Source organism: Klebsiella oxytoca NBRC 105695, assembly GCF_001598695.1.
GTDB lineage: Bacteria > Pseudomonadota > Gammaproteobacteria > Enterobacterales > Enterobacteriaceae > Klebsiella > Klebsiella oxytoca.
In genome coordinates this window covers 1-104540 of record NZ_BCZK01000018.1, presented here as the reverse complement: position 1 = coordinate 104540, position 104540 = coordinate 1, and the positions used below count along the sequence as shown (strand labels likewise).

Genomic DNA, 104540 nt, shown 5'->3' with positions numbered 1-104540 from the left:
TGCGGCGCCGCTGCTGGGGATGTTCTGCTTCGGCAACCTGATGCGCGAGAGCGGGGTGGTGGAGCGCCTGAGCGACACGGTGCAGAACGGGCTGATAAATATCGTGACGATATTCCTCGGATTATCGGTGGGCGCGAAGCTGGTGGCGGACAAGTTCCTGCAGCCGCAGACGCTGGGGATACTGGTGCTGGGGGTGACAGCGTTCTGCGTGGGCACGGCGGCGGGCGTGCTGATGGCGAAGCTGCTGAACCTGTGCAGCCGGCACAAAATCAACCCGCTGATTGGCTCCGCCGGGGTGTCGGCGGTGCCGATGGCGGCAAGGGTGTCGAATAAGGTGGGGCTGGAGTCGGACGCGCAGAACTTCCTGCTGATGCACGCGATGGGGCCGAACGTGGCGGGGGTGATTGGCTCGGCGATTGCCGCCGGGGTGATGCTCAAGTACGTGCTGGCGATGTGAATCGTTACCTTTCCCCGGATTGCGCCGTAAACGGCTTATCCGGGCCACCAGACTGCACGGACCCGTAGCCCGGTCAGCGCAGCGCCACCGGGAGATTTCCTATAAGGAGGCTTTGATGAATGAAACCATAACATTACGCCCCGAAAGCAGGGCATCGACAAAAGATGTCATTATCGATTACATGCTGGCATCAGTAGATGAAGTTGAACAACTGCAGCCCGCGCTTAACCTGTTAGCGCACCCATCGGTTGCCCGCGGAGGCCATGATTTTTTTGTCCATTGCTATGAGGCGGGTACGCAAAATAAAGCAGCTGAAACAGAACCGGCGCTACCTGATACGGTATTTCGGGACTCCACGCCGTGGATGCAAAGAAGTGGGCTGCTGTGTGCCGCAGCGGGTCATCTGGATGCCCGGGGGCTGGCGCTGACGCACAATCGTCTGTGCGACCTGGCCGGTCAGTATTGTGCCGGCGCGGCGGATGCCGATGCTGAAATCCGCAGCGGATTTTATACCGTGCGCAGCATATCGCTGCCGGTTTACCGGCGACTGCTGCGGGACAAGCATCCTCATGGCGTCTGCCTGCAGCAGTCGCTGCTGCATCTGCTGGCCTGGAAGAGCGAATCACCCTGGGCGCGGCAGCAGGCTCAACGGTTGCTCTGGCAGGGCGGCGTACTGGGTGATAACGGCGAATTTGCGCTGATGACGCTCGATGACGAGCTGCGGGAGCGGCAGTTTGCCTGGCCGGGGCTGTGGTCGCTGCTGGCCGTCACCGGGTTTCTGGCGAAATTCCCGGCCGGGCCGATTTTTGCTGATTAAATAGCGCTCCCCGTTCGGGGAGCCTGTTAGTTGGTCGCAGGATATTCCTGTACGGCGATATGCAGCGTAATTTTTTTATCGTCACGCATAATCACCACCGGAATTTCCGAGCCCGGACGGATCTCTGCGACCTGATCCATGGTTTCCAGGGCGGAAACGGCGGGTTTATCGTTAACCGAAATAATCACGTCATTGGCGCGGATCCCTGCCTGGGCTGCCGGGCCTTCCGGCGCCACATCATTGACTACAATCCCCTGCAATTGATCGATACCGCCGCCGCTCTGCGCGTGCAGCGGCGCAATTTCGCGGCCGCTGATCCCAATGTAGCCACGAATCACGCGGCCATCGCGGATCAGCTTATCCATAATCTTGGTCGCCAGCTGGAAAGGAATCGCAAAGCCGATGCCCTCCGGCGTTTCGCCATCGTTGCTTTTATCAAATGACAGGGTATTGATACCCATAAGCTCGCCCAGCGAGTTCACCAGCGCGCCGCCGGAGTTACCGTGGTTGATTGACGCATCGGTCTGCAGGAAGTTCTGGCGCCCAGTGGGGTTCAGACCGATACGCCCGGTGGCGCTGATAATGCCCTGGGTAATGGTTTGCCCGAGGTTGTACGGGTTGCCAATCGCCAGCACGACGTCACCGATATGCGGCACGCGTTTCGGGTTAATCGGAATAACCGGCAGACCGCCGCTGGCGTTGATTTTTAATACCGCCAGATCGGTGAGGGTATCTGAGCCGACCAGCAGCGCTTCAAAGACCCGGCCATCCTGCAGGGCAACAATAATCTGATCGGCATCGTTGATGACGTGCTTGTTGGTCAGAATATAGCCGCGCTGGTCCATGATCACGCCGGAGCCGAGCGTTAACTGATTATGACTGGTGCTGTTAAGGGCGCGGTTATAGACATTGACGACCGCAGGCGCCGCGCGACGGACGGCGGAATTATAGCTGGCGGGGGATTCATCCGCGCTATCGTATTGCGTGGTCGGCGAAAGCTGCCACTGGCGCAGGGAAGGCATGACGGCCAGCAGCAAACCGCCGACGATCAAACCGATAAGTATCGAACGTAAAAGCTTTGCAGGCATGATGCAGATATCTTTGATGGATAGACAGGCGAAGCATAACACGACTTGTCCGGACATCGCACTGCACGCGATGTCCGGAAGGCGAGTTAGCGCAGCAGTAGATAGATGCTTTCGCTGCCGCGAACGACGTTCAGTGCAATGACCGTCGGTTTGCTTTCGAGTACTTTTCGCAGTTCGGCAATCGAGCGCACGCGTTCGCGATTGAGGCCAATAATGATATCGTCCTTATGCAGGCCGGCCTGCGCGGCAGGGCTGCCTTTATCGACGTTATCAATGATGACGCCTTTGGTCCCATCCTTCATCTGACCGTCGCTTAACGATGCGCCCTGTAGCGCCGGAGCGATAAGCTCTGCGCTGGCGGAAGACGAGGTGCTCTTGTCCAGCGTGACCTCCACTTCAACGGGTTTCCCTTCACGCAATAGTCCTAATTTCACCTTGGTTCCCGGCTCGGTCGTGGCGATGCGTGAACGCAGTTCGGCGAAGCTGTTGAGCGGTTTGCCGTTCAGGCTGACGATAACGTCGCCAGATTTAACGCCCGCTTTAGCCGACCCCGAGTTTGGCAGGACTTCGCTAACGAATGCGCCGCGCTGGACGTCAAGATTCATCGCTTTGGCGATATCCGCGCTCATTTCCATTCCTTTAATACCCAACAGGCCGCGTTTGATTTCGCCAAACTGGATAAGCTGCTGAGAGAGGATTTTTGCCATATTGCTGGGAATGGCGAAACCAATGCCGACGCTGCCGCCGCCCGGGGCCAGAATGGCGGTGTTGATGCCAATCAGCTCGCCGTTGAGATTCAGCAGCGCGCCACCGGAGTTGCCGCGGTTAATGGAAGCATCGGTCTGGATAAAGTTTTCCAGCCCCTCAAGGTTCAGGCCGCTGCGGCCAAGGGCGGAAACAATCCCGGATGTGGCGGTCTGACCCAGGCCAAACGGGTTACCGACGGCGACGGCGAAGTCGCCAACCCGCAGCTTGTCCGAGTCGGCGATAGCGATTTGCGTCAAATTACTGGGCTTGAGGATCTGCAGCAGTGCAATATCGCTCTGCTCGTCGCTGCCGACCAGTTTGGCATCGAACTCACGCCCGTCGTTGAGCTGGACGCTGATCTTCTGGGCCTGATTAATGACGTGATTATTGGTCAGCACGTAGCCTTTTGCGGCATCAATGATGACCCCAGAACCCAGTCCTTCAAAAGGCTGCGCCTGCTCTTGCGGCGCGTTGTCGCCAAAATATTTTTTCAACTCTTCCGGCATATCCTGCGCGGGTGACGCGGTACCCTCAACCTGTACGCTCACCACCGCCGGCAACACTTTTTCCAGCATTGGCGCGAGGCTTGGCAGCGCGCCCTGGCCCGGAACTTGTGTCGGTAAAGACGCTGCTGCCGGAGGTAAGGCTGACAACGACAACCCAATGCTTAACGCTAACGCACTCAACAGCAAAGTTGGTTTATTCATTAGTTGCTGGCTCTCGTAACCTGAGGTGTATGGGAAACGTCCCGAATGGCCCGATGTTATTGAATTTTCGACCCGGTAACAACGTGGGCAATAGTTAAATTGTAGCTGGGATGAGAGGTTGAAACGGGCGCAGAGGGTGCGCCCGGAAAATATTTTTACTGGCGTTGCCGAATCAATCGCGCTTTACACCGCCGCGCAGCAGACCGGATGCGCCTTCAGAATAGTCGCGCGGCATCTGGACCGGAGCCTGATCGTTGCCCGCTTCGGACTCTTCCAGACGATTGCGGAACGGATTAGCGTCCGCCATGGTGTCCGGCAGGAGGTTGCTGGAGCTTTTCGCCATATGCTGATACAGCTGGCGGTAATCATGCGCCATGTTATCCAGAAGCTCGGCGCTCTGGGCGAAATGGCTCACCAGCTCTTCGCGGTACTCCTCCAGCTCTGCTTTATTCTTTTCCAGTTCAAACTGCAGCGCCTGCTGTTGGCGTAATTTACGATTGCCAAAACGCATCGCGACGGCACCGATAATGATGCCGACAACTAGCCCAATTAGCGCGTATTCCCAGGTCATGAACATCTCCCGTTGTTTTGTGGTTCCGTAGGGTGGCTATGAGGCTCTCCGCCTGCGCCCGATAGTGCCACTATAACCGCTAATTCCACAGAAGTGGAATCCTGGCGTATCATCACGTAGTGTAGAGCAGCCTTTTTTTCGTCAATCGTGAGCTACGGCATTACGGTTTTCAAGGAATAACAATTAGATCATGCAAAGCCTGTCCCCAACATCGCGTTACCTTTCCGCTCTCAAAGAGGGAAGCCATCAACCTGACGACGTTCAGCGAGAAGCGGTCAGCCGCCTCGATACGATTTATCAAGAATTGCAGAATAAACCTTCGGTAGCGCCGCAAACCGGCGGCGGTCTGCGGGCGAAATTCGGCAAGCTGCTGGGCAAGCGTGAACCCGCTGTCGAAACGGCCGCAGTTCGCGGTCTCTATATGTGGGGTGGGGTCGGCAGAGGGAAAACCTGGCTGATGGATCTGTTCTTTCAAAGTCTGCCGGGAGAACGTAAACAACGTCTGCATTTTCATCGCTTTATGCTGCGGGTACATGAAGAGTTAACCACGCTGCAGGGGCACAGCGATCCGCTGGAAATCGTTGCGGACCGTTTTAAAGCTGAAACCGATGTGCTCTGCTTTGATGAGTTTTTTGTCTCTGACATTACCGATGCGATGCTGCTGGGCGGTCTGATGAAAGCGCTGTTTGCCCGCGGGATAACCCTGGTGGCGACGTCGAATATTCCTCCTGACGAACTGTACCGTAACGGTCTGCAGCGCGCCCGCTTCCTGCCTGCGATCGACGCGATTAAGCAGCACTGCGATGTGATGAATGTCGACGCCGGCATCGATTATCGTCTGCGCACGCTGACCCAGGCGCACCTGTGGCTGTCGCCGCTGAACGCTGAGACCCGCCAGCAGATGGACAAACTGTGGCTGGCGCTGGCGGGCGCAAAGCGCGAGCAGATGCCAACGCTGGAGATAAACCACCGCCCGCTGCCGACGTTAGGCGTTGAGAACCAGACGCTGGCGGCTTCCTTTGCGACGCTGTGCGTGGATGCGCGTAGCCAGCACGACTATATTGCGCTTTCGCGTCTGTTTCATACCGTCATGCTCTTTGATGTGCCGGTGATGACCGGGCTGATGGAGAGCGAGGCGCGGCGCTTTATCGCCCTCGTCGATGAATTCTACGAACGCCACGTCAAACTGGTGGTCAGTGCGGCGGTTCCGCTGTATGAGATCTATCAGGGCGAGAGATTAAAATTCGAGTTCCAGCGCTGTTTATCGCGCCTGCAGGAGATGCAGAGCGAGGAGTATCTGAAGCGAGAACACCTGGCGGGGTAAAACCGGGTACAAATCACATAAAGGGGTCGATCTTTGACCCCGACTTCTCTATAATCTTGCGACCCCACGTTACGAGAAGGTTTTTTTCCCAAAACTTTCTATGTGCCGGCATAGGCTATTCGAAGGGGTAGGTTTGCTGGACAATGTCGTGTGAACCTCAACTGACTAAACGTTTGGGTGTTCACCAACGTGTAACTTATTTATTTGGGTAAGCTTTTAATGAAAACTTTTACAGCTAAACCAGAAACCGTAAAACGCGACTGGTATGTTGTTGACGCGACCGGTAAAACTCTGGGCCGTCTGGCTTCCGAACTGGCTCTGCGCCTGCGCGGTAAGCACAAAGCGGAATACACTCCGCACGTTGATACCGGTGACTACATCATCGTTCTGAACGCAGAAAAAGTTGCTGTAACCGGCAACAAGCGCGAAGACAAAATGTACTATCACCACACCGGCCACATCGGTGGTATCAAAGAAGCGACCTTTGAAGAGATGATTGCCCGCCGTCCTGAGCGTGTGATTGAAATCGCGGTTAAAGGCATGCTGCCAAAAGGCCCGCTGGGTCGTGCTATGTACCGTAAGCTGAAAGTTTACGCGGGTAACGAGCACAACCACGCGGCACAGCAACCGCAAGTTCTTGACATCTAATCGGGATTATAGGCAATGGCTGAAAATCAATACTACGGCACCGGTCGCCGCAAAAGTTCCGCAGCTCGCGTTTTCATCAAACCGGGCAACGGTAAAATCGTTATCAACCAGCGTTCTCTGGAACAGTACTTCGGTCGTGAAACTGCCCGCATGGTAGTTCGTCAGCCGCTGGAACTGGTCGACATGGTTGAGAAATTAGATCTGTACATCACCGTTAAAGGTGGTGGTATCTCTGGTCAGGCTGGTGCGATCCGTCACGGTATCACCCGCGCTCTGATGGAGTACGATGAGTCCCTGCGTGGCGAACTGCGTAAAGCTGGTTTCGTTACTCGTGATGCTCGTCAGGTTGAACGTAAGAAAGTCGGCCTGCGTAAAGCACGTCGTCGTCCGCAGTTCTCCAAACGTTAATTGTCCTCTGCTTATGCAGAACAATTTGCGAAAAAACCCGCTTCGGCGGGTTTTTTTATGGATAAATTTGCCATTTTCACTCTACAAACGCCCCATTATTACCACTTTTTCAGCATTTCCAGAATACCCTCACCACAACGTCTTCAAAATCTGGTAAACTATCATCCAATTTTCTGCCCAAATGCAGGTGATTGTTCATTTTTTGTTTGGATGATAAGCAAAAGTGATATCACGCAAATGGGGTTTTTACATCTGGCTGGCCATCCGTGGTCGGCAGCAGTACAAAATTCTGAATATACCTGGAGGTTTTCATGGCTGTCGCTGCCAACAAACGTTCGGTAATGACGCTGTTTTCTGGTCCTACTGACATCTATAGCCATCAGGTCCGCATCGTGCTGGCCGAAAAAGGTGTTAGTTTTGAGATAGAGCACGTGGAGAAGGATAACCCGCCTCAGGATCTGATTGACCTCAACCCGAATCAAAGCGTGCCGACGCTTGTGGATCGTGAGCTCACTCTGTGGGAATCTCGCATCATTATGGAATACCTGGATGAGCGTTTCCCGCATCCGCCGCTGATGCCGGTTTATCCGGTGGCCCGTGGGGAAAGCCGTCTTTACATGCAGCGTATCGAAAAAGACTGGTATTCTCTGATGAATACTATTCAGACCGGTACCGCTTCGCAGGCCGATACTGCACGTAAGCAGCTGCGTGAAGAGTTGCAGGCCATTGCGCCGGTCTTCACCCAGAAGCCCTACTTCCTGAGCGATGAGTTTAGCCTGGTGGACTGCTACCTGGCTCCGCTGCTGTGGCGCCTGCCGGTTCTTGGCGTCGAGCTGGTTGGTGCTGGCGCGAAAGAGCTTAAAGGCTATATGACTCGCGTATTTGAGCGCGACTCCTTCCTCGCTTCTTTAACTGAAGCCGAGCGTGAAATGCGCCTCGGTCGGGGCTAAATGATGGATGTATCACAGCTGACGCCTCGTCGCCCGTACCTGCTGCGGGCGTTCTATGAGTGGCTGCTGGATAACCAGCTGACTCCGCATCTGGTCGTTGACGTGACTCTGCCGGGCGTACTTGTGCCGATGGAGTATGCGCGTGATGGGCAAATTGTTCTCAATATTGCTCCGCGTGCTGTCGGTAACCTGGAGCTGGCGAACGACGAAGTGCGTTTTAACGCGCGTTTCGGCGGTGTGCCGCGCAATGTCTCCGTGCCGATGGCTGCCGTACTGGCGGTTTACGCGCGTGAGAACGGTGCGGGGACCATGTTCGAACCAGAAGCCGCTTACGATGAAGATGTCACCAGCCTGAACGATGAAGAAGAGCTGCCTGACAGCGAAACGGTCATGTCGGTGATCGATGGCGATAAGCCAGATAATCACGACGACGATCCGGATGATACGCCGCCGCCCCGTGGCGGACGCCCGGCGCTACGCGTTGTGAAGTGATATCAATAACAGGCCCTGCGGGGCCTGATTCATATATGAATTCATATGTGAATCAGACGGCATCCCCTATCCCGAGCGAAGCATGCCATAGCTATGCTTCGCTTTTTTTTCATTTTATAACTTTACTGCTGGCGTCGAGTCTCTTCTCCGTCAGGGCAAAGTGTGTTTCTGCTGTGGGCTGGGTCTGCACAGATTATTTTGCTGTGCCCTATGGTCATCCAGCACAGGAGATAGGGTATATTAGATGAAATGGGAGTGTGAATTCATATTTTTCTGGGTTTATTTGTTGTAACTTTAATTAAGGTGTTTCTATGATGAATATGTGTTCTTATTTTACTATTGATGCCGTTTATTTATAAAGAGCAGATTAATTAACTGACCCGTGTTTTATTTAACTTACTTGCAATTCATTTACTATCTTCTTGTAATTGTTGAAGGTTTTTACTTTTTAAAATTTGCGATTATTTTTCTTGAGATTAGTCGTTCAATTAAGTAGATTAGCCGGCGGTGAGAGGAGTCTCTTTCATCATTACTTCCAGTGACTAATTCTTTTCTCAATAATTATTGAGGGGATGATTAGTGGCAATGATTTAATTGGATAAAGGATGTGCCGATATTTTTATTGATATCGGTCGTACGATACATTAAGGAAAATTGATATGTTCTCTAAAAAGTCGCTTTCTGCGCTATGCGTTTGCGCTGCTATTGTTTCTGCTGCGGGCGTTAATGCTGCTACGGATACTACTCTCACCGTTAAAGGAACCTTTGTTCCGGCTGCGTGCACCCCGGAGCTGAGCAACAGTGGTGTTGTTGATTACGGCTCTATGAACAACTCGGTTCTCGAAAAGCCGGTCAGCGGTAGCACCCTGGTTCAGTTGGGCAAAAAATCCATTACTCTAACGGTTAGCTGCGATGCGGCGACCAGCGTGGGCATCGTGGCGAAGGATAACCGTGCCAGTTCTAAAGTTGAGATTTCAAGCTCGGCGTATATTGCTGACTATATCCCGGGGCAAAATATGACAACGGAATCTGCGGCGTTTGGCCTCGGTACCGTTAATGACATGAAGATCGGTGCTTATTCCGTTACGGCAATGAAGGATGGATTAACTGCTGATGGCGCGGCAGTGGATATGATCGTGAAAAATAGAGGCGGGGCAAATAGCTCGTGGGAGAATGCAAATAGCGGTGCTTTATATTACTCCGACGCTACCCGTATCGTTACCGTTGCTGAAACCGGCAAAACCACCCCAATGCTGTTTAAAGATTTAGTGATGCCGCTGGATATCGTTTCCGCCGTTCAGAACAATGGTGTACTGGGTGCCGGAACGCAAATTGAGCTGGATGGTAATGCCACGCTGAGTCTTGTTTATCTCTAATATTTATATGCTGTCCTTCTGAAATTCGGCCCAATAAATATTTTTATAAAATTTATTGGGCCTGTTAATAAGCTCTATCTCATTTTAATACACACCACTAATATGAAAAAAACGCTGCTGTTGTCATTATTGATATTGACGACCCGGGCCTATGCCAGCGGCATGGTGCCTGAGACATCTGTTTTACTCGTTGATGAACAAAAAGGTGAGGTGTCGATGAACCTCACCAATTCAGATCCGCATCCGTCCCTGCTTTATACCAAAGTGGTTGATTTAGCCGATAGCGATAAATCTATCCGCTTAATTGTCACGCAGCCGGTAGTACGCGTAGAGCAAGGGGACACGCAAAAGATCCGCTTTATATTGCAAACGTCTAAACCGCTACAACAGGAAGAGTTTAAACGGGTCACCTTTGAAGGAATACCGCCGAAGGAAAAGGGAAAACTGAAAACAACGGTCACTATTCGTCAGGATTTACCGGTCATTATCCATCCGGCTGGCCTGGCGGAGGAGCCCGCGCCGTGGAAACATCTGGTTTGGCGCAAAAAGGGGGGCCAGCTGGAAATCAGTAATCCGAGCGACTATGTCGTCAGGATGACGTCCATGTTTAATACTTTGCCTTCAGGTTCTCCCGGCGAGTTAGCGAAAACGTATCTCCTGCCGCACACCAGCGTCAGCGTAAAATTACCTGCTAAAGCGGGAGCGGATACGAAAGTCGAGTTTTTCCCGGCAAGCCGCTATGGATATAAAGGAGAGCGCTACATCACCTCGTTGCAGTAACCATGTTCAAGGATGAACGGAATGCTCAGGAAAAAGCTGTTGGCCTGTCTTATCGGGTTGGGAAGCGCTCAACTGGCGGTAGCTGAAGAGGCCAAAAAGAGCGCAATAGAATTTGATAGTGAAACCTTAACGTCTTTGGGTATCGATCCGCAAATTGCGCATTATTTCTCTTCAGAAGCCAAATTCCTGCCAGGAGTGACCTCGGTTATGCTGGGCGTTAACGGTAAGGATAAGGGAAATATCGTCGCCCACTTTGATGATGACGGCCAGCTGTGTTTCGATAAAGCGTTTATGCAACAGGCCGGTATTCGCCAATCCGTGGTCGATAGCGAGGGCTGCTATGACTATTTACAGGCCCATCCTGAAACGATCCTGAAAGCGTCGCCCGGAAAAGGGCGAATCGATCTGATATTACCGCAGGAGCAGTTAGTCCACCAAAGTACCGACCTCAGCGGATACGACACGAGCGGTACGGCTGGGGTGCTGAATTATACCTTTTTCGCTTCGCGCAACGATTATAGCGGCGGTCATTCCGAGTATTCGCAGCTGATGCTGGACGGCGGTCTAAACGTGAATACCTGGCTGCTGCGTAGCCATCAGCTATTAAGCCGTGCGAATAATCAGTTTACCAGCGAAAATTCGCAGACCTACCTACAGCGCACCTTTACGCAGATAAAAAGCACCGTCAAGGCGGGTGAAATAGGCATGAATAACCCTTTGCTCGACGGCACCGAGCTATACGGTATCTCCTTGATGCCGGAGAGCGCCCTTAACGATGCCGGGAGCGGCGTGCTGGTAACCGGGATCGCCAGTACCCCGCAGGCGCGGGTTGAGATCCGCCAGCAAGGGATCATGGTGTATTCCACTTTAGTGCCTGCCGGCCCCTTTACCTTAACGGATATTCCCCTGCGCAACGTCACCAGCGATCTGACGGTCACCGTTATTGAGACCGATGGCAGCCAGCATAGCCAGGTGGTTCCCGCCTCATTGTATCGCTCCGGGCTGGGGCCTGCGGGCGGATATCAATTTTCATTAGGCCGGGTGAGCGATGCATATAGCCAGCAGCCCTGGGTAGCCAGCCTGGCTGGCGGCTGGAAGCTGAACGCCAGGCATAATTTAACTAGCGGCGCGATCGTTGCCCAGAGCTACCAGGCCTTAGGAATACGCGTTGACTCAGTACTGCCGCAGGAAATTTCGCTTTCTCTTCAGATTAACCAGGCGTTCGATCGCGATAATGCGCAGCAGGGCCAGAAGTACACTCTATCGACCTCCTGTGCAACACAGTCCGGTTTTGGGCTGAATGCTTCGTTGAGCAAATATTCTGAAAAGTATCGTGAGTTTTCTCAGGCCATTGATAAGAGTTTTAGCGCCACCAATAAAATGGAGTACTCATTGGGTGCGAGCTGGGGACACCCTGTTATAGGTACGATGAGCGCCAGCTTCTATGATGTAACAGGGTTCGATAGCCAAAATAATTCTCGCTACGCGACGCTTAACTGGGGAAAGAGTTTTAGCGCATTTTCCGTATCGGCAAGCTGGCAGCGCCAGCTCAGCGGCGGGAGTATCGAACAAAGCAATGATAATATTTTTTACCTGAACCTGAATATTCCCTTCCAGCAGCATTCGGTCAACGCTTACGCGCGCAGTGAAAAAGGGCGGAAGAGATTCGGTACTTCGGTAACGGGCACTATCAGCGATGATACCACTTATACCCTCGGCGCCGAACGTGACCAGACCGAGAGTCGGAACAGCTTCAGCGGCGGGATAAATCAGAATCTGCATTACACGCAGCTAAGCATGAATGCGAGTACCAACGGTTCGCAGAGCCATAGCTATTCCGGAACGCTGCGCGGGGGAATGGCCGCCCACCGCCATGGTGTGACTTTTACACCGTGGGCGATTCGCGACACCTTTGCCATTGCCAGCCTGGATAAGCCGGTTTCCGGAGTGCGCATCGAGACATCGCAGGGGCCGGTGTGGACTGACTTCAGCGGTCAGGCAGTCATTCCTTCCGTTTCGGCCTGGCGAGAGGCAGCCGTTGAAATCAACACCGCGACTTTGCCAAAGAACATGGATATTGGCAATGGGCTCAGAATGCTCAAGCAAGGCCGAGGGGCCGTAGGCAAAATCCGCTTTTCTACCATCACGGAGCGCCGGGTGCTGCTGGATGTCACGATGGGGAACGGTGATCCGCTGCCGAAGGGGGTCGCCGTAACGGATTCAGCGGGCAATTACTTAACGACTTCCGTCGATGACGGCGTGCTTTTTTTGAACAACCTCACAGGGAGACAAACATTGGTGGCGAAACTGGAAAAGGGAAGTTGCCGCATCTCGATAACGCTGCCTGAAGCGCCAGACGCAGATGCGTTCTATGAAAATGCCAGCGGGGTATGTCAATGATTCGTCTATGGCTGGGCCTTAGCCTGCTGGCGTTTTCCGGCGCCCTTCTGGCCGGATGCGAATTAAATAGCACGCAGCGTTCGGTTGACTATCTGCCCGTTCGCCCGGCAGAACGTCAGCAGGCGGGAGATAAGCCTGTGGTACTTCCGGAAAAGCAGTTCGTCCTGCATGTACATTGTGATAAGCCACAACGTATTCGGCTTTTCTTCGGTAGCGCCTATGCGCAAAACGGCAGGTTCGCACTTGGCAATCGTGGGGAAATGAATATTACCGCCGGGCAAGCGGTGGCTGACGATCGCGACGTGATGCTGGTCCCTGTACGGAGCGCCTGGGCGCCGATTACCGCGGAAGCAGCAAAGCGATCCCGCATTGCGCTCAATCAAGGGATCGCCTTTGTACAGGGAGAAGAGATTGAAGCCAGTCAGCTCTCTGTGGTTCTGAACGTGGCTTCAATGATGGAGAGCCAGGCGATTACGGATCGCGTAACGTATCGTGGGAATCTGCAGATCAGGGTGGTAACTCCATGAGGTACGCCTTTGTTTTATTCGCGCTTTTACTCAGTCCGATCCTTCACGCCGGCGACAACCTTAGTATTGATTTTACCGTGACCGCAGAAGCGGCGGCGTGCACGCCAACGCTGAGCCATAACGGCATCGTAGATTTCGGTGAGCGGCATGTCGGGTCGCTATCAACGTCCGCGTTTACCCAGCTGGGCGTGCGGGATATTACCTTAACGATTACCTGCGAATCCTCCACCGGGATCGCTATTACGGCGAGAGATGCGCGATCCAGTTCCGCTATCACGGGAAAAGATACACACGGCCATGAGGGAGTGCTTTTTCAGGTCAATGGTGGCGGATACATAAGCGACAAATTACGGCTTTTTGGTCTGGGTATGACGATGGAAAATAAACCTATTGGCAGCTATGCGATGCAAATCGATTCCGCCAATACCATCGCAGTTGATGATAAAAAAGTTGCCGTTGATATCGCCGGATCGGCCAGCAAGGAGGGACCGTGGGAAGTTTCCTCGCTTTTACCGCTCCCAACGGGACAGGACTATTTCTATACCTTTGTTAAAAAAGGCTCTTCGGTGCCGCAGCCAATCACGGCGGCAACGGTGCCTCTGCAGATAAGCGCATCGGTGGGAAGTAATCTCAGGAGCGGGCAAAAGGTGACGTTGGACGGCGAGGCGGTAATCAGTATTGTCTATCTCTGAATGAATAAGCTTGCGGGCTCCGGGACCCGCAAGCTTTTTTCGTTACACTTCCAGGTAGTTCAGGATGCCGTCAGCCGCCTTACGGCCTTCGGCAATCGCGGTGACCACCAGGTCAGAGCCGCGAACGATATCGCCGCCGGCGAAGATTTTCGGGTTGCTGGTCTGGAAGGCGTTGTCGCTGCCTTCCGGTGCAATCACGCGGCCCTGAGAATCGAGCTCAACGCTGTGCTTCGCCAGCCATTCCATGCTGTGCGGACGGAAACCAAACGCCATGACTACGGCATCTGCTGGCACCACATGTTCTGAGCCGGCAACGATTTCCGCGCGGCGGCGGCCTTTCGCATCCGGCTGGCCCATCTCCGTACGCGCCATCTTCACGCCGCAGACTTTACCGTTGGCATTCACTTCAATGCCCAGCGGCTGAACGTTGAACTGGAATTCCACGCCTTCTTCCCGCGCGTTTTTCACTTCGCGTTTCGAGCCCGGCATGTTCTCTTCATCACGGCGATAGGCGCAGATGACGTGAGTCGCGTTCTGGCGAATCGAGGTACGCACGCAGTCCATTGCGGTGTCGCCGCCGCCAAGAACCACGACGCGTTTGCCTTCCATGCTGACGTACGGCTCGTCCGCCGTTTCACCAAAGCCCATGATCTGCTTGGTATTGGCGATCAGGAAGGGCAGCGCATCAAAGACGCCGCTGGCGTCTTCGTTTTCCAGACCGCCGCGCATTGACTGATAGGTACCAACGCCGAGGAATACCGCATCGTACCCTTTCAGCAGATCGTCGAGTTGTACATCGCGACCCACCTCGGTATTGAGTTTGAACTCAATGCCCATACCGGTAAAGATCTCGCGACGACGGGTCATCACCTCTTTTTCCAGCTTAAAGGCTGGAATACCAAAGGTCAGGAGGCCGCCGATCTCCGGATGGCGATCGAAGACTACCGCCTTCACGCCGTTACGGGTCAATACGTCGGCGCACGCCAGACCTGCCGGACCCGCGCCGATAATGGCGACGGTTTTGCCGGTTTGTTTCACGCCGCTAAGGTCAGGACGCCAGCCCATTTCGAACGCTTTATCGTTGATATAGCGCTCAATGTTACCGATGGTTACCGCGCCGAACTCATCGTTCAGGGTGCAGGAACCTTCGCACAGGCGGTCCTGCGGGCAAACCCGTCCGCAGACTTCCGGTAGGGTATTGGTCTGATGCGACAGCTCAGCCGCTTCGAAAATACGTCCTTCATTAGCCAGCTTCAGCCAGTTCGGGATGTAGTTATGCACCGGGCATTTCCATTCGCAGTACGGGTTGCCGCAGGACAGGCAGCGATCTGCCTGTGCTTTAGCCTGGCCTTCTGAAAACGGCTCGTAAATTTCCACAAATTCAATTTTACGGATCTTCAGCGCTTTTTTAGGCGGATCAACTCGCTGTAAGTCGATAAATTGATAGACATTCTGACTCATCTTAACCCCTTACTGCGCCTGCACCCGCAGCTCAGCTGCGGAACGACTACGGTGACCCAACAGTGCTTTAACATCGCTGGACTTCGGTTTGACCAGCGCAAACTTCGCCGAGAAGGCCGGCCAGTTGGCCAGAATCTCTTCACCGCGCTGTGAACCGGTAAGCTGCACATGCTCGGTAATTAAACCGCGCAGGTGCTCTTCATGGATGGCCAGAGAGTCAACGTCCAGCACTTCTACCAGTTCAGAGTTCACGCGTTTACGGAAGTCGCCGTCTTCATCCAGTACGTAACCAAAGCCACCGGTCATGCCTGCGCCGAAGTTGACGCCGGTTTTGCCCAGCACGCAGACGATGCCGCCGGTCATATATTCACAGCCGTTGTCGCCGATACCTTCGACGACGGTGATAGCCCCGGAGTTACGCACTGCGAAACGCTCGCCCGCACGACCCGCAGCATACAGACGACCGCCGGTCGCGCCGTACAGACAGGTGTTGCCGATAATGCTGGCTTCATGGCTACGGAAGGCCGAGCCTACCGGAGGACGAATGGCGATCAGGCCTCCGGCCATCCCTTTACCCACGTAGTCGTTCGCGTCGCCGGTCAGATGCAGCTCAACGCCGCCGGCATTCCACACGCCGAAGCTCTGACCTGCGGTACCGCTGAAGTGGGCGGTAATAGGATCTGCTGCCAGGCCCTGGTCACCGTGGGTCTGGGCGATGTAGCCGGACAGCGAGGCTCCTACGGAACGGTCAGTATTGCGGATATCGAACCAGAACGTTTTGCTCTGCTTGCCGTCAACAAAGGGTTTTGCCTGCTGCAGCAGCTGCGCATTCAGGACGCCATTATCGAACGGCGGGTTGTTCTCCGTGCAGTACAGCGCTTTGCCCGGATGCGGCTCCGCGGTTTCCAGCAGCTTGCTCAGATCCAGCTTCTGCTGCTTGGCGGTAAAACCGTCCAGCTCTTTCAGCAGATCGGTACGGCCAATCAGATCCACCAGACGCTTCACGCCCAGCTGTGCCATCAGCTCGCGCGTTTCGCGGGCGATGAATTCAAAGTAATTGGTCACTTTAAACGGCAGACCGTGGTAGTGGTTCTTACGCAGTTTGTCATCCTGGGTTGCTACGCCGGTTGCGCAGTTGTTCAGGTGACAAATACGCAGATATTTACAGCCCAGCGCCACCATTGGTCCGGTCCCGAAGCCGAAGCTCTCAGCGCCGAGGATAGCCGCTTTGATGATATCGAGGCCGGTTTTCAGCCCACCGTCGACCTGCAGACGAATTTTATGGCGCAGCCCGTTAGCAACCAGCGCCTGCTGGGTTTCTACCAGTCCAAGCTCCCACGGACATCCCGCGTACTTCACTGACGATAGCGGGCTGGCGCCGGTGCCGCCGTCGTAGCCGGCAATGGTGATTAAATCCGCGTAAGCTTTTGCTACGCCGGTGGCAATAGTCCCGACGCCCGGTTCAGAGACCAGCTTCACGGAGATCATCGCTTTCGGGTTGACCTGTTTCAGGTCGAAAATCAGCTGTGCCAGATCCTCGATCGAGTAGATATCGTGGTGCGGCGGCGGAGAAATTAACGTTACGCCAGGTACTGAATAGCGCAGTTTGGCGATATACGGAGTCACTTTATCGCCGGGTAACTGGCCGCCTTCGCCAGGCTTAGCGCCCTGGGCGACTTTAATCTGGATAACGTCGGCGTTGACCAGATAAGCCGGAGTTACGCCGAAGCGGCCGGAGGCGACCTGCTTAATGCGCGACACTTTATTGGTGCCGTAGCGCGCCGGGTCTTCGCCGCCTTCGCCGGAGTTGGAGTTGCCGCCGAGGCTGTTCATGGCTTCCGCCAGCGCTTCGTGCGCTTCCGGGCTCAGCGCGCCGATAGACATCGCCGCGGTATCGAAGCGTTTGAACAGTTCGCTCGCCGGTTCAACGTCGTCCAGGTTCACCGTGGTTCCGTCCGGGGTGACGGAAAGCAGGTCGCGCAGCGTTGCCGCCGGGCGCTCGTTAACCAGCTTCGCGTACTGCTGATAATCGCTGTACTCACCGCTTTGTACCGCTTGCTGCAGGGTGCGCACCACGTCCGGGTTGTAGGCGTGATATTCGCCGCCGTGAACGTATTTCAGCAGACCGCCCTGATCCAGCGGTTTACGCGCCAGCCAGGCACGTTTCGACAGATTCAGCAGATCCTGCTGGAAATCATCGAAGCCCGCGCCGCCGATACGGCTGACAACGCCCTGGAAGCACAGATCGGAGACTTCGCGATGCAGGCCGACCGCTTCAAACAGCTTCGAGCAGCGATAGGATGCAATGGTCGAAATCCCCATCTTCGACATGATCTTATACAGACCTTTGTTGATGCCGTTACGATAGTTCAGCATCACCGCGCGGTACTCTTTGTCGATGGCTTTATTATCGACCAGCTTCGCCAGGGTTTCATAGGCGAGGTACGGATAGATAGCCGTCGCGCCGAAGCCGAGCAGCACGGCAAAGTGGTGCGGATCGCGGGCGCTGGCGGTTTCGACAATAATGTTGGCATCGCAGCGCAGGCTCTTATCGACCAGGCGGGTCTGGATCGCGCCTACCGCCATCGGTGCCGGTACCGGCAGACGGTTTTTAGCGATGTTACGGTCTGAGAGCACCAGCAGAACGGTACCGTTACGCACCATCTGCTCGGCTTTATCGCACAGCGCCTTCACGGTTTCAGCCAGCGTGGTTTCGGCGGCATCAAAAGTGATATCCAGGACGTCGGCGCGATAGTGCTCTTCTTCCATGGTGGTCAGCTGTTTAAAATCTGAGTACAGCAGAATCGGCGATTTGAAGCTCAGGCGATGCGCCTGGCCTTCCGCTTCACAGAAGACGTTCATTTCACGGCCGATGCTGGTGGCCAGCGACATAACGTGCGCTTCGCGCAGCGGATCGATCGGCGGGTTAGTGACCTGCGCGAACTGCTGGCGGAAGTAATCGTAAATGATACGCGGTTGGCTGGAGAGCACGGCAAATGGGGTATCATCGCCCATCGAGCCGACCGCTTCCTGGCCATTTTCACCCAGTACGCGCAGGACGGAATCCAGCTCTTCGGCACTGTAGTTGAACTGTTTCTGATAGCTGGCGAGGGTATCATCGTCCAGCTGGCGGCTACCGACCTCTTCGTCCGGCAGTTCTTCGAACGGCACCAGACGACGGACGTTTTTCGCCATCCACTCTTTATACGGGTGACGGCTTTTCAGATCGTTGTCGGTTTCCGCGGAGTGCAGAATACGCCCCTCGCGGGTATCGATAACCATCAGTTCGCCTGGACCGACGCGGCCTTTTTCAACGACTTCATCCGGCTGATAATCCCAGATACCCACCTCGGATGCGCAGGTGATGAGCTTATCTTTGGTGATCACATAGCGTGCCGGACGCAGGCCATTACGGTCGAGGTTACAGGCGGCGAAGCGACCATCGGACATCACGATGCCCGCCGGGCCGTCCCACGGTTCCATATGCATGGAGTTAAAGTCAAAGAACGAGCGCAGCTCGGGATCCATATCCGGGTTATTTTGCCAGGCTGGCGGAACCAGCAGGCGCATTGCGCGAATGATGTCCATCCCGCCCGCCAGCAGCAGCTCCAGCATGTTATCCATAGAGCTGGAGTCAGAGCCGGTTTCGTTAACGAACGGCGCGGCGTCGTGGAGGTCAGGGATTAGCGGCGTCTGGAACTTATAGGTACGGGCGCGGGCCCACTGGCGGTTACCGGTAATGGTGTTGATTTCACCGTTGTGTGCCAGGTAACGGAACGGCTGAGCCAGCGGCCAGCGCGGCACGGTATTGGTGGAAAAGCGCTGGTGGAACAGACAGATGGCTGACTCCAGGCGCAGATCCGCGAGGTCCAGGTAGAAGCGCGGCAAATCCGCCGGCATACACAGACCTTTATAAATGTTGACCAGGTTCGACAGGCTGCAAACGTAAAAATCTTTATCTTCCTGCAGACGCTTTTCGATACGACGGCGCGCGATGAATAAGCGGCGCTCCATGTCGCGCGGGCGCCAGCCAGCCGGGGCGTTAACAAAGATTTGTTCTATACGGGGCAGCGAGGAGAGGGCGATTTCACCTAGTACGCCTTCATTGGTTGGCACATCGCGCCAGCCGACGATAGACAGCGTTTCGCGCTGAAGTTCTTCTTCGACGATGCGGCGCGCCGCGTTTGCCAGTTCAGGATCCTTATTAAGGAACAGCATCCCAACGGCGTAATTTTTGGCTAAACGCCAGCCGCGCTCTTCCGCAACAATTCGGAAGAAACGATCGGGTTTTTGTAGCAGCAAGCCACAACCGTCGCCGGTTTTTCCATCGGCAAGAATCGCGCCGCGGTGCTGCATTCGGGCCAGTGCGTGTATAGCGGTTCGCACTACCTTGTGGCTAGGTTCGCCTTCTATGTGGGCGATCAGGCCGAAACCACAGTTATCCCTCTCAAGGGATTTATCGTACAACATATCAGTGAACCTCCCCAGGCTCTACGGGACACCCTCCGATACCGATTGCGCACGGGCACAGAAAGAGCATGGCGACGGGGTTTACACCTCGCATTCGCCCTCTTTAAATCCTTTTCGCATCGGTACACAAGTTTGAGGACTTGCTGTTAAGAGGGAATCTCAATTACTGCATAAATATGATGAGCAGAGCGCTCATCCAGAAAGCTTCCAGCGGATTCCCAACTTATCGGGAATCCACACATACGTCAAATGGCAATCTTATTTATACAAAAATGTGCTATGCAACAGCTAATTAAATGATTTTTAAGAGAATAAATGCGTTTTAAATACTACTGAAACGCGCCAGGAGACAGAAACGAGTGTGATCTGTCTCACTGTATCGACGGCACGACATTATCTGTCTGTGCTGAATTGTTTTTTTATCACAGTTTTTTAAACTGCTTTTTATTTATTTTTTGGTGGCTAATACTGTTTTGTGCCCGGGTAAAGATAATTGCCAATCAGCGGCTATGTATAAGGAAAACTCATTACCCTGACTATGAATTAAATTGCAGTTATCTTGATTGTTTATGCAATGAGGTAAGCGGCCGCGTTGACGATTGATCCAGGTCATCGCCGTCGGTAGCTAAAAATGGCAGGCTTGGCCCCTTTCTTAAGGCCGGTCTATCAGATTATGCAGTTACAAAAATTAGTCAACATGTTTGGTGGGGATCTTGCGCGCCGGTATGGAGAAAAGGTTCACAAACTGACGCTGCACGGTGGATTTAGCTGTCCAAATCGCGATGGCACCATTGGTCGTGGCGGCTGTACCTTTTGTAATGTCGCTTCTTTTGCCGATGAAGAGCAGCAGCACCGTTCGATTGCTGAGCAGCTAGCCCATCAGGCGCAGCGGGTAAACCGGGCTAAGCGCTATTTGGCCTATTTCCAGGCCTATACCAGTACGTTTGCCGAAGTTCAGGTACTGCGATCCATGTATCAGCAGGCAATCAGCCAGGCCAGCATCGTCGGGCTGTGCGTGGGCACCCGCCCGGACTGCGTCCCCGGAGCCGTATTGGACCTGCTGAGTGAGTATCGGGAGCAGGGCTACGAAGTATGGCTCGAGCTGGGTTTACAAACCGCGCATGATAAAACGCTGCACCGAATTAACCGCGGCCACGATTTTGCCTGCTATCAGCGAACCACCCGCCTGGCACGCGAGCGCGACCTTAAAGTGTGTAGCCACCTTATCGTGGGCCTGCCGGGCGAGGGACAGGGTGAATGCCTGGAGACCTTAGAGCAGGTAGTGGAGACCGGCGTAGACGGCATTAAGCTGCATCCACTTCATATTGTGAAGGGGAGCATTATGGCCAGGGCCTGGCAGGCAGGAAGGTTAAACGGTATTGCGCTGGACGACTATACGGTTACCGCAGGAGAGATGATCCGTCACACCCCTCCGGAAGTGATTTTTCACCGTATCTCCGCCAGCGCGCGCCGCCCAACGCTGCTGGCGCCGCTGTGGTGTGAGAACCGCTGGACCGGGATGGTTGAACTGGATAAATACCTCAATGAACACGGCGTGCAGGGGTCTGCTCTCGGTCGTCGCTGGATCTCTCCATAGCAGGCGGATAACGTCATCGCTACGGCGGATTTATTTTGCTTTATCCTCTGAAAAAAAGTGGTGTGACCAACGTCACTGTCGTTGATATAAATCTGGTTATTTTATCTTGTATGGTAGTAGGCTATGATCGTTAATAATATTGAATCAGGTGATTTCGTATGCAAATGACAATGCGTTGGTTTGGGCCGGAGGAAGACAAGGTCTCTCTGGAATATATCCGCCAGGTTCCCGGCGTTGAAGGCGTGGTGGGGGCGCTCTATGATGTCGCGGTTGGTGAGGTCTGGCCGCTGGAAAAAATCCAGCGCCTGGTAAATCAGGTTCATGATGCCGGGCTAAAAATGGAAGTTATCGAAAGCGTCAATATTCATGACGATATTAAAATAGGCCTGCCTTCCCGCGATCGCTATATTGCCAACTATCAACAGACTATCCGTAATCTTGCCCGGTTTGGCGTAAAAGTGATTTGCTATAACTTCATGCCGGTTTTTGACTGGATGAAGACCGATATGAACTATGTTCTGCCGGATGGCTCCCGGACGATGGCTTTTGAAAAAAAAGACATTGATAAGAGCCTGGAAGAGGTGGTGAAAGAGGTTCTGGATAACTCAAATGGTTTTGCGCTGCCGGGCTGGGAACCTGAGCGTCTGGCCAAAGTTCAGGAGCTGTTTGCGCAGTACAAAGATGTTGATGACAAGACGCTGCGGGAGAATCTGGTCTATTTTCTGAAGGCGGTTATCCCCGTCTGCGAAGAGGTCGGCGTGAAAATGGCTATTCACCCAGACGATCCGCCGTACTCTATTTTTGGCTTGCCGCGTATCGTGAAAAATCGCGACGATCTGGATTGGATCTGCCGGGCGGTAGATTCTGAGGCCAATGGCATCACGCTCTGCACCGGTTCAATCGCGGAAGATCCTGCCAATGACGTCTACTCGATTCTGGCCGAGTTTACACGGCGCAAGCGTATCCATTTTGCCCATGTGCGTAATATTAATCTTATTAAAGATAAAGACTTTTATGAATGCGCCCATCCGTCAGAATTCGGCTCTTTGGACATGTATAAAGTGATGCAGGCGCTCTATGACAATGGTTTTAGTGGCTATATACGCCCGGATCATGGACGTTTTATCTGGGGTGAAACAGGGCGGCCAGGTTATGGATTATACGACCGTGCGCTGGGCGTGACCTACCTGAAGGGGCTGTGGGAAGCGCTCAGTAAACGCTAACGCTCGTTTTGTTCTCTTCTCTATTTCCGGCTGATGCCCGTTCAGCGTCAGCCGCGTAACTGCAATCCTTCCCGCATTTTTTGCACAACTTACAGCGTCTTGCTCAGAATTGAGTATTATTGTGCGAAGTTGTCGCGAAGGAATCCCTTATGAAGCAAATCCGTATGCTGGCGCAGTATTATGTTGACCTGATGATGAAGCTGGGTCTGGTGCGCTTTTCAATGCTGCTGGCCTTTGCGCTGGTGGTGCTGGCGATAGTTGTGCAGATGGCCGTTACGATGGTGCTGCATGGCCAGGTGGAAAGTATTGATGTGATCCGCTCCATCTTCTTCGGCCTGCTGATTACCCCGTGGGCGGTCTATTTCCTTTCGGTGGTGGTTGAGCAGTTGGAAGAGTCCCGGCAGCGCCTCTCGCGGCTGGTAGAGAAACTGGAGGAGATGCGCGAGCGCGATCTCAAGCTGAATGTGCAGCTTAAGGACAATATCGCCCAGCTTAATCAGGAAATCGGCGAACGTGAAAAGGCGGAAGCGGAACGTGAAACGACGCTTGAGCAGCTCAAAATTGAGATGAAAGAGCGTGAAGAGGCGCAAATTCAGCTTGAGCAACAATCCTCTTTTCTGCGCTCCTTCCTTGATGCTTCTCCGGATCTGGTTTTCTATCGTAATGAAGATAAAGAGTTTTCCGGTTGTAACCGTGCGATGGAGCTTTTGACAGGCAAAAGTGAAAAGCAGCTTATCCATCTGAAGCCGCAGGATGTTTATACCGAAGAAGTGGCGGAAAAGGTGCTGGAAACGGATGAGAAAGTCTTCCGCCATAACGTCTCACTAACCTACGAACAGTGGCTGGATTATCCGGACGGGCGTAAGGCCTGCTTTGAAATCCGTAAGGTTCCTTATTACGACCGCGTAGGTAAGCGGCGCGGCCTGATGGGTTTTGGCCGCGATATCACGGAGCGTAAGCGCTATCAGGACGCTCTGGAGCGAGCCAGCCGAGATAAGACCACCTTTATCTCAACGATCAGCCACGAGCTGCGTACGCCGCTTAACGGCATTGTAGGGCTTAGCCGAATTCTGCTGGATACCGATTTGACCGGCGAACAGGAAAGATACCTGAAAACCATCCATGTCTCAGCGGTAACCCTTGGTAATATCTTCAATGATATTATTGAGATGGATAAGATGGAGCGGCGTAAAATTCAGCTGGACAACCAGCCGGTTGATTTTACCGGTTTCCTTGCGGACCTGGAAAACCTCTCCGGCCTGCAGGCGCAGCAGAAAGGCCTGCATTTTGTGCTGGAACCCACGCTTCCGCTGCCGCATAAAGTGATCACCGACGGAACGCGTTTACGCCAAATCTTGTGGAATCTTATTAGTAATGCGGTGAAATTTACTCCGCAAGGCGGGAATGTGAACGTCCGCGTGCGCTATGACGAGGGGAATATACTGCACTTCGAGGTGGAAGATTCAGGTATCGGCATCCCTGAAGCGGAGCAGGATAAGATTTTCGCCATGTACTACCAGGTTAAAGATAGCCAGGGCGGCAAGCCTGCGACGGGCACCGGTATCGGTCTTGCCGTATCACGTCGCCTGGCGCGAAATATGGGGGGGGATATCTGCGTTTCCAGCCTGCCGGGTAAAGGCGCGACATTTACCCTCACCGTACATGCTCCGGCCGTTGCGGAAGAGGTTGAAGATACGCTGGCGGAAGATGAAATGCCATTACCTGCGCTGAACGTGCTGCTGGTGGAAGATATTGAGCTAAACGTGATCGTTGCGCGATCGGTACTTGAGAAGCTTGGCAATAGCGTCGATGTGGCGATGACCGGTAAGGCTGCGCTGGAGATGTTCGTCCCCGGCGAATACGACCTGGTGCTGCTTGATATCCAGCTGCCGGATATGACCGGCCTTGATATCTCTCGTCAGCTTAAACAGCGCTTTGCCGCCGACGAGCTTCCGCCGTTGGTTGCGCTTACCGCTAACGTACTGAAGAACAAGAATGAGTATCTGGAAGCGGGAATGGATGATGTCCTGAGTAAGCCGTTATCGGTTCCGGCATTAACCGCGATTATCAAAAAATTCTGGGATGCGCCGGAAGAAGAGGAGAATGAGATGCCATCTGTAGATAGCAGTAAATCGGCTTCAGTACTGGATATTCCGATGCTTGAGCAGTACATCGAACTGGTAGGGCCGAAGCTTATTTATGACGGTCTGGCCGTCTTTGAAAGAATGATGCCGGGCTATATGGCGGTTCTGGAGTCTAATTTGACCGCTCGCGACCAGAAAGGAATTGTTGAAGAGGGGCACAAGATTAAAGGGGCTGCGGGCTCGATCGGTTTGCGCCATATTCAACAGTTAGGTCAGCAGATCCAGACGCCGGATTTACCCGCATGGGCGGATAACGTTGGCGAATGGGTTGAAGAGATGAAATCCGAATGGCAAAGCGATGTCGCGGTACTGAAAGCGTGGGTCGCGGCGGCAGATAAAAAATGACCCCGGATAAACCGGGGTGCGCGAATACTGCGCCAACACCAGGGAACTGGACATTGCGCCAGAATCATTTAAGTGATTTTTTTACACGGCGCAACCTGAGGATTTGGCTTACTCGCTCATTAAGATAGCAAACCTTAAATATTTTGTTACGTGAAACAGTAAAATATGTGAAGCATAGCGAGTAAATCAAAATTTTTGACTGCTTTCATAAACTTGTACTAAGGGGCTGATGTGATGAAGAAAATTGGTGTCGTGCTGAGCGGATGCGGCGTTTATGACGGAAGTGAAATCCATGAAGCCGTCATTACCCTGCTGGCAATTGCCCGCAGCGGGGCTCAGGCCGTTTGCTATGCGCCGGATAAAGTACAAACCGATGTTATCAATCATCTGACCGGCGAAGCGCAGGCGGAAAGCCGTAATGTGCTGGTGGAAGCGGCGCGTATCGCGCGCGGAGAGATTCAGCCTTTGGCCAATGCCCGAGCGGATGAGCTGGACGCGCTGATTGTGCCCGGCGGTTTTGGCGCGGCAAAGAATCTTAGTAGCTTTGCCTCGCAGGGGAGCGAATGTGAAGTGGATAGCGATCTTAAAGCGTTGGCTCTGGCGATGCATCAGGCCGGTAAGCCGCTGGGCTTTATCTGCATCGCTCCGGCGCTGTTGCCGAAAATTTTCGCTATTCCGCTACGCGTGACCATCGGTACCGATCTCGATACCGCCGATGCGGTAGAGGAAATGGGCGCTGAGCACGTGCCTTGCCCGGTGGATGATATTGTAGTTGATGAAGATAACAAAGTGGTGACGACTCCGGCGTACATGCTGGCGCAGAACATCGCGGAGGCGGCGAACGGAATTGAAAAACTGGTCGCTCGCGTCCTGGTGCTGGCCGCATGACCCTCCGCTTTTCGCCGCTGCGGATGATGAAGCGTTTTGTTCTGAGGCTGCTGTTGGCTTGCGTGGTGCTTTGGGGCGGCGGAATTGCGCTGTTTAGTATCGTGCCCGTCCCTTTTTCGGCAGTGATGCTGGAGCGCCAGGTCAGCGCCTGGCTTTCCGGGAATTTTCATTATGTCGCCCATTCCGATTGGGTGGGGATGGATGAAATCTCGCCGTGGATGGGGCTTGCCGTTATTGCTGCAGAAGATCAGAAATTCCCGGAGCACTGGGGGTTTGATGTTTCGGCCATTGAGAAGGCGCTGGCGCATAACGAGCGCAATGACAGCCGGATCCGCGGAGCGTCAACGCTGTCGCAGCAAACGGCAAAAAACCTGTTCCTGTGGGATGGCCGCAGCTGGCTGAGAAAAGGGCTGGAGGCGGGGCTGACCGTCGGCATCGAGACGGTCTGGAGCAAAAAACGGATCCTCACCGTTTACCTCAATATTGCTGAGTTTGGCGACGGAACGTTTGGCGTAGAAGCCGCATCGCAGCGCTATTTTCACAAACCTGCCAGTAGACTGACGGCTGCAGAAGCCGCGCTTTTAGCTGCGGTTTTGCCCAATCCCATTCGCTTTCGCGCCGATGCGCCGTCGGGTTATGTTCATCGCCGTCAGGCGTGGATCCTGCGCCAGATGAGGCAGTTGGGTGGGGAAGGTTTTATGCGGGCGAATAAGCTACATCAATAAACTTGCTATCAGATCTCCCCGGTCAGCACCGCTGCAGCCGGGGAATACCTCTAGTCTTCATCAAACCCGGCGTTGAATAGCGCGATAACGGCGGCCAGCGCTTCAACCTCCTGCGGGCCGTTAGCTTCAATCTCAATCTGACGGCCTTTAGCCGAGTCGAGCATCAGCAAGGCAATCACGCTATTCGCTTCAGCTTCAGTACCTTCATCATTGCGCAGCAGGACTTCAGCATCATAGTTCTGCATTAATTCAAACAGCTTCATCGCCGGGCGAGCGTGCATGCCCAGCTTATTGGTGATTTCAACGGTTTGCTTAACGGTCATGATTTGCGTTTTTCCAGCGTCCGATGACGGGACTGCACGTTCTTACCGCGTGAGCGGAAGTAGTCAGCCAGCTGTTCGGCGATATAAACCGAACGGTGTTTACCACCGGTACAACCAATAGCTACCGTCAGATAGCTGCGGTTATTGGTCTCCAGCATAGGTAACCATAGCTCAAGATAGCTGCGGGTCTGGTAAATGAAATTATGAACTTCCGTGTGCCGGTCGAGGAAAGCGGCCACGGGTTTATCAAGGCCGGTCATCGGGCGCAGCTTCGGATCCCAGTGCGGGTTCGGCAGAAAGCGCACGTCAAAAACGTAGTCGGCATCGATAGGGATGCCGTGCTTAAAGCCAAAGGATTCAAATACCATCGTCAGTTCGCGTTCGCGTTTGCCCAGCAAACGCGTGCGCAACATTTCTGCCAGCTCATGCACCGACATTTCAGAAGTATCGACGATCAGGTCGGCGCGGGAGCGCAGAGGTTCCAGCAGATCGCTCTCTTCATCAATGGCGCTTTCCAGCGACAGGTTTTTGCTCGATAGAGGATGTAAACGACGGGTGTCGCTATAGCGGCGAATCAGGGTGTTACGATCGGCATCAAGGAACAGCAACTGAGGTGAAAACTCTGCGGGCAGATTTTTCATCGCCTGCTCGAAGATTTCCGGCGATTCGGGCATGTTTCGCACGTCAATACTGACGGCCGCCGAGATGTTTCTGTCGGCGAGCGAACGCGCCAGCTCTGGCAACAGCACAACCGGCAGGTTATCGACGCAGTAAAAACCCATATCTTCCAGCGCTCGCAGGGCGACGGATTTCCCCGACCCTGAACGGCCGCTGACGATCATCAGTACCATGTACCGTTTCTCCTCAGTACGAAAAAGAGTAAGGTGCGACTTCCGTTATGCCTCATTGTTGCTTCCCGCTTCAGTGATGATTTCATAGAGCTCTTCATCACTTTGTGCAGCGCGCAGACGGCGGCAAATAGTTTTATCTGCCAGGCGCTTCGCCACCAGCGAGAGCGTATGCAGATGCGTTTTAGTTTGATCGGCCGGGACGAGAAGGGCAAACAGCAGATCGACAGGTTGATTGTCGATAGCATCAAAGGCAATCGGGGTTTCCAGTTGAACAAAAACGCCCACGGCCCGCAGCGTATCCTCTTCGAGTTTACCGTGGGGGATCGCAATGCCGTTACCAATCCCGGTACTGCCCATTTTCTCACGGGTGAGAATCGCCTCGAACACCACCTGGGGCGCTAAGCCTAACTGCTTTGCCGCCAGCTCGCTGATGATTTCCAGCGCGCGCTTTTTGCTCTGGCAGTGAACCTGGCTACGGGTACATTCCTGGTTAAGGACATTGCTCAGTTGTAGAGCCGAATCGTTATTTATCATAATTTCACCTGAGCTCACCCTGGCCAACCGCCTGCAGGCGGTTGGCGTAGGCTATTGCCCGGACAATTAGTGTTGTTTCAGTTTATCTTTATGTTTTGTTAACTGTCTTGCCAGCTTATCGATAAGGCCATCGATAGCAGCATACATATCCTGCCCTTCCGCACTGGCATGGATTTCGCCACCGTTGACATGCAGATTGGCGTCCGCAATTTGCGTCACCTTCTCCACTTTTAACACAATATAGACCTGATTGATCCTGTCGAAAAACTGCTCCAGTTTGCTGAACTTCGCCGTCACGAAATCGCGCATGGCGGGAGTTATTTCGACGTTGTGTCCTGTAATGTTGAGCTGCATAGTGTCTTCCTTATCGGTTGGGTCAAACCAGCTGCTTGCGCTGATTCGACGGCGGGATGGATAAAGACTCTCGGTACTTAGCAACGGTTCGCCGCGCCACCATAATACCCTGATCGGACAGCATGGTGGTGAGCTTACTGTCACTCAATGGTTTCGCGGGGTTTTCCGCGGCGATTAATTTCTTCACCAGCGCGCGAATGGCCGTCGACGATGCTTCGCCGCCGCCTTCGGTGTTCACATGGCTTGAGAAGAAATACTTCAGCTCAAAAATACCGCGTGGACTGTGCAGGTATTTTTGCGTGGTAACGCGTGAAATAGTGGATTCATGCATTTCGACGGCCTGAGCGATATCCGCCAGCACCATCGGCTTCATAAACTCTTCACCTTGTTCAAAAAAGGCCTGCTGCTGTTCGACGATGCAGCGGCTGACGCGCAGCAGGGTGTCGTTGCGGCTCTCCAGGCTCTTGATAAGCCAGCGGGCTTCCTGGAGATTGCTGCGGATAAACTGGCCGTCAGCATCATTGCGCGCGCTGTTACCCATTGCCGCATAGTGCTGATTGATCTTCAGGCGGGGAAGGCTATCTGAATTGAGTTCGACAACCCAACGATCGTGAACCTTACGCACCAGCACGTCAGGGATGACATATTCCGGCTCGCCAGTTTGAATCGACTGGCCCGGGCGCGGATCCAGCGATTGGATCAGATTCACCGCTTCCTTTAACACCTCTTCTTTCAGGCGGGTAACGCGCATCAGAGTACGGAAGTCATGGTTGGCCAGCAGATCGAGATGATCGCTGATGATCAGGCGAGCTTCATCAATCCACTGCGTCTCTTTGGCAAACTGTGAAAGCTGAACCAGCAGGCAATCGCGCAAGTCTTTCGCCGCCACGCCGACGGGATCGAAACGCTGGATGCGCTTGAGCACCGCTTCAACTTCTTCAAGTCCGATTTCATCATCGCCAATACTTTCAACGATCTCTTCGACAGGAATAGTCAGGTACCCTGTGTCATCAACGGCATCGACGATTGAGGTCGCAATGGCGCGATCGGTATCGGTAAATGGCGTGAGTTCAACCTGCCACATCAGGTAATCCTGCAGGCTTTGCGTGGTCTCGCCCTGATAGACGGGCAGTTCATCATCCTGATAATCGACGCCGTTGCCTGAGGGCGTTCCCGCGGTATAGATCTCATCCCAGCTGGCATCAAGCGGCAGCTCGTCGGGCATCTCTTTCTGCTCAAGGGCATCGACGGTATCCAGAGATTCGCGATCCTCGGCCTCTTTGGTTTCTACCTCATCGTGAAGATCGGTTTGCTCCAGCAACGGGTTGCTGTCCAGCGCCTGCTGGAGTTCTTGCTGGAGTTCTAACGTAGACAACTGCAGTAAACGAATCGCCTGCTGCAGTTGTGGCGTCATGGCAAGCTGTTGGCTTAGCCTTAATTGCAAACCTTGCTTCATATTCAGGGCCAATATCTCCGGCTAAAACGTCTGGAACCTCTACCCTATCAGAGTCTGAAGTCTTCCCCAAGATACACGCGCTTAACCTGCTCGTCTTCAAGGATTTGCTGTGGCGTACCGTGAGCAATCAGGTGGCCCTGGCTGACGATATAAGCGCGTTCGCAAACGGCCAGCGTTTCCCTGACGTTATGGTCGGTAATCAACACGCCGAGGCCGCTGTCGCGCAGGTGTTCAATAATACGTTTGATGTCGATAACGGAAATGGGGTCAACGCCGGCGAAGGGTTCATCAAGCAGGATGAATTTCGGATTAGCGGCCAGCGCGCGGGCGATTTCAACGCGGCGGCGTTCACCACCGGAGAGCGCCTGACCGAGACTGTCGCGCAGGTGCTCAATGTGAAACTCTTCCATGAGCTCTTTCGCGCGATCTTCACGCTGTTCGGTGCTCAGGTCGTCGCGAATCTGCAATACCGCCATCAGGTTATCGTATACGCTCAGGCGGCGAAAAATAGAGGCTTCCTGAGGGAGATAGCCGATTCCGCGACGCGCGCGCGCGTGCAGCGGCAGCAGGCTAATATCTTCGTTATCGATGATAATATTCCCTGCGTCGCGCGGTACGATGCCAACGACCATATAGAAGGTGGTCGTTTTACCGGCGCCGTTTGGGCCGAGCAGGCCTACAATTTCGCCCGAGTTCACGGTCAGACTGACATCTTCCACGACGCGGCGGCCTTTATAGGCTTTAGCAAGGTTCTTTGCAGTTAATGTTGCCATAACGAATTACTTACCTTTCTTTGACTGATCGCCACTTTTGTCCTGCAGCTGCGAAGGAACCAGAACCGTGGTCACGCGCCCGCCTTTATTGCTGAAAGCCTGCATTTTTTGTTCTTTCACCAGGTAAGTGATTTTGTCACCCTGGATATTGCTATCGACCTGCTCCAGATGCGCATTGCCGGTCAGGACGACAAAGTCATTTTGCAGTTCATAATGCATTTTCGACGCGCGGCCTTTCACCGGCTTGCCGTTGTCCTGCATCTGGTAGAAGGTGGCAGGGTTACCGTAGCCATCGATAACCTCTTTACCTTTTTCGCCGCCAGGACGGGTCACAACGACTTTGTCGGCATTGATTTTGATGGTTCCCTGAGTGACGACAACATTCCCCGTAAAGGTCACGACGTTGCCCTGCATATCCAGCGACTGCTGATCGGATTCAATGTGAATCGGCTGATCGGTATCACCCGTCTTTGCCTGAGCCGACAGGCTGGCCGCCAGTAAGGCGCTGGCGAGCGCAATCTTAAGGCTGAGTTTGTTTGTTCTGAATTTCATATGAGGTTCTAACCTTTTCAATCAGCTCGGCATTTTTGCTGCGCAGGTTCCCGCGCATTTTCAGGCCGCTGGAATTAAATGTTGTTCCGTACAACGTCACCATGTCATCGGAGGTAACATCCTGCGTCACCAGGTTTATCTGGGCGTTATCCGTCGTAATTTTGCGCAGTTGAGAGTCAGCCGACAGCGCATCGACTTCAACGTGCCCGTAAAGATACAGCATGCGATCATTGGTCAACTTAGCTTTATCCGCTTTGATAGACCAGGTTGGTGCTTTATTCGTATCAAAGGTGGTCATCACCGGTTTGGCAAACCACGACAGCTGCTGCGCGGAGAAGTACTCCACGTGTTCAGCGATGAGCCGGTAGTTAAGCGCCCCCTCGGGACTATACACGACGGTATCGGTATGTTCGCTGGTATACGTTGGGTCATCAGGATTGATCGCTTGCTGGGTGGTATCGTCCGTACTCGCCAGGTTCAGGCCGATCAGAATCAGCGCGACCAGCGACAGTAAAATGATAACCCAACGTCTGGTTTTACTCATATAGATTGCCCTTTGGCCTCATCCAGCTTGCCCTGCGCCAATAGTAGCAAATCGCATACTTCCCGTACCGCTCCGCGACCGCCGTTAATACGCGTGACGTAATCCGCGCGCGGGAGCAGCAACGGATGCGCATCGGCTACCGCTACACTTAAACCCACTTTAGCCATCACCGGCCAATCAATCAGATCGTCGCCAATGTAGGCGACTTCATCAGCATCAACGGCCAGCTTATTCAATAGTTCATGGAACGCCAGCAGCTTATCGGACTGTCCCTGGTACAGATGCCTGATGCCCAGCGTTTGGCAGCGATCTTCCACCAGTTTAGCTTTTCGCCCGGTAATTATCGCCACTTCAATATCTGAAGTCAGGGCGCAGCGGATGCCGTAGCCATCGCGCACGTTAAACGCTTTCAGCTCTTCACCGTTATTGCCCATGTAGATAACGCCGTCGGATAGAACGCCGTCCACATCAAGTATGAGTAAACGGATTTTTGCCGCCCGGTCAATAAAGTCCTGGCTCACCGGCCCATAGCAGGTCGCGATCAGGGCATCAGCATTATTCATTATTTTTTCCTTACTTACACTACGCCCGCGCGCAGGAGATCGTGCATATGTATCACACCTACCAGGCGGTCGCCATCGGCAACCAGCACGCAGGTGATATGACGGGACTGCATCAGGTTGAGCGCATCAACGGCCAGAGTGCCGGGACGGATACGGATACCGCCTCGCGTCATCACCTCGGCAATGCTGGCGTTACGCATATCAATACCGGTATCAAATACGCGGCGCAGATCGCCATCGGTGAAGATGCCGATGATATTCATCTCATCATCGCAAATGGCAGTCATGCCTAAATTTTTGCGCGTGATTTCCAGCAGCGCATCGCGCAGCGTAGCCTCCAGGCTCACGTGCGGAATTTCATCACCGGTGTGCATGATATCATTGACCCGCAGCAGTAGCTTACGGCCCAGCGCGCCGCCGGGATGCGATAGCGCAAAATCCTCTGCGGTAAAACCGCGGGCTTCCAGCAGCGCTACGGCAAGCGCATCGCCCATGACCAGCGCGGCGGTGGTGCTGGATGTCGGAGCCAGCCCTAACGGGCAAGCCTCTTTGGGCACCTTTACGCACAGATGAATATCCGCCGCGCGCGCCATGCTGCTGTCCGGTCGGCTGGTGATACAAATCAGCGACACCTGCTGGCGCTTAAGCACCGGGATCAGGGCGAGAATTTCGTTTGATTCGCCGGAGTTGGACAGCGCAATCACCACATCGCAGGGGGTGACCATACCCAAATCGCCGTGCGCGGCCTCTCCGGGGTGAACGAAGAAAGATGAAGTACCGGTGCTGGCAAACGTCGCCGCCATTTTTCGCCCGATATGGCCGGATTTGCCCATCCCCATCACCACAACTTTACCGTTACAGCGGAAGATGGTCTCACAGGCACGGGTAAAATCTTCATTAATATATTGATCGAGCTGGGCCAGACCTTCACGTTCAATTTCCAGAACCTCACGGCCTGCCCGTTGAAAGTCAAAATCCGCTGGCAAATCTGTTTGCGACATAATGTTATCCCGAATCATTCAACGAAGAGCGGCGCTGTCCAGTACAGCATCGCTAACCAAAGCATAAAACCGCCAACCAGCAGGGCGCCGGCAAGGCGACCTGGCTGCTGCTTACGGCGCCAGCACAGCGCAGCGAAGATCAGGCTGACCAGCAGCATAACGCCATAGTCGCGGGTAAAGGCCTCGGCGGCAAAGGTACCCGGCGCAATCAGCGCGGGGAGCCCGAGGACCAGTACAATATTCAGAATATTAGCGCCAATGATATTGCCGATGGCGATATCGTTCTCGCCTTTGCGCGCTCCGGCAATGGCGGTAGCCAGCTCGGGCAGGCTGGTGCCTATCGCGACGACCGTTAAGCCGACGGTCAGTTCGCTGATGGCAAAAAAGTTCGCCAGAACCGTGGCGTTATCAACGACCATTCGCGTGGCCATCGGCATCACTATCATCGCAACGCCCAACCAGAGCAGCGCGACGGGAAGCGAACCCTCCCGCGGCAGCTCCGCCAGCTGTTCGCGGGTCAGGCTGTCGTTCCCCTGACGCTCTGCCAGGCGGGCGATTTTAATGGTAAACAGCAGCCATAATATGGCCAGCGCCAGCAAAAAAAGGCCGTCTATCCGCGTGAGCTGCCCGTCGTACAGTACGAATCCCGCCAGTAAACTGACCAGCAACATTAACGGCAATTCGCGGCGCAGGATATCAGAATGCACGGTAAAAGGTTGAAACAGAGCCGTGAGGCCGAGGATCAGCAGGATGTTGGTGATATTCGATCCGAGAGCCGTTCCGATCGCTAAATCGGTTTGCCCATGCAGAGAAGCGGCGGCGGAAACGATCGTTTCCGGTAAGCTGGTTCCGATGCTTACCACCGTCATGCCAATAATCAGGGGAGGGATCCCCAGCATACGGCAGAGTATTGAAGCGGCGTAGACCAGACGATCGGCGCTGTAGACAACCAGCAATAAACCAATAATTAACAGAGCCGTCGCTAAGAGCATCTAAAGTCCTTTATTCAGGTATAATCGTCGCCTCGCTGGCCGTCCGTAGGCAGCGTAACGAATTCTTAATTTTGACTTTATGTGTGCCAAAAGTAAAACAAATGCCAGCTTTCGCTAACCTGGGCAGGTAAGATTCTGTAAAAATGTTGGGTTTGTGGTGAAAGAAAGCGCCATGCTTAGCCCGAAGGGTGTCTAGTAAGGATGATTTTATGAGCCAGAGTTTGGCGAATCTAGTCGAAGTGCGCGGTATTCGCTTCTCGCGGGGCGATCGCGTGATCTTCGATGATATCTCGCTATCGGTACCCCGCGGAAAGATCACCGCGATTATGGGGCCATCAGGGATCGGCAAAACCACCCTGTTACGCCTGATCGGCGGCCAGATCCCGCCGGACAAGGGCGAGATCCTGTTTGATGGTGAAAACGTACCGCAGATGTCGCGCTCGCGCCTGTACACCGTGCGCAAGCGTATGAGCATGCTGTTTCAATCCGGCGCGCTGTTCACCGACATGAACGTGTTTGATAACGTCGCCTATCCGCTGCGCGAGCATACTCGTCTGCCGGAAGCGCTGCTGCACAGCACAGTAATGATGAAGCTGGAAGCCGTCGGCCTTCGCGGAGCCGCTAAGCTGATGCCTTCCGAACTTTCGGGGGGGATGGCGCGCCGTGCTGCGCTGGCGAGGGCGATTGCGCTGGAACCTGATCTCATCATGTTCGATGAGCCCTTTGTCGGACAGGACCCCATTACGATGGGGGTACTGGTGAAATTGATTTCTGAACTCAACAGCACCCTGGGTGTCACCTGTATCGTAGTTTCGCATGATGTGCCGGAAGTGCTCAGCATTGCGGACTTTGCGTATATTGTGGCGGACAAAAAAGTCGTGGCGCATGGGAGCGCGCAGTCGCTGCGTGAAAATGCCGATCCTCGCGTTCGTCAGTTCATTGATGGTATCGCTGACGGCCCGGTGCCGTTCCGCTATCCGGCGGGTGATTATCATCATGATTTATTGGGCAAAGGGAGTTAAGCGACTCATGTTGTTAAATGCGCTAGCCGCGCTCGGGCATCGCGGTATTAAAACTATCGCGACGTTCGGGCGTGCTGGATTGATGCTCTTCAACGCAGTTGTGGGCAAGCCTGAGTTTCGCAAGCATGCGCCGCTGCTGGTACGCCAGCTGTATAACGTTGGCGTGCTGTCGATGCTGATCATTATTGTATCGGGGCTGTTCATCGGTATGGTGCTGGGTCTGCAGGGCTATCTGGTGTTAACCACCTATAGCGCTGAAACCAGCCTCGGCATGCTGGTGGCGCTGTCGCTGCTGCGTGAACTGGGGCCGGTTGTTGCCGCGCTGTTGTTTGCCGGACGTGCCGGTTCGGCATTGACGGCCGAAATTGGCCTGATGCGCGCCACTGAACAGCTCTCCAGCATGGAGATGATGGCGGTCGACCCGCTTCGCCGCGTGATTTCACCGCGTTTCTGGGCCGGGGTGATTTCACTGCCGTTGCTAACCATTATTTTTGTGGCGGTCGGCGTATGGGGCGGTTCGCTGGTTGGGGTTAACTGGAAGGGCATTGATGCCGGCTTCTTCTGGACGGCGATGCAAAATGCCGTCGACTGGCGGATGGATCTGGTCAACTGCCTGATTAAGAGTCTGGTTTTCGCCATTACGGTAACATGGATCGCGTTATTTAACGGTTATGACGCTATCCCCACTTCCGCCGGGATTAGCCGGGCGACGACGCGTACGGTAGTACATGCGTCGCTGGCGGTTCTGGGGCTGGATTTTGTGCTGACTGCGCTGATGTTTGGGAATTGAGTTCATGCAAACGAGAAAAAATGAAATCTGGGTTGGGGTATTCTTACTGGTTGCGCTGCTGGCGGCGCTGTTTGTCTGCCTGAAGGCGGCAAACGTGACCTCTATACGTACTGAACCGACCTACCGGCTCTATGCCACTTTTGACAATATCGGCGGTCTGAAAGCGCGCTCACCGGTGCGAATTGGCGGCGTGGTCGTAGGACGTGTGGCGGATATTACCCTCGATCCTAAAACCTACCTGCCTCGCGTGGCTCTCGATATTGATGAGCGCTATAACCATATCCCCGATACCAGCTCGCTGGCGATCAGAACTTCCGGTCTGCTGGGCGAACAGTACCTGGCGATGAACATCGGGTTTGAAGACCCTGAGCTGGGAACGGCTATCCTTAAAGATGGCGGCACCATTCAGGACACCAAATCCGCCATGGTGCTGGAAGATTTGATAGGCCAGTTCCTCTATAACAGTAAAGGTAGTGACAATAAGAATTCTGGCGATGAACAGGCTGCTGGAGAGAGCCATACTGACGCTACGCCGCCTGCCGGCACGACGCATTAATTTCAGGAGAGAGAAGACATGTTTAAACGCTTACTAATGGTCGCCATGCTGGTGATTGCCCCATTGACTGCGGCTACCGCCGCGGACCAGTCCAATCCGTATAAGCTGATGAACGAAGCGGCGCAGAAAACCTTCGACCGCCTGAAAAACGAGCAGCCGAAGATTCAGGCTAACCCGAACTACCTGCGCGAAATCGTCGATCAGGAATTGCTGCCGTACGTTCAGGTAAAATACGCCGGTGCGCTGGTGCTGGGCCGTTATTACAAAGAAGCGACCCCGGCGCAGCGTGAAGCCTATTTTGCCGCCTTCCGTGAATATCTGAAGCAGGCCTACGGCCAGGCGCTGGCGATGTACCACGGTCAGACCTACCAGATAGCGCCGGAGCAGCCTCTGGGCGATGCGACTATTATCCCTATCCGCGTCACGATCCTTGACCCGAATGGTCGTCCGCCGGTGCGCCTGGATTTCCAGTGGCGTAAAAATACCCAGACCGGCAACTGGCAGGCGTACGACATGATTGCGGAAGGGGTGAGCATGATCACCACTAAACAAAATGAGTGGAGCGACCTGCTGCGCACCAAAGGCGTTGATGGCCTGACGGCACAGCTGAAGGCAAGCTCCGCGCAGCCGATTACCCTGGAACAGAAAAAATAATGACCGGGCAGCTGAGCTGGGCTCGCGATGGTGAGACGCTGGCGCTGCGCGGAGAGCTGGATCAGGATCTCCTGGTCCCGCTGTGGGATGCACGCGCTCAGGCGACGGATGGCGTGTCGGCAATTGACCTGAGCGCAGTGACCCGCGTGGATACCGCCGGACTGGCGCTATTGGTGCATTTTATCGCGCTGATTCGTCGGCAGGGTCGGGAAGCGAAATTGATCGGTAAGAGTGAAAATCTGCAAACCCTGGTCAGGTTATATAACCTTCCTGCTGATATGATCCCATAAATTTTTCAGTGCCTTACTGCTGAAGCTATTCTGAAAGCCCCATCAAACTTTTCGATGGGGCTTTTTGCTTGTTTAAGACAGCGCCACTTTCCTCTAAGATGTTGGGCTGTTTTCACTATCAGATAAATGTAGCCCATGGAAAATCATGAAATTCAGACCGTGCTGATGAACGCACTCTCCCTTCAGGAAGTCCACGTCTCTGGCGATGGCAGCCACTTTCAGGTTATTGCTGTGGGTGAGATGTTCGACGGCATGAGCCGGGTCAAGAAGCAACAGGCTATCTACGCCCCGCTGATGGAATATATTGCCGATAACCGCATCCATGCTCTGTCGATTAAAGCGTTTACTCCGCAGGAGTGGGCGCGAGACCGCAAACTTAATGGCTTATAAGCTGTGGGGATGTTCCCCGCAGCGTATGTGAATTCTTAACAGAGAACAGAATCAATGGATAAATTCCGTGTTCAGGGGCCAACTCGCCTTCAGGGCGAGGTCACCATTTCCGGCGCGAAAAATGCCGCCCTGCCAATCCTCTTTTCCGCGCTATTAGCCGAAGAGCCGATTGAGATCCAAAACGTACCGAAGCTGAAAGACATCGATACCACCATGAAACTGCTGAGCCAGCTGGGCGCGAACGTTAAGCGCAACGGCTCCGTTTGGATTGATGCCGGCCCGGTCGACGTTTTCTGTGCTCCGTATGATCTCGTTAAAACTATGCGCGCGTCTATTTGGGCGCTGGGGCCGCTGGTGGCCCGCTTTGGCCAGGGTCAGGTTTCACTGCCTGGCGGCTGCGCTATCGGCGCGCGCCCCGTTGATTTACACATTACCGGCCTTGAGCAGCTGGGCGCGGAAATCAAACTGGAAGAAGGGTATGTTAAGGCGTCGGTCAACGGCCGTCTGAAAGGCGCGCATATCGTGATGGACAAGGTCAGCGTTGGCGCAACCGTGACCATCATGAGCGCAGCGACGCTGGCGGAAGGCACGACCGTTATCGAAAACGCCGCGCGTGAGCCGGAAATTGTTGATACCGCAAACTTCCTTAATACGCTGGGCGCGAAAATCAAAGGTCAGGGTACCGATCGTATCACCATCGAAGGCGTAGCGCGCCTCGGTGGCGGCGTGTACCGCGTTCTGCCGGATCGTATTGAAACCGGGACGTTCCTGGTGGCAGCGGCGATTTCTGGCGGTAAGATTTTGTGCCGCAATGCTCAGCCCGATACCCTGGATGCGGTTCTGGCGAAGCTACGTGATGCCGGCGCGGATATCGAAACGGGCGAGGACTGGATTAGCCTCGACATGCATGGCAACCGGCCGAAGGCTGTCAACGTGCGTACTGCCCCACACCCGGGCTTCCCGACCGACATGCAGGCCCAGTTCACATTACTGAATCTGGTTGCTGAGGGAACAGGGGTGATCACCGAGACGATCTTCGAAAACCGTTTTATGCATATTCCGGAACTGATCCGTATGGGTGCGCATGCGGAAATCGAAAGCAACACGGCGATTTGCCACGGCGTGCAGCAGCTTTCTGGCGCTCAGGTAATGGCGACGGATCTGCGCGCGTCAGCCAGCCTGGTACTGGCGGGCTGTATCGCGGAAGGTACGACGATTGTCGATCGTATTTACCACATTGACCGCGGCTACGAGCGTATCGAAGACAAACTGCAGGCGCTGGGCGCGAATATCGAACGCGTCAAAGGCGAATAAGCCTGTAGCAGCAGCCCTCTGACGTTGGTCCGGGGGCTGTTTTCTGCAACCTCGCTTTACTTGTTATTCTTCCTCTGACGCATCATCTGCGTTCTGTCGATAAACTGATGGGTATGGGGATCGTGATAGCGCGATGGCCATATCACCCACGGATCGGTTTCCAGCGCATTCGCAATAATCAGCTCGCCTTTGGGCCAGGGACGAGTCAACGCGTTGGCAAGCGTTGAAGAACTTAAACCATTACGCCGCGATTCAGCTGCCAGCGACGTCCCTTTTTTGCGTAATCCGGCAATAATATCCGCCGGATGCCAGTCGATGAACTTATCCATAAATTCTCCTGGTATTAAACATTCCGTTCGTCCTTAATGGGCGACAAAATGACTATACCTTGAGTTCCAGTAATGTTCTAACAAGTTCTTTTAATGGATGGGATATTAGGAATATATCAAGAAATAAAGCAGATTTTGAGTTTACAGGAGTTTACTGGAACTTTCCCGCGATTGACGCGGGAAAGGAGGGCGGGAATTAATGATCGCGCTGTACAGCGATGTGGGCGAGGCCAATTAGCGCTTCCCGCCATGGAGAATCGGGAAGGACCTGAAGCGCGGCAATAGCTTTATCAGCTTCTTCCTCCGCGCGTTTTTGGGTCCATTCAAGCGAACCACAGGTGGCCATGGTTTCCAGCACGGCTTCAAGAAGATGACGACCGTTACCCTGTTCAATCGCTCCGCGGATCATGGCGGATTGTTCGGCGTTGCCGTGCCGCATCGCGTGCAGCAGCGGAAGGGTAGGTTTGCCTTCATTCAGATCGTCACCGACGTTTTTACCGAGACGCTCGCCATCTGAACTGTAGTCCAGCAAATCATCGATCAGCTGGAAAGCGGTCCCCAGATAGCGTCCGTAATCCTGTAACGCTTTTTCTTGTTCCGCGGTACAGTCGGCCAGAATACCGGAGCACTGAGCTGCGGCTTCAAACAGACGGGCAGTCTTGCTGTAAATAACCCGCATGTAGTTTTCTTCGGTAATGTCCGGATCGTTGACGTTCATCAACTGCAGCACTTCGCCTTCAGCGATAACGTTAACGGCTTTCGACATCACTTCCAGAACTCTCAGCGAGCCAAGGCTGGTCATCATCTGAAAGGCGCGGGTGTAGATGAAATCACCAACCAGCACGCTAGCGGCATTACCAAAAGCGGCGTTTGCTGTGGCTTTTCCGCGGCGCATATCAGACTCATCGACGACATCATCATGCAGCAGGGTGGCGGTGTGGATAAATTCGATCAGCGCGGCAATGGCGACATGAGCGTTGCCCTGATATCCAACGGCACGCGCGGCCAGTACGGCGATCATCGGACGAATGCGTTTACCGCCTCCGCTAACAATGTAATAGCCTAACTGATTGATAAGCTGAACATCAGAGTCGAGTTGCTCAAGAATTGTCGCATTGACGCCCGCCATATCCTGCGCGGTTAACTCATTGATTTTTTCTAAATTCATCGCAAAAGCCGGGCCAAATGTCCTGTTATCGCGTATCCGAATAGGATCACAGAAGGATTAAGACAGAATTAAAAGAAGATGTGATTGTACTGAAAAATTGCCGTAGATAAACGCTGGAGTGAAAGTTGTGTTTTTTTTCTGCGTTGATCGCTGATCGCTCTTGTCAAAGGCTCGCGTTTTGCGTAATATTCGCGCCCTATTGTGAATATTTATAGCGCACTCTGAATCATACGAAGAGGTGCGCGGAAGCGGAGTTCTATATGTACGCGGTTTTCCAAAGTGGTGGTAAACAACACCGAGTAAGCGAAGGTCAAACCATTCGCCTGGAAAAGCTGGACATCGCAACTGGCGAAGCTGTTGAGTTCGCTGAAGTGCTGATGATCGCAAACGGTGAAGAAATTAAAATCGGCGTTCCTTTCGTTGAGGGCGGCGTAATTAAAGCTGAAGTTGTTGCACACGGTCGTGGCGAGAAAGTTAAAATCGTTAAGTTTCGTCGTCGTAAACACTACCGTAAGCAGCAGGGCCATCGTCAGTGGTTCACTGATGTGAAAATTACTGGCATCAGCGCCTAAGACCTGAGGAGAGATTTAAATGGCACATAAAAAGGCTGGCGGCTCAACTCGTAACGGTCGCGATTCAGAAGCTAAACGCCTGGGCGTTAAGCGTTTCGGTGGCGAATCCGTTCTGGCGGGTAGCATCATCGTTCGTCAACGTGGTACCAAATTCCACGCTGGCACTAACGTAGGTTGCGGTCGTGACCACACTCTGTTTGCTAAGGCAGACGGTAAAGTGAAATTCGAAGTTAAAGGCCCGAACAACCGTAAATACATCAGCATCGTTGCTGAGTAAGTTTTTCGTGGTCCGGTAACGGATTAAAGCCCCGCAACGTGTTGCGGGGCTTTTTACATTGAAAACCCGGAAAATTTTCTGCAGGGAAAACGGGCATGAAGCAGCAGGCCGGCATCGGCATTATTTTAGCGCTCACCACGGCGATGTGTTGGGGCGCTTTGCCGATCGCAATGAAGCAGGTTCTTGAAGTGATGGAACCGCCGACGGTGGTGTTTTACCGCTTTTTGATGGCAAGTATTGGTCTCGGCGCCATTCTGGCCATGAAAAGAAAACTGCCTCCGCTGCGTATTTTTCGCAAGCCGCGCTGGTTGATACTGCTGGTCATTGCGACGGGTGGTTTGTTCGGTAACTTCATTCTGTTTAGTTCTTCCTTGCAATATCTCAGCCCCACCGCTTCTCAGGTGATTGGCCAGCTGTCCCCGGTCGGCATGATGGTGGCCAGCGTTTTTATCCTTAAAGAGAAAATGCGCGGCACCCAGGTTGCGGGAGCGCTAATGCTGGTGAGCGGTCTGGTGATGTTTTTTAACACCAGCCTGATTGAGATTTTTACCCGCCTGACGGACTACACATGGGGGGTAATTTTCGGCGTAGGCGCCGCGACGGTGTGGGTGAGTTACGGCGTCGCGCAAAAGGTGTTATTACGCCGTCTGGCATCGCAGCAAATCCTTTTTTTGCTGTACACTTTATGTACGATATCGCTATTGCCATTAGCAACGCCTTCACAGGTGCTGGCATTAAGCGACTGGCAGCTGGCCTGTCTGGTTTTTTGCGGGCTCAATACCCTGGTGGGCTACGGTGCGCTGGCGGAAGCCATGGCGCGCTGGCAGGCGGCGCAGGTGAGCGCGTTGATTACCTTAACGCCGTTATTTACGCTGCTATTTTCAGATTTATTATCACTGGCCTGGCCCGACGTTTTCGCCAGACCGCTGTTGAACCTGATGGGTTATCTCGGTGCGTTTGTCGTGGTTGCGGGCGCGATGTATTCCGCCGTCGGCCACCGTCTTTGGGGACGGTGGCGTAAGCGAGAAGCGGTTGTGCCGCTCCCCCGCTCAGGCGAATGATTTACGGAGAGTAAAATGAAGTTTGTTGATGAAGCAACGATCCTGGTCGTAGCAGGTGATGGCGGCAATGGTTGCGTTAGCTTCCGCCGCGAAAAATATATCCCGAAAGGCGGCCCCGACGGCGGCGACGGCGGCGACGGCGGTGATGTCTGGCTCGAGGCGGACGAAAACCTGAATACCCTGATCGACTACCGTTTTGAGAAGTCTTTCCGCGCCGAACGCGGGCAGAACGGCCAGAGCCGCGATTGTACCGGCAAACGCGGTAAAGACGTGACGGTGAAAGTGCCGGTAGGGACCCGCGTGATTGACCAGGGCACCGGCGAGACGATGGGTGATATGACCAAACATGGTCAGCGCCTGATGGTCGCCAAAGGCGGCTGGCACGGTCTCGGCAACACCCGTTTCAAATCGTCCGTTAACCGTACTCCGCGTCAAAAGACGATGGGGACGCCGGGCGATAAGCGCGATCTGCAGCTGGAGCTGATGCTGCTGGCGGATGTCGGAATGCTGGGGATGCCTAATGCGGGTAAATCGACCTTCATTCGCGCCGTTTCCGCGGCGAAGCCTAAAGTTGCTGACTACCCGTTCACTACGCTGGTACCGAGCCTCGGCGTGGTGCGTATGGACAACGAGAAGAGCTTCGTGGTGGCCGACATCCCTGGGCTGATTGAAGGCGCAGCTGAAGGCGCAGGCCTCGGCATTCGCTTCCTGAAGCACCTGGAGCGTTGCCGCGTACTGCTGCATCTCATCGATATTGAGCCGATTGACGGTTCCGATCCGGTTGAGAATGCGCGGATCATCATCGGCGAGCTGGAAAAATACAGTGAGAAACTGGCTTCTAAGCCGCGCTGGCTGGTCTTTAACAAGATTGACCTGATGGATAAAGCTGAGGCGGAAGAGAAAGCGAAAGCCATCGCGCAAGCGCTGGGCTGGGAAGATAAGTTCTATCTGATTTCCGCCGCCAGCCAGCAGGGCGTAAAAGACCTGTGCTGGGATGTCATGACCTTTATCATCGAAAACCCGATAGTGCATGCGGAAGAAGCGAAGCCCGCAGAAAAAGTCGAGTTTATGTGGGATGACTACCACCGTCAGCAGCTTGAAGAAGCTGAAGTGGAAGATGATGAAGACTGGGATGACGATTGGGACGAAGACGACGAAGAAGGTGTCGAATTCATCTATAAACGTTAATTCCGGGTAAACTAAAAGGGCCGCAGAAGATGCGGCCCTTTTGCTTAATTATTCTGATACAGGTCTTTATACAAGCGGCTTTCGAAGCGCACCAGCGGAATACGTCGGTTACGCTGGTCGGCCGGAGGCACGGCGTAGCCTGATAAATACTGCACGAACGCCATCTTCTGCCCGCTGGCCGTGGTAATGAATCCAGCCAGGTTATACACCCCCTGCAGTGAGCCCGTTTTCGCCGAAACTTTGCCGTCAACGCCTGCCTGATGCAGACCCGCGCGGTATTGCAGAGAGCCATCGTGGCCAGCCAGGGGCAGCATCGAGATAAAGTTGAGCGCGTTATCATGCTGGGCGATGTACTGTAGCACCTGCATCATCGTCGCTGGCGCGATCAGGTTATGACGCGACAGGCCTGAGCCATCGGCAATGATCGTATTCCCGAGATCGACACCGGCCTGCTGACGCAGGATCTGCCGTACGGCATCGGATCCGGCTCGCCAGGTTCCCGGCACGCCGAAGCGAGCATGGCCAATGGTGCGAAACACCGTATCGGCGATCATGTTGTCCGATTTTTTCAACATAATACGCAGCAAATCGTGCAGCGGCGCAGATTGCGTACTCGCCAGGACGGTACCCGGCTCGTTTGCCAGCGTCTGACGTAGCAGCGTACCGCTCCAGGTGATATCGGCGTCGGTCAGCTCCGCTTTCAGAATCGCGCCGGCATAGCTGGCGCCATCCTGAATGGCAAAAGCCAGCGGCAGCGGCTCGCTGCGCTGGGGTAGACAGCCGGTCAGGGTGTAACGGTTGAGATCGCCGGGAACCACGTCCAGCTCACAGTACTGTGCTTCAGAAGAGCCGCGAGCGAGGGTACGCACCTGGCTGAACATGGTCACCGGGTAATAAGACGCCACGCGGATAAACGCCAAATCGCCCGGCTTTTGCGCGCTATAAAGCGAGATGGAGAAACAGTTTCGATCGACAATCGCCGCCGCCGGAGGTGCGCTAAAGCACTGCGTCATATCGTTCCATGGCCAGCCTGGCGCTTTATCATGACTGGCGAAAATGGAGGTATCGATCAGAACATTGCCTTCAATTCGCTGGACGCCTGCTTTCTTCAGCGTGGCAACCATATTACGAATATCCTGGCGCTTGAGGGTAGGGTCGCCGCCAAAGCGCGCAATCAGGTCTCCTTTCAGGATGCCACCGCTGAGGCTGCCTTTCGTTTCCAGCGTCGTGGTGAAGCGGAAATCCGGACCCAGCTGCAGCAGTGCGGCCAGCGCGGTGATCACTTTTTGGGTGCTGGCGGGTAGCGCCATCTGCTGGCTATGGTAGTCTATCTCCGGCGTCGGGAAGCCTACCTTCTGCGCCATAAAGGCAAGGTTTGCGCCCGCAGGAAGCTGATTGATGTACTCGTCAATATTCGCCGCATGAGCGCTAATCGCTATACCGGCAGTCAATCCGATGATAAATCTGGGAAATCGCATAATCTCGCGCTAACAACCTGAAACCAGTCCGTCATACTACGGTGCAACGCCCTGTAAAGTAAACGATGACCCATAATGAACTTCGGGTTAAAATACGTATCAAATTGAAAATTGCTGCTGGCCTGGGGATCGCTTTCCGGGTCGGTTTTCTTTTGCTCCGGCCATGCTCAAGACTTGACCGGCTGCGGAGCAGCGGCGTCTGCTCCATGAAGGATCGATAAAGAGGTATAACAAATGCAAGCTATTCCGATGACCTTACGTGGCGCTGAAAAACTGCGCGAAGAACTGGATTTCCTGAAGTCCGTACGTCGTCCTGAAATCATCGCGGCTATCGCTGAGGCGCGCGAGCACGGCGATCTGAAAGAAAATGCTGAGTATCACGCTGCCCGCGAACAGCAGGGTTTCTGTGAAGGACGCATCAAGGATATCGAGGCGAAGCTGTCTAACGCGCAGGTCATCGATATCACCAAAATGCCTAACAATGGCCGAGTGATTTTTGGTTCCACAGTCAGCGTTCTGAATCTTGATACCGATGAAGAGCAAACTTATCGTATCGTCGGCGATGACGAGGCCGATTTTAAGCAAAATCTGATCTCTGTAAACTCACCGATTGCGCGTGGTTTAATCGGTAAAGAACAGGATGATGTTGTCGTCATCCGTACACCGGGCGGCGAAGTTGAATTCGAAATTATCAAGGTTGAGTACCTTTAATCCGAATTTAACGCTACGATGTTGATGGATTGTAAAGAAAGGAAAAAGGCCGCGTAGCGGCCTTTTATCAACGTCCGGAGCATGGCATTTTGCTCGTCTACCCGCAGAAAACCCTCGATTTACACAAAGTTGTGTCGATAACCAGGATATTCTTAGCGTGGCAGCGAGATTTTACGCTCTTTAGTCGGGCGGTACAGAACCAGCGTTTTACCGATGACCTGTACATTACAGGCGCCGGTTTCGCGCACGATAGCTTCCACGATCAAGGTTTTAGTTTCGCGATCTTCCGAGGCGATCTTCACCTTGATAAGTTCATGGTGCTCTAACGCTTGTTCAATCTCGGCCAGTACCCCTTCGGTCAAACCATTGTTGCCAAGCATAACTACCGGCTTGAGCGGATGTGCCAGACCTTTCAGGTGCTGTTTTTGTTTAGTACTCAGATTCATCGTATTTTTTTGCTTACGTTGGGATTGAAAACGGTTCATTCTACCGCCATCTCCCATATATCGCCAAACTACCGCGTCGATTTTTACGTCGCGAAGTACGATGAACCCGAAATGGGAATGTTAAATGACAGGTAAAAAGCGTTCTGCCAGCTCAAGTCGTTGGCTTCAGGAACACTTTAGCGATAAATATGTTCAGCAGGCACAGAAAAAGGGGTTACGTTCCCGTGCCTGGTTTAAACTTGATGAAATACAGCAAAGTGACAAGATTTTTAAACCGGGGATGACGATAGTTGACCTCGGCGCTGCACCCGGTGGCTGGTCGCAATACGCGGTTACGCAGATCGGTAACAGCGGCCGCATCATTGCTTGCGATCTTTTACCTATGGATCCAATCGTTGGTGTGGATTTCCTTCAGGGCGACTTTCGTGATGAATTAGTCCTGAAAGCGTTACTTGAGCGTGTAGGTGACAGTAAAGTACAAGTTGTCATGTCCGATATGGCGCCAAATATGTGTGGAACACCGGCGGTGGATATTCCCCGGGCCATGTATCTGGTGGAGCTGGCGCTTGGAATGGCTCGAGATGTATTAGCGCCAGGTGGTAGTTTTGTAGTGAAGGTGTTCCAGGGCGAAGGCTTCGATGAGTATCTAAGAGAGATTCGCTCCCTGTTTACGAAGGTCAAAGTTCGTAAGCCGGACTCTTCTCGCGCCCGTTCGCGTGAAGTGTATATTGTAGCGACCGGGCGTAAACCATAACCGGCAGATTTCAAACGAAAGTTTGAAAGACGCGGGATATAGAGTATCCTGACGCTGTTTTTAACACAGTTGTAATAAGAGGTTAATCCCTTGAGTGACATGGCGAAAAACCTAATACTCTGGCTGGTCATTGCCGTTGTGCTGATGTCAGTTTTCCAGAGCTTTGGGCCCAGCGAGTCGAATGGCCGAAAGGTAGATTATTCAACCTTCCTGCAAGAGGTCAATCAGGACCAGGTTCGCGAAGCGCGTATCAACGGACGTGAGATCAACGTTACCAAGAAAGATAGTAACCGTTACACGACTTACATTCCGGTTAACGATCCGAAGCTGCTTGATAACCTGTTGACGAAAAACGTCAAAGTGGTTGGCGAACCGCCGGAAGAGCCAAGCCTGCTGGCTTCTATCTTCATTTCCTGGTTCCCGATGCTGCTTCTTATCGGCGTCTGGATCTTCTTCATGCGTCAGATGCAGGGCGGCGGTGGCAAAGGCGCCATGTCGTTCGGTAAGAGCAAGGCGCGCATGCTGACGGAAGACCAGATCAAAACCACTTTTGCCGACGTCGCCGGTTGTGACGAAGCGAAAGAAGAAGTCGGTGAACTGGTTGAATACCTGCGTGAACCGAGCCGTTTCCAGAAGCTGGGCGGCAAGATCCCGAAAGGCGTCCTGATGGTCGGCCCTCCGGGTACCGGTAAAACCCTGCTGGCCAAGGCCATTGCAGGCGAAGCGAAGGTTCCATTCTTTACAATTTCAGGTTCTGACTTCGTTGAAATGTTCGTGGGCGTTGGCGCATCTCGCGTGCGCGACATGTTCGAACAGGCCAAGAAAGCGGCACCGTGCATCATCTTTATCGATGAAATCGACGCCGTAGGCCGCCAGCGTGGCGCGGGCTTAGGCGGCGGTCACGATGAACGTGAGCAGACGCTGAACCAGATGCTGGTTGAGATGGATGGTTTTGAGGGTAACGAAGGTATCATCGTTATCGCGGCGACCAACCGTCCGGACGTTCTTGACCCTGCGCTGCTGCGTCCGGGCCGCTTTGACCGTCAGGTTGTTGTTGGTCTGCCGGATGTTCGCGGTCGTGAACAGATCCTGAAAGTGCATATGCGTCGCGTACCGCTGGCGCCGGATATCGATGCGGCAATTATCGCCCGCGGTACGCCAGGCTTCTCCGGTGCTGACCTCGCGAACCTGGTAAACGAAGCTGCGCTGTTTGCCGCTCGTGGCAACAAGCGCGTGGTCTCGATGGTTGAGTTCGAGAAAGCGAAAGACAAAATCATGATGGGTGCGGAACGTCGCTCCATGGTGATGACGGAAGCGCAGAAAGAGTCCACCGCGTACCACGAAGCGGGTCATGCGATTATCGGTCGCCTGGTGCCGGAACACGATCCGGTGCACAAAGTGACAATTATTCCGCGCGGTCGTGCGCTCGGTGTTACCTTCTTCCTGCCTGAAGGCGACGCTATCAGCGCCAGCCGTCAGAAGCTGGAAAGTCAGATTTCGACCCTGTACGGCGGTCGTCTGGCAGAAGAAATTATCTACGGCGTAGAGCATGTTTCTACCGGTGCGTCTAACGACATAAAAGTCGCGACTAACCTGGCGCGTAACATGGTGACCCAGTGGGGCTTCTCTGACAAACTCGGCCCGCTGCTGTATGCCGAAGAAGAAGGCGAAGTTTTCCTTGGCCGCAGCGTCGCGAAAGCGAAACATATGTCCGATGAAACGGCTCGTATCATCGACCAGGAAGTGAAGTCACTGATTGAGCGTAACTACAATCGTGCACGCCAGCTTCTGAACGATAACATGGACATCCTGCACGCGATGAAAGATGCGCTCATGAAATATGAGACCATCGATGCTCCGCAGATTGATGACCTGATGGCTCGCCGCGATGTTCGCCCGCCAGCTGGCTGGGAAGAACCGGGTTCGTCCAACAATTCTGACAATAACGGCACGCCTCGTGCGCCGCGTCCGGTTGATGAACCGCGTACGCCAAACCCGGGTAATACCATGTCAGAACAGCTGGGCGACAAATAAGTTAGCCGTCATTGATGCTGTTGTACTTTTAAAACCCCAGGGCGTTTGCTCCGGGGTTTTTCTTTTTCAATCTTTCTCTGACTCAGGGACATAGCGATGAAACTTGAAGCCCAGGGTTCAACCCTCGATCTCTCCCACCCCCATGTAATGGGAATTCTTAACGTCACCCCGGATTCGTTCTCTGACGGCGGGACTCACAATACGCTGGTAGAAGCCGTTAAACATGCCAATCTGATGATTAATGCCGGAGCGACTATTATTGATATCGGTGGGGAATCGACGCGCCCGGGGGCCGCAGATGTCAGCGTTGAGGAAGAGCTCGCTCGAGTCATTCCGACGGTAGAAGCCATTGCCCAGCGCTTCGAAGTGTGGATCTCCGTTGATACCTCTAAACCGGAGGTGATTCGTGAATCAGCGCGCGTGGGGGCGCATATCATCAATGATATCCGTTCGTTAACCGAGCCGGGAGCGCTGGAGGCTGCGGCGGAAACCGGCTTGCCGGTGTGCCTGATGCATATGCAGGGCCAGCCCAAGACCATGCAGGATGCCCCTAAATACGCGGATGTCTTTGCTGACGTTGAACGCTTTTTTGTCGAACATATTGTGCGCTGCGAGCGGGCCGGTATCGCAAAAGATAAATTGCTGCTCGACCCGGGATTCGGTTTCGGTAAAAATCTTTCCCATAATTATGAACTGCTTGCCCGACTCAGCGAGTTCCATCATTTCGGTCTTCCGCTACTGGTCGGTATGTCGCGTAAGTCGATGGTAGGCCAGTTGCTTAATGTCGGGCCGAAAGAACGCCTGAATGGCAGCCTGGCTTGCGCAGTCATTGCTGCAATGCAGGGCGCGCAGATTATTCGCGTCCATGATGTCAAAGAAACGGTAGAAGCGCTGCGTGTGGTGGAAGCTACCCTGGCCGCTAAGGAAAATAAACGTTATGAGTAACCGCAAATATTTTGGTACTGATGGTATCCGTGGCCGCGTAGGCGATGCGCCAATAACGCCAGAATTTGTCTTAAAGCTGGGCTGGGCGGCTGGAAAGGTGCTGGCGCGCCACGGTTCGCGCAAGATTATTATCGGTAAAGATACCCGTATTTCAGGCTATATGCTGGAGTCCGCGCTGGAGGCTGGCCTGGCTGCCGCAGGGTTATCCGCTTCTTTCACCGGCCCAATGCCAACGCCGGCAATTGCCTATCTGACGCGAACCTTCCGCGCGGAGGCCGGAATTGTGATCTCCGCTTCGCATAATCCGTTCTATGATAACGGTATTAAATTCTTCTCTATCGAAGGGACTAAGCTCCCGGATGAAGTTGAAGAAGCCATTGAAGCCGAAATGGAGAAAGAGCTGACCTGCGTTGATTCCGCCGAGCTGGGCAAAGCCAGCCGTATCGTCGACGCGGCTGGTCGCTATATCGAGTTTTGCAAAGGCACCTTTCCGAACGAGCTGAGCCTCAACTCCTTGAAAGTGGTGGTCGATTGCGCTCACGGCGCGACTTACCATATCGCCCCGAGTGTTTTCCGCGAGCTGGGCGCTCAGGTGATCGCCATGGGCTGTGAGCCTGATGGACTCAACATCAATGAAGAAGTCGGAGCGACGGATGTTCGTGCTCTGCAGGCGCGCGTGCTGGAGGAAAAAGCCGACCTGGGTATTGCCTACGATGGCGATGGCGATCGGGTCATAATGGTGGACCATGAAGGCAATAAAGTCGACGGTGATCAGATCCTCTACATCATAGCTCGCGAGGGTCTGCGCCAGGGGCAACTGCGTGGCGGCGCCGTCGGGACGCTCATGAGCAACATGGGGCTTGAACTGGCGCTCAAACAGCTGGGTATTCCTTTCGTTCGCGCGAAGGTAGGTGACCGTTATGTGCTGGAAAAACTGCAGGAGAAAGGCTGGCGCATCGGTGCCGAAAACTCCGGCCATGTGATCCTGCTGGACAAAACCACCACGGGGGATGGGATTGTCGCCAGCCTGCAGGTGGTGGCGGCGATGGTGCGTAACCATATGAGCCTGCACGATCTGTGTAGCGGAATGAAAATGTTCCCGCAGCTGCTGGTTAATGTCCGCTTTACCGAAGGTAGCGGTAACCCGCTGGAACATGAACATGTAAAAGCGGTCACGGCAGAAGTGGAGGCCGAGCTGGGCAATCGTGGCCGCGTCCTGCTGCGTAAATCAGGCACCGAGCCGCTGATTCGCGTTATGGTGGAAGGCGAGCATGAAGAAAAGGTGCACGAGTTCGCCCATCGTATCGCTGATGCCGTAAAAAGCGTGTAATTTGTCTGGCTAAGTAATTAAAAAGGCGACGCTTGCCGCCTTTTTAATCGACAAAAAATCGCTTTTTGCTGTTTTTTTCCGCACTTGATACAATGCGTTGAAATTGCCCTTGCGAAGGTCATTCGCTTTGGTTAGTATTCACACCCGCTTCAGTGGGAAACGTTAAAACGTCCCGCTTTATTGGTCGAAGCACTTGGTATGCGGCGAATCCGCAAGGAACAGGTTGATTATGTACGAAGCTCTTTTAGTTGTTTTCCTTATTGTGGCAATTGGCCTTGTTGGTCTGATTATGCTGCAGCAAGGTAAAGGCGCTGATATGGGAGCCTCCTTCGGAGCAGGCGCTTCCGGCACTCTGTTTGGATCCAGCGGTTCTGGTAACTTCATGACCCGCATGACTGGTATCCTGGCTGCGCTGTTCTTCATCATCAGTCTGGCGCTGGGTAATATCAACAGCAACAAGACCAACAAAGGAAGTGAGTGGGATAACCTGAGCGCTCCGAAAACCGAGCAAACTCAGCCGACAGCTCCGGCACAGCCGAGCAGCGACATCCCGCACTGATAAGTAGTATCCGTACCGAGGTGGTGGAATTGGTAGACACGCTACCTTGAGGTGGTAGTGCCCTAACGGGCTTGTGGGTTCGAGTCCCATCCTCGGTACCAATTTCCTGAAAAAAGACGCTGAAAAGCGTCTTTTTTTTCGTCCAGAGAAAAGTGCGCAGTCGCATAAGCGGCTGATATTCCTCTTCAGTTGGGGGCGGGATTTCACAGCATAAAAAAGGCCGCTTGCGCGGCCTTTACTGTTTTCTCAGGGATGTTACTTAGCTTTATTTTCCAGGTTTTCCACCTGCGGCAAGCCGGTGGCGGAAGAGGCGGTCAGCAGTCCGGACTGAGCGTAGCCAAACAGCTTATCGCGGGTATCGGTGATATCCAGATTGCGCATTGTCAGCTGGCCGATACGGTCCTCAGCGGAGAACATTGAGTCGCCTTTTTCCATGGTCAGGCGTTCTGCTTTATAGGTCAGATTATCTGACACGGTATTCAGGATGGAATAGTCGTTGCCGCGACGCAGTTCAAGGGTCACTTCGCCGGTGATTTGGCTGGCCACCCAGCGCTGCAGGCCGTCGCGCAGCATCAGAGCCTGTGAGTCGAACCAGCGCCCCTGATACAGCAGACGACCCAGCTGACGACCGTGTGCGTGATATTGTTCGATGGTATCTTCATTATGAATACCGGTCAGCAGACGCTCATAGGCAATATGCAGCAGCGCCATCCCGGGGGCTTCATAAATGCCGCGGCTCTTCGCTTCGATGATACGGTTTTCGATCTGATCGCTCATGCCGAGTCCATGGCGGCCGCCGATGCGATTAGCTTCCAGCATCAGCTCAACGTCATCGCTAAAGGTCTGTCCATTCAGCGCAACCGGGTGGCCTTGTTCAAAGCGGACGGTGACTTCTTCCGCAGGAATTTTGACGCTTTCATCCCAGAACTTCACGCCCATAATCGGGTTCACAATCTTGACGCTGGAGTTCAGGAACTCAAGATCTTTAGCCTCGTGCGTAGCTCCCAGCATATTGGAGTCGGTTGAGTAGGCTTTTTCAACGGACATTTTATAGTCAAACCCGCAGGAAATCATAAATTCTGACATTTCCTGGCGGCCGCCTAACTCGTCGATAAAGTCGCTATCCAGCCACGGTTTGTAAATTTTCAGCTCTGCGTTGGTCAGCAGGCCGTAACGATAGAAACGTTCGATATCGTTGCCTTTATAGGTACTGCCGTCGCCCCAGATGTTAACGCCGTCTTCTTTCATCGCGGCAACCAGCATAGTACCGGTCACTGCGCGGCCCAGCGGAGTGGTATTAAAGTAGGTCAACCCGCCGGTGGTGTTATGAAATGCGCCGCACTGGATTGCAGCAATACCTTCCGCAACCAGCTGCTTACGGCAGTCGATCAGACGAGCTCCTTCAGCACCATACTCTTTGGCACGACGAGGAATGGCTTCGTAATCGTCTTCGTCTGGCTGTCCCAGGTTAGCGGTATATGCATAAGGGACTGCTCCCTTTTTACGCATCCACAGCAGCGCGGCGCTGGTATCCAGCCCACCAGAAAAAGCAATACCAATACGTTGTCCTACCGGGAGATGCTTGAGAATCGTCGTCATAAAATAAAACCCTGCTAGAGAGACTGTGGTGAGTTTGACTCAACAATCTTTATTGCATGTTTATGCATTAATTGTGAGTTTTCATTTAATCATCTTTTGCTGGTGACAGGAAGAGGCGAAACCGCTTTTTACCAAAAAACCCTGAAATACCAGCACGAACCGAAACCCGCTATGTGAAATTCATGTTGACAAAATATATGAAGTATCAATACAATTCACTACGATTTTATGTCCCGTCTCTCGGTACCAAATCCCAGCAGTATTTGCGTCTTTTGCTCAAAACGAGTAAAATATGCCACGTTTCAGGCGCGGGGTGGAGCAGCCTGGTAGCTCGTCGGGCTCATAACCCGAAGGTCGTCGGTTCAAATCCGGCCCCCGCAACCACTTTCCCATTAAGTACTTTTTCAAATATACTGTGAGGACCGGGTCCTTCGTAGACGAATTTGAAAGAATTCTTCTGGAAAGTGTTCCAGATCGCAGTTGCGATCTCAGGGTTCAGTTATCTAAAGCCCCGATTTATCGGGGTTTTTTGTTATCTGACTTCAGAATAACTGGGCTATACGCCCTTTTTTTATGTCTTGGGGGTGGGTTTGTCCACATTAGAGCAAAAATTAACAGAGATGCTCACAGCGCCAGTTGAAGCGCTTGGCTTTGAGCTGGTCGGCATCGAATTTATTCGCGGTCGCACATCCACACTGCGCATCTATATTGATAGTGAAGATGGCATCAATGTTGATGATTGTGCTGATGTGAGTCACCAGGTCAGTGCTGTTATGGACGTAGAAGACCCGATTACAGTCGCTTATAACCTGGAAGTTTCTTCCCCTGGTCTCGATCGTCCTATGTTTACCGCCGAACACTATGAGCGTTTCATCGGCGAAGAAGTTTCGCTGGTTTTGCGCATGGCGGTACAGAACCGACGCAAATGGCAGGGCCTTATCAAAGCGGTAGACGGTGAGATGATCACGGTAACCGTCGAAGGCAAAGATGAAGTGTTCGCGCTGAGTAACATCCAGAAGGCGAACCTGGTTCCCCACTTTTAACAGTCTGGATTGAGGTGAAAGGCCCCGATGAACAAAGAAATTTTGGCTGTTGTTGAAGCCGTTTCCAACGAAAAGGCGCTGCCGCGTGAGAAAATTTTCGAAGCGTTGGAAAGTGCGTTAGCAACGGCTACTAAGAAAAAATATGAACAAGAGATCGACGTTCGCGTAGAAATCGATCGTAAAAGCGGTGATTTCGACACATTCCGTCGCTGGCTGGTTGTGGAAGAAGTCACCCAGCCGACGCGCGAAATCACGCTGGAAGCTGCGCGTTTCGAAGATGAAAGCATGAATCCTGGCGATTACGTCGAAGACCAGATTGAATCTGTCACCTTTGACCGTATCACTACGCAGACTGCGAAGCAGGTTATCGTACAAAAAGTACGTGAAGCCGAACGCGCAATGGTCGTTGATCAGTTCCGTGAGCACGAAGGTGAAATTATCACGGGCGTAGTGAAGAAAGTGAATCGCGACAACATTACGCTGGATCTGGGCAACAACGCTGAAGCCGTGATCCTGCGTGAAGACATGCTGCCGCGTGAAAACTTCCGTCCGGGTGACCGTATCCGCGGCGTACTGTACGCAGTCCGCCCGGAAGCGCGTGGCGCGCAGCTGTTCGTGACGCGTTCCAAGCCGGAAATGCTGATTGAACTGTTCCGCATTGAAGTTCCGGAAATTGGTGAAGAAGTTCTCGAAATTAAAGCGGCGGCTCGCGATCCTGGCTCTCGTGCCAAAATCGCGGTTAAAACCAACGATAAGCGCATCGATCCGGTGGGTGCCTGCGTCGGTATGCGCGGCGCGCGCGTTCAGGCGGTCTCGACTGAACTGGGCGGCGAGCGTATTGATATCGTGCTGTGGGACGATAACCCGGCGCAATTTGTCATTAACGCCATGGCTCCGGCTGACGTCGCCTCTATCGTGGTAGATGAAGACAAGCACACCATGGATATCGCAGTCGAAGCGGGCAACCTGGCGCAGGCCATTGGCCGTAACGGTCAGAACGTCCGTCTGGCGTCTCAGCTGAGCGGCTGGGAACTGAACGTCATGACCGTTGATGACCTCCAGGCTAAGCATCAGGCTGAAGCCCATGCAGCGATTGATACCTTCACTAAATATCTTGATATTGATGAAGATTTCGCCACGCTGCTGGTTGAAGAAGGTTTCGCCACTCTGGAAGAACTGGCCTATGTGCCAATGAAAGAACTGCTGGAAATTGACGGTCTGGATGAACCGACCGTTGAAGCACTTCGTGAGCGGGCGAAAAACGCGCTGACCACGCTGGCGCTGGCCAAAGAAGAGAGCCTGGGAGACAGCAAACCTGCCGACGATCTGTTGAATCTGGAAGGCATGGATCGCACCCTGGCATTCACCCTGGCCGCCCGTGGTGTTTGTACGCTGGAAGATCTCGCCGAGCAGGGCATTGATGATCTGGCTGATATCGAAGGCTTGACCGACGAGAAAGCCGGAGAACTTATCATGGCCGCTCGTAATATTTGTTGGTTCGGCGACGAAGCGTAATAAACTGTAGCAGGAAGGAACAGCATGACAGATGTGACCATTAAAGCGCTGGCCTCAGAGATTCAGACCTCTGTGGATCGCCTGATACAGCAATTTGCTGATGCAGGGATCCGCAAATCGGCTGATGATTCTGTGACCGCGCAAGAGAAGCAAACCTTGTTGACGCACCTGAACCGTGAACACGGCTCAGCGCCCGACAAGCTGACGCTGCAGCGCAAAACGCGCAGCACGTTAAATATTCCGGGTACCGGTGGAAAGAGTAAGTCGGTACAAATCGAAGTCCGCAAGAAACGCACCTTTGTGAAACGCGATCCGCAAGAGGCCGAACGCCTTGCCGCGGAAGAGCAGGCGCAGCGTGAAGCGGAAGAGCAAGCCCGTCGTGAGGCAGAAGAAGCTGCCAAACGCGAGGCGCAATTAAAAGCTGAACGTGAGGCCGCAGAACAAGCGAAACGTGAACTCGCCGATAAAGCGAAACGTGAAGCCGCGGAAAAAGACAAAGTGAGCAATCAACAAACCGACGATATGACCAAAACCGCCCAGGCTGAAAAGCAACGCCGCGAAAACGAAGCTGCGGAGCTGAAGCGCAAATCGGAAGAAGAAGCACGCCGCAAACTTGAAGAAGAAGCGCGCCGTGTAGCGGAAGAAGCACGCCGTATGGCTCAAGAAAACGAAAAGAACTGGACTGAAGCGCCAGAAACGCCTGAAGAGACCACTGACTATCACGTAACAACTTCTCAGCATGCGCGTCAGGCTGAAGACGATAACGATCGTGAAGTTGAAGGCGGTCGCGGCCGTGGACGTAATGCGAAAGCAGCGCGTCCGGCTAAGAAAGGCAACAAACACGCTGAATCGAAAGCCGATCGTGAAGAAGCCCGTGCGGCCGTTCGCGGCGGTAAAGGTGGTAAACATCGTAAGGGTTCGGCTCTGCAGCAAGGCTTCCAGAAGCCGGCTCAGGCGGTTAACCGTGATGTTATCATCGGTGAAACCATCACCGTTGGCGATCTGGCCAACAAGATGGCCGTTAAAGGTTCTCAGGTCATCAAAGCGATGATGAAGCTGGGCGCTATGGCGACGATTAACCAGGTCATCGACCAGGAAACCGCACAGCTGGTTGCCGAAGAGATGGGCCACAAAGTTATCCTGCGTCGTGAAAACGAGCTGGAAGAAGCGGTAATGAGCGACCGTGACACCGGCGCTGCGGCGGAACCGCGCGCACCGGTTGTGACTATCATGGGTCACGTTGACCACGGTAAAACCTCTCTGCTGGACTACATTCGTTCAACGAAAGTGGCCTCTGGCGAAGCGGGCGGCATTACCCAGCATATCGGTGCTTACCACGTCGAAACCGACAACGGTATGATCACCTTCCTGGATACCCCGGGCCACGCCGCGTTCACCTCTATGCGTGCTCGTGGTGCTCAGGCGACGGATATCGTGGTTCTGGTTGTGGCGGCAGACGACGGCGTGATGCCGCAGACCATCGAAGCTATTCAGCACGCGAAAGCGGCGGGTGTGCCGGTCGTGGTTGCGGTGAACAAAATCGATAAGCCGGAAGCGGATCCGGATCGCGTTAAAAACGAACTGTCCCAGTACGGCATTCTGCCGGAAGAGTGGGGCGGTGAAAGCCAGTTCGTCCACGTGTCTGCTAAAGCGGGTACCGGCATCGACGAACTGCTGGACGCAATCCTGCTGCAGGCTGAAGTTCTGGAGCTGAAAGCGGTTCGTAAAGGTATGGCGAGCGGCGCGGTTATCGAATCCTTCCTGGATAAAGGTCGTGGTCCGGTTGCTACCGTTCTGGTACGCGAAGGTACGCTGCACAAGGGTGACATCGTCCTGTGCGGTTTCGAATATGGTCGCGTTCGTGCGATGCGTAACGAACTGGGTCAGGAAGTGCTGGAAGCGGGTCCATCCATTCCGGTGGAAATCCTCGGCCTGTCAGGCGTACCGGCTGCCGGTGACGAAGTGACCGTCGTTCGTGACGAGAAGAAAGCACGTGAAGTTGCGCTGTATCGTCAGGGTAAATTCCGTGAAGTTAAGCTGGCTCGTCAGCAGAAATCTAAACTTGAGAACATGTTCGCCAACATGACCGAAGGCGAAGTTCACGAAGTGAACATCGTCCTCAAAGCGGACGTGCAGGGTTCTGTGGAAGCGATCTCCGACTCCTTGCTGAAACTGTCTACTGACGAAGTGAAAGTGAAGATTATCGGTTCCGGCGTAGGTGGTATCACCGAAACCGACGCAACCCTGGCCGCTGCCTCCAACGCGATTCTGGTTGGCTTTAACGTTCGTGCTGATGCATCCGCACGTAAAGTTATCGACGCGGAAAGCCTGGATCTGCGCTACTACTCCGTCATCTATCATCTGATCGACGAAGTGAAAGCAGCGATGAGCGGCATGCTGTCTCCGGAACTGAAACAGCAGATCATTGGTCTGGCCGAAGTCCGTGATGTGTTCAAATCGCCGAAATTCGGCGCCATCGCAGGCTGTATGGTTACTGAAGGTACGATTAAGCGTCATAACCCAATCCGCGTACTGCGCGACAATGTGGTTATCTATGAAGGCGAGCTGGAATCCCTGCGCCGCTTCAAAGATGACGTTAACGAAGTTCGTAACGGCATGGAGTGTGGTATCGGCGTTAAGAACTACAACGACGTTCGCGTTGGCGATATGATCGAAGTGTTCGAAATCATCGAGATTCAACGTACCATCGATTAATCGTTTAGTAGGCCGGGGAAGCGCAGCGCCACCCGGTTATACAAAATTAAAGGGGGCCGCGTGGCCCCCTTATTTGTCTGGAGAATTTATTATGGCGAAAGAATTTGGTCGCCCGCAGCGCGTGGCTCAGGAGATGCAAAAAGAGATCGCAATCATCCTGCAGCGCGAAATTAAAGACCCGCGTCTGGGCATGATGACCACGGTTTCAGGCGTCGAGATGTCCCGCGACCTGGCCTATGCCAAAGTGTTTGTGACCTTCCTGAACGACAAAGACGAAGCCGCCGTGAAAGCGGGCATCAAGGCTTTGCAGGAAGCGTCTGGTTTTATTCGCTCGCTGCTGGGCAAAGCAATGCGCCTGCGTATCGTGCCGGAACTGACCTTCTTCTACGACAATTCATTAGTCGAAGGAATGCGCATGTCGAACCTGGTGACCAGCGTGGTGAAACATGACGATGAGCGTCGTGTGAACCCGGACGACAGTAAGGAGGACTAATGAGTCGTCCTCGTCGTCGCGGTCGCGATGTGCACGGCGTACTGTTGCTGGATAAACCGCAAGGCGCATCCAGCAACGACGTGCTGCAGAAAGTTAAACGACTTTATAATGCTAACCGGGCAGGGCATACGGGAGCGCTGGATCCGCTGGCGACCGGCATGTTGCCGATTTGCCTCGGGGAAGCGACAAAGTTTTCCCAGTATCTGCTTGATTCTGACAAGCGCTACCGCGTGATTGCTAAACTTGGCCAGCGCACCGATACCTCTGATGCCGACGGCCAGGTGGTGGAAGAACGTCCGCTGACTTTTAGTCCTGAGCAGCTGGCAGCCGCGCTCGATGGCTTTCGTGGTGAAACCCAGCAGGTGCCGTCGATGTATTCGGCGCTGAAATACCAGGGGAAAAAACTGTACGAATATGCCCGTCAGGGGATTGAAGTACCGCGTGAATCCCGGCCGATTACGGTTTACGAGCTGCTGTTTATCCGCCATGAGGGGACGGAGCTTGAGCTGGAAATTCATTGCTCCAAAGGCACCTACATTCGCACGATTATTGATGATTTAGGCGAGAAGCTTGGATGCGGCGCGCACGTCACTTTCCTGCGTCGCCTGGCGGTCAGTAAATATCCCGTCGAACGGATGGTGACGCTGGAGCAGCTGCAGGCGCTGGTTGAACAAGCCAATGCGCAGGATATTCCCGCAGCCCAGCTGTTGGACCCGCTGTTGATGCCGATGGACAGCCCGGCTTCGGATTACCCGCTGGTGAATATTCCGGAAACCTCCGCCATCTACTTTAAAAACGGTAATCCGGTGCGGACATCGGGTGCGCCGCTGCAGGGGCTGGTTCGCGTCACTGAAGGTGATGACGAGAAGTTTCTTGGCATGGGGGAAATCGATGATGAAGGCCGCGTGGCGCCTCGTCGTCTGGTGGTTGAATACCCTGCCTGAGCGCTTTCCTTGCGATAAAAGGCTGCTGCGAGTAGAATATCGCCGCTTAACGTCCGCCAAAGTGTTTTAACATTTGCGAGCGTTATATCAGGGGTTGCTGAATTAGAGATCGGCACCCTTTCTTTCTTTTAATTTTGGAGTTCGAAAATGTCTCTAAGCGTTGAAGCTAAAGCAAAAATCGTTTCTGAGTTCGGTCGTGGCGAAAACGACAGCGGTTCTACTGAAGTTCAGGTTGCACTGCTGACTGCACAGATCAACCACCTGCAGGGTCACTTTGCAGAGCACAAAAAAGATCACCACAGCCGTCGTGGTCTGCTGCGCATGGTTTCTCAGCGTCGTAAACTGCTCGACTACCTGAAACGTAAAGATGTTGCACGTTACTCTTCGCTGATCGAGCGTCTGGGTCTGCGTCGCTAATTCTGCGAGTTTCAGAAGAAGGGGCCTCACGGCCCCTTTTTTCGACCGGGCGGCAGCAATTCATTAAAAACTCATGTATTGTTGCTATTAATGATCTTCATGCAGAGGTTCGCGCGGCTAATGAGAGGCTTGACTCGCAGGGGCGGGTAAAGGTTGTCATTAGTCGCGAGGATGCAGAAGATCGGGTCATACGATGTCTTATCGTGGATTTGACATCATCTATAGATAAAAGGATAGAATTTTGCTTAATCCGATCGTTCGTAAATTCCAGTACGGCCAACATACCGTAACGCTGGAGACCGGCATGATGGCGCGCCAGGCAACTGCCGCCGTTATGGTTAGCATGGATGACACCGCGGTATTCGTTACCGTAGTCGGCCAGAAAAAAGCGAAGCCAGGCCAGGATTTCTTCCCGCTGACCGTTAACTATCAGGAGCGTACTTACGCTGCTGGTAAAATCCCGGGTGGTTTCTTCCGTCGTGAAGGCCGTCCGAGCGAAGGCGAAACCCTGATTGCGCGTCTGATTGACCGCCCGGTTCGCCCGCTGTTCCCGGAAGGCTTCGTTAACGAAGTTCAGGTTATTGCGACCGTCGTTTCCGTTAACCCACAGGTTAACCCGGATATCGTCGCGATGATCGGCGCTTCCGCTGCGCTGTCTCTGTCCGGTATTCCGTTTAACGGCCCAATTGGCGCCGCGCGCGTGGGTTATATTAATGACCAGTACGTGCTGAACCCGACCCAGGAAGAGCTGAAGTCCAGCAAACTGGATCTGGTTGTTGCGGGTACCGAAGCCGCAGTACTGATGGTTGAATCCGAAGCTGAACTGCTGAGCGAAGACCAGATGCTGGGCGCGGTCGTGTTTGGTCACGACCAGCAGCAGGTTGTTATTCAGAACATCAACGACCTGGTGAAAGAAGCCGGTAAACCGCGTTGGGACTGGCAGCCGGAAGTGGTTGATGCCGCGCTGAACGCGCGTGTCGCTGCGCTGGCTGAATCTCGCCTGAGCGATGCGTACCGTATCACCGACAAACAGGAGCGTTATGCTCAGGTTGACGTGATCAAATCCGAAACTATCGCGACCCTGGTTGCGGAAGATGAAACCCTGGACGCTAACGAACTGGGCGAAATCCTGCACGCAATCGAGAAAAACGTGGTGCGTAGCCGCGTACTGGCCGGTGAGCCGCGTATCGATGGTCGTGAAAAAGATATGATTCGTGGTCTGGACGTTCGTACCGGCGTTCTGCCGCGTACCCACGGTTCAGCACTGTTTACCCGTGGTGAAACTCAGGCGCTGGTTACCGCGACCCTGGGCACCGCACGTGACGCGCAGAATATCGATGAGCTGATGGGCGAGCGTACTGACTCCTTCCTGTTCCACTATAACTTCCCTCCGTACTCCGTAGGCGAAACGGGAATGGTCGGCTCTCCGAAGCGTCGTGAAATCGGTCACGGTCGTCTGGCTAAGCGCGGCGTACTGGCCGTGATGCCGACTATCGAAGAGTTCCCGTACACCGTACGCGTGGTTTCTGAAATCACCGAATCGAACGGTTCCTCCTCCATGGCTTCCGTTTGTGGCGCTTCTCTGGCGCTGATGGACGCAGGTGTGCCGGTGAAAGCCGCCGTTGCGGGTATCGCAATGGGTCTGGTGAAAGAAGGCGACAACTTCGTCGTACTGTCTGACATTCTGGGCGATGAAGATCACCTGGGCGATATGGACTTCAAAGTTGCGGGTTCCCGTGAAGGTATCTCTGCTCTGCAGATGGATATCAAAATTGAAGGTATCACCAAAGAGATCATGCAGGTTGCTCTGAACCAGGCTAAAGGTGCGCGTCTGCACATCCTGGGCGTGATGGAACAGGCGATTAATGCGCCGCGCGGCGATATCTCTGAGTTCGCACCGCGTATTCACACGATCAAGATCAGCCCGGACAAAATTAAAGACGTTATCGGTAAAGGCGGCTCCGTTATTCGCGCGCTTACCGAAGAAACCGGCACCACTATCGAAATCGAAGATGACGGTACCGTCAAAATCGCAGCAACCGATGGCGACAAAGCGCAGCACGCGATTCGTCGTATCGAAGAGATCACCGCTGAGATCGAAGTTGGCCGTATCTATAACGGTAAAGTGACCCGCATCGTTGACTTTGGCGCATTCGTTGCCATTGGCGGCGGTAAAGAGGGTCTGGTTCACATCTCTCAGATCGCCGACAAGCGCGTTGAGAAAGTGACCGACTATCTGCAGATGGGTCAGGAAGTGCCGGTTAAGGTTCTGGAAGTTGACCGTCAGGGCCGTGTCCGTCTGAGCATCAAAGAAGCAACTGAACAAACTCAGCCTGCGGCTGCGCCGGAAGCTCCGGCTGCCGAACAGCAGGGCGAGTAAGGTTGCCGTTTGCCCTCCGCATTGCGGAGGGCGCATTGCGGGCAGGAAGCCCTGTTTGCAGCCGGGGAACTGGACGTTCATCCAATCGTTGTCTTCGGGAGTGGGAAATGAAGCCTTTTTTGCGCTGGTGTTTCGTGGCGACAGCTCTCACGCTGGCAGGATGCAGCAACTCTGCCTGGCGTAAGGACGCAGTCCTCGCGGTGCCATTGCAACCGACTTTGCAGCAGGAAGTGATTCTGGCGCGCATGGAACAAATTCTTGCCAGTCGGGCTTTAACCGATGACGAACGCGCACAGCTTTTATATGAGCGCGGAGTGTTGTATGATAGTCTCGGTCTGAGGGCATTAGCGCGAAATGATTTTTCACAAGCGCTGGCAATCCGACCGGATATGCCTGAAGTATTCAATTACTTAGGCATTTATTTAACGCAGGCAGGCAATTTTGATGCTGCCTATGAAGCGTTTGATTCTGTACTTGAGCTTGATCCAACTTACAACTACGCGCACTTAAATCGCGGCATCGCTCTGTATTACGGCGGTCGTGCTAAGTTAGCGCAAGATGATCTGCTGGCGTTTTATCAAGACGATCCCAATGATCCTTTCCGAAGCCTGTGGCTTTATCTCGCCGAGCGTCAGCTCGATGAGAAGCGGGCGCTTGAAGCACTGAGACAGCGCTTAAACAAGTCGGACAAAGAACAATGGGGATGGAACATTGTCGGGTTCTACCTTGGCGACATTAGCGAAAAAGAGCTAATGGACCGTCTGAAGGCAGACGCAACGGATAACACCTCGCTCGCTGAGCATCTCAGTGAAACCAACTTCTATTTAGGTAAGTACTACCTAAGTCTGGGGGACAAGGACAGCGCTACGGCACTGTTCAAACTGGCGGTCGCAAACAACGTTCATAACTACGTTGAGCACCGATACGCATTGTTGGAATTATCGCTCTTGGGCCAGGAGCAAGATGACCTGGCAGAATCGGACCAGCAATAGCTGACGAACACATCAGCCCTTTTTTGATTGCCATCACCTTAGCGGGTGAGGGCGTTGTTGTTCGTTAATACACCTACTTTGAGCCGGTTCACACTTTTCAATGAAAATTACCGTAAATTTTCACGATGAGTTATGTAGACTGGCCGCCATTAATTTTGAGGCACACGTACTACATGGCTGAATTCGAAACCACATTTGCAGATCTGGGCCTGAAGGCTCCCATCCTTGAAGCGCTTAACGATCTGGGTTACGAAAAACCATCTCCGATCCAGGCTGAGTGCATTCCGCATCTGCTGGGCGGCCGCGACGTTCTGGGTATGGCCCAGACGGGTAGCGGTAAAACCGCAGCGTTCTCTTTACCGCTGCTGAACAACATTGATCCTGAGCTGAGAGCACCGCAGATTCTGGTGCTGGCACCGACCCGCGAACTGGCGGTACAGGTTGCTGAAGCAATGACGGAGTTCTCTAAACATATGCGCGGCGTAAACGTGGTTGCCCTGTACGGCGGCCAGCGTTATGACGTGCAGCTGCGCGCACTGCGTCAGGGGCCGCAAATCGTTGTCGGTACCCCGGGTCGTCTGCTGGACCACCTGAAACGCGGTACGCTGGATCTCTCTAAACTGAGCGGTCTGGTACTGGATGAAGCTGACGAAATGCTGCGCATGGGCTTCATCGAAGACGTAGAAACCATTATGGCGCAGATCCCGGAGGGTCATCAGACCGCTCTGTTCTCTGCCACCATGCCGGAAGCGATTCGTCGTATTACCCGCCGCTTTATGAAAGAGCCGCAGGAAGTGCGCATCCAGTCCAGCGTCACGACTCGCCCGGACATCAGCCAGAGCTACTGGACTGCTTACGGTATGCGTAAAAACGAAGCGCTGGTGCGTTTCCTGGAAGCGGAAGATTTTGATGCGGCGATTATCTTCGTTCGTACCAAAAATGCGACCCTGGAAGTGGCCGAAGCGCTGGAGCGTAGCGGCTATAGCAGCGCTGCGCTGAACGGCGACATGAACCAGTCCCTGCGTGAGCAGACTCTGGAGCGTCTGAAAGACGGTCGTCTGGATATCCTGATTGCAACCGACGTTGCGGCTCGTGGCCTGGACGTTGAGCGTATTAGCCTGGTGGTTAACTACGATATCCCGATGGATTCCGAGTCTTACGTTCACCGTATCGGCCGTACCGGTCGTGCGGGTCGCGCTGGCCGCGCGCTGCTGTTCGTTGAGAACCGCGAGCGTCGTCTGCTGCGCAATATCGAACGTACGATGAAGCTGACCATTCCGGAAGTTGAACTGCCGAACGCAGAGCTGCTGGGCAAACGTCGCCTGGAAAAATTTGCCGCGAAAGTTCAGCAGCAGCTGGAAAGCAGCGATCTGGATCAGTACCGCGCGCTGCTGGCGAAAATCCAGCCGTCTGCCGAAGGCGAAGAGCTGGACGTGGAAACGCTGGCCGCAGCGCTGCTGAAAATGGCGCAGGGCGAACGTCCGCTGATCCTGCCGCCGGATGCGCCTATGCGTCCTAAGCGCGAGTTCCGCGACCGTGACGATCGTTTCGAACGTCGTGGCGACCGTAACGATCGTGGCCCGCGCGGCGATCGCGGTGGCGAAGATCGTCCGAAGCGTGAGCGTCGTGACGTTGGCGATATGGAACTGTACCGCATTGAAGTGGGCCGTGATGACGGCGTTGAAGTTCGTCATATCGTTGGCGCCATCGCGAACGAAGGCGATATCAGCAGCCGTTACATTGGTAACATCAAGCTGTTTGGTTCTCACTCCACCATCGAACTGCCGAAAGGCATGCCGGGCGAAGTGCTGCAGCACTTTACGCGTACCCGCATCCTGAACAAGCCGATGAACATGCAGTTGCTGGGCGATGCTCAGCCGCGCCCTGAGCGCAGCGGCGAACGTCGTGGCGGCGGTGAGCGTCGTGAAGGCGGCCGTAGCTTCGGCGGCGGTGAACGTCGTGAAGGTCGTGGTTTCGGCGGTGAGCGTCGCGAAGGCGGCCGTGGTGAAGGTCGTCGTTTCAGCGGTGAACGTCGCGAAGGTGGCCGCGCGCCGCGCCGCGATGATGCTTCAGCGCCGCGTCGTGACGACTCCGCAGGTCGTCGTCGTTTCGGTGGCGATGCATAATTAGCGCTTTCCGCTAACGTAAAGTAAACGATACAGCCCCGATCTTAACGATTGGGGCTTTTTTTATTTCCTTTGTACTTGTGTACTGGTACAGTGCGTCACGTTGATAACAAGAAAAGTATTTTCGACTGGAGATTTCGGCAAATGGCGACACTTACCACTACGGCAACCCGACCGTCCTTATTTGGCGGCGTAGTGATTATCGGCGGGACAATTATTGGCGCGGGCATGTTTTCGCTGCCGGTTGTAATGTCCGGCGCATGGTTCTTCTGGTCTCTGGCGGCGCTGGTTTTTACCTGGTTTTGTATGCTGCATTCCGGGTTGATGATCCTCGAAGCGAACCTGAATTATCGGATTGGTTCGAGCTTCGATACCATTACTAAAGATCTGCTCGGTAAAGGCTGGAATCTGGTTAACGGCGTGTCGATCGCCTTTGTACTTTATATTCTGACTTACGCCTATATCTCCGCCAGCGGCTCGATCCTGCACCATACGTTTAGCGAAATGTCGCTGAACGTACCGGCAAGGGCGGCTGGTTTTGGTTTTGCGCTACTGGTGGCGTTTATCGTCTGGTTGAGCACCAAAGCGGTGAGCCGCATGACGGCCATTGTGCTGGGAGCTAAGGTCATTACCTTCTTTCTGACCTTTGGCAGCCTGTTGGGACACGTCCAGCCGACCACGCTGTTTAACGTGGCTGAACAAAATGCCTCGTATATGCCCTATCTGCTGATGACGCTGCCGTTCTGTCTCGCATCTTTCGGATATCATGGCAACGTGCCGAGCCTGATGAAGTACTACGGCAAAGATCCGCGCACAATCGTGAAATGCCTGGTTTACGGTACGCTGCTGGCGCTGGGTCTGTACGTGGTGTGGCTGCTGGTGACGATGGGCAATATCCCGCGCCCTGAATTTATCGGCATCGCGCAGAAGGGGGGTAATATAGATGTCCTGGTCCAGGCGCTTAGCGGAGTGCTGAACAGCCGGAGCCTGGATCTGCTGTTAGTCATCTTTTCGAACTTTGCCGTTGCCAGTTCATTCCTTGGCGTAACGCTGGGGCTGTTTGATTATCTGGCGGATCTGTTCGGCTTCGATGACTCCGCGCTGGGACGTTTTAAAACAGCGGTACTGACCTTCGTTCCGCCGATGGCGGGAGGCTTGCTGTGGCCGAACGGATTCCTCTATGCGATCGGCTATGCAGGTCTGGCCGCGACGATCTGGGCGGCAATTGTACCGGCGCTGCTGGCTCGCGCATCGCGTAAACGTTTTGGCAGCCCATTGTTTCGCGTTTGGGGTGGAAAGCCGATGATCGCTTTGGTGCTGCTGTTTGGGCTGGGTAACGTTATCGTGCATTTCCTCTCAAGCTTTAACGTATTACCCACCTATCAATAATTGAAAATGCGGCAAAAATGCCGCATTGCTCACTACCCGATCAGCTCTTCTTTCACCTGCATCGCCAAATCAAATGAATGCAGGCGCGCCTGATGATCGAAGATTTGGCCGTTAACCATGATCTCATCAGCCTGGGTCTCCCGTAGGATCGATGCCAGCCCGTGGCGGATTTTCGCTTTATCGCCGACCAGCGACATGCTCAGCGCCTGCTGAACGCCGTACTGCTCTGAAGCGGACCACAGCTGATGCATATTTTGCACCGGCGGCGGCAGTTGTCCGGTCTCGCCCCGGCGCAGTTTGACGAACGCCTGCTGCATGGACGTAAACAGAAATTCCGCATCTCTGTCGCTATCGGCGGCAATAATGTTAATGCATACCATCGCATACGGCTTCTCTAACCGTTCTGACGGCTGGAAGTGGGTGCGGTAGAGGTGCAGGGCCTGGAAGAGCATATCCGGCGCGAAGTGCGAGGCAAAGGCGAACGGCAGCCCCAGCTGCGCCGCCAGCTGAGCGCTGTAAAGGCTTGAGCCGAGCAGCCAGACAGGTATCTTCTCGCCATAGCCGGGAACCGGCCGTACGTGCGGATTAGGATCGCGGGCGTCGAACCAGTCCACCAGCTCCGCGACATCGCGCGGGAAGTTATCAACATCGCCGCTCATATGGCGACGCAGCGCGCGCATGGTCGGCTGATCGCTACCTGGCGCGCGCCCAAGGCCGAGATCGATACGACCGGGGTAGAGCGTATTGAGCGTGCCGAACTGCTCGGCAATCACCAGCGGCGAATGGTTAGGCAGCATCACGCCGCCGGAGCCCAGATGCAGAGTGGTGGTATGGGCGGCAAGATAGCCAATCAGCACCGAGGTCGCGGCGCTGGCAATACCGACCATATTATGGTGTTCGGCCAGCCAGTAGCGATGATAACCGCGTTTTTCCGCCAGCTGCGCCAGATCTAAAGAGTGGGAGAAAGCTTCCTTTGCGGAAGATCCTTGCGGGATTGGCGCCAGGTCGAGCACCGAGAATGAAACAGATTTGTCAGTCATAAAGGCTCACTTTGCTACAGCATCGTCATCAGATTGAAGGTCTTCTTCCAGCCTGGCGCATCCGCGATACGCCTGCCAGAAAAGCTGCATCTTTAATAGTGCATTAAAAAGCAGCGATAGCCATTAACAAAGTGAGCGGTTAATCAGCTCTGCAGTTCCAGTCCGGCCAGCCGCCGCCAGTAGCCGTTGCAGTCGCTGTTCGCCGTCAGCGGTAGCGGCGCAGAGCCGTTCTCATTTGCCCGGAAGGCGTCCAGCATCGCAAAGGTCTCGATGCCCAGCGGCGACAGGCGGACCATATCCACCAGCCCGTGCATGGTGCTCAGCTCATTCCCGAGGTTATAGACGTAGCCGCTCATGGTCTGAATGCCGTTGAGGACGAATACCTGCTGGTTCTCCTGTGAGAGCACGTCGCGCCCGTTAGGATATTTAATGCAGCAGGTTTCGCACTCGTCTTTGGGTCGGTCTTCCGAACGGGCGGTAAAGCAACGGGCGGAGTAGGCCAGCGGCAGATGGCCGTAGCTCAGCACCTCTACCTCAAACTGGTTGCGAATGCCCAGTTCGTCGCACTGGGTCAGCAAGTTCGCCAGCCAGTCGCGGGAAAGCTCGACCGGCATACACCAGCGCACCATACCTTGCTTAAGCAGCAGACGCAGGGTGACGGCGTTGTAGCAGTTGAGCGCATGGCCAGCGACGAACGGCAGTTTACGTTCCGCGCACAGGTTAACGACGCCGAGATCGCTGGCTTCAATCAGAAATTCGCCGTTATCGACATAGCGCTTCAGTTCGCCCAGTTCCGAGGACGCCTGCACCAGCGCGAGGGTGGAAAGCACTACCTGTTTGCCGCTTCCCGCCAGCGCTTTCGCCATCTCGATCCAGTCGCCGACTTTGGTGGCGCGGCGTTTGCTGCATACCGCTTCGCCGAGATAAATCGTGTCCGCGCTGCAGCTGGCTGCCTGCTGGTAAAAATCTTCCAGCGTCTCTTTTGGCCAGTAATAAAGCACCGGCCCTAATGAATATTTCATTGCTGTTCTCACTGCCATTTACGGTGATAGGCGCCAAGGGTGGTTTGCGTCCCTTCGGACATCGAACCGAGGGTCTCCATCCACGCGGACTGCGGCACGAAGTTTTGCGGATCGGCTTTGCAGCGATCGATCGCCTGACGCCAGACTTTCGCCACCTGGGTGACGTACGCCGGACTGCGCTGGCGGCCCTCGATTTTGACCGAGGCAATATTTGCCGCCATCAGCTCCGGCAGCAGCTCCAGGGTGTTCAGGCTGGTGGGCTCTTCCAGTGCGTGGTAGCGCTCGCCGTCGACCAGATACCGCCCTTTACAGAGGGTGGGATAGCCGGCATTTTCACCATCTCGATAGCGGTCGATCAGCACTTCGTTAAGGCGTGATTCCAGTCCCTGCGGCGTTTGCTGCCAGCGCACGAAGCGTGCCGGCGAACAGGCGCCGACGGTATTCGGTGATTCGCCGGTCAGATAAGAGGAAAGATAGCAGCGGCCTTCCGCCATAATGCACAGGCTGCCGAAGGCGAAGACCTCCAGCGGCACCGGCGTGGCGCGGGCCAGCTGTTTGACCTGGTGAATCGACAGTACGCGCGGCAGCACCACGCGGGCGACGTCAAAGTTGCGATGATAAAATTTTACCGCTTCTTCGTTAGTGGCCGAGGCCTGAACGGAAACGTGACGCTCGATGTGCGGGTAGCGCTCGGCGGCATACTCCAGCATTGCGATATCGGCGAGGATCAGCGCGTCGGCGCCCAGCTGGGCCGCCATATCTACCGCGCGCTGCCAGCGGGCATAGCCATCAGGATGCGCGAAGGTATTGATGGCAATATGCAGTTTACGACGATGCTGGTGCACAAAGCTGACGGCTTCCTGCAGTTTCTTTTCGGTGAAATTAAGGCCGGCAAAGTGGCGGGCGTTGGTGTCATCTTTCAGCCCGATATAGACGGCATCGGCGCCGTTTTCGATGGCCGCCTTAAGCGCCGGAAGGTTACCGGCTGGGCAGAGCAGCTCCATAATTTTTCCTGAAAAACGCGGCCCGTCAGGGACGCTGGATGGTTAATGAGCTGGGATTTTAGTTAACCTTCTGGTGACAATTTTTGATTTGAGGCAGTTAAAAGCGTATTGGCGGGATCAATACCAGCGGCCCGACATTGTGATTTTGTTGATTTACGCCGCTATGTCGTTTATTTGATATGGCACAATAGAGGAACTATTGCATTCATGGAGTAAAGCTTGTGTTGGATAAACTGCGTTCCCAACTGGTTCACTTTGGCCCGTCGTTAATAAGCGTGCCGGTTAAGCTGGCGCCTTTTGCCCTCAAGCGCCAGGTGCTGGAACAAGTATTAAGCTGGCAGTTTCGCCAGGCGCTGGCGGATGGGGAACTGGATTTTCTCGAGGGGCGCTGGTTAAGTATTCATGTGCGTGATATCGGCCTGCTGTGGTATACCTCGGTGATTAACGGCCGTCTGGTGGTCAGCCCGGAGGCTGAAGCGGACGTCAGCTTTAGCGCCGACGCCAGCGACCTGCTGATGATTGCGGCGCGCAAGCAGGATCCGGATACGTTGTTCTTCCAGCGTCGCCTGGTTATCGAAGGCGATACCGAGCTGGGTCTTTATGTAAAAAACCTGATGGATGCCATTGAGCTGGAGCAGATGCCCAAGGCGCTGCGTATTATGCTGCTGCAGCTGGCGGACTTTGTTGAAGCAGGCCTGAAAGGCCCGCAGAAACCTGAACAGACATCGGTAGGTGAGGCATGCTGATTCGAGTAGAAATTGGGATTGATGCACCGGGAATCGACGCGCTATTGCGTCGTACCTTCGGCAGCGATGCGGAAGCGCAGCTGGTGCACAGCCTACGTGAAGATGGCCTGATCACGCTGGGCGTGGTGGCGACGGATGACGAAGGTCAGGTCGTGGGCTATGCGGCCTTTAGCCCGGTTGCCGTTGAAGGCGAAGAGCTGCAGTGGGTTGGACTGGCTCCGCTGGCGGTCGATGAAAGCTACCGCGGTCAGGGCATCGGTCGTCAGCTGGTCTATGAAGGGCTCGATTCACTGAACGAGTTTGGCTATGCCGCTGTTGTCACCCTTGGCGATCCGGCGCTTTATGGTCGTCTGGGCTTTGAACCCGCAGCGCGTTTTAATCTGCACTGCCGTTGGCCGGATAGCGCGGATGCTTTCCAGGTTCACCGCCTGGCCGATAACGCCCTTGATGGCGTCAGCGGGCTGGTCGAATACAGCGACCACTTTAACCGCTTCTGAGGCTTTCCAGCAGCGCCTCAAACGAACCGTCTCCGGCAACGAGGCGCTCTTTCTGGCGCTTCGTTAGCTGCTTGATACGATACTCCAGCCGTAATGCTAGTGAGTGTTCACCAACTTCCTGGCTGAAGGCCAGCTGAAGCTCTCCCTTACCACGCAGCGCTTTCGCGCCTTTGCCGTCCTGGTGCTGGCAAAAGCGGCGTGAGACATCGGTAGTAATCCCGGTATAAAGGCGATTATCGGCGGTACGAATCAGATAGAGAAACCAGCACACGGTACAGAGGTCGCTATGTTAAGGTGTGAGCACCATAACATACTGGAGAGTAAAGATGGATACGCTCGCCGCTATCAGCCGTTGGCTGGGAAAGCAGCATGTCGTGACCTGGTGCGTCGCCCGCGATGACGAGCTGTGGTGCGCCAATGCCTTTTACGTTTATGACCCGGAAAAGGTCGCCTTTTATTTGCTTAGCGATGAAAAAACGCGCCACGGCCAGATGACCGGGAAAGGCGCCAGGGTGGCCGGAACGGTAAACGGCCAGCCGAAGACCGTCGCCTTGATCCGCGGCGTCCAGTTTAAAGGCCAAATTCGCCGCCTGTCCGGGGAGGAAGAGGCGGCGATGCGTAAGCGTTACGTCAGCCGTTTTCCGGTTGCCCGCATGCTATCGGCGCCCGTCTGGGAGATTCTCCCCGATGAGCTTAAGTTCACCGATAACACGCTGGGCTTTGGTAAAAAGCTGCACTGGCTGCGTGAATCAGGCACCGAGCAGACGTAAAGCTTCTCGATTAAACGCCGGCAGGTCGTCCGGGGTTCTGCTGGTCACCAGCTGCTCGTTGTCGATAACCACTTCCTGATCGTAGAATTCGCCACCGGCGTTTTTCACGTCGACGATGATAGGCTTCACGGCCGTCAGCTTACGCCCGCGAATCACATCGGCGCTAATCAACAGCTGCGGACCGTGACAGATGGCGAATACCGGTTTGCCGCTGTTCACAAAATCGCGGGTGAAGGTGACAAAGCGTTCGTCTCCGCGCAGCGCGTCCGGTGAATAACCGCCCGGTAGCAGCAGAGCGTCGAAGTCGGCAGGGGTGACGTCATCAATGGCTTTATCGATAACGACTTCAGCTTCCCTTTTTTTCCCTTTTACCTTCTTCCCCGCCTGTTTTTCAATCGTCACGACCTCATGACCGGCCAGACGATAGGCGTCCGCGGGTGAGGTGAACTCCGAGTCTTCAAAGTCGTCGGTAATTAAAACGGCTATCTTCTTACTCATTCTTCCTCCAGTGTTTTGGTGTGGAATGAGGCATTTCCCTGATGATGATGGATAATTACCTCGTAGAGTATTAAGTCTGGAACATGAGGCTGGGATCGCAACATAGAAAAATCTGCAAAGGAGTTTCGATGAGTCAGGTACTGATAACGGGGGCAACCGGGTTAGTTGGCGGTCACTTACTTCGAATGCTACTCAACGCGCCGGGCGTTAAGTCCGTTGCCGCCCCGACGCGTCGGCCGCTGGCCGATATCTCCGGCGTCTTTAACCCCCACGATCCGCAGCTAACGGACGCCCTGGCGCAGGTTGTCGATCCGATAGATATCGTTTTCTGCTGTCTGGGGACTACCCGCCGGGAAGCGGGTAGCAAAGAGGCGTTTGTGCATGCCGATTATACGCTGGTCATTGATACCGCGCTGGTGGGAAAAAAGCTGGGCGCGCAGCATATGCTGGTCGTCAGCGCGATGGGGGCCAATGCGCATTCGCCCTTTTTCTATAATCGTGTAAAGGGTGAGATGGAAGAGGCGCTGATTGCGCAGCAGTGGCCGCGCCTGACCATTGCCCGCCCGTCAATGCTGATAGGCGAGCGCGAAAAAAAACGCGCCGGCGAAACGCTCTTTGCGCCGATTTTCAATCTGCTGCCGGGAAATCTGAAGTCAATAGAGGCGCGGGACGTAGCGAGCGCGCTACTCGCGGAGGCGCTATCGCCCACGCAGGAGGGCGTACAAATTCTCTCTTCGTCGCAGCTGCGCGAAAGGGCGGCACGCTCGGGGGATTACTGATTTCCAAAATTTCCCCGGAGGCGTAGTATTCATGTCCTCAATTTATCATGACACTCCCCGGGGAATGCTATGGCTGGTCAGTCTTCATCTCAGGCGGCATCACCGTTTCAATGGTGGAAGCCCGCGCTCTTTTTTCTCGTCGTTATCGTTGGTCTGTGGTTCGTTAAATGGCAACCCTACTATGGCAAAGCCTTCACCGCCGCAGAGACGCACAGTATCGGCAAATCCATCCTTGCTAACAGTAACGCTAACCCTTTCGCTGCGGCCTGGGATTACGCCCTGGTCTATTTCCTGGCCGTATGGAAAGCGGCGGTCCTGGGCGTGCTGCTGGGTTCGCTGATTCAGGTGCTGATCCCGCGTGACTGGCTGCTACGCACGCTGGGGCAGGCGCGTTTTCGCGGTACGCTGCTGGGAACCGTATTCTCTCTGCCGGGCATGATGTGTACCTGCTGCGCCGCGCCGGTGGCGGCAGGAATGCGTAAACAGCAGGCCTCGATGGGCGGCGCGCTGGCGTTCTGGCTGGGCAATCCGCTGCTCAATCCGGCGACGCTGGTGTTTATGGGCTTTGTGCTGGGCTGGCAGTTTGCGCTGGTGCGCCTGCTGGCTGGGCTGGCGACGGTGCTGGTGGTCGCAACGCTGGTGCAGAAATGGGTAAAAGAGGCGGCGACGCAGCCGGTTTCGGTGCCTGAACAGCCGGTTGTAACCGTGCAGGACGGTTTCTTTAGCCGCTGGCTGCGCGCTCTCTGGACGCTGTTCTGGAACACTATCCCGGTTTATATTCTGGCGGTGCTGGTGCTGGGAGCCGCGCGGGTGTGGTTATTCCCTCATGCCGATGGGGTGGTGGATAACACGCTGTTCTGGGTGATTGCTATGGCGATTGCCGGCTGCCTGTTTGTTATTCCGACGGCGGCGGAGATTCCGATAGTGCAGACGATGATGCTGGCAGGTATGGGCGTGGCGCCCGCGCTGGCGCTGCTGATTACGCTGCCTGCTGTCAGCGTACCGTCACTGATTATGCTGCGGAAAGCGTTTCCGGCGAAGGCGCTGTGGCTGACTGGCGGACTGGTGGCGCTGTGCGGCGCGGTGGTTGGCGGGCTGGCTTTAATCTGATGACTTTCCCGGAGGCGGCGCTGCGCGCCTGTCCGGGCTTGCTGATGACCTTCCCGGAGGCGGCGCTGTGCGCCTGTTCGGGCTACGGGCCTACAGCAGGCGATGAACCCGTAGCCCGGCTCAGCAAAGCGCAAGCCGGGAGGGTTAACGTTTACTTGATATAGGTAAAAGCGGTGGTGACGCGAGTCACGCCGCTTACCCGGCTGGCGATATCCGCCGCCGCGCGTCCTTCACGGTCGGTAACCAGACCCATCAGGAACACTTCGCCATTTTCGGTTGTTACCTTCACGTTGGAGGATTTCACCTGGTCGGTACCCAGCAGCTGGGAGCGGACTTTGGTGGTGATCCAGGTATCCGAAGAGGCGGTACCTAAGCCGATCGGCTGGCCCTGACGCACTTCATTAAACACCTCCGTTGTCCCTTCTACGCCCATTGCGATTTGCTTCGCGCGCGCGGAGAGGTCTGGCGTTGGAGACTGACCGGTCAGCAGGACTTTACCCTGGTAGGCGGTCACGTTGATGCGGGCCTGTTTCTTAATTTGTTCATCTTTGGATAGCGCGCTGTTGACGCGTAGCTCCAGCGTGCTGTCATCCACCTGAGTACCTACCGTACGCGGGTCCGTCGCGGCTTTGGTGCCGACCGCTGCCGTGCCAACTACCGCTGCGGCAACGCATCCCTGAAGCAGTAGCGCAGACAGCAGAATGGCGAGGGGCGAGAGAGCCTTCATGTGTTCTCCTTAATCGTCCTGGTGTGGAAAAAGCGTGTTATCGATCAAATCGCACAGACAATTGACGGTGAGCATATGCATTTCCTGAATTCGCGCGCTGCGATGCGAGGGAATGCGGATTTCGACGTCCTGCTGCCCTAAGAGGCCAGCCAGTTCACCGCCGTCATAACCGGTTAACGCCACGATAGTCATATCGCGGGTGACCGCCGCTTCCACGGCTTTCACGATATCCCGGCTATTGCCGCGCGTAGAAATCGCCAGCAGTACGTCGCCGGCGTGTCCCAACGCCCGCACCTGCTTGGCATAGATTTCATCATGCAGGCGATCGTTGGCAATTGCGGTTAAGACCACATTATCGGTATTTAGTGCAATGGCGGGTAAACCAGGGCGTTCAGTTTCGAAACGATTAATCATGCTGGCAGCAAAATGCTGTGCGTTGGCGGCGGAAGTGCCATTACCACAACAGAGAATTTTGTTGCCGTTCAGCAGCGATTGTACGAGCGTCATAGCCGCACGGGAGATGGCGTCCGGGAGTGCTTCCGCTGCTGCAATTTGGGTTTGAATGCTTTCGGTGAAGCAGGCTTTGATTCTGTCGAGCACGGGATCCCTTAATTCATTTTACCCATCATACTTCAGGTTGCTTGTGCGTTGGCTACGCTCGTTCGCCCGAATCACTGACTTGAGTCAGCTCATCGGGACTTTCTCGCTTGCCGCGTTACTCGGCCTGCGGTCTCGCCCCTTCGGGGCCAGCGCCAGCGCTGTTCAAAGCACAAGTGCTTTGTCCTGCAACTCCAATTATTTTGGGTATACGCTATTCGCCAAAGGCGTTTTTTAGCCATTGGATGTCGTTTCCGGTGAAGGCTACCACATCGAAACGGCAATCCACAGTCTCAAAGCTCCCATTCTGTCGGCAGAGCCACAGACGCGCGGCTTTGAGCAGTCTTTGTTGCTTTTGCGGCGTGACGCTGGAAGCGGCATCGCCGTAGCTTGCGCTGCGACGATAGCGTACTTCGACAAATACGGTGACGCTACCGTCGCGCATGATGAGGTCAATCTCGCCGCCGCGCTCGCGGACGTTGGCGGCGATAAAGCGCAAACCCTGGCGCTCCAGCCAGCGGCGCGCCTGCATTTCCCAGGCATCGCCGGTCTGTTTACTTAGTTGGCTGCGACGATTTGCCCACCCTGGTATTTGAGCCATGACAGTTTCCTGTTGATCACGCAATCCTGCGTGGCCGTAAGATCGCCGGTATTGCCGTTCAGCTCAAAGCCTGGCACCTGGCGCATCTGCGAGAAGTGGTTGGCCAGAGACCAGGCGTCGGCGCCCATGGCGTACAGGCGCGCCAGCGAGTAGTCGTTACGAACGGCGGCCAGCGCCTGCTGCTGCAGCGCCGGGTTGCTTCCCGCCAGCATCGGGATTTCGCTGTATTGCAGGCCTTCCATCTCCAGACGGAAGTCCGGGCCGGAGGTTCCCTGGGCGCTGCGGGAGCTGGCGTACAACGTCACGCCGCTCTGGCTACCGTTACGCAGGGCAATCATCGGCTTGACGTAAGCAATTTGTTCCGGCGTCGCCAGGATGTACGCGGCGTCGACGCCGCCGGTGCTGCTGACCGGCACATCGCTCGGGCTTCCCAGAGCGCTGTCCTGCGCTGACGGCAGGGTAGAAACCGGCGTACCGCTTAATGAAATACCGCTGTTAACGCTGCCGCGCAGCTCGGCCGTGGAACCTAAACGCTGTTGCAGTACCGTGCCGCCCCCCAGCTTCAGCCACTCATTGGCAAAGGCATTAACCACGCGATCGCCCAGCGCGCCGCGCGGCACCAGCAGCAGCGGAGTTTGTTTACCCTGATCGTGTATGTGGTGCGCCGCGTCGCGAGCTTCGTCTTCCGGAGAGAGGGCGAAATAGCAGATATTAACCCGGTTTTCGATTTTCTCCGGCTGGTTGAGCGCCAGCACGTTCAGCGAGGTATTGCTCTTGATGACCTGTTCGACGTTATCTTTCAGCAGCGGGCCGACGACGATGGTCGCGCCGTCCTGCTGTACCTGAGCCAGTAGCTGGCTCATCGGTTGCGTGGTGGTGTCATAGATTTTCAGCTCGGCGGCCGGGTTAGCCGGGGTGGCGGACACAGCCTGAGTCTGCGGTGCCTGTACCGGCTGGCTGGTGGTCTCCGGCGCCGGGGCGGATGTCGCCTCCGGTGCGGTGACCGGCGCCTGAGCTTGCGCCTGGTCGGCAGCTGGCGTTTGTACTGGCGCCTGAGCGCTGTTCGTCGCCGTCAGATCGGTTACTTCCGCCTGCGACGGGCTTACCACTGCGCTATCGGCAACATTCGCCGCCTGGGCGACCTGGGCGGGCACCGCGCTTCCGGAAACGGCAGGCGCGCCGTTTTTCGCCGCTTCAAAGCCCTGCTGGATAGTCCGGCCAAAAATGGCCGCCTGACCGTTAAGCGGCAGCAGCAGCGCGATTTTATTGGTCGATGCGGCCTGGTAGTTTTGCATATTGACGAGCTGCGTCGGCAGCATTTTCGCGCCCGGGTTTTGCGGATAGCGGGTCTGCCAGTCTTTGATGCCTGCTTTGAGCATTGTCGGATCGCTGCGGTTATCAAACCACATGCGCTGCAGGTCCAGCCAGCCCTGCAGAACGTTCTCGTCGGCGTTAATCACCAGCGCGTAGGCCTGATCTTTGGTCATCGCGGTGAGCGCTTTCCAGGTCGCGTCGATGTTCTTCTGCTTTTGCGCGGCCAGGCTCAGCAGCGGCTGCTGAGCGACCAGGGCCCGCAGCAGGTTCAGCGAAGGCTGCCCCTGGCTGGCGTCAATTTGCGCCTGCCAGTAGCGCGGCAGCTGGTTCTGCTCAAAGCTTGCCGGATCGAGTTTGCTCAGCAGCGCCTGCGCGCCCTGGAAGTCGTTCTGCGCCAGCTTCACTTCTACCGCCAGCAACGACCGTTCGCGACTTTGCGCAGCGTTAAGACCGGACGGCAGCTGGTTGAACAGCTCAACGGCCTGCGGTTTCTTACCTTCTTTCAGCAGTGCACGAATGGCGAGTAATTGCCAGTTGGTCTTGCTATCATTCGAGCTTTGCTGCATCTGTTGCAGATAGTAACTGGAGTCTGCCTGTGCCGTACCCTGCAAATACGCCGTGCTTTGGTCCGGGGTGTGGGTGCCGCAGCCGGCAAAGATCAGAGCGGCCAGCAGTACGGGCAGACAACGCACGGGTTTAGAACGAAGAAATGTTGACGGTACCATATGTGTCCAGTGATATTTTTTTGGCTCAATGCTCAATATTAATTCGGCAATACGGACGAGACAATGAAACAACACGAATCAGCAGATAATTCTCAGGGACAGCTCTATATTGTGCCCACTCCGATAGGGAATCTGTCTGATATCACGCAACGCGCGCTGGAAGTGTTGCAAGCCGTTGATTTAGTTGCGGCCGAGGATACCCGCCATACCGGTTTGCTGCTGCAGCATTTTGCGATTAACGCCCGGTTATTTGCGCTTCATGACCATAACGAGCAGCAAAAAGCGGAAACGCTGGTGGCGAAGCTAAAAGAGGGGCAAAACATCGCCCTGGTTTCCGATGCCGGAACCCCGCTGATTAACGATCCCGGTTACCATCTGGTGCGCACCTGCCGCGAGGCCAATATCCGCGTGGTGCCGCTGCCCGGCCCCTGCGCGGCGATTGCGGCGCTGAGCGCGGCGGGGCTGCCGTCGGATCGTTTCTGCTACGAAGGTTTTCTGCCTGCGAAGTCTAAAGGGCGTCGCGATACGCTGAAGGCGCTGGAAGAAGAGCCGCGCACCATTATCTTCTATGAATCGACCCACCGCCTGCTGGAAAGCCTGGAAGATATCTGCACGGTACTGGGCGAGTCCCGCTACGTGGTGCTGGCGCGAGAGCTAACCAAAACCTGGGAATCGATTCACGGCGCGCCCATCGGCGAGCTGCTGGCATGGGTGAAAGAAGATGAAAACCGCCGTAAAGGCGAGATGGTGCTCATCGTCGAGGGTTTTAAAGCGCAGGAAGAGGCGCTGCCGGCGGTGGCGCTGCGCACGCTGGCCCTGCTGCAGGCCGAGCTACCGTTGAAAAAAGCCGCTGCCCTGGCCGCAGAAATTCACGGCGTGAAGAAAAACGCGCTGTATAAGTATGCTCTGGAGCAGCAGGGGTAATACTGCGAATTACCGCCTTCCTGATAGCGCGTCAGGAAAGGCGGACTTGGCTATCTAACCGTTGCGGTGAGGGTTGCAGAGGTACGGAAAGGCCCTGGCTGTAGGGCCCCTCCGACCAGATTAATGGGGTATGCCCGCATATGGAGAACGCCTGCCGAATCAGCTAAAGTCATACCAGAGTCTCCTGTAACGGTGATAAGACCTGCCCCCGCGGTAAGGTTATTTATATGGATCCCAATATCCGCGACATTATCTGATTCTCTACGGCGGGCGGCTAATGTGTACTGATCGGCGATGTCTTCACCCTGAACAGCCAGACTGATATAGTCATTTTGTCCAAACAAGGATGTATCCCCGCAATCGTAGACAATATCAAACCTTACAGGCGTATATCCGTCAGGCATGTGGTCCTTAGTGGTGAATTTTGAGGCGCTGATTTGCCCAAGGTCGACCCGAATGACATCGCCTTCGTTAATCTTACAGCTTTGCGGAACGGTGATGCTGCCCTCGAGATAAATATCGGCAATATCTTTGTAGACGTTTTTTGCATAATTAACGGTGCTACTCCAGGCCGACTGGAGGGTAGCAATATGCGTGCTGGGGATCTCCATCCGGCCTAAAAAAGATTTCGTGACGCGAAAGGTAATGCTGACGTTACTGCCTACGGTAAATGTCCCGGCGCGTTGATCTTCAGGATCGCCGCTGCATACGCCATTATCGTTTGCAGCCTTAAAATAACCTTCGCCTCTAACCGGTGAGTTTATGTTAGTAGGAACCGTAAGCGCCGATACGCCGGGTATATCGGTAATCACCGTTTTAATATTCAGGCTGTCGTTTAATTTTTGAAATCCGGAATAGCCGGAGTGAGCTAACGGCGTGGTTGCTGAATAGTAGAGGTTAACCCCGGTGTTGGCGGGGCAGTCGCAAATCATTTTATAGCTGCCGCCGGAGTTGGTGCCGGAGGTCATGTCTATTAAAGTTCCGGCGACGTTTTGCTCTTTTGTCCAGTCATTGGCAAAGCTGGTAGTAAAATTAGCAGGCCCGCCTACGGCTTCGCAGCCGCCCATCGCCGCGCGTGCCGGTGCTGCGGCAAACAGGGCGAGAGCAATGCCGCCGGTTAAAAGATAAATCGCGTTTTTCATGGTGTCATGTTCCTTAGCGGCATGTTGTCGTGGCGCGAATAACGGAGGCTGCGCGCTGGCCGTTAGCGGGCAGGCTAAACGTAAATCGGCACTGCTGATGCTCTTCATTGCCCCAGCGCACGTTCCAGGCCTGCGGCCGTTCGTTGACGCCGGTGAGATAGAGCACGCCGCCTTCATCAACAATGCTCTGCTGCTGCTGGCTTTCGCTGCTGGCCATCGCGCCAAACGGCAGCGGTTTACCGTTTCTGTCGGTCAGCGTCAGCAGCACGCGCTGGCCAACTTTGGCGCTAAACTGCGCGGTCACAGCGGCTCCCTGACTCGGAACCACCAGCTTCATGGTCTGGGTGACGTCGACGTCGTCAGGCATCATGGTGGTATCCAGATAGATACGGTTCTCCTGATAAGAGGTCAGGTAGGGGATCACGGCATAGCCGAAGTAGTCGGTAGCGATTCCGGGATAGTTTTTGACGCGTATACCAGAGGCGCCATCGGCATCAATCAGCGCAAAGGCGTTACCCAGCGGCTGCGACAAGGTGACGCCGTGGCTGTGCGCCACGATGCCGCCGGCCAGGCCATAGCTCATCTGGCGGTTATCGGAACTGTAATCGTAACCGGCGTTGACGGTGCCGTAGGCGGAACGATAGCTGCCATAGAGGCTGCTGCCGTTGCTGTCGTTATTCTCGCTCTGACGCTGTTTCAGGCTGTAGCTCAGACGGCTATCTTCCAGTAGGGAGCCGTTGATTCCGACTTCATGCTGGGTCGCTTGATCCTTCTGGCTGGTGATCCGCCAGTTGGCGTTAGCGTGCGGCAGCCAGCGGTCCAGCGGTACGCTGAGGCTGATGGACAGCGAACGATCGCTGTCGCGATCGGCATAATCGGTAAACTGGCCGCTGACGTTATAGCTGACACCCCACAGGTTGCCGCTAAGGCCAATCGACAGGTTTTTGTCCTTCTGCCCTTTGTCCCAGTATTCCTGCTGCGAACCGGAAGCGTAAAAACTGACGCCGGTAAACAGATTCTGATTAATGCTGAACTGGATTTCGCTGCTCTGCCGATCGCCGGCGTCGATATCCCGCTGGTTGGCATCTGAGAACGTGAAGTAGCCAGTGCTGGTATAGCGGTAATAGCCCAGCGATAGATTGGTGCCGGTCTCTGGAATATCTTTAATGTACTGGGTGCGCCAGCTGTAGCCGGAATCGCTGTCGCCGTTATCAAAGCGGGTATCCGCCCGGCCAATATCCATCGACAGGGCGCCAAACTCTCCCAGCGTACCGCCGATACCCAGAGTTAACGCCTGGTAATCCTCGGAGCCCGTCAGGCCGCCGTACAGCGTAAAGGTGTTACTCAGGCCGTAAATCCCCGTAGTTTCAATGAACTCCGGTTCTTTACTGTCCTCCGAGCCTGCCGCCCGAAAGCGCCCGGCGGTGACGCTATATTTGAGATGCCCCGGCCGCTGCATCATCGGCAGGGAGGAGAACGGCTGTACAAAATGGCGCGTGGTGCCGTCAGCCTCTTCAATCGTCACGTCTAAATCGCCGCTGAATGAGGAGGGATACAGATCGTTGATCTCGAAAGCGCCGGCAGGCACGGTGCTCTGGTAAATGGTGTAACCGTTCTGACGAACCGTCACGATAGCGCTGGAGTTAGCGATCCCGCGGATCGTCGGCGCAAAGCCGCGCTGGCTGTTAGGCAGCATGCTGTCATCGGAATAGAGCCGCGCGCCGGTAAACTGATAGCTGGAGAACACGCTGCCGTCAGTCGCGCTTTCGCCCATCACCAGCTGCGATTTGAGGCTTTTGATATCCCGCTGCAGCCAGGTATTAATGCTGTCCCACTGCGAAGTGTCGCTGTTGTGCGTCCAGGTCGAGTAGTTGCGCAGCCGCCACGGGCCGAGGTTGGCGCCGTTCTGCATGTTCAGATACTGGCGCCTGCTGCGCTCGCCGCCGTCGTAGCGGCTCTCTGAACCGGTAAAGTTATAGTTGGTGAACAGCACCGGGATGCCATTGTCCCAGCGGGAGGGGTCAACATAGCCTCTGGCATCGCGGTAGAGCATAATTTGCGGTACGCTCATGTTCAGCTTACCGTGGTTGAGATCCAGCTCGCTGCTGCTGTTCGGCACCGTTTGCGCGAGGTTGGTGACTTTTGCTGCATCGTCCAGCTTCGCCAGCGCCGGGATCTCATCAACTTTAAAGCCCAGCTCGCGCAGCTGGCCGACGGTAAACTGGGGGATAAGCTGGTGGTTATCTCCGGCGACAAACGGGATTTTACGCTGCGTCAGCTTCTTATTATTAATATAAATATCAACGATATACTCGCCGGGTAGCTGGGCGCTGTCCTGAGAGAAGGCTGATAGATCTACCGTTTGCAGGCCGCTTTTGTTGGTTTCCAGCAGCGAAGGATCGAAATAAAAGTCATCGGCCTGCGCGACATGGCATATCAGGCCGCTGCCGGCCAGCATCATCGGCAAAGCGTGCCTGACCCTGTAAGCAAGGCTTTTAAGCGCCAGCACGTTTTTTTTCCCTGTGGTGTTGCTTTGCATTCCCTGATTGCCCGTATCCGTTATTTATTGTTATTTACGTCTTGCCTGCGTAAGCGTTATTGCAGTACCCGAGTTTCTTTTGCCGTGGTACCGCCATAGTCATTGATGGCGGCCCACTGCACGGTATTACCCGATGCGGCAGGTAGCGGAATTTGTTTGTGCTCGCCGGGAGCGATATAGTCAACCTGATTGGTTAAATCTGTTTTACCCAATGCGATGCCGGCAAATACCACGTAATAGGCGGATGGGTTATAGATATCTAAGGTATTATTCGTTCTCTTATATTGTATAGATTTCCACGCATCCTGCGGGGCGCCTTTAAGATGCGCCGGGCGATAGAAAAGCTTTATTCTGGTTTTAAATACCAGGGTCAGCGCGTTGGTTTTTTCCGCTTCACTTTTCGATTGGGCCGGAATAGCCCGCACGTTAACGTAAAACAGCGACTCTTTATCTTCCGGCAAATTGCCTTCGGTTTTAATAATGCGCAATGAGGAGTCGTCGCCGGCATTCAGGCGAAACAGCGGCGGGGTCATAATAAACGGCCCGCGGATTGTTCCTTGCGGATTATCAATCCATGATTGCAATAAATAGGGCATTTTGCTGCTGTGATTGGCAACGGGCAGGGCGGCCTCTTTTTTACTGGCGTCGTAAATCACCCGCGTGGTTTGCAGAACGATCCCGCCGGCCAGGCTTTGGCTGACCCATCCTCCAAGCAACAAGGCCAATGCTACTAGGGTTTTCCCTTTCATCCTGCGGCTCCAATAAAAAGTTTTACCCACCATATGGTGGGTAAAAGCACAACGTGAGAATTAACGATAATCGATGGTAACGTCGACGGAAGCGTTCGCTTCCCCGGCGGTGATGGCCGAAGATTCAACGGTAGAGACGTAGTAAGCCTGCAGATTGACGTCCGTTTGTTCACCCGTGATATCAAAAGTGACCGGGGTGTCGTTCAGTTTATTGAGCGCCAGCTGGGCTCCGTCGGAAGCGCGGTCGATGCGAATACCGACGCCGGTCGCAGGCGTGGCCGAACCCGTTACTGCAACCAGATCGTTATTTGCGCCCGTAGTACCGCCATTACGCGTTTCCAGCCAGAGCTGGAACGACTTGCTTTCGCTGCCATCAACATGTTTCCAGGCTTCAGTTGGGCAATTGGTCAGCGGAATGGTGAACGGGGTAGTCGGTGATTTGTCGCCTACGGTTTTAAACTGGGTATTAGAGTAATGGCCCAGTTCAACATTTACCGTATCGCCGTTAGCGAATTCACAGGTAGAGGTGGTGATTTCACCCGTGAATTCAATAGTACCATCGCTTGCCCAGGCGCTGCCTGCAGCCATTGCCAGTAATCCAACTGCAACGGACTTTGCAATTACATTCATTTTTTACCTCATCCATGTATTTTTTTTGGAAAACATCTTTTATGGTGATTAAGCTTTTTTCATAAATCATCACGACGAAGATTATATTGAACTTTTTATGAATTCATATTGGATGAGGTGGGTTTTAGGATTGTATTTATGGTAATCCGCTGTAAAGTTAAATGTGCTTAATTTACGTTTAAATAAAAGTTTTCAGCAATGGGTTTATGAACTGATTTTATTAAAAATGAATTCATGAACGTACCGGTTAGCAAGCTATTTTTATAGATTTTGTTTTTATAATATTTATCAAGTGACAAAAGGCAGATGTTTAATATCTGCCGGGTTGTCTAGACGATTTGTAACTCAATGGGTGTGTTTTTTAACTCAGCGAGATATTCCCCGCTAATCCCGTCATCGGTAATCACGCAGTTTATTTTTTCCATCGGCAGAACCTGGTTGAAGCCGCGACGATTAAATTTGCTGGCATCCAGCACGGCAACGACTTTATGCGCAGCGGCTGCCATGACGCCGCTGATGGAGTAGCCTTCGTTGAAGGTCGTGATGCCGTTGGTGGTGTCGATACCGTCCGCGCCGACGAACATGAGATCGGCGCTGATGCCCTGAAGCGAGCGTTCAGCGATGGTGCCGTGCATCGAGTGCGTTTTGTGGCGCACGGTGCCACCGCACACCACCAGGGTGATATCTTTATTTTCTGAAAGCGTAAACGCTGCGGGTAAGCTATTGGTAATCACCGTAATATTGGTCATACGTACCAGCGCCTCGGCAATCAGCAGGGTGGTGCTGCCGCTATCCAGGATCACCGTCATGCCTTCGCTAATCATTGCCGCCGCGGCCTGGGCTATTCGCTTTTTCGGGTCGCTGGCCAGTTGATAACGCTCTTCCAGCACCACTTCCTGGCTATCTCCTTCGGTTAAATTGCTGCCGGGCCTCGCGGCGCCGCCGTGAAAGCGGGTGAGTAATCCCTTTTCCTCCAGCAAGCGGAGATCGGCCCGGATAGTCACTTCGGAGATGCCAAAGAGATTCGAAAGGTCCAGCACCAATACGCTACCCTGCGTATTGACCATTTCGACAATTTTGTTCCTTCGCTCGAATGAGTTCATATTAATTTGCCTGATAATTAACTGATCTTAGTGTAATCGAAGGATAATGAAAGTTGAACGATAATTTTCGAAAGGTTATGTGAGCCAGCGCAGATTGCTGGCTCAGGCGGTCAGGAGAGTTTAAGCAGGATTTTCCCCTGCATCGGCGCGCCGTTGAGCGCCTGGACTTCGCGGGCAAAGCTTTCGGCATCGCCGATGTGGGCGATAAGCGGGGCAAGCTGAATGCGTTTTTCCGTCAGCAGCCGAGCCGCCGTTTGCCACTCTTCTCCCGGCCACGGACCGGAGTAATTCATCCAGCTACCAACGATAGTCAGCTCTTTACGGAGAATCTGGCCAAAGGTGGCGGAAGGCAGCGTCAAATCATGGTGCAACGTGCCCACCAGCGCCAGCTGCGCGCGCGGTCCGGCGACCTCAATACCCAGCGCCACGGTTTGCGGCGTGCCGGCGGTTTCCAGCACCAACTGGTCGAACTGAATCTCTTCCAGCGCCGTTTGAATCTGTTTGCCGCTCATCTCCTTACTGTTAAAGACGTGCGTTGCGCCGAGCGTTTTTGCCAGCTCCAGCTTCTGCGGGTTGATATCAATAGCCGTAATACTTTTGGCGCCCAGTTCGCGGGCGCACTGTAGCGCCAGCAGGCCAATCGTGCCTGCGCCAATAATAATCACGTTTTTCCCTTCGCAGCCCTGCGCCAGATGAAAGGCGTGCAGACCGACGGTAATCGGTTCAATAAACGCGCCGTCATCAATCGGCATCTGATCCGGCAGACGGAACAGGTTGGCGCGTTTAACCACCACGTACTGCGCATTTCCGCCTTCGCTGCGCGAACCGACAAACTGATACTGCTTGCAGAGAGAGTAATATTCGCGCTGACATTGGGGACAACTAAAGCAGGGGAGCAGAGGCACGCAGGCTACCGCGTCGCCCGGTTGCAGGTCGGTCACTGCTGAGCCGTAAGATTCAACATAACCGCTGAACTCGTGACCCAGGGTGATGGGATAGTAGTGGGCGCCTTTGGCGAAGATGCGCGGAATATCAGAACCGCACAATCCAGAGCTGACGACTTTGACCAGGACATCGTTTTCCGTTTGTAGGGCCGGTATCGGGCGTTCTTCAACGCGCACTGTCCCCTCAGCATGGATAACCACTGATTGCATAATATTCTCCAGAAATGTCCGGGGGAGCGAATGCTCCCCCTTGAGATTAAGAAACGCTCGGGCTTTGCTGCGCGGCGGTGGCTTTCTCTGCGGCGGCGAAGCTGCGCGCCCGACGCCACGTCAACAGCACGCCGGCGACATAGATGACGCCGATAACCACAAAACCCACCACGTTTTGCCAGGTGAAGAGCTGAATGAGCAGCCAGGTAACCGGTGAACCGCCCTGGTCCATAGAGGCCACAAGGCCGCCTGTCTTCAGAGCCCCGGCGTTAGCCGCCAGCTGGGTATGCAGGCCGATGGTCTGCGTCGCAATCCATAGCGTGATCCCCATCAGGATGATCCCGGAAATCAGCGTGCGGAACAGGTTCCCCTGGTGTACCGCCACCGCCATGGCGACGAAGAATCCAATGGTCGCGAGATCGCCGAACGGCAGGACCTGGTTGCCCGGCACCACAACCGCGATCAGAATAGTGAGCGGAATAAAGATCAGGCTGGCCGATACGACCGAGGTATGCCCAAGCAGTAGCGCCGGATCGAGACCAATCAGGAAATCCTGGCCGCCAAACTTCGCCTGCAGACGTTTACGCGCCTGTTTGGCAATCGGGTTCAGGCCATCCATGATAGGTTTGATAACGCGCGGCATCAGCAGCATGACGGCCGCGGTTTTGACCGCCAGCTGGAGAATTCCCTTCAGGTCGTAGCCCGCCAGCGCGCCGATGACCAGACCCATCACAAAACCGACGGTGACCGGTTCGCCAAACGGACCGAAGCGTTTCTGAATGTCGTCAGCGCTGAAGTGAATGCGGTTCAGGCCGGGGATTTTTTCGATAATCGTATCGACCAGCACCGCTATCGGCCCTAAATAAGCCGAGCTACCGTGCGGTATGGCGATACCATCAAGGCCGAAAAAGTCGCGGGTATCCTTCGCAAACCAGTCGCCGAGCTTGTAAACGAAAGCTGCATGCACCACTACGCCAAGAATACCAATCCAGTAAGAACCGGTCGCGATATGCAGCATGGCGCCGGTAAAGGTCATATGCCAGATGTTCCAGATATCGACGTTCACGACGCGAGTCATCCGGGTGACCAGCATGAAAATGTTGACTGCGATGGCGATAGGAATCGCCACCAGCGCAATTTGCGACGCCCAGGTCATCGGTGACGACCCCGGCCAGCCAATATCAATCACGTGCAGGTTAATCTGGAAATGCTCAGCCATCGCTTTTGCCGCCGGGCCGATAGAGTCGAGCATCAGGCCGATAACCAGGCCGATACCGACAAAGCCAATGCCGATATGCAGGCCAGATTTAAAACAATCCCCGAGTTTCATCCCCAGTATTTTGGAGAAGATAATGATCACGATAGGCAGCATCACCGTCGGACCAAGATCGAGGATATAACGCATGATTTCGCTAAACATGGGCGTTACTCCGTCAGGATGTTCAGGATTTTTTGCTGCAGCTCTTCAATGCCTACGCCGGATATGAAAGGCATACCGTGAACCACCGGAATGTCGCCAAAGGTTCTGTCAACCCGGGCGGTGGTGCAAATGAGGTGTGCGCCGTCCATATAGGTTTCGATTTCATTCACCCGGCACTGCACCAGGTCCAGCTCGATGCTGTGGTCCGCGCACAGATCTTTGATCTCTTCTGCGGCCATGGTCGAGGTGGCGACAGCGCCGCCACAGGCGACGATTACTTTGCGTTTCATAGGGTACCCCTTTTATTATCAGTGTCTTATAAAGCCTGAGCGTTCGGCTCTGACTCAAGGATAGAGCGCCGAAACAGCTCGGGCAGCTGCTCCTGCGAGGCAGCGAGCAATGCTTCTAGCGTGGTTGGGTTCTGTAGCTCACTAAATAACCGGCGCAGCAGCTGTAGCTGTGCAGTCGGATTTTCTACAATCAGCGCGATGATTAACGAAACGTCGATTTCGCCGTCGTCGTCAGCACGCTGAAAAGGGACCGGATTGTCCGGGCGAATCAGGTAGATAGCCGGAGACTTCGCATGTACCGCCTCGCAGTGGGGAATCGCGACCGCATGCTGCTCCAGCGCAATACCGGTTGGGAAAGTCGCTTCTCGTTCGAGCAGCGCCAGCGGATAGCTATCGTGCACGACGCCGCGCGCCAGCATCTCTTCGCCAATGTGTTCCAGCGCCTGCTGGCTGGAACGAAAATGAATGCCGGTACGAACAAACAATTGACTCATAAATCCTCTTTAACTTCAGGCGATTTCAGATGAACAGCCGTAACGGTAGGCACGCAGCACATCCTGAATTTTGTCGAGGATGAGGTCGTGCGGTACGGCGGCGAGTTCGTTTAACGACAGTCGTTCAAACTGCACGGGCATATACTGGCTGATAAGGCCCAAAGGCAGCTTAGTTTCGGTCAGGTTTGCCATTAACTTTTCCACGCTCTGGCGAATACGCGGATGCGGCCAGTAGTAGCGAATGCGATCGGACAGGCTGAAGTGAATATCAACCATTGCCTGGCTCCAGGTCGGACGATAGTACTTCTGCCAGTAGCCCGGTTCGTTAAGCATCACTTCATCAATCACTTCCATTACGCGGCTGCGAGACTCCGGAGCGACCAGTTCATTCTCCATTTGCGCGAGAGCAAAGATGGCTTCACGCAGCGCGAAGGTTAGCGCCGGACCCACTTTCAGGATGGCGTAATGGTCGCGTACCAGCGCCCGGTAGGCCTGACGGGACTGGTAGTCAGTCGAGTGCGCTTCGTAGACCATGGGCGTGCTTTCGATCCACGCGGAGAGTGCTTTGGCTGCCTCCGGTTGGTAATGAATAATTTGCGTATGGTCGAACTCAACGCCGGGCTGCACCACGATAGCGATGACGCGATCCAGCGCGGCGTTCAGCCCCAGATTACGAAAGGCGGCTTCATGGGTTTCCAGCGTTGCCGCCGCATCCTGGGCGCGGGTCACGTGGACGCTGCCGATGGTGCTGGCTTCGCCGCCGGGAACCGGAACTTCGGTGCCGATGACGTAGGTCAGATGGCGTTTCTGCTCGTCGGTTGCGGTCTCTTCCGCAGCCTGGCACAGGCGAGCGGCGCGTTCGGCGACGACGGCCGGGTTCAGCGGCACCGGATCGTCTGCACAGGACATTGAAGCATCGAGATGGATTTTGCTGAATCCTGCGGCGACGTAGGCTTTAATCAGATCGACTGATTTTTCCATCGCTTCAGCGGCGGGTTCGCCCTGCCAGCAGTTGGGGCCGAGATGGTCGCCGCCGAGGATGATGCGTTCTGACGGGAAACCGACTTCGCGGGCGATTTTATTTACGAAATCACGGAAGTCCGCAGGCTGCATTCCGGTGTAGCCGCCAAACTGGTTAACCTGGTTAGAGGTGGCCTCGATGAGGACCTTATTGTTGGTATGCAGATCGAAACGTAGCGCGGCTTCGATGACCAACGGGTGTGCGGAACAAACTGAGCAGATGCCGATGTGTTCGCCAGCTTTGTGGCGGGAAATAATATCTTTCATTTCAAACCTCCGTTTTCTTTCGAATATATTCGTTATGTTTTGTTTTGCTCGCAAACTCCTTTGTTTTGATTTGTGATCAATCTCGAAAAAAAGAAAGGTAAAACGTAATGTTGCGAAAGTTAAAGATAAAAAAAAGCTCTGGCGATGACGGCAGAGCGTTTTTAATTGTTTGAAATTTAACTAAATAATCGAGACAGCCAGCTCCGTTTAGGTTTTTCTACGGGCGGAACGGCACGCTGCGGCTGAGCGGCGATTTCGCCTAATCCGGCATTAAAGGCCGCGCCAATAGCCTCCAGCGCCTGATGAGCATCCTCTCCGCTGGCCATAAAGTGCAGCCGATGGCCCTGTTTTGCGCCGAGAGAGACAACCCGCATCAGATTTTTGGCGTCAACAATGGCGGAACGCGTATCGAGATTTTCCACCCGGATTTGCGACTGCCACTGCTTCACCGCTTTCACCAGTACCGCGCTTGGTCTCGCGTGCAGTCCGTGGGGATTGCGCAGGGTAAAGGTCGCCTCTTCGTCGAACATCGGGGGCGGTTCCGTCTCTTCTCCTCCGGCCGGGAAGATATTCCCGGCCAGTATCTCCAGCACCGCCTGTGGGCTCTCAGCGCGCGAAAGCGCTGCCGGCACGCGCTCATCGCTCAGGGCGTGGGTAAGCTGGCGGAGAATATCAAGGTGTTCGTTATCCTGGGCGGCGATGCCCACAATCAGATATGCCGTTTGTTCTTCTCCCCAATCCACACCCTGCGGGCAGGCCAGTACTTTGACACCGGTTTTCAGTACCGCATCGCGGCTCTGTGGCGTGCCGTGAGGGATCGCGATACCGTTGCCGAGGTAAGTGCTGATTTGTCCTTCACGGTCGCGCATGCCGCTCAGATAAGCGGGCGTGGTATGCCCGGCTTCGGTTAATTTGCCAACGACGCGTTGCAGCGCTTCATCTTTCGTTTTGATCGCGCGATCGAAATGGATATCTGCGCAAGTCAGTTGCATACATAGCTCCTTATTTAATAGCGCCGGCCAGCGATGTCGCTTCCAGGGCCCGCTTTTGCCACAGCCTCCAGCATCCCAGCATGACCGCGCCGCAGGCGGAACCGGCGAGAATGCACAGCACCCACATCAGTGGTTTGCTCACCAGTGGCAGGATCAGGAAGCCGCCGTGCGGAGCGGGAACCTGAATATGCAGGCTGTAGCTAAGAACCGCAGAGATGGAAGAGGCGATCATCATCATGGGGATAACGCGTAAAGGATCTTTCGCGGCGAACGGAATAGCGCCTTCAGTAATATGGGTGCAGCCGAGAATATAGTTGACCATCCCGGCGGCGCGCTCTTCTTCGCTGAACCCTTTCGGGAAGAAGGTCGTTGCCAGAGCGATAACCAGCGGCGGTGTGATGCAGGCGGCGGAAACCCCGGCCATAAAGAAGTAGTTGCCCTGGCCAAGCAGCAGCGTACCGGTGACGTAGGCGGCTTTATTCACCGGGCCGCCGAAGTCGAAGGAGCACATCGCGCCGACCACAATACCTAACAGAATCGGGTTTGCTTCCTGTAATGAACTTAGCCAGTTCATCATCGCGTTATTGATGGCGGCGACGGGTTGACCGAGGAGGACCATCATTACACCAATCACCAGCACGCCGATGAGCGGCATAATGAATATCGATTTGAGCCCTTCATACTGTCGCGGCAGGCCGTTGAGCATATTGCGGATCAGCAGCATAAAATAACCGGCGGCAAAACCGGCGATAATTCCGCCGAGAAAGCCTGCGCCGGTCGCATTGGCCAGTAAGCCACCGACGAAGCCCGCGACCATACCGGGACGCCCGGAAATAGACCAGGCGATATAGGCGGTGAAAATCGGTACCATGATTGAGAAGGCTTGTTGGCCCACTTTCATTAGCGTTGCGGCGATCGCGTTATATTGCGGCGAGTTTGGATCGGCGGAGTAGATGCCCCACAGGAAGGAGATGGCAATCAAAATCCCTCCCGCTACGACAAACGGCAGCATGTTGGACACGCCGCTCATCAGGTGCTTATAAACCTGACGGCCGAAAGACTCTTGCTCGTATTTCTCCGTTGACTCGGCGGAAGCAGAAATTCCCTGGCGACGCGCCGCCTGACCGCCGATCACTTTATTAATTAAATCGGCCGGATGGTGAATGGCTTCTTTAACCGGAACCTCAATGACTGGCAGGCCATTAAACCGCTCGGCGTTCACGTCTTTATCGGCGGCGATAATCACGCCATAAATATCTTTTAAATCCGCGGGGGTAATCGCGTTTTCAACGCCGGAAGCGCCGTTGGTTTCCACTTTAATATCGACATTTAATTTCTTTGCTGCGGTTTTTAAGGCCTCTTCAGCCATAAAAGTATGTGCAATACCCGTAGGGCAGCCGGTAACTGCAATGATTTTTTTCATAATCGGACCTTTATAATTGGACGACCTGAATTTGTTGTAATAATTCTTCTGTGCGTTGTAATTTGCCTAACCCGGCGGAAGCGGCGACATCGGCGCCGGTCGCGCTGGCTAATGCCAGAGCGTGAGTGACATCTTCTTTGTTAAGCCATTTACTGAGAAAAGCACCCAGTGCGGCGTCACCAGCGCAGGCGGAGCTGACCAGTTCAATTTTCGGTGCGGAGCAAAACCACACGCCTTCGCCGTTGGAAAAGTAGAGACCCTCGGCTCCCATCGTCAGCAGCACGTTGCGAGCGCCCAGTTGATGCAGCGTGCGCATGGCCTCACGCACCTGCTGGCGGCTACTGACGTCAAGACCGAAGATTTCCCGCAGCTCGTCATCGTTGGGTTTAATCAACAATGGCCGCAATTCCAGCAGCTGGCGCAGTACCGGATGGCTGATATCGAGAATAACTTCACAGCCTTTCTGCTGGCATAATTCAATGATTTCAGCATAAAATCGGCTTTCAATTCCCGGCGGCAGGCTGCCGCTGATCGCTAAATAATCCCCGGAAGTGACGCATTGCAGATGATGAATAACCTGTTGTTTGCACTCATCATCAATTTTTGCTCCGGGATTAACGAGCTTATATTCCTCAGCTCCGTCATTAATAAAAATATTAATTCGGGTTGGCTCAGAGACCCATGCCGGCGTCACTTTAATGTTTTTCTGACGTAACTCTTCCACAATATAACGGCCAGTGAAACCACCGAAAATGCCCATAATGTGAGTGGGCTGCTGATAGTGATTTAATATCAGCGAAACGTTCACTCCTTTGCCATTCGGGCAATATTCCGTGTGCCGGGTTCGGTTCACTGCCGACGGCTTCAGCGGATCGCAAAAGATATTCATATCGATTGCAGTATTGAGTGTCAGGGTATGGATCACGACATTGCTCCTTCGATCCGAAAATTACAGTTGTCCTTCACAGCCGCAAACGTGAATGACTTTGCGTACGATATCCTTCATCGCCGCTTTTGCCGGTTTCATATAATGACGCGGATCGTTAGCGTCTGGATTTTCCTCGAAATAGTGCTTCAGGGCATCGGAGAAGGCGATTTTCAGCTCGGTGGCGACGTTGACCTTGCACACGCCCAACGAGATTGCCCGGCGGATATCGCTATCGGCCAGACCCGATGCGCCATGAAGAACCAGAGGAACCTCAACGCGATCGCGAATGGCGGCGAGGCGGTCAAAATCGAGCTTGGGTTCTGCAGCGTACATGCCGTGGGCAGTACCGATAGCGACCGCCAGCGAGTCGATACCGGTGCGGGCGACAAATTCACGCGCCTGTTCCGGGTTGGTATACAGCGCATCTTTTGCATCGACCACGAGATCATCTTCCACACCGCCCAGGCGACCAAGCTCGGCTTCGACGCTGGCATCATAACGGTGGCTCAGTTCAACCACGCTCTTGACTAACGCGACGTTTTCTTCAAAAGGTGCGTGTGAACCGTCGATCATGACCGAGCGGATACCGGCCTGTACTTTACGTGTGATATCGGCCAGATCTTCATGGTGATCGAGGTGGACCGCTAAAGGGAGATCCCAGATCTTAGCCAGATCGCGAGCGATCGCCACCACGTTACCGGTTCCTGCATAGCTATAAGTTCCAGGGGTGCCGGCAAGGATCAGCGGAGAACGCAGCTCGGCCGCCGTCTCTACCACCACCTGCATCGTTTCCAGGTTGTGGATATTAAAGGCCGGAACAGCGTATCCAAGCCGCTGAGCTTTCAACAGCATGTTTTTACTCGAGATAATGTACATTCTTGCTCCTTAACTTTCATTTTGTAAATTTATTCGTTACTTACGCCTTCGTTTTGAAAGTAATGTAGCGATCGCTACGTTTTGTTGTTGTGATCAATCGCACACTACTGTGATGTTATTTTAAAAATGAAAGTTATATGCTCTTGTTTGTTTTCTTTTTTAAAAGTATCTTAAAAAGCGTGATTAAACATAACCTACTGAATTAAATAATTTTAATTCGCTATTGAATGCTTAAAGAAGGCCTGGCGTTTGACAATGCAGCGGGGAAATTTAAAAATGAAAGTTATTCTGGGAGAAAATAAGAAGGCACAACACTGTGGCAAAACCGTCTACAAGTCTGCTGAAAAGGCGCCTGGACATCGCGGAGATCGTGCGCAAAAACGGAGAGATCAAAGTCGACGATCTGGCTGAAATGCTGGCTGTATCTGGGGTAACGATCCGTAATGACCTGAACTACCTTGAACAGCAGGGCTACCTTAAGCGCTCGTTTGGCGGCGCAATTTACACTTCCCAGGCCGGGACCCCGATCGCCTTGGCTCAGGAGGCTCCGGTAGTAACGGATAAAGCCCTGGAGACCGAAATGGCTCGCCAGATCGCCGTGCAGATCGAAGATAGCGAAACGCTCTTTCTGGGGCAGGGGTCGATCTTACGCAAAGTGATCCCGTTCCTTGCTGGCTATGACGAGCTTTGTCTGCTGTTAAACGACCTGGCGCATGTGCCGCTGGCGCAGGAGTTTCTGAATGGGGAAACCGTGCTGCTCGGCGGCGTACTCGGGAGCAGCGGCAAAATAGTCGAAGGCGATCTGGCGCTGAACGCGCTGGGTCAATATCGCCCCTCACGAGCGCTGATCGCTGTCGACCACATTGCGGAAGATGGCACCTTGAGCGTCAGACAGGAAGCCAGCGCTCGCCTGCTGAGCGAAGCGGTGGCGCAAAGTGAGAGGGTGATTGCGGTCGTTGCGCATCGTCCGGTGTATGGCGATAAACGCTACGCGATTGGCGACTTGCAGCAAATTAGCGGCATCGTGACGCCGCAGGTGGTCGCCGCGGAGTATCACGCCCGCCTTCTCGCCGCTGGCATGACTAACAGCTATACCAACAACGAGTGCCTGACATGGCTCAACCCTGCTTTGCAGAAGGCAAAGTAAAGGAGCGATGATGAATGTGACCATTTGCACCATCGGCGAACTACTGGTGGAGTTTCTGGCAAAAGAAGAGAACCAGGGTTTTTCTCGCCCGGGTGAATTTTGGGGGCCATATCCCAGCGGCGCCCCGGCAATTTTCGCCGATCAGGTGGCAAAGCTGGGGCTGGGCTCGGTGCTTTTCAGCTGTGTCGGCAACGATGCGTTTGGTGAAATGAATATCGCGCGGCTGGAAAGCGACGGCGTAAACGTTAATGGGATCGCCATACTGCAAAAGGCGACCACCGGCAGCGCTTTCGTGAGCTACCGTAGCCAGGCGCAGCGCGATTTTATTTTTAATATGCCGAACAGCGCCTGTGGTTTGCTAACCGCTGACCATATTGACGACCGTCTGCTTAACCAGTGCAATCATTTTCACATTATGGGCTCTTCGCTGTTTTCGTTTCGCATGATCGACGCGATGCGTAAAGCGATTGAAAATATTAAAGCGCGCAACGGCACGGTTTCGTTCGATCCGAATATCCGCAAAGAGATGCTCAACATCCCTGAAATGTCGCAGGCTTTTGAATATATCCTTGATTATACAGATATTTTTTTGCCCAGCGATGGCGAACTGGATTACTTTGGCCTCAACCCTGGGCGCAATGAGCAGGTGCTGGTGGATAAGCTTTTAAAGCGCGGCGTTAAGCACGTGGTAATTAAACGCGGCCCGCGCGGAGCGAGCTATTACAGCGCCAGAGAAACGCATCATGCTGCCGGTTTTCATGTCCCGGTTGTCGATCCGACGGGGGCCGGCGACTGCTTTGGCGCCACCTTTGTCAGCCTTTTCCTGTCCGGCGCATCGCCGCAGGAGGCGCTGAGATGGGCCAACGCCAGCGGCTCTCTGGCGATTACCCGGCGTGGGCCGATGGAAGGGACTTCCACCAAAGCGCAGATAGAGGGGTTTCTCAACGCGCATCAATAGCAGAGGTATCCCGCCCGAAGCATCACGAGCGGGATAAGTTGCTGAGCCGATCAGGTCACCGGCGCCGGGTTAAACACCGCCAGCTGATTGTGCAGGCCCCACTGATCTGAGAAAGTCTTCTTGCGGCCGCTGGCGACATCAAGAATAAATTCAAACAGCTTCAGCCCTACCTCTTCAATGGTTTCTTCGCCGGTGGCGATGGTTCCCGCATTGATATCCATTAGGTCATACCAGCGGTTTGCCAGCTCGGTACGCGTCGCCATTTTAATCACCGGTACGGCGACCAGGCCATACGGCGTACCGCGACCGGTAGTAAAGACCTGCACAGTGATCCCGGAGGCCACCTGCTGAGTACCGCAGACGAAGTCGCTCGCCGGCGTCGCGGCGTAAATCAAACCGCGTTTGGTCGGGCGCTGCCCCGGAGAGAGCACTTCGGCAATCGCGCTCTTTCCGGATTTAGCGATAGAACCCAGCGCCTTTTCTACAACGTTGGCCAGACCGCCTTTTTTATTGCCCGGGGAGGGGTTGGCGCTGCGGTCGGTTTTACCCATATCAAGATAGTTATCGTACCAGGCCATCTCCTCCAGCAGGCGTCTGCCGACTTCTTCGTTGATGGCGCGCGGCGTCAGCAGATGAATCGCATCGCGTACTTCGGTGACTTCGGAAAACATGACGGTCGCCCCGCAGCGCACCAGCAGATCGGAGGCATAGCCCACCGCCGGGTTGGCGGTCACGCCAGAAAACGCATCGCTGCCGCCGCACTGCATACCGACCACCAGTTCGGAGGCCGGGCAGGTTTCGCGCTGGCGCTGGTTCAGCTTCTCCAGATGGCGCTCGGCGACCTGCAGAATGTCATCCACCATTGATTTAAAACCGACGTGCTTCTCATCCTGCAGGCTGACGATGCTGGCGCTATCTACGGGAATGCTTTTTACATCGTCGGTGCCTTCCAGCAGGCGCTCCGGCTGCAGTTTCTCGCAGCCAAGGCCAATCACCATCACTTCGCCGCCGAAGTTTGGATTGAGGGCCAGGTTATGAATGGTGCGGATCGGAACGACCGCTGCCGGAGCGTTAATCGCCACGCCGCAGCCATAAAGATGGTTCAGACCCACGACGCCATCGACGTTGGGATACTTCGGCAGCAGATCGCGTTCGATAATTTTCACTACGTAATCGACGACTCCCGCCACGCAGTGCACGCTGGTGCTAATACCGAGCAGATTTTTGGTGCCAACGCTGCCGTCGGCGTTGCGATAGCCTTCGAAGGTATAGCCTTCCAGCGGCGGCAGCGGCGCCGGAACTTTGGTCGCCAGAGGTAAGGTGTGCAGAGGCGGCGCCTTCGGCAGTTCCACCAGCGATTCGTCAATCCAGCTGCCCTGCGGAATATCGCGTACCGCGTAGCCAATCACCTCGCCATAGCGGATGATTTCACCGTGTACAGGAATATCGACCAGCGCGACCTTGTGGCCTTGCGGGATATGCTCAACCAGCGTGAGCCCGTCAGGGAAACGCGTTCCGGCTTTTAAACCTCGATCGTTAACAATAATCGCCACGTTATCCGTTTCGTGCACTTTTATATAAAACGCCGTTGGCGATTCTTGTCTAATTTCAATGTCAGCCATTGTCCAGTATTCTCCAGCAAGGTGCGAATAATAAAATAAAACGTTTATACCCGTCATATTTCAAGCTGCATTTGCGTTGGCTTTCCTCGCTCACCCCAGTCACTTACTTTAGTAAGCGCCAGGGGATTCCCTGCGTTGCCGCCTTCATGCAACTCGAAATATTTAGGGTATATTCAATTTCTGATGCGCAGATTTGTGAAATAAAGAATGTCAGGTGTTTGAATTTGAAAATGTGATCTAAATCACCCATTGCTACGCAAGAGAACCCGCGCATGGGGGAAATCGCTGGAACTGTGGATCAGCGCCCATTGATTATTGCATTTGCACAACATTAGAGATAATTAAACGCCATTTACAGGTTGTATGCACAGTGTTTAACGGTCGCAAGCTGATTATACTGAGTCATGCTTGCAATGCGCCGGATGAGTAAATCGATACCTCCTGATATTGATTTCTGAATAATTAAGAATCACACCAAAATAAATAATGGAAGGTGTGTTGTACCTGAGGAATATGAGATGAGTCTGGATGCAACAATAGAACAGAAAAAAAGTGTGCCAACCCGCTATTTAATTCTGTTAATTATTTTTATTGTCACTGCCGTTAACTATGCCGACCGCGCGACGCTTTCGATCGCCGGTACCGAGGTGGCGAAAGAGCTGCAGCTGAGTGCGGTCTCAATGGGCTATATTTTCTCCGCTTTTGGCTGGGCCTACCTGCTAATGCAAATCCCCGGCGGCTGGCTGCTCGATAAATTTGGATCGAAAAAGGTCTACTCTTACAGCCTGTTCTTCTGGTCGCTGTTCACCTTCCTGCAAGGCTTTGTGGATATGTTTCCGCTGGCGTGGGCGGGCATCTCAATGTTTTTTATGCGCTTTATGCTGGGCTTCTCTGAAGCGCCATCTTTCCCGGCAAACGCCCGTATCGTCGCGGCGTGGTTTCCGACGAAAGAGCGCGGCACCGCATCGGCGATCTTTAACTCCGCGCAGTATTTCTCCCTGGCGCTGTTCTCGCCGCTGCTGGGCTGGCTGACCTTTGCCTGGGGTTGGGAGCATGTCTTCACCGTCATGGGCGTGATTGGCTTTGTGCTGACCGGCCTGTGGATAAAACTGATCCATAATCCCACTGACCATCCGCGCATGACGCAAGAGGAGCTGAAGTTTATCTCCGAGAATGGCGCAGTCGTTGATATGGACCATAAAAAGCCCGGCAGCGCGGCGGCCAGCGGTCCGAAGCTTCACTATATCAAGCAGCTGTTGACCAACCGCATGATGCTGGGCGTATTCTTCGGTCAATATTTTATCAATACCATTACCTGGTTCTTCCTCACCTGGTTTCCGATTTATCTGGTGCAGGAAAAGGGTATGTCGATTCTGAAAGTGGGTCTGGTCGCATCGATTCCGGCGCTGTGCGGTTTTGCCGGCGGCGTGCTGGGCGGCGTGTTCTCTGACTATCTGATTAAACGCGGTTTTTCCATCACCGTGGCGCGTAAGCTGCCGATCGTCCTCGGAATGCTGCTCGCTTCCACCATCATTCTGTGTAACTACACCAATAATACCGCGCTGGTGGTCACCCTGATGGCGCTGGCATTCTTCGGTAAAGGGTTTGGCGCGCTGGGCTGGCCGGTGATTTCCGATACTGCGCCGAAAGAGATTGTTGGCCTGTGCGGCGGCGTATTTAACGTATTTGGTAACGTTGCTTCCATCGTAACCCCGCTGGTTATCGGTTACCTGGTGAGCGAACTGCACTCATTCAACGCAGCGCTGGTCTTTGTTGGATGTTCCGCCCTGATGGCGATGGTTTGCTATCTGTTTGTGGTCGGCGACATCAAACGTATGGAACTGCAGAAATAATTAACGGTTAAGTGACAAGGTATAAGTGATGAATAACGATATCTTCCCGAATAAATTTAAGGCGGCCCTGGCGGCGCATCAGGTTCAGATTGGCTGCTGGTCCGCGCTGGCGAGCCCAATTAGCACCGAAGTTTTAGGCCTGGCCGGTTTCGACTGGCTGGTACTGGACGGCGAACATGCGCCGAACGATATCTCTACCTTTATCCCGCAGCTGATGGCGCTGAAAGGTAGCAACAGCGCGCCGGTCGTTCGCGTACCGACCAACGAACCGGTGATCATTAAACGCCTGCTGGATATCGGTTTTTATAACTTTCTGATCCCGTTTGTAGAAACGGAAGAGCAGGCGATTAACGCCGTTGCCTCAACCCGCTATCCGCCTGAAGGCATTCGCGGCGTATCCGTCTCGCACCGCGCCAATATGTTTGGCACCGTGCCGGATTACTTCGCGCAGTCGAACAAAAATATCACCATTCTCGTGCAAATCGAGAGCCAGCAGGGCGTGGATAACGTTGATGCGATAGCCGCCACGCCTGGCGTGGACGGTATTTTTGTCGGCCCAAGCGATCTGGCCGCTGCGCTGGGTCATCTGGGCAATGCTTCCCATCCGGAAGTTCAAAAAGCAATCCAGCACATTTTTGCCAGCGCGAAGAAGCACGGTAAGCCGAGCGGTATTCTGGCGCCGGTTGAAGCCGACGCGCGCCGCTATCTGGAATGGGGCGCGACCTTTGTCGCCGTCGGCAGCGACCTGGGCGTTTTCCGTTCTGCCACGCAGAAGCTGGCTGACTCCTTTAAGAAATAACCACCACCGAAACTAGAGAGATAAAGACATGACAATGAAAGTTGGTTTTATTGGCCTCGGTATCATGGGTAAACCAATGAGTAAAAACCTCCTCAAGGCGGGTTACTCGTTGGTGGTTGCTGACCGTAATCCGGAAGCGATTGCCGAAGTGATTGCCGCAGGCGCAGAAACCGCCGCATCAGCGAAAGCGATTGCCGAGCAGTGCGATGTGATCATCACCATGCTGCCGAACTCCCCGCACGTGAAAGAGGTCGCGCTGGGCGAAGGCGGGATCATTGAAGGCGCGAAGCCGGGCACCGTTTTGATTGATATGAGCTCCATCGCGCCGCTGGCGAGCCGCGAAATCAGCGAAGCGCTGAAAGCGAAGGGCGTCGATATGCTGGATGCCCCGGTCAGCGGCGGCGAACCGAAGGCTATCGACGGTACGCTGTCGGTGATGGTGGGCGGTGATAAAGCGATTTTCGATAAATATTACGATCTGCTGAAAGCGATGGCGGGATCCGTGGTACACACCGGCGAGATCGGCGCGGGCAACGTCACCAAGCTGGCCAACCAGGTGATTGTGGCGCTGAACATTGCGGCGATGTCCGAAGCGCTGACGCTGGCGACTAAAGCGGGCGTGAACCCGGATCTGGTTTATCAGGCCATCCGCGGCGGGCTGGCCGGGAGCACCGTGCTGGATGCCAAAGCGCCGATGGTGATGGATCGTAACTTTAAGCCGGGCTTCCGTATCGATCTGCATATTAAAGATCTGGCGAATGCGCTGGATACTTCTCACGGCGTGGGCGCCCAGCTGCCGCTGACCGCCGCAGTAATGGAGATGATGCAGGCGCTGCGCGCTGATGGCCTGGGTACCGCCGACCATAGCGCACTTGCATGCTACTACGAAAAACTGGCGAAAGTGGAAGTCACTCGCTAACAAGAAGGGCGCGGATGCGCGCCCTGTAATTCTTGCCTTGCGCGGCACTGTCAGGCTACATAACTATGAAAATCGTAATCGCCCCAGACTCTTATAAAGAAAGCCTCTCGGCCACCGAGGTTGCTCAGGCTATAGAAAAAGGTTTTCGGGAAATTTTCCCCGATGCGCTCTACGTGAAGGTTCCTCTCGCTGATGGCGGAGAAGGTACCGTTGAGGCGATGATTGCCGCGACGCAGGGAACCGAGATGAGCGCCTGCGTGACGGGGCCGCTGGGTCTCCCGGTTGATGCCTGCTGGGGGCTTTCCGGTGACGGCAAAACCGCGTTTATCGAAATGGCTGCGGCCAGCGGGCTGGGGCTCGTGCCGCCCGTACAGCGTAACCCGCTATTGACGACATCGCGCGGTACCGGCGAGCTGATTCTGCAGGCGCTGGATCACGGGGCGAAAAATATCATCATTGGCATTGGCGGCAGCGCCACCAACGATGGCGGCGCAGGAATGGTGCAGGCGCTGGGCGCGCGGCTTTGCGATGCCAACGGCGCAGAGATTGGCAACGGCGGCGGTAGTCTGTGTAGCCTCAATTCGATAGATATCTCCGGTCTTGATGCCCGACTGCATGATTGCGCTATTCGGGTCGCCTGCGATGTCACCAATCCGCTGATCGGCGATAGCGGCGCGTCAAGAATTTTTGGCCCGCAGAAAGGGGCTACCGAAGCGATGATCCGCGAGCTGGACAGCAATCTGGCGCACTACGCCGATATTATTAAGGCCGATCTGCATGTCGATGTGAAGCAGGTTGCCGGTGCGGGCGCGGCGGGCGGTATGGGTGCCGCGCTGATGGCGTTTCTGAAGGCTGAATTACGCAGCGGGATTGAAATCGTGACCCAGGCGCTGAACCTGGAAGAGCATATCCTTGATTGTTCGCTGGTGGTGACCGGCGAAGGTCGGCTGGATAGCCAGAGTATTAACGGTAAAGTGCCGGTTGGCGTGGCAAGCGTGGCGAAAAAGTATCATAAGCCGGTGATTGGCATCGCCGGTAGTCTGACCCGGGACGTCGGTGTGGTTCACCAGTATGGGATTGATGCGGTGTTTAGCGTGCTGACCAGCGTAACGACGCTCGAAGAGGCGTTTCGCGGCGCGGCGGACAATATTTATCATGCGTCGCGTAATATTGCGGCGACATTGCAGGTTGGGATGGCGACGGAAGGATGACAACCGTCGGTAAACCCTCTATACTTCGCGCCGAAGCTGACCAGACAGTCGCCGCTTCGTCGTCGTCCTCTTCGGGGGAGACGGGCGGAGGGGAGGAAAGTCCGGGCTCCATAGGGCAGGGTGCCAGGTAACGCCTGGGGGGCGCAAGCCCACGACCAGTGCAACAGAGAGCAAACCGCCGATGGCCCACGCAAGTGGGATCAGGTAAGGGTGAAAGGGTGCGGTAAGAGCGCACCGCGCGTCTGGTAACAGTTCGCGGCACGGTAAACTCCACCCGGAGCAAGGCCAAATAGGGGTTCATAAGGTACGGCCCGTACTGAACCCGGGTAGGCTGCTTGAGCCAGTGAGCGATTGCTGGCCTAGATGAATGACTGTCCACGACAGAACCC

General features: G+C 54.5%; 103 protein-coding genes, 2 tRNA genes and 1 other RNA gene. 61 read left to right on the top strand and 45 right to left on the bottom strand.

Features of this window, described 5'->3' with window-relative positions:
• The coding region (locus tag KO1_RS23960) for a sodium ion-translocating decarboxylase subunit beta (protein ID WP_073971824.1) at positions 1–457 on the top strand (457 nt) is incomplete at its 5' end.
• 115 nt (positions 458–572) lie between these two features.
• On the top strand, positions 573–1274 hold the full coding sequence (locus KO1_RS23955; RefSeq protein ID WP_023321687.1) for a hypothetical protein: 702 nt from the start codon (positions 573–575) through the stop codon (positions 1272–1274).
• Positions 1275–1300: 26 nt separating this feature from the next.
• Here KO1_RS23955 and degS read toward each other — a convergent pair whose 3' ends face one another.
• The 3 genes from degS to zapG all read right to left on the bottom strand — a co-directional run bounded on the left by degS (position 1301) and on the right by zapG (position 4387).
• Positions 1301–2362, bottom strand: a complete 1062-nt coding sequence (gene degS / locus KO1_RS23950; RefSeq protein WP_024274763.1) for an outer membrane-stress sensor serine endopeptidase DegS — start codon at positions 2360–2362, stop codon at positions 1301–1303.
• 86 nt (positions 2363–2448) lie between these two features.
• On the bottom strand, positions 2449–3816 hold the full coding sequence (gene degQ / locus KO1_RS23945; protein ID WP_004106206.1) for a serine endoprotease DegQ: 1368 nt from the start codon (positions 3814–3816) through the stop codon (positions 2449–2451).
• A gap of 172 nt (positions 3817–3988) precedes the next feature.
• Positions 3989–4387 carry a Z-ring associated protein ZapG gene (gene zapG, locus KO1_RS23940; protein ID WP_004106204.1) on the bottom strand — a complete coding sequence of 133 codons (399 nt, stop codon included), beginning with the start codon at positions 4385–4387 and terminating at the stop codon, positions 3989–3991.
• A gap of 190 nt (positions 4388–4577) precedes the next feature.
• Here zapG and zapE point away from each other — a divergent pair, with 190 nt between their 5' ends.
• From zapE to KO1_RS23890, 10 genes are all read left to right on the top strand, one after another.
• A complete protein-coding gene (gene zapE, locus KO1_RS23935) occupies positions 4578–5711 on the top strand; it encodes a cell division protein ZapE (protein ID WP_004106202.1) in 1134 nt (377 codons plus the stop codon).
• Positions 5712–5930: 219 nt separating this feature from the next.
• On the top strand, positions 5931–6359 hold the full coding sequence (gene rplM / locus KO1_RS23930) for a 50S ribosomal protein L13 (protein WP_004106200.1): 429 nt from the start codon (positions 5931–5933) through the stop codon (positions 6357–6359).
• Positions 6360–6374: 15 nt separating this feature from the next.
• A complete protein-coding gene (rpsI, locus tag KO1_RS23925) occupies positions 6375–6767 on the top strand; it encodes a 30S ribosomal protein S9 (RefSeq protein WP_000829815.1) in 393 nt (130 codons plus the stop codon).
• A 311-nt stretch (positions 6768–7078) separates the two neighbouring features.
• Positions 7079–7717: a stringent starvation protein SspA gene (gene sspA, locus KO1_RS23920; RefSeq protein ID WP_004106197.1), complete on the top strand. Its 639-nt coding sequence runs from the start codon at positions 7079–7081 to the stop codon at positions 7715–7717.
• A 3-nt stretch (positions 7718–7720) separates the two neighbouring features.
• Entirely contained in the window at positions 7721–8209 is a 489-nt protein-coding gene (gene sspB, locus KO1_RS23915) for a ClpXP protease specificity-enhancing factor (RefSeq protein ID WP_024274762.1), read from the top strand.
• A gap of 659 nt (positions 8210–8868) precedes the next feature.
• Complete coding sequence (locus tag KO1_RS23910; RefSeq protein WP_004106194.1) at positions 8869–9585, top strand: DUF1120 domain-containing protein; 717 nt, start codon at positions 8869–8871, stop codon at positions 9583–9585.
• Positions 9586–9687: 102 nt separating this feature from the next.
• A complete protein-coding gene (locus KO1_RS23905) occupies positions 9688–10365 on the top strand; it encodes a fimbria/pilus chaperone family protein (protein WP_017145344.1) in 678 nt (225 codons plus the stop codon).
• A 21-nt stretch (positions 10366–10386) separates the two neighbouring features.
• Positions 10387–12765: a fimbrial biogenesis usher protein gene (locus tag KO1_RS23900; protein WP_024274761.1), complete on the top strand. Its 2379-nt coding sequence runs from the start codon at positions 10387–10389 to the stop codon at positions 12763–12765.
• Complete coding sequence (locus KO1_RS23895; protein ID WP_017145346.1) at positions 12762–13292, top strand: DUF1120 domain-containing protein; 531 nt, start codon at positions 12762–12764, stop codon at positions 13290–13292. The genes KO1_RS23900 and KO1_RS23895 overlap by 4 nt, the downstream gene beginning before the upstream one ends.
• Entirely contained in the window at positions 13289–13984 is a 696-nt protein-coding gene (locus KO1_RS23890; RefSeq protein WP_016809821.1) for a DUF1120 domain-containing protein, read from the top strand. Before KO1_RS23895 ends, KO1_RS23890 begins: the two co-directional genes overlap by 4 nt.
• Positions 13985–14026: 42 nt before the next feature.
• Here the strand turns inward: KO1_RS23890 and gltD are convergent, their stop codons facing one another.
• Both gltD and gltB read right to left on the bottom strand, forming a co-directional pair.
• Positions 14027–15445, bottom strand: a complete 1419-nt coding sequence (gene gltD, locus KO1_RS23885) for a glutamate synthase subunit GltD (RefSeq protein ID WP_004106184.1) — start codon at positions 15443–15445, stop codon at positions 14027–14029.
• A gap of 9 nt (positions 15446–15454) precedes the next feature.
• On the bottom strand, positions 15455–19915 hold the full coding sequence (gltB, locus tag KO1_RS23880; RefSeq protein WP_004106181.1) for a glutamate synthase large subunit: 4461 nt from the start codon (positions 19913–19915) through the stop codon (positions 15455–15457).
• A gap of 673 nt (positions 19916–20588) precedes the next feature.
• Between gltB and mnmL the strand changes: the two genes are divergently transcribed.
• From mnmL to mtgA, 5 genes are all read left to right on the top strand, one after another.
• Positions 20589–21512, top strand: coding sequence for a tRNA modification radical SAM protein MnmL/YtqA (gene mnmL / locus KO1_RS23875; protein ID WP_017145348.1), 924 nt, complete (start codon positions 20589–20591; stop codon positions 21510–21512).
• Between the two features lie 158 nt (positions 21513–21670).
• On the top strand, positions 21671–22735 hold the full coding sequence (gene uxuA, locus KO1_RS23870; protein ID WP_004106177.1) for a mannonate dehydratase: 1065 nt from the start codon (positions 21671–21673) through the stop codon (positions 22733–22735).
• Positions 22736–22884: 149 nt separating this feature from the next.
• The gene (gene arcB / locus KO1_RS23865) at positions 22885–25224 is read left to right on the top strand and encodes an aerobic respiration two-component sensor histidine kinase ArcB (RefSeq protein ID WP_004106175.1); all 2340 of its coding nucleotides are present in this window, start codon (positions 22885–22887) and stop codon (positions 25222–25224) included.
• A 234-nt stretch (positions 25225–25458) separates the two neighbouring features.
• Positions 25459–26112, top strand: a complete 654-nt coding sequence (elbB, locus tag KO1_RS23860) for an isoprenoid biosynthesis glyoxalase ElbB (protein ID WP_004106173.1) — start codon at positions 25459–25461, stop codon at positions 26110–26112.
• Positions 26109–26837 carry a monofunctional biosynthetic peptidoglycan transglycosylase gene (gene mtgA, locus KO1_RS23855; protein ID WP_004106171.1) on the top strand — a complete coding sequence of 243 codons (729 nt, stop codon included), beginning with the start codon at positions 26109–26111 and terminating at the stop codon, positions 26835–26837. The genes elbB and mtgA overlap by 4 nt, the downstream gene beginning before the upstream one ends.
• 50 nt (positions 26838–26887) lie before the next feature.
• Here the strand turns inward: mtgA and npr are convergent, their stop codons facing one another.
• The 11 genes from npr to KO1_RS23800 form a co-directional block, all read right to left on the bottom strand.
• The gene (gene npr, locus KO1_RS23850; protein WP_004106170.1) at positions 26888–27160 is read right to left on the bottom strand and encodes a PTS phosphocarrier protein NPr; all 273 of its coding nucleotides are present in this window, start codon (positions 27158–27160) and stop codon (positions 26888–26890) included.
• Entirely contained in the window at positions 27157–28011 is an 855-nt protein-coding gene (rapZ, locus tag KO1_RS23845; RefSeq protein ID WP_004106169.1) for an RNase adapter RapZ, read from the bottom strand. Before rapZ ends, npr begins: the two co-directional genes overlap by 4 nt.
• Positions 28012–28056: 45 nt before the next feature.
• On the bottom strand, positions 28057–28545 hold the full coding sequence (gene ptsN / locus KO1_RS23840; RefSeq protein ID WP_004106168.1) for a PTS IIA-like nitrogen regulatory protein PtsN: 489 nt from the start codon (positions 28543–28545) through the stop codon (positions 28057–28059).
• 66 nt (positions 28546–28611) lie between these two features.
• On the bottom strand, positions 28612–28899 hold the full coding sequence (hpf, locus tag KO1_RS23835; RefSeq protein ID WP_004106167.1) for a ribosome hibernation promoting factor: 288 nt from the start codon (positions 28897–28899) through the stop codon (positions 28612–28614).
• 22 nt (positions 28900–28921) lie between these two features.
• Entirely contained in the window at positions 28922–30355 is a 1434-nt protein-coding gene (gene rpoN / locus KO1_RS23830) for an RNA polymerase factor sigma-54 (RefSeq protein ID WP_004115846.1), read from the bottom strand.
• Between the two features lie 47 nt (positions 30356–30402).
• A complete protein-coding gene (gene lptB, locus KO1_RS23825) occupies positions 30403–31128 on the bottom strand; it encodes an LPS export ABC transporter ATP-binding protein (RefSeq protein ID WP_064407141.1) in 726 nt (241 codons plus the stop codon).
• Between the two features lie 6 nt (positions 31129–31134).
• Positions 31135–31680, bottom strand: coding sequence for a lipopolysaccharide ABC transporter substrate-binding protein LptA (gene lptA, locus KO1_RS23820; protein ID WP_004106163.1), 546 nt, complete (start codon positions 31678–31680; stop codon positions 31135–31137).
• The gene (lptC, locus tag KO1_RS23815) at positions 31649–32224 is read right to left on the bottom strand and encodes an LPS export ABC transporter periplasmic protein LptC (protein ID WP_004106160.1); all 576 of its coding nucleotides are present in this window, start codon (positions 32222–32224) and stop codon (positions 31649–31651) included. The genes lptA and lptC overlap by 32 nt, the downstream gene beginning before the upstream one ends.
• Positions 32221–32787, bottom strand: a complete 567-nt coding sequence (gene kdsC, locus KO1_RS23810) for a 3-deoxy-manno-octulosonate-8-phosphatase KdsC (RefSeq protein WP_004106158.1) — start codon at positions 32785–32787, stop codon at positions 32221–32223. The genes lptC and kdsC overlap by 4 nt, the downstream gene beginning before the upstream one ends.
• Before the next feature lie 14 nt (positions 32788–32801).
• On the bottom strand, positions 32802–33806 hold the full coding sequence (gene kdsD, locus KO1_RS23805) for an arabinose-5-phosphate isomerase KdsD (protein ID WP_004115845.1): 1005 nt from the start codon (positions 33804–33806) through the stop codon (positions 32802–32804).
• Complete coding sequence (locus KO1_RS23800; RefSeq protein WP_004106154.1) at positions 33803–34780, bottom strand: calcium/sodium antiporter; 978 nt, start codon at positions 34778–34780, stop codon at positions 33803–33805. Before KO1_RS23800 ends, kdsD begins: the two co-directional genes overlap by 4 nt.
• 209 nt (positions 34781–34989) lie before the next feature.
• On the opposite strand from KO1_RS23800, the gene mlaF reads away from it, so the two are divergent.
• The 7 genes from mlaF to murA all read left to right on the top strand — a co-directional run bounded on the left by mlaF (position 34990) and on the right by murA (position 39796).
• Positions 34990–35802, top strand: a complete 813-nt coding sequence (gene mlaF, locus KO1_RS23795) for a phospholipid ABC transporter ATP-binding protein MlaF (protein ID WP_004106152.1) — start codon at positions 34990–34992, stop codon at positions 35800–35802.
• Between the two features lie 7 nt (positions 35803–35809).
• Entirely contained in the window at positions 35810–36592 is a 783-nt protein-coding gene (mlaE, locus tag KO1_RS23790; RefSeq protein ID WP_004106151.1) for a lipid asymmetry maintenance ABC transporter permease subunit MlaE, read from the top strand.
• Between the two features lie 4 nt (positions 36593–36596).
• Positions 36597–37148 (top strand): outer membrane lipid asymmetry maintenance protein MlaD, encoded by a 552-nt coding sequence (mlaD, locus tag KO1_RS23785; protein WP_004106149.1) that lies wholly within the window; start codon positions 36597–36599, stop codon positions 37146–37148.
• An 18-nt stretch (positions 37149–37166) separates the two neighbouring features.
• A complete protein-coding gene (gene mlaC, locus KO1_RS23780; protein ID WP_004106146.1) occupies positions 37167–37802 on the top strand; it encodes a phospholipid-binding protein MlaC in 636 nt (211 codons plus the stop codon).
• A complete protein-coding gene (gene mlaB / locus KO1_RS23775) occupies positions 37802–38092 on the top strand; it encodes a lipid asymmetry maintenance protein MlaB (protein ID WP_004106144.1) in 291 nt (96 codons plus the stop codon). The genes mlaC and mlaB overlap by 1 nt, the downstream gene beginning before the upstream one ends.
• A 135-nt stretch (positions 38093–38227) precedes the next feature.
• On the top strand, positions 38228–38482 hold the full coding sequence (ibaG, locus tag KO1_RS23770; protein ID WP_004106141.1) for a BolA family iron metabolism protein IbaG: 255 nt from the start codon (positions 38228–38230) through the stop codon (positions 38480–38482).
• Positions 38483–38536: 54 nt separating this feature from the next.
• A complete protein-coding gene (murA, locus tag KO1_RS23765; RefSeq protein WP_004106129.1) occupies positions 38537–39796 on the top strand; it encodes a UDP-N-acetylglucosamine 1-carboxyvinyltransferase in 1260 nt (419 codons plus the stop codon).
• A gap of 56 nt (positions 39797–39852) precedes the next feature.
• Here murA and sfsB read toward each other — a convergent pair whose 3' ends face one another.
• Positions 39853–40125: a DNA-binding transcriptional regulator SfsB gene (sfsB, locus tag KO1_RS23760; protein ID WP_004106127.1), complete on the bottom strand. Its 273-nt coding sequence runs from the start codon at positions 40123–40125 to the stop codon at positions 39853–39855.
• A gap of 196 nt (positions 40126–40321) precedes the next feature.
• A complete protein-coding gene (gene ispB / locus KO1_RS23755) occupies positions 40322–41293 on the bottom strand; it encodes an octaprenyl diphosphate synthase (RefSeq protein WP_064407140.1) in 972 nt (323 codons plus the stop codon).
• A 260-nt stretch (positions 41294–41553) separates the two neighbouring features.
• Between ispB and rplU the strand changes: the two genes are divergently transcribed.
• The 4 genes from rplU (at position 41554) to cgtA (ending at position 44391) form a co-directional block, all read left to right on the top strand.
• Complete coding sequence (gene rplU / locus KO1_RS23750; RefSeq protein ID WP_004106123.1) at positions 41554–41865, top strand: 50S ribosomal protein L21; 312 nt, start codon at positions 41554–41556, stop codon at positions 41863–41865.
• 19 nt (positions 41866–41884) lie between these two features.
• Positions 41885–42142: a 50S ribosomal protein L27 gene (gene rpmA, locus KO1_RS23745; protein WP_003861831.1), complete on the top strand. Its 258-nt coding sequence runs from the start codon at positions 41885–41887 to the stop codon at positions 42140–42142.
• A gap of 95 nt (positions 42143–42237) precedes the next feature.
• Positions 42238–43203: a DMT family transporter gene (locus tag KO1_RS23740; RefSeq protein ID WP_004106120.1), complete on the top strand. Its 966-nt coding sequence runs from the start codon at positions 42238–42240 to the stop codon at positions 43201–43203.
• Positions 43204–43218: 15 nt separating this feature from the next.
• Positions 43219–44391, top strand: a complete 1173-nt coding sequence (cgtA, locus tag KO1_RS23735) for an Obg family GTPase CgtA (protein ID WP_004106119.1) — start codon at positions 43219–43221, stop codon at positions 44389–44391.
• Between the two features lie 44 nt (positions 44392–44435).
• On the opposite strand, the gene dacB is transcribed toward cgtA, so the two are convergent.
• Complete coding sequence (dacB, locus tag KO1_RS23730) at positions 44436–45869, bottom strand: serine-type D-Ala-D-Ala carboxypeptidase (RefSeq protein WP_064407138.1); 1434 nt, start codon at positions 45867–45869, stop codon at positions 44436–44438.
• A gap of 234 nt (positions 45870–46103) precedes the next feature.
• On the opposite strand from dacB, the gene greA reads away from it, so the two are divergent.
• Complete coding sequence (greA, locus tag KO1_RS23725) at positions 46104–46580, top strand: transcription elongation factor GreA (protein WP_004106115.1); 477 nt, start codon at positions 46104–46106, stop codon at positions 46578–46580.
• A 152-nt stretch (positions 46581–46732) separates the two neighbouring features.
• On the opposite strand, the gene yhbY is transcribed toward greA, so the two are convergent.
• Positions 46733–47026, bottom strand: a complete 294-nt coding sequence (yhbY, locus tag KO1_RS23720) for a ribosome assembly RNA-binding protein YhbY (protein ID WP_004139797.1) — start codon at positions 47024–47026, stop codon at positions 46733–46735.
• 124 nt (positions 47027–47150) lie between these two features.
• Between yhbY and rlmE the strand changes: the two genes are divergently transcribed.
• The 6 genes from rlmE to KO1_RS23690 all read left to right on the top strand — a co-directional run bounded on the left by rlmE (position 47151) and on the right by KO1_RS23690 (position 52749).
• The gene (rlmE, locus tag KO1_RS23715; RefSeq protein WP_004106110.1) at positions 47151–47780 is read left to right on the top strand and encodes a 23S rRNA (uridine(2552)-2'-O)-methyltransferase RlmE; all 630 of its coding nucleotides are present in this window, start codon (positions 47151–47153) and stop codon (positions 47778–47780) included.
• A gap of 99 nt (positions 47781–47879) precedes the next feature.
• Positions 47880–49814 (top strand): ATP-dependent zinc metalloprotease FtsH, encoded by a 1935-nt coding sequence (gene ftsH / locus KO1_RS23710; RefSeq protein WP_004854549.1) that lies wholly within the window; start codon positions 47880–47882, stop codon positions 49812–49814.
• A gap of 96 nt (positions 49815–49910) precedes the next feature.
• A complete protein-coding gene (gene folP, locus KO1_RS23705) occupies positions 49911–50759 on the top strand; it encodes a dihydropteroate synthase (protein WP_004106106.1) in 849 nt (282 codons plus the stop codon).
• Complete coding sequence (gene glmM, locus KO1_RS23700; RefSeq protein ID WP_004106105.1) at positions 50752–52089, top strand: phosphoglucosamine mutase; 1338 nt, start codon at positions 50752–50754, stop codon at positions 52087–52089. Before folP ends, glmM begins: the two co-directional genes overlap by 8 nt.
• A gap of 229 nt (positions 52090–52318) precedes the next feature.
• Positions 52319–52648 carry a preprotein translocase subunit SecG gene (secG, locus tag KO1_RS23695; RefSeq protein ID WP_004106103.1) on the top strand — a complete coding sequence of 110 codons (330 nt, stop codon included), beginning with the start codon at positions 52319–52321 and terminating at the stop codon, positions 52646–52648.
• A 14-nt stretch (positions 52649–52662) separates the two neighbouring features.
• A tRNA-Leu gene (locus KO1_RS23690) sits at positions 52663–52749 on the top strand.
• Positions 52750–52903: 154 nt separating this feature from the next.
• Here KO1_RS23690 and argG read toward each other — a convergent pair.
• Positions 52904–54247, bottom strand: coding sequence for an argininosuccinate synthase (gene argG / locus KO1_RS23685; RefSeq protein ID WP_004106101.1), 1344 nt, complete (start codon positions 54245–54247; stop codon positions 52904–52906).
• Positions 54248–54554: 307 nt separating this feature from the next.
• Here argG and KO1_RS23680 point away from each other — a divergent pair.
• The 12 genes from KO1_RS23680 (at position 54555) to mtr (ending at position 68261) form a co-directional block, all read left to right on the top strand.
• A tRNA-Met gene (locus KO1_RS23680) sits at positions 54555–54631 on the top strand.
• A 206-nt stretch (positions 54632–54837) separates the two neighbouring features.
• Complete coding sequence (gene rimP / locus KO1_RS23675; RefSeq protein WP_004125659.1) at positions 54838–55290, top strand: ribosome maturation factor RimP; 453 nt, start codon at positions 54838–54840, stop codon at positions 55288–55290.
• 27 nt (positions 55291–55317) lie between these two features.
• Positions 55318–56805: a transcription termination factor NusA gene (nusA, locus tag KO1_RS23670; protein ID WP_004106094.1), complete on the top strand. Its 1488-nt coding sequence runs from the start codon at positions 55318–55320 to the stop codon at positions 56803–56805.
• A 24-nt stretch (positions 56806–56829) separates the two neighbouring features.
• Entirely contained in the window at positions 56830–59520 is a 2691-nt protein-coding gene (infB, locus tag KO1_RS23665) for a translation initiation factor IF-2 (protein ID WP_004106093.1), read from the top strand.
• Positions 59521–59611: 91 nt separating this feature from the next.
• Entirely contained in the window at positions 59612–60013 is a 402-nt protein-coding gene (rbfA, locus tag KO1_RS23660) for a 30S ribosome-binding factor RbfA (RefSeq protein ID WP_004106092.1), read from the top strand.
• Positions 60013–60957 carry a tRNA pseudouridine(55) synthase TruB gene (gene truB, locus KO1_RS23655; RefSeq protein WP_004106091.1) on the top strand — a complete coding sequence of 315 codons (945 nt, stop codon included), beginning with the start codon at positions 60013–60015 and terminating at the stop codon, positions 60955–60957. The genes rbfA and truB overlap by 1 nt, the downstream gene beginning before the upstream one ends.
• A gap of 147 nt (positions 60958–61104) precedes the next feature.
• The gene (gene rpsO / locus KO1_RS23650; protein WP_004106090.1) at positions 61105–61374 is read left to right on the top strand and encodes a 30S ribosomal protein S15; all 270 of its coding nucleotides are present in this window, start codon (positions 61105–61107) and stop codon (positions 61372–61374) included.
• A gap of 241 nt (positions 61375–61615) precedes the next feature.
• Positions 61616–63754, top strand: coding sequence for a polyribonucleotide nucleotidyltransferase (gene pnp, locus KO1_RS23645; RefSeq protein WP_004106089.1), 2139 nt, complete (start codon positions 61616–61618; stop codon positions 63752–63754).
• A 107-nt stretch (positions 63755–63861) separates the two neighbouring features.
• Positions 63862–64746 carry a lipoprotein NlpI gene (nlpI, locus tag KO1_RS23640; RefSeq protein ID WP_004106088.1) on the top strand — a complete coding sequence of 295 codons (885 nt, stop codon included), beginning with the start codon at positions 63862–63864 and terminating at the stop codon, positions 64744–64746.
• A gap of 100 nt (positions 64747–64846) precedes the next feature.
• Positions 64847–64927, top strand: coding sequence for a protein YrbN (gene yrbN / locus KO1_RS28355; protein WP_085903200.1), 81 nt, complete (start codon positions 64847–64849; stop codon positions 64925–64927).
• Positions 64920–66872 (top strand): DEAD/DEAH family ATP-dependent RNA helicase, encoded by a 1953-nt coding sequence (locus KO1_RS23635; protein WP_016809829.1) that lies wholly within the window; start codon positions 64920–64922, stop codon positions 66870–66872. Before yrbN ends, KO1_RS23635 begins: the two co-directional genes overlap by 8 nt.
• Before the next feature lie 144 nt (positions 66873–67016).
• Positions 67017–68261: a tryptophan permease gene (mtr, locus tag KO1_RS23630; RefSeq protein WP_017145353.1), complete on the top strand. Its 1245-nt coding sequence runs from the start codon at positions 67017–67019 to the stop codon at positions 68259–68261.
• Between the two features lie 32 nt (positions 68262–68293).
• Here the strand turns inward: mtr and KO1_RS23625 are convergent, their stop codons facing one another.
• The 3 genes from KO1_RS23625 to ubiU form a co-directional block, all read right to left on the bottom strand.
• Positions 68294–69301 carry a luciferase-like monooxygenase gene (locus KO1_RS23625; RefSeq protein ID WP_004106061.1) on the bottom strand — a complete coding sequence of 336 codons (1008 nt, stop codon included), beginning with the start codon at positions 69299–69301 and terminating at the stop codon, positions 68294–68296.
• 143 nt (positions 69302–69444) lie between these two features.
• Entirely contained in the window at positions 69445–70323 is an 879-nt protein-coding gene (locus tag KO1_RS23620; protein ID WP_064407136.1) for a U32 family peptidase, read from the bottom strand.
• An 8-nt stretch (positions 70324–70331) separates the two neighbouring features.
• The gene (gene ubiU, locus KO1_RS23615) at positions 70332–71327 is read right to left on the bottom strand and encodes a ubiquinone anaerobic biosynthesis protein UbiU (protein WP_004106058.1); all 996 of its coding nucleotides are present in this window, start codon (positions 71325–71327) and stop codon (positions 70332–70334) included.
• A gap of 221 nt (positions 71328–71548) precedes the next feature.
• On the opposite strand from ubiU, the gene ubiT reads away from it, so the two are divergent.
• Together ubiT and KO1_RS23605 are read left to right on the top strand one after the other, a co-directional pair.
• Positions 71549–72073: a ubiquinone anaerobic biosynthesis accessory factor UbiT gene (gene ubiT / locus KO1_RS23610; protein WP_017145355.1), complete on the top strand. Its 525-nt coding sequence runs from the start codon at positions 71549–71551 to the stop codon at positions 72071–72073.
• Complete coding sequence (locus tag KO1_RS23605; protein ID WP_004115804.1) at positions 72067–72570, top strand: GNAT family N-acetyltransferase; 504 nt, start codon at positions 72067–72069, stop codon at positions 72568–72570. Before ubiT ends, KO1_RS23605 begins: the two co-directional genes overlap by 7 nt.
• Here the strand turns inward: KO1_RS23605 and KO1_RS23600 are convergent.
• Positions 72557–72841 carry a GIY-YIG nuclease family protein gene (locus KO1_RS23600; RefSeq protein WP_004115802.1) on the bottom strand — a complete coding sequence of 95 codons (285 nt, stop codon included), beginning with the start codon at positions 72839–72841 and terminating at the stop codon, positions 72557–72559. The genes KO1_RS23605 and KO1_RS23600 overlap by 14 nt on opposite strands.
• 55 nt (positions 72842–72896) lie before the next feature.
• On the opposite strand from KO1_RS23600, the gene KO1_RS23595 reads away from it, so the two are divergent.
• Positions 72897–73340 carry a YhbP family protein gene (locus KO1_RS23595; protein WP_004106054.1) on the top strand — a complete coding sequence of 148 codons (444 nt, stop codon included), beginning with the start codon at positions 72897–72899 and terminating at the stop codon, positions 73338–73340.
• On the opposite strand, the gene KO1_RS23590 is transcribed toward KO1_RS23595, so the two are convergent.
• Complete coding sequence (locus KO1_RS23590; protein ID WP_064407134.1) at positions 73320–73838, bottom strand: type 1 glutamine amidotransferase domain-containing protein; 519 nt, start codon at positions 73836–73838, stop codon at positions 73320–73322. The two genes, KO1_RS23595 and KO1_RS23590, sit on opposite strands and share 21 nt — an antisense overlap.
• Positions 73839–73966: 128 nt before the next feature.
• Here KO1_RS23590 and KO1_RS23585 point away from each other — a divergent pair, with 128 nt between their 5' ends.
• The 3 genes from KO1_RS23585 to KO1_RS28450 all read left to right on the top strand — a co-directional run bounded on the left by KO1_RS23585 (position 73967) and on the right by KO1_RS28450 (position 75891).
• Positions 73967–74617: an NAD(P)H-binding protein gene (locus KO1_RS23585; RefSeq protein ID WP_004106052.1), complete on the top strand. Its 651-nt coding sequence runs from the start codon at positions 73967–73969 to the stop codon at positions 74615–74617.
• 69 nt (positions 74618–74686) lie between these two features.
• A complete protein-coding gene (locus KO1_RS23580; protein ID WP_023330085.1) occupies positions 74687–75727 on the top strand; it encodes a permease in 1041 nt (346 codons plus the stop codon).
• Positions 75727–75891: a hypothetical protein gene (locus tag KO1_RS28450; protein WP_159442762.1), complete on the top strand. Its 165-nt coding sequence runs from the start codon at positions 75727–75729 to the stop codon at positions 75889–75891. Before KO1_RS23580 ends, KO1_RS28450 begins: the two co-directional genes overlap by 1 nt.
• Here KO1_RS28450 and dolP read toward each other — a convergent pair.
• From dolP to KO1_RS23560, 4 genes are all read right to left on the bottom strand, one after another.
• Complete coding sequence (gene dolP, locus KO1_RS23575) at positions 75879–76454, bottom strand: division/outer membrane stress-associated lipid-binding lipoprotein (RefSeq protein ID WP_004106049.1); 576 nt, start codon at positions 76452–76454, stop codon at positions 75879–75881. The two genes, KO1_RS28450 and dolP, sit on opposite strands and share 13 nt — an antisense overlap.
• Positions 76455–76463: 9 nt before the next feature.
• Positions 76464–77054: a DnaA initiator-associating protein DiaA gene (diaA, locus tag KO1_RS23570; protein ID WP_002918211.1), complete on the bottom strand. Its 591-nt coding sequence runs from the start codon at positions 77052–77054 to the stop codon at positions 76464–76466.
• A gap of 211 nt (positions 77055–77265) precedes the next feature.
• Entirely contained in the window at positions 77266–77652 is a 387-nt protein-coding gene (locus KO1_RS23565; protein ID WP_004106044.1) for a YraN family protein, read from the bottom strand.
• Positions 77610–79691 carry a penicillin-binding protein activator gene (locus KO1_RS23560; protein ID WP_049591514.1) on the bottom strand — a complete coding sequence of 694 codons (2082 nt, stop codon included), beginning with the start codon at positions 79689–79691 and terminating at the stop codon, positions 77610–77612. Before KO1_RS23560 ends, KO1_RS23565 begins: the two co-directional genes overlap by 43 nt.
• Positions 79692–79754: 63 nt before the next feature.
• Between KO1_RS23560 and rsmI the strand changes: the two genes are divergently transcribed.
• Positions 79755–80615: a 16S rRNA (cytidine(1402)-2'-O)-methyltransferase gene (gene rsmI, locus KO1_RS23555; protein WP_016809836.1), complete on the top strand. Its 861-nt coding sequence runs from the start codon at positions 79755–79757 to the stop codon at positions 80613–80615.
• Between the two features lie 50 nt (positions 80616–80665).
• Here rsmI and KO1_RS23550 read toward each other — a convergent pair whose 3' ends face one another.
• The 14 genes from KO1_RS23550 to KO1_RS23485 all read right to left on the bottom strand — a co-directional run bounded on the left by KO1_RS23550 (position 80666) and on the right by KO1_RS23485 (position 95642).
• Positions 80666–81757, bottom strand: a complete 1092-nt coding sequence (locus KO1_RS23550; RefSeq protein ID WP_064407132.1) for a fimbrial protein — start codon at positions 81755–81757, stop codon at positions 80666–80668.
• Positions 81758–81770: 13 nt separating this feature from the next.
• Positions 81771–84296 (bottom strand): fimbria/pilus outer membrane usher protein, encoded by a 2526-nt coding sequence (locus tag KO1_RS23545; protein ID WP_064407130.1) that lies wholly within the window; start codon positions 84294–84296, stop codon positions 81771–81773.
• A 56-nt stretch (positions 84297–84352) separates the two neighbouring features.
• The gene (locus tag KO1_RS23540) at positions 84353–85045 is read right to left on the bottom strand and encodes a fimbrial biogenesis chaperone (protein ID WP_004106031.1); all 693 of its coding nucleotides are present in this window, start codon (positions 85043–85045) and stop codon (positions 84353–84355) included.
• A 60-nt stretch (positions 85046–85105) separates the two neighbouring features.
• The gene (locus tag KO1_RS23535) at positions 85106–85675 is read right to left on the bottom strand and encodes a fimbrial protein (protein ID WP_004106030.1); all 570 of its coding nucleotides are present in this window, start codon (positions 85673–85675) and stop codon (positions 85106–85108) included.
• A 329-nt stretch (positions 85676–86004) separates the two neighbouring features.
• Complete coding sequence (locus KO1_RS23530; protein ID WP_004106029.1) at positions 86005–86778, bottom strand: DeoR/GlpR family DNA-binding transcription regulator; 774 nt, start codon at positions 86776–86778, stop codon at positions 86005–86007.
• A 110-nt stretch (positions 86779–86888) separates the two neighbouring features.
• Positions 86889–87932, bottom strand: a complete 1044-nt coding sequence (gene gatD, locus KO1_RS23525; protein ID WP_004115763.1) for a galactitol-1-phosphate 5-dehydrogenase — start codon at positions 87930–87932, stop codon at positions 86889–86891.
• 46 nt (positions 87933–87978) lie between these two features.
• On the bottom strand, positions 87979–89352 hold the full coding sequence (locus tag KO1_RS23520; RefSeq protein ID WP_017145366.1) for a galactitol-specific PTS transporter subunit IIC: 1374 nt from the start codon (positions 89350–89352) through the stop codon (positions 87979–87981).
• A 5-nt stretch (positions 89353–89357) separates the two neighbouring features.
• Positions 89358–89642: a PTS galactitol transporter subunit IIB gene (gene gatB, locus KO1_RS23515; protein ID WP_004106023.1), complete on the bottom strand. Its 285-nt coding sequence runs from the start codon at positions 89640–89642 to the stop codon at positions 89358–89360.
• A gap of 26 nt (positions 89643–89668) precedes the next feature.
• Positions 89669–90136 (bottom strand): PTS galactitol transporter subunit IIA, encoded by a 468-nt coding sequence (gene gatA, locus KO1_RS23510; protein ID WP_016809840.1) that lies wholly within the window; start codon positions 90134–90136, stop codon positions 89669–89671.
• A gap of 15 nt (positions 90137–90151) precedes the next feature.
• On the bottom strand, positions 90152–91423 hold the full coding sequence (gene gatZ, locus KO1_RS23505) for a tagatose-bisphosphate aldolase subunit GatZ (RefSeq protein WP_004106019.1): 1272 nt from the start codon (positions 91421–91423) through the stop codon (positions 90152–90154).
• A gap of 176 nt (positions 91424–91599) precedes the next feature.
• Complete coding sequence (locus KO1_RS23500; protein ID WP_004115756.1) at positions 91600–92415, bottom strand: HPr family phosphocarrier protein; 816 nt, start codon at positions 92413–92415, stop codon at positions 91600–91602.
• A gap of 10 nt (positions 92416–92425) precedes the next feature.
• A complete protein-coding gene (locus KO1_RS23495) occupies positions 92426–93838 on the bottom strand; it encodes a PTS fructose transporter subunit IIC (protein WP_004115754.1) in 1413 nt (470 codons plus the stop codon).
• A gap of 10 nt (positions 93839–93848) precedes the next feature.
• Positions 93849–94763: a D-tagatose-1-phosphate kinase gene (gene tagK, locus KO1_RS23490; RefSeq protein ID WP_004115752.1), complete on the bottom strand. Its 915-nt coding sequence runs from the start codon at positions 94761–94763 to the stop codon at positions 93849–93851.
• 24 nt (positions 94764–94787) lie between these two features.
• On the bottom strand, positions 94788–95642 hold the full coding sequence (locus KO1_RS23485) for a tagatose bisphosphate family class II aldolase (protein WP_004106011.1): 855 nt from the start codon (positions 95640–95642) through the stop codon (positions 94788–94790).
• A gap of 352 nt (positions 95643–95994) precedes the next feature.
• On the opposite strand from KO1_RS23485, the gene KO1_RS23480 reads away from it, so the two are divergent.
• Together KO1_RS23480 and KO1_RS23475 are read left to right on the top strand one after the other, a co-directional pair.
• Positions 95995–96789 (top strand): DeoR/GlpR family DNA-binding transcription regulator, encoded by a 795-nt coding sequence (locus KO1_RS23480; RefSeq protein WP_162556702.1) that lies wholly within the window; start codon positions 95995–95997, stop codon positions 96787–96789.
• Positions 96790–96799: 10 nt separating this feature from the next.
• Positions 96800–97747 (top strand): sugar kinase, encoded by a 948-nt coding sequence (locus tag KO1_RS23475; RefSeq protein WP_004106007.1) that lies wholly within the window; start codon positions 96800–96802, stop codon positions 97745–97747.
• Positions 97748–97797: 50 nt separating this feature from the next.
• Here KO1_RS23475 and garD read toward each other — a convergent pair whose 3' ends face one another.
• Positions 97798–99369, bottom strand: a complete 1572-nt coding sequence (gene garD, locus KO1_RS23470; RefSeq protein WP_004106006.1) for a galactarate dehydratase — start codon at positions 99367–99369, stop codon at positions 97798–97800.
• A gap of 518 nt (positions 99370–99887) precedes the next feature.
• Here garD and garP point away from each other — a divergent pair.
• The 5 genes from garP to rnpB form a co-directional block, all read left to right on the top strand.
• Entirely contained in the window at positions 99888–101222 is a 1335-nt protein-coding gene (garP, locus tag KO1_RS23465; protein ID WP_004106004.1) for a galactarate/glucarate/glycerate transporter GarP, read from the top strand.
• A 28-nt stretch (positions 101223–101250) separates the two neighbouring features.
• Complete coding sequence (gene garL, locus KO1_RS23460; RefSeq protein WP_004115747.1) at positions 101251–102021, top strand: 2-dehydro-3-deoxyglucarate aldolase; 771 nt, start codon at positions 101251–101253, stop codon at positions 102019–102021.
• A 28-nt stretch (positions 102022–102049) separates the two neighbouring features.
• A complete protein-coding gene (gene garR / locus KO1_RS23455) occupies positions 102050–102940 on the top strand; it encodes a 2-hydroxy-3-oxopropionate reductase (protein ID WP_004105999.1) in 891 nt (296 codons plus the stop codon).
• Between the two features lie 65 nt (positions 102941–103005).
• Positions 103006–104151, top strand: a complete 1146-nt coding sequence (gene garK / locus KO1_RS23450; protein WP_004105997.1) for a glycerate 2-kinase — start codon at positions 103006–103008, stop codon at positions 104149–104151.
• Between the two features lie 32 nt (positions 104152–104183).
• An RNA gene (gene rnpB / locus KO1_RS23445) (RNase P RNA component class A) lies at positions 104184–104540 on the top strand; the annotation flags it as partial.

Coding starts and splice junctions, on each gene's coding strand:
- mnmL (WP_017145348.1), top strand. CDS start 20,589: ATGCAGTTACAAAAATTAGTCAACATGTTTGGTGGGGATCTTGCGCGC.
- ptsN (WP_004106168.1), bottom strand. CDS start 28,545: ATGATAAATAACGATTCGGCTCTACAACTGAGCAATGTCCTTAACCAG.
- KO1_RS23550 (WP_064407132.1), bottom strand. CDS start 81,757: ATGAAAAACGCGATTTATCTTTTAACCGGCGGCATTGCTCTCGCCCTG.
- KO1_RS23900 (WP_024274761.1), top strand. CDS start 10,387: ATGCTCAGGAAAAAGCTGTTGGCCTGTCTTATCGGGTTGGGAAGCGCT.
- hpf (WP_004106167.1), bottom strand. CDS start 28,899: ATGCAGCTCAACATTACAGGACACAACGTCGAAATAACTCCCGCCATG.
- KO1_RS23625 (WP_004106061.1), bottom strand. CDS start 69,301: ATGACTGACAAATCTGTTTCATTCTCGGTGCTCGACCTGGCGCCAATC.
- garD (WP_004106006.1), bottom strand. CDS start 99,369: ATGGCTGACATTGAAATTAGACAAGAATCGCCAACGGCGTTTTATATA.
- KO1_RS23905 (WP_017145344.1), top strand. CDS start 9,688: ATGAAAAAAACGCTGCTGTTGTCATTATTGATATTGACGACCCGGGCC.
- nlpI (WP_004106088.1), top strand. CDS start 63,862: ATGAAGCCTTTTTTGCGCTGGTGTTTCGTGGCGACAGCTCTCACGCTG.
- uxuA (WP_004106177.1), top strand. CDS start 21,671: ATGCAAATGACAATGCGTTGGTTTGGGCCGGAGGAAGACAAGGTCTCT.
- mlaC (WP_004106146.1), top strand. CDS start 37,167: ATGTTTAAACGCTTACTAATGGTCGCCATGCTGGTGATTGCCCCATTG.
- kdsD (WP_004115845.1), bottom strand. CDS start 33,806: ATGATTCGGGATAACATTATGTCGCAAACAGATTTGCCAGCGGATTTT.
- KO1_RS23800 (WP_004106154.1), bottom strand. CDS start 34,780: ATGCTCTTAGCGACGGCTCTGTTAATTATTGGTTTATTGCTGGTTGTC.
- garL (WP_004115747.1), top strand. CDS start 101,251: ATGAATAACGATATCTTCCCGAATAAATTTAAGGCGGCCCTGGCGGCG.
- ubiU (WP_004106058.1), bottom strand. CDS start 71,327: ATGGAGCTGCTCTGCCCAGCCGGTAACCTTCCGGCGCTTAAGGCGGCC.
- KO1_RS23530 (WP_004106029.1), bottom strand. CDS start 86,778: ATGAACTCATTCGAGCGAAGGAACAAAATTGTCGAAATGGTCAATACG.
- sspB (WP_024274762.1), top strand. CDS start 7,721: ATGGATGTATCACAGCTGACGCCTCGTCGCCCGTACCTGCTGCGGGCG.
- mtr (WP_017145353.1), top strand. CDS start 67,017: ATGGCGACACTTACCACTACGGCAACCCGACCGTCCTTATTTGGCGGC.
- KO1_RS23485 (WP_004106011.1), bottom strand. CDS start 95,642: ATGTACATTATCTCGAGTAAAAACATGCTGTTGAAAGCTCAGCGGCTT.
- KO1_RS23540 (WP_004106031.1), bottom strand. CDS start 85,045: ATGAAAGGGAAAACCCTAGTAGCATTGGCCTTGTTGCTTGGAGGATGG.
- gltB (WP_004106181.1), bottom strand. CDS start 19,915: ATGTTGTACGATAAATCCCTTGAGAGGGATAACTGTGGTTTCGGCCTG.
- npr (WP_004106170.1), bottom strand. CDS start 27,160: ATGACCGTTAAGCAAACCGTTGAAATCACCAATAAGCTGGGCATGCAC.
- rapZ (WP_004106169.1), bottom strand. CDS start 28,011: ATGGTACTGATGATCGTCAGCGGCCGTTCAGGGTCGGGGAAATCCGTC.
- KO1_RS23475 (WP_004106007.1), top strand. CDS start 96,800: ATGAATGTGACCATTTGCACCATCGGCGAACTACTGGTGGAGTTTCTG.
- sfsB (WP_004106127.1), bottom strand. CDS start 40,125: ATGGATAAGTTCATCGACTGGCATCCGGCGGATATTATTGCCGGATTA.
- gatB (WP_004106023.1), bottom strand. CDS start 89,642: ATGAAACGCAAAGTAATCGTCGCCTGTGGCGGCGCTGTCGCCACCTCG.
- folP (WP_004106106.1), top strand. CDS start 49,911: ATGAAACTTGAAGCCCAGGGTTCAACCCTCGATCTCTCCCACCCCCAT.
- infB (WP_004106093.1), top strand. CDS start 56,830: ATGACAGATGTGACCATTAAAGCGCTGGCCTCAGAGATTCAGACCTCT.
- KO1_RS23740 (WP_004106120.1), top strand. CDS start 42,238: ATGAAGCAGCAGGCCGGCATCGGCATTATTTTAGCGCTCACCACGGCG.
- KO1_RS23495 (WP_004115754.1), bottom strand. CDS start 93,838: ATGAAAAAAATCATTGCAGTTACCGGCTGCCCTACGGGTATTGCACAT.
- KO1_RS23535 (WP_004106030.1), bottom strand. CDS start 85,675: ATGAATGTAATTGCAAAGTCCGTTGCAGTTGGATTACTGGCAATGGCT.
- rsmI (WP_016809836.1), top strand. CDS start 79,755: ATGAAACAACACGAATCAGCAGATAATTCTCAGGGACAGCTCTATATT.
- dacB (WP_064407138.1), bottom strand. CDS start 45,869: ATGCGATTTCCCAGATTTATCATCGGATTGACTGCCGGTATAGCGATT.
- yhbY (WP_004139797.1), bottom strand. CDS start 47,026: ATGAATCTGAGTACTAAACAAAAACAGCACCTGAAAGGTCTGGCACAT.
- KO1_RS23890 (WP_016809821.1), top strand. CDS start 13,289: ATGAGGTACGCCTTTGTTTTATTCGCGCTTTTACTCAGTCCGATCCTT.
- gatD (WP_004115763.1), bottom strand. CDS start 87,932: ATGCAATCAGTGGTTATCCATGCTGAGGGGACAGTGCGCGTTGAAGAA.
- lptA (WP_004106163.1), bottom strand. CDS start 31,680: ATGAAATTCAGAACAAACAAACTCAGCCTTAAGATTGCGCTCGCCAGC.
- rlmE (WP_004106110.1), top strand. CDS start 47,151: ATGACAGGTAAAAAGCGTTCTGCCAGCTCAAGTCGTTGGCTTCAGGAA.
- rplM (WP_004106200.1), top strand. CDS start 5,931: ATGAAAACTTTTACAGCTAAACCAGAAACCGTAAAACGCGACTGGTAT.
- rpsO (WP_004106090.1), top strand. CDS start 61,105: ATGTCTCTAAGCGTTGAAGCTAAAGCAAAAATCGTTTCTGAGTTCGGT.
- KO1_RS23595 (WP_004106054.1), top strand. CDS start 72,897: ATGGATACGCTCGCCGCTATCAGCCGTTGGCTGGGAAAGCAGCATGTC.
- KO1_RS23605 (WP_004115804.1), top strand. CDS start 72,067: ATGCTGATTCGAGTAGAAATTGGGATTGATGCACCGGGAATCGACGCG.
- gatZ (WP_004106019.1), bottom strand. CDS start 91,423: ATGAAAGATATTATTTCCCGCCACAAAGCTGGCGAACACATCGGCATC.
- cgtA (WP_004106119.1), top strand. CDS start 43,219: ATGAAGTTTGTTGATGAAGCAACGATCCTGGTCGTAGCAGGTGATGGC.
- arcB (WP_004106175.1), top strand. CDS start 22,885: ATGAAGCAAATCCGTATGCTGGCGCAGTATTATGTTGACCTGATGATG.
- ispB (WP_064407140.1), bottom strand. CDS start 41,293: ATGAATTTAGAAAAAATCAATGAGTTAACCGCGCAGGATATGGCGGGC.
- truB (WP_004106091.1), top strand. CDS start 60,013: ATGAGTCGTCCTCGTCGTCGCGGTCGCGATGTGCACGGCGTACTGTTG.
- sspA (WP_004106197.1), top strand. CDS start 7,079: ATGGCTGTCGCTGCCAACAAACGTTCGGTAATGACGCTGTTTTCTGGT.
- nusA (WP_004106094.1), top strand. CDS start 55,318: ATGAACAAAGAAATTTTGGCTGTTGTTGAAGCCGTTTCCAACGAAAAG.
- rpsI (WP_000829815.1), top strand. CDS start 6,375: ATGGCTGAAAATCAATACTACGGCACCGGTCGCCGCAAAAGTTCCGCA.
- lptB (WP_064407141.1), bottom strand. CDS start 31,128: ATGGCAACATTAACTGCAAAGAACCTTGCTAAAGCCTATAAAGGCCGC.
- KO1_RS23580 (WP_023330085.1), top strand. CDS start 74,687: ATGGCTGGTCAGTCTTCATCTCAGGCGGCATCACCGTTTCAATGGTGG.
- mtgA (WP_004106171.1), top strand. CDS start 26,109: ATGACCCTCCGCTTTTCGCCGCTGCGGATGATGAAGCGTTTTGTTCTG.
- secG (WP_004106103.1), top strand. CDS start 52,319: ATGTACGAAGCTCTTTTAGTTGTTTTCCTTATTGTGGCAATTGGCCTT.
- mlaF (WP_004106152.1), top strand. CDS start 34,990: ATGAGCCAGAGTTTGGCGAATCTAGTCGAAGTGCGCGGTATTCGCTTC.
- KO1_RS23955 (WP_023321687.1), top strand. CDS start 573: ATGAATGAAACCATAACATTACGCCCCGAAAGCAGGGCATCGACAAAA.
- degQ (WP_004106206.1), bottom strand. CDS start 3,816: ATGAATAAACCAACTTTGCTGTTGAGTGCGTTAGCGTTAAGCATTGGG.
- yrbN (WP_085903200.1), top strand. CDS start 64,847: ATGAAAATTACCGTAAATTTTCACGATGAGTTATGTAGACTGGCCGCC.
- mlaD (WP_004106149.1), top strand. CDS start 36,597: ATGCAAACGAGAAAAAATGAAATCTGGGTTGGGGTATTCTTACTGGTT.
- rpoN (WP_004115846.1), bottom strand. CDS start 30,355: ATGAAGCAAGGTTTGCAATTAAGGCTAAGCCAACAGCTTGCCATGACG.
- garR (WP_004105999.1), top strand. CDS start 102,050: ATGACAATGAAAGTTGGTTTTATTGGCCTCGGTATCATGGGTAAACCA.
- rpmA (WP_003861831.1), top strand. CDS start 41,885: ATGGCACATAAAAAGGCTGGCGGCTCAACTCGTAACGGTCGCGATTCA.
- garP (WP_004106004.1), top strand. CDS start 99,888: ATGAGTCTGGATGCAACAATAGAACAGAAAAAAAGTGTGCCAACCCGC.
- mlaB (WP_004106144.1), top strand. CDS start 37,802: ATGACCGGGCAGCTGAGCTGGGCTCGCGATGGTGAGACGCTGGCGCTG.
- KO1_RS23520 (WP_017145366.1), bottom strand. CDS start 89,352: ATGTTTAGCGAAATCATGCGTTATATCCTCGATCTTGGTCCGACGGTG.
- elbB (WP_004106173.1), top strand. CDS start 25,459: ATGAAGAAAATTGGTGTCGTGCTGAGCGGATGCGGCGTTTATGACGGA.
- KO1_RS23585 (WP_004106052.1), top strand. CDS start 73,967: ATGAGTCAGGTACTGATAACGGGGGCAACCGGGTTAGTTGGCGGTCAC.
- degS (WP_024274763.1), bottom strand. CDS start 2,362: ATGCCTGCAAAGCTTTTACGTTCGATACTTATCGGTTTGATCGTCGGC.
- ibaG (WP_004106141.1), top strand. CDS start 38,228: ATGGAAAATCATGAAATTCAGACCGTGCTGATGAACGCACTCTCCCTT.
- greA (WP_004106115.1), top strand. CDS start 46,104: ATGCAAGCTATTCCGATGACCTTACGTGGCGCTGAAAAACTGCGCGAA.
- gltD (WP_004106184.1), bottom strand. CDS start 15,445: ATGAGTCAGAATGTCTATCAATTTATCGACTTACAGCGAGTTGATCCG.
- KO1_RS23635 (WP_016809829.1), top strand. CDS start 64,920: ATGGCTGAATTCGAAACCACATTTGCAGATCTGGGCCTGAAGGCTCCC.
- KO1_RS23560 (WP_049591514.1), bottom strand. CDS start 79,691: ATGGTACCGTCAACATTTCTTCGTTCTAAACCCGTGCGTTGTCTGCCC.
- murA (WP_004106129.1), top strand. CDS start 38,537: ATGGATAAATTCCGTGTTCAGGGGCCAACTCGCCTTCAGGGCGAGGTC.
- kdsC (WP_004106158.1), bottom strand. CDS start 32,787: ATGAATAATGCTGATGCCCTGATCGCGACCTGCTATGGGCCGGTGAGC.
- KO1_RS23620 (WP_064407136.1), bottom strand. CDS start 70,323: ATGAAATATTCATTAGGGCCGGTGCTTTATTACTGGCCAAAAGAGACG.
- KO1_RS23545 (WP_064407130.1), bottom strand. CDS start 84,296: ATGCAAAGCAACACCACAGGGAAAAAAAACGTGCTGGCGCTTAAAAGC.
- KO1_RS23910 (WP_004106194.1), top strand. CDS start 8,869: ATGTTCTCTAAAAAGTCGCTTTCTGCGCTATGCGTTTGCGCTGCTATT.
- rplU (WP_004106123.1), top strand. CDS start 41,554: ATGTACGCGGTTTTCCAAAGTGGTGGTAAACAACACCGAGTAAGCGAA.
- KO1_RS23500 (WP_004115756.1), bottom strand. CDS start 92,415: ATGCAACTGACTTGCGCAGATATCCATTTCGATCGCGCGATCAAAACG.
- dolP (WP_004106049.1), bottom strand. CDS start 76,454: ATGAAGGCTCTCTCGCCCCTCGCCATTCTGCTGTCTGCGCTACTGCTT.
- mlaE (WP_004106151.1), top strand. CDS start 35,810: ATGTTGTTAAATGCGCTAGCCGCGCTCGGGCATCGCGGTATTAAAACT.
- lptC (WP_004106160.1), bottom strand. CDS start 32,224: ATGAGTAAAACCAGACGTTGGGTTATCATTTTACTGTCGCTGGTCGCG.
- ftsH (WP_004854549.1), top strand. CDS start 47,880: ATGGCGAAAAACCTAATACTCTGGCTGGTCATTGCCGTTGTGCTGATG.
- KO1_RS28450 (WP_159442762.1), top strand. CDS start 75,727: ATGACTTTCCCGGAGGCGGCGCTGCGCGCCTGTCCGGGCTTGCTGATG.
- gatA (WP_016809840.1), bottom strand. CDS start 90,136: ATGAGTCAATTGTTTGTTCGTACCGGCATTCATTTTCGTTCCAGCCAG.
- rbfA (WP_004106092.1), top strand. CDS start 59,612: ATGGCGAAAGAATTTGGTCGCCCGCAGCGCGTGGCTCAGGAGATGCAA.
- KO1_RS23895 (WP_017145346.1), top strand. CDS start 12,762: ATGATTCGTCTATGGCTGGGCCTTAGCCTGCTGGCGTTTTCCGGCGCC.
- glmM (WP_004106105.1), top strand. CDS start 50,752: ATGAGTAACCGCAAATATTTTGGTACTGATGGTATCCGTGGCCGCGTA.
- KO1_RS23565 (WP_004106044.1), bottom strand. CDS start 77,652: ATGGCTCAAATACCAGGGTGGGCAAATCGTCGCAGCCAACTAAGTAAA.
- garK (WP_004105997.1), top strand. CDS start 103,006: ATGAAAATCGTAATCGCCCCAGACTCTTATAAAGAAAGCCTCTCGGCC.
- zapG (WP_004106204.1), bottom strand. CDS start 4,387: ATGACCTGGGAATACGCGCTAATTGGGCTAGTTGTCGGCATCATTATC.
- zapE (WP_004106202.1), top strand. CDS start 4,578: ATGCAAAGCCTGTCCCCAACATCGCGTTACCTTTCCGCTCTCAAAGAG.
- KO1_RS23590 (WP_064407134.1), bottom strand. CDS start 73,838: ATGAGTAAGAAGATAGCCGTTTTAATTACCGACGACTTTGAAGACTCG.
- argG (WP_004106101.1), bottom strand. CDS start 54,247: ATGACGACGATTCTCAAGCATCTCCCGGTAGGACAACGTATTGGTATT.